Origin of the sequence: Streptomonospora nanhaiensis, from assembly GCF_026642255.1 — a bacterium.
Lineage (GTDB): Bacteria > Actinomycetota > Actinomycetes > Streptosporangiales > Streptosporangiaceae > Nocardiopsis > Nocardiopsis tropica.
The window spans coordinates 1-115343 of sequence record NZ_CP113264.1 but is presented as its reverse complement, the minus strand read 5'-3'; the positions used below and the strand labels follow the sequence as shown (position 1 = coordinate 115343).

The window sequence follows — 115343 nt, the reverse complement described above, 5'->3', positions numbered from 1 at the left end:
GGACGTAGGCGACGCCCGGCAGGGTGGGGTGGATCAGGTGGGCATTGCCGCCCCGGTCCCGCGCCCCCTCTCCGAGGATCATGTCGACCTGGGATGCCTCGTCCAGGCGCAGGGCGACCTTGTCAGGGAAGAGATTGCGCAGGTTCATCACCTCCTTTCGGGGGTCCTGGAGTGCGGCCAGGACGGAGAAGCCGACCGAGCGTCCCTGTGAGGTCAGGGTGGCGATGGCGTTCTCGGCGCGGCGGCGCACGTCCCGGTCGGGGTGGTAGGCGGTCAGGAACGCGACCTCGTCGATCACCACCAGGACGAAGGGGTCCTTCCTGCCGGGCACGTGGGAGCGCTGCTTTCCCGCGTAGCGGCGTGCCCGGTTTTGCATGTCGGCCACGGCCAGTTCGAGGAGCGCCACCGCGGATTCGCCGTCGTCGGCGTAGTGGGCGAACAGGTCCCGCCCGTAGGACAGCTCCATCCGCTTGGGGTCCAGCGCCCACACCTGCACCGTCCGGTCGGCGATCGCGGGGAGCATCGCACGCACGGCCGACCAGATCACTGAGCCCTTTCCAGAGCCGGTGACTCCGGCTGCGAGGACGTGGGTTCCGTGCAGGCGCAGCAGCCAGGGTGAGCCGTCCTCACAGCGGCCGACGGGCAACGCGGTCAGGTCCGCCGTGTCCGGGACGTCCAGGGCGTCGAGGGGTTCGGCCAAGGTGTCGTGTCGGGGGAACTCCAGCGTGATCCGGCGGGGGCCGTCCACCACCACCCGGCAGGAGGGAGCCTGGAACCCGTGCGCGAGTTCGGCCACCCTGGTCTCGAAGTCGGCCGGGGCGGTGCCGGCGACCAGGGTGACGCGGACGTAGTCCGCCCACTCCGAGCAGGTGACGCGGCGAATCCTGGGGAGGTAGCGGCGTTCCTGGTAGGACTCCGCGAGCCCGGAGATGACCAGGACCGGTTGCCAGTGGCGCCGGTAGACGAACACGTGCCGCCACCAGGCCAGCAGACGCAGGGTGACCCAGGTCCGGTAGGTGTCGGGCCAGGCACGCCACCACACCAGAGAGACCACGGCAGCCAGGCCCCACAGGGAGGCGGGTCCGGGCCAGTCGAACCACCACCAGGCCCCCGCAGAGGCGGACAGACAAGCGACCGTGACGGGGAACCGGAACGGCAGCGTCACCAGGAACCGGACCAGCCGCCAGATCCATGAGCCCAGCACCACGATGCCGGGGGTTTCCACGATCGGGGTCGTCCACCGCACCCCGTGGGCGGGAGTGGGCAGGGTCGGAGAGGTCTGAGCGGAGCCCACCTTGGACTGAGGCATCACCGACCACCCCGCTTCTCGTCCTCGAGCCGGGACAGGAGCCGGTCACGGTCGGAACGGGCACGGGCGGCGATCGCCTCGGCGGTCGGGTTCTCGTCCCGGTGGGCGAGGGTCGCGAACACCCGTGCCTTGAAGTCGAAGAACTCCACCCGTTCGGTATCAGTGGTGGGCGGGGGGTTGGTCGCGTCCAGGAGCAGGCGGACCAGTTCCGGGCCGCTCAGGCCGGACAGGTCACGGGGGTAATCGGACATACTGAAGACACCTCTTCACGAAGCTTTCGCAGGGTTCGCGTGGGGGTTTAGGGGCGGCTCGGTGTTGGCGCACCAGGCCGCCCCGCTTTTACGTCTTGTGGCGGGTCAGGCGGCTTCCTTGGCCGGAGCAGCACGGCGACCACCAGCACCGGGAGCTTTCACACCACGGGCGCGCAGGGAGTACGCCACCCGGGGGCGGCGACCGGAGTCGTCCACGTAGGGCATGACCGCCATGGACTCGAACTCGATCGGGCGGAACGGCAGCCCCGGAACCTCGTCCGGCAGAGTCGGGCACACCTCGGCGGCGACCTTGACCTTCACCGACTTGGCCTTACCGCGCGCCTCGGGGTCGGCGTCGATCACGTCCACCGCCCACAGCGGCAACCCCGAGTCCTTGTCCGTCTGCGGACGCTTGGTCTCGAAGTCGGTGATCGCCTCCACCCCCAGAGCGAACGCACCGTGCGGGAACACCGTCCCGAACGCCACCGGCAACGCACCCTGAATAGCCATCTGGTCAGTCCTTTCTCATCGTTCACGCAGGTCATGACCCTTGGTCGGATTCAGATCCGACTCTCCCGACCAGGAATCGATACATGTATAGCATGTATCGAATCTGGCGACCAGAGTTCACCGGACGCCGTGGTCTGCTGTTGTCGTCTCCGCCCCCTGGACGGGTTCTCGGTACGGTCCCACTGTGGCCCGCAGGGCCGGGACGAGATCACTACATGGCTGGACGTGTTCAGGACGTCTCGATAATGTGAGCGCGTCCCCAGACATCCTGCGAACCTGAGGTACATGCCGAACGAGAGGTTGCGAGCCGCGCTGCTCCAGCGGGGGGTCACCCCGGCCCATGTGGCCGACGAGGTCGGCGTGGACGCCAAGAGCGTGGAGCGCTGGATCACGCAGGGGCGCACCCCCTACCGTCGTCACCGCTACGCGGTCGCGGCTTTCCTCGGCGTGGAGGAGACCTACATCTGGCCGGAGGCGCTCAGCCCGGACCAGAGCAAGGCCGCTTCACAGAGCGAGATCGTGGAGATCTACCCGCACCGGTGGAGCGTCCCGCAGGACCTGTGGAAGCGCGTCTTCGAGAGCGCCCAGCAGGAGATCTCGATCCTCGTCTTCAGCGGGTTCTTCCTGGCGGACGACCCCAGCATGATCAAGCTGCTGGCGGACAAGGCCAAGGCCGGCGTACGGGTGCGCTTCCTCTTGGGGGATCCCGAGAGCGAAGCGGTCGCCCAGCGCGGCCGGGACGAGGGCATAGACGAGCTCCTGGCCGCGAAGATCCGGAACGTGATCCTGCTGTACCGGTCGCTGCGCGCCGTCGAGGGCACGGAGTTCCGCCTGCACGGAACCACCCTGTACAACTCGCTCTACCGCGCGGACGACCAGCTGATCGTCAACACGCACGTGTACGGCGCCATGGCCTCCGAGGCCCCCGTCTTTCACCTGCGCAAGATCCCCGGCGGGACCCTGTTCGGCACCTACCTGGAGAGCTACGAGAAGGTATGGGACCAAGCATCCCCTCTTGAGTGACCCAGGAGCCCTGACCATGTTCGAGCGGTTCACCGAACAGGCGAAGGACGTCACCGTCCTGGCGCGCGAAGAGGCCATGGAACTCAGGCGCAACCACATCGGCACCGAGCACCTGTTGCTCGGTCTGCTCCACGAGGACCACGGCGCGGCGCTTCCCGTGTTGCGCGGTCTCGACGTTTCCCCGGAGCTGGTCCGTGAGCAGGTGCACGGAGTATGGGCCCATCTATCGAAGCAGATCCAGGAGCAGGCACATGGGCAAGCGGATTGACTACTACGACGACCCCAAGGCGCCAGCGGCGAACAGCCTCGTCCCGTCCGTGAACGTGTTCGTGGTCAACGAGCGCGACGAGGTACTCATGATCCGCCGCACCGACAACGACAACTGGGCGGTACCCGGAGGCGCGTTGGACCTGGGCGAGTCCGTGCCCGAGGCCGCGGTGAGGGAGACACTGGAGGAGACCGGGATCCACTGCGAGATCACCGGCACCATCGGCATCTACAGCGACCCCAAGCACATCATCTACTACACAAGCGACGGCGAAGCGCGGCAGGAGTTCTCCCTGGTGTTCGCGGCGCGCCCGCTCTCCGGCGAGCCCACACCGAGCGACGAGTCCAAGGAAGTCGTCTGGGTGCCCAAACACGAGCTGACCGGCTACCGGATGGACCGGTCCATGCGGCTGCGCGTGGAGCACTTCCTCGCCGGAGGCCCGACCCACATCGGGTGAACGGTCAGCCGATCTCGGCCAGGCGCCGTTCCACGGACCGCACCGACGTCGTCAGCAGCGGTGAGGAGCGGGTGATGGAGCGGTGGACCAGGTCCTCGGGGGCGTAGCGCTCCAGGATTTCCGCCAGCCGGCGCTCTACAGGCAGGTGTGTGCCGTCCGGGCCGGTGGTCATGTCCGAGTAGGTGAGGGCGTCCAACAGGTCATCCGGTGGAGCGGCGAACTCGTCCTTGAGGAGAGCCAGCAGGCCGCGTTCCTCGGCTTCAACCACGGCGCAGGAGTGATAGGCGACCAGGGAGACCAGGGACTCGTTTGCCGCTTGGACGCGGCGCAGGTACCGGGCGCCGTCGAGGGGATGGAAGCCCGTCGTCGCCAGGTCCGGGGAGTACCCGATGTCGTGCAGCCAGGCGGAGGCTTCGACCAGGTCGGCGTCATCACCGAGCACCGCACGCAGGGAGCGCGCCTGTTCGGCTACCCCCTGGGAATGCGCCCAGCGACGGGGAAGCGGTCCTTCGAGCAGTTCTCGCGCGAGATCCCGCGCCCAGTGAACATGTCCCACATGTACCAGGCTAGCTTGTGGACGTTTCCGACCCCTGGACGAACCGGCCCTTGCCGTGGACGGCGATGACGAGCCCGGTCCCCTCCAACTCGGAGAGGGCTTGACGGGCCGTCCCCCGGGAGACGCCGTACTGGCGAACGAGTGCGGCCTCACTGGGCAGGGCGTCCCCGGGGGCGAGGTCACCGCCAGCGATCCGCTCCCGCAGCTCCGCGGCGATGCGCCGGTACTGGGAGGGAGGCGGCCCGCCACCGGGTGTCCTCTCGCGTTCCTCGGTGGTGCACACGACGCGGCCGGTCCCCGGGACGGCCCTGATCAGCCGCTCCGACTCCAGTTCAGCCAGGGCCCGACGCACCGTCGTGCGAGCAACCCCGAACTCCCTGCCGAGAGCGGCCTCGGAGGGGACCGCGTCGCCCGGGGCCAGCTCCTTGCTGGCGATGCGGGAGCGCAGGGCATCCGCGATCTGGTGGTACGTCCCCCACGGGGTGCGCGGACTCAAGCGGGTGCCTCCAGGGCGGTCACGGGAACCATCGGCGACTTGTAGAAGCTGCTTTCGAAACTAAGTTTCGCAACTCTGTATAGATACCTGGTTTGGCATGAGGACCGTGCAGACGCTCGCCGGTTCAGATGCCTGTGAACGCTTCGGCTGCGCGGCTGAAAGGACGATGGGAGACCAAGGGCCTTCGACCGCGCATGAGCCTGGTTGTCGTTGGGATCAGCTGGCGTTGTTGACGGTGGTCCTGCCGTGGTCGAGCAGGGCGCGGACCTCGTTCTCGCGGTAGCGGTGGTGCCCGCCGGGAGTGACTAACGAGGACAACCTCCCCAATTGGCCCCATTTGCGGACCGTCTTGGGGTCCACCCGGAACATCCGGGCGACTTCTCCTGGAGTAAGCAGCTCTTCGGCCACGGACATCAGCGGCGGTGGTTCGCTCACGTGCTCTCACCATCCTTGGGTAGCTTGGTGTCTTTGGTCTGGGCCGGGCGGGCGCGACGTGTGTCCTGTTCGTTCTGCCAGCTCAGATAGCGGCCTTGCTGCTCCACAGCTGCCTCTTCCTCAGCGGTCAGGGGTGCGTCATCGGAGCTGATCACAACGACCTCCGAGGAGTCGGAACCTCGGGTTGAGCCTTCCCTCGGGTGTGTAGCCGTTCCTCCAGCAGGGCCGGCGTGGGTTCGACTTCAGTGCGCCAAGGAGATGTACGAGAGTGAGCGGTGGCGACCCAGAACGACCCCGTCCACGCGATCTGGTGGGTACGACCCCAGGTCTGGTTCAACCGCTCCAAAGTCAACCCAGGGGGCTCCCAGTACTCGCCCTTGAGGTCCTGGTGGTCACCTTCGTGGCCTCGTTCAAGGACACAGGTGCGGCGGCATCCGGATTCATCCAGGCGGCTCTCTGAGCACAGGGGCGGCATCACCAGGCCACCCCCACGCCACGCAGACCGTCCATGACCGCGCCCAACACACCTTCGGTTGGAACCGACGGGAGTGCTGAGGACGGGTTGCTGTAGGCCCGCACCCTGGAGGCCCGCCGAGGCCGACGGTGGCGCAACGTCTCCGTGGCCAGGAAGCGGACGGCCAGCAGGGTTGAGGGGTTCAGGTAGCTGGCGCTCATGGTGCCGCAGCTTCTGTCACGGGCCGCTTCACGAGCCTGGCGCCCCGATGCCCTGTTAGCCCGCGTGTCCAAGGGTGTGGGATCAGGTTCCGCATGTTCCTCCCCGCTCAGATCGGGTGAGGCTCACGGCAACATCACAGGATGCTCCGGAGCCCTCGTACATGCAGAAACGATGCTCTGAGTGAGCGGACATGTGTACCACGTATCGGACAACTCGAGGGACGTCTAGGGACGTCTTCTGTTATCGTCGGGTTCCCGACCTCGGAGGGCACCGACGTGAACGCTGCACTGCGCAAGGCACTGGCCGCAGCCCAACTCACCGAGACCGACGTGGCCGCACACCTCGGCGTCGACCCCAAGACCGTCCGCCGCTGGCTCTCCGGCCAACGTCCCTATCCCCGCCACCGTTGGGCGTTGGCTGATCTCCTCCAGGCTGGCGCAGATGACCTTTGGCCGCAGGACAGCCAGGCCGCCGAGGCGCAGGTCCCCACATCCGAGCACGTGCAGCGCGTATACGCACACCGCTGGCAGGTCCCACGTGAAGTGTGGTGGGACCTGTTCAGTTCAGCAGAACAGGAAATCGGCATCCTGGTCTACAGCGGGCTATTCATAGCCGATGACCCGAGCATCCTGGAACTCCTGGGAGCGCGAGCCCGAGACGGGGTGAACGTCCGGATCCTCCTCGGCAACCCAAAGTCCCAGCCAGTACAGCAACGCGGACACGACGAGCAGATAGGCGGCACACTGTCCGCCAGGGTGAGCAACGCACTACTGCTGTTCCGAACGCTCCTGGACATCGACGGTATCGAGATCCGAACGCACTCCACCGTCCTGTACAAATCCGTCTACCTGACGGAGAAGAAACTCCTCATCAACCAACACATCTACGGTCTTTCGGCCGCGAAGTCCCCCGTGGTCGAGGTCAACCGCGAGCTGTCCCCGAACATGGCCGAGACCTACGCACGAAGCTTCCACCTGGTCTGGCAAAATTCTAGAAGCATTGATATGTAGATCTAAATTAAAACCAGCCGCCATCCCACAAATCGAATCACAAGGATCATGCAACTTAAAAACAGAAATAGCCAAGTCAATTTTCACCATAAAATACTCAAACAAGGACAAGGCTCACATTTTTCTCCACTCAAGGTGATGCACTGAGCACGCTCCGAATTGCTCTCCCTTTGACCCAGGACACCACATGGCAAGTTCTACGAATTTGTGATATCTAGACTAGCAAAGAGTGCTTCTCCTCCCCAAAGACTAGGCGCGCGCTCTCCTCAGTCGACAGCCACAACTTTCTAGACCCCTAAAGGGAGACTTAATGGAGATTGAGAGAAGAACAAAAAAAGTTGAAACATGGCCTTCATGGAATGGTGAAATGGGGGACATGAAAAAACTTACCGCTCTTGTTTCAGGAGCGTACAAGGAGCAAGACAGCGAGATCAGGAGACGCCAAGAGGAAGCACAGAAAGCAAGAGAAGACTCAGGGATAATAATTGGGAACATCCACTCCAGCACTCTACACTTCTACAGCCACGAAGGCTCTGGAGGCATAGCCCCCTCATATCCTTTTTTAGGAATAGTGCTCACCGACGACGAAATAGTAACCGGAAGTATCGATGATGTATTTCCAGAGATTGACCGCAGAAGCTTCGAAAAGATAGAAATAATAGGCGCGCAATCGCCAAATAACTACGTCTCCATTTCCTTCAATAGGAAGATGGATCCTGCCGTCCGACTAACGGTCGATTCTCACGACACAAGTTGGGCAAGGCAAACTTTTGTGCGCATATCAGACGAAATTTATAAGGGGGTACCACGGTGGGGCTTCATGAGGAACACAACCCCCCTCCCCCTATTGATAAAATCTTTCTTTGGAATCTTGCCAACAATCGGTACGCTACTCGCACTTCCATCAAATATTATTTCCGATGCCTTCTTTCCAACTGCATTTATTGGGCTCATTTTAACAATTTACTTTATTTTTTCAGAAAAACTTACCAACTTCTTCTTTCCATTGATAGAAATAACCGGAGAAGGCTCTCAATCAACTGGAGCCAGGAGAATATCAGTGCTTTTAATAACCCTCTCCTCGATACCAATCGGGGTTATGGTAAACCTGGTCACTTGACCAAACTATGCACTGCCGAGTTTGGCTGTATGGGATCAAGGCGACGGCGCGAGCGCCGTCGCTGCGACCGGTGGTCGCGCTCGGGCTGCGGGCTGACGCCCGGTCCCGAGCGCGACCACCGGTCGTTCTGTTGCGAGCTTGACGTGCTCCCACGACGAACGGTTGCGATTTCCCCGAAAACAATCGACAGCACCATTGACCGCGTTGTATCAGTGCTGCTCAGGGACTGGTGGTACCAAGGGGCTCGCGCCCCCTGGACCCCCCGAACCCACACGGAACCTGGCGCGACACAGGACGTGCAGGAGTGCCGGCCGATCGCGCCAGAACCCGTGCGGGACCATAACCGTGGTGACCCACCCCGGATGGTGCTGTGGTGGTGTCCAGGGTGAGCGCACCGGACACCCGCCCGAGGAGATACTCCGTGCAGCCCGAACACCAGGGAGTGACCGTGCCCGAGAGGTGGGACCATATCGACGAGCTTCTCTTCCACGGACACAGGATCCAGGCGGCGTACGCGATCAGGGAGCAGTTCGGCCCCATGCCCCTACGAGCCACCATCGAGGCTGTGAGCGAGCGCTTCGAGCACCTGCGTGCCACTCGCCCCGAGGACTTCACTGTGAGCCTCGGTGACTACTGGGACGGCTTCTACTCGTAGTCGTTGCCGTGCCACACACGTGCCACACGGGGCGGGCAACACCGGGGTACCACAGGGAATCACGGGGAGACGGGACGCATCCGCGCAGGTAGACAAAGCATCAGCTCAGCCATCAGAAGCGTTCTCGGCTTCCCAAGCTGAGGACGTGCTCAGATCCCAAGGCGGCCCACGTAGAAACGTTCGGGAGACCACGGGCCTCGGCAGCAGATCCACCCCCAGTTCCATCTCAGGTGTCGCCTACCGCATCTACGCTGACGTCATGCCCCTGACGGACATCACCCGGGACGCAGTCCTCCAGGCGATCGCGGAGTACGACGACCGCGGCCAGGACGACTTCCTCACCAGCTACGGCTTCAAGCGTGCGATCTCCTACGACCTCGTCCACAACGGCAGAACGTACGACTCCAAAGCCATCTGCGGCGTCGCCCACAAATACGTCTCCGGACAGGCTCTCCCCGCCTCGGAATTCTCCGGCGGAGCGGCCACCGTGGGCAGGAAGCTCAACGCACTCGGCTTCGAGGTCCGCTCCAACCCCAGCCTCCCCTGGACCTGGGACGAACTGATCCTGGCCTGCGACCTGTTGGCCCGACACGACTGGACGCCGCTGGACACCTCCAGGCCCGAAGTGGTCGACCTGTCCAGGCTCCTGCAGCTTCTCCCCCTGCATCCGCAGGAGAAGCGCCCCGCCAACTTCCGCAGCCCCTCTAGTGTCCGTCTGAAGATGGCCAACATCCGCAACTGGCACAAGGCCAACACGAACAAGAAGACCAACGGAAGCACCCTGGACCGCAGGATCTACCAGGCTTTCGTGGAAGACCCCGAGCGGATGCACGCCGCGGCCAGGAGGATCCGCGAAGGCATCCTCTCCGGGGAGCTTGCCGAGCTTCCCCCCTTCGAGGAGGAAACGGAGGAGGAGATCAGTGCCACCGAGGGCCGTCTTCTCGTCCGCAAGCACTACGCCCGCGAACGCAGCCGCACGCTTCGGACACAGAAGATCAAGCAGACCCGTGCTCAGGGCAGACCCATCGCCTGCGAGGCGTGCAGCTTCGACTTCGCCGAGATCTACGGCGCCCGCGGAGACGGCTACATCGAGGTGCACCACATCGTCCCTCTCCACCACGCAGGAGAGAGCACGACACGCCTTGAGGATCTGGCCCTGCTGTGCGCCAACTGCCACCGCATGATCCATGTCTCCAAGCCCTGGCTGAGCGTCGACCAGCTGAGCACCCTCGTGGCGAAGCAGCGCCCCAAGGAAGACTGACCCAGACCCCGGGCCCCGGCTCCATCGCACATTCATCGCACATGGCTCCGGGAAGGGGCCGGAAGTGCCGGGAAGGCACCGGAACATCAGCGCAGGTCAAAGGGCACTTCGCCGCTTTGTCGACAGGTCGTCAAGGCCCCTCGGCACAACGGGGCTTCATGGGTTCAAATCCCATACCCTCCGCAGAACCCGCAGGTCAGCAGCTTGCGGGAGAGACAGAGAAGGCCGGTGGTTCCGGGCCGGTGCGCACACGGCGCACACGCCCCCGGGGCCACCGGCCTTCCGCGTGTCCGGGTCCGGGTCCGGTCACCGCGGCCGGCGCAGTGCGGAACGGGCCCGCAAGGTCCCCGTCGACGTGTCGACAGGTCGACGGGGCCCGACCTCCGGAGGGGGAGGCCCTCCCTCCGCGCAGGCAACGCCGCAGCCGGACAAATCCGTGGACAGTCAGCGGGGCGGTCGAGCATGCTGCCTCACGGACGGCGCACCCGGCCGACCGCCCCCGACCCACGGAGGACTCATGGCATTGGTACGCAAGGGCTCACGCCGTATCAGCGTGGACGGCACGGACTACCGCTGGCGCGTACGCCGCAGGCCGACCTACGCGCAGGGGGTGGGTGAGAGCCCCATGACCTTCGCGGCGGAGCTCGCGGACTCCCCCGGACGGGTGCTCGTCGTCGCGACGCCGCACCCGCACCCGGGCCACTACCGGGTGGGACCCGGCGCGGCCGTCCCCCTCACCCCGGCCGTGGTCGCGACCGCCATCCGCCGGGCCCGGGACGAGGGGTGGAGCCCTTCCTCACCCGGCTCTCCCCACCACCTGACCCTCTGAGGCCGACCCCGTCGGAGCACCCGAACCGGGGGCGGCGGCGTCACGGGCCCCGGGCCGGTCCTCGGGGGCCGGGGCCGGGGCCCGCCGCCCTACTCGTCCTCGTCGGCGTGCCTGGGGAGGACGACCACGGGGATCCTGGAACGGTGCAGCACGCCCTGGCTGACCGAGCCCAGGAGCAGGCCGCGCACGGTGCCCCGGCCCCGCGAGCCCACCACGACGGCGTCCGCGCCCTCGGCGGCCTCCAGGATCGCGCTCACCGGGCTGTTCTGGGTCCGCACCACGCTGACCTCGACGTCGAGGTCCTCGCGCCTCTCGTCGACGACCTCGGCGAGCAGGCCGGCCACCAGTTCCTCGGACTGCCTCTCGAACAGCTCCTCCTGCGGCTGGTACCCGGCGGCGGTCATCGCGACCGGGTCGTAGGGGTAGGGAACCTCCCAGCTGTGGACCACGACCAGTTCGGCACCGCTCTCGGCCGCCAGGTCGTAGGCGAGGCCGAGGGCGCGGCGCGCGGTCTCGGAGCCGTCGACACCGACCACGATCCGGTCCATCGACGTGGTCGCGGGCTTGCCCTTGCGCGAGGGGACGACCACGACCGGGCACGGCGCGTGGGCGGCCACCCGGACGCTGACCGAGCCCACGAACACCGACTTGAACGTGCCCATCCCCCGGGTGCCGACCACGATCAGGTCGTGGGGGTGGCTCTGCCGGATGACGGCCAGCGGCGCCTCCTCCATCGCGGTCACGGCCTCCGTGACCACGGTCGGCCGGAGCTCGCGGACGTGTGCCTCCGCCTCGCCCAGCACACCGGTGGCCTGGCCGTGGATCTCCGGCGTGGGCTCGAACCGCGCGGCGCCCCCGTGGGCCGACACGATCAGCGGCATCCCCAGGGCGTGCACGATGCGGAGCGGGGCGTCCCGCCGGGCGGCCTCCGCCGCCGCCCACTCCAACGCCGCCCGTGAGCCGTCCGATCCGTCGATCCCCACGACGACCCGGGCCGGGCGCACCTCTTTGCCTGCCATAGTTCCCCCTTAGCACTGCGACAGCACTGCGGACCATCTTCGTCGAGTAGACCAGCGCCCCGCCGGAACGGCGCAGGCCGAAGGTCGCCGTTCCGTCCGACCTACGGCCCCGGCGCGCATGCCCGGGACCGGCCCGGAACGGCGGCCGACGGCCCGGCGCGGCACCGCGGAGCACCTGGTGCCCGGATTCCCTCCCCACCATTGTCCGGAAGCGGGTCCCGTAAACCGGAGAGGCGCCCTCCGCGCGTTGTGTCCCGTCCCGACCGTCCTCACCCGCGCCAGGCGAACGCCTCCCCGACCGACGCCGCCAACTGGAGGTAGGCGTCCCGCGTCGCCGGGGCGAGCTGGTCGAGGTCGACCTCGGCGCCCTCCTCGAGGTGGCCGTCCCAGGGCACCCGGACCACGTCGCGGCACCTGCTCGCGAAATGGCCCTCCAGCCGGTTGAGGTCGACGCTGCTCTTGCTGTTGGACCGCACCATCGACAGCACCACGACGGCGCCGCGCACGAGCGGCCCGTGGCCGTGCGCCTCCAGCCAGTCCAGGGTGGCGCTGGCGCTGCGGGCCCCGTCCACGGAGGCGGAGCTGACCAGGACCACCTGGTCGGCGAGCCCGAGTACCCCGCGCATCGCCGAGTGCAGGAGGCCGGTGCCGCAGTCGGTGATGCAGATGGAGTAGAAGTGCTCGACTATCCGGGCCACCTCGCGGTAGTCGCCGTCGCTGAACGCCTCGGAGACGGCGGGGTCGCGGTCGGAGGCGAGGATCTCCAAGCGGCTGGGCGACTGGGACGTGAACCCCCGGATGTCGGCGTAGCGCGACACGAGGTGGCGCTCGTTGAGCAGGTCGCGGATGGTCGCGGCGGTCTCCAGCCGCACCTTGTCCGACAGCGTGCCGCGGTCGGGGTTGGCGTCCACGGCGAGGACCCGGTCGCCGCGCAGCGAGGCCAGGGTCGCGCCCAGCGCGACCGTGGTGGTGGTCTTGCCCACCCCTCCCTTGAGGCTGAGCACCGCCACCCGGTGGTGCCCGGTCGCGACGGGGGTGCAGGCGCGGGCCACCAGTTCGCGCCGGCGCAGGACCTTGGCGGACTCCCCCGGGTTGACGAGGCCGAGGGTGGCGGAGTGCACGGCACGGCGCCAGCCACCGCTCGGCCCCTGGCGCCGGTTGCGCACCAGCGTGGCCGCGTTGAGGGCGTCGGCGGTCTCCCCCTCCTGGTCGGGGCGCCTCTGGGCCTGCTGCCCGGAGGGGCGCGCGGGCGCGGGCGCGAGTCCGGCCCGCGGGCCGGTGAGGGTGGGCGGGGGTTCGGGGCCGCGGCGCGGCAGCGGCTCGGACCGCACCGGGCCGGGGTCGGAGGACCCCGCCCCCGCGGGACGGAGGGGGTCGGTGCGCTCGTCGTCCGCCCACGGGCCCGCCACCGGCCCGGGTTCGGGGGCCGGCTCCGGGGTCCGCGTCGGCCCCGACCCGGCTCCGAATCCGTCGGCCCCGTGGCCCGGCGCCGGTCGCGCGTCCGGTGCGGAGTCCGGTCCCGGGGTCCCGTCCGCCCCCGGGACCGGGCCCGCACCGGTTTCCGTGCCGTCCGCCCCGGAGGGGTCCTGGCGTTCGGTGTCGAGCGGCGGTAGCTGCTCGGGCTCGGGGACGTCGGAGTCGCCCCGGAGCCTGCGCGGTGCGAGGGGGTCCGGCCCCCCTCCGCCCGGTCGGGCGGGCCTCTGGGGTCGCTGGGGCCGTTGGGGGCGCTGCGTCCGCCGGACCGCGCCCGGCAGGAGCCGGACCGTGGAGCTCCGCGTCTCGTCGTCGGAGTCCGCGGTATCCTCCGGGGCCTCGGGGCGTTCCGGGGCCCCGGGCCCGCCCGGACCGTCGTCCTCGTCCGGCGGCGGCGCCTGGTAGCCGGTCCCCGGCAGCGGGGGAGGCGCGTCCTCGGGCAGCCGGGCGTAGGGGGGCGGGGGCGGGGCCGCCCCCTCGAACCCGCCGAACCACTGCTCCCTCGGCGTGGGCGCGGGCGGCTCCGGAGCGGCTTCGGCGGACGGTTCGCCGGTCCCCTCGGCGCCCCCGTCCGTACCCTCCCAGAGGGACTCGGGCCTCTCCTCGGCCTCCGAACCCGTGCCCGCCTCGGAGCTGCGACCCGTCCCATGCTGTTCCTGGTGTGCCACCGGAGTTCTCCTGCGTGAAGGGGGTGTGCTGTGGAGGAAGGGACACTCCACAAGGGAGAGGCGGGATCCGCTTCCTGGTGTCACTCATACCCGCCCCACCCCAGGGAAGCATCCCCCGGGGGTCGGTGGACAGGGCAATCCGTAGCACCGTCCCTGAACCTCCCCGGGTACTGTCTGGCTCATGCACGCGATCCGTATCACCGCACCGGGAGGACCCGAGGTCCTCGCCTGGTCAGAGGTTCCCGACCCCGTCGCAGGAGAGGGGGAGGTCCTGGTGGACGTGGCCGCCGGCGCGGTCAACCGCGCCGACGTCGCGCAACGGCAGGGCACCTACCCGCCCCCACCCGGCGCCTCCGAGTACCCGGGCCTGGAGTGCTCGGGCACCGTGGCCGCGCTCGGCCCCGGCACCGAGGACTCCGGATGGTCCGTGGGCGACCCCGTGTGCGCCCTCCTGTCCGGGGGCGGCTACGCGGAGAAGGTGGCCGTCCCCGTGGGGCAGCTGCTCCCCGTGCCCGAGGGCGTCGGCCTGGCCGAGGCCGCCGCCCTGCCCGAGGTGGCCGCCACGGTGTGGTCCAACCTCGTGATGGTCGGCGGGCTGCGCGAGGGGGAGACCGTCCTCGTGCACGGCGGGGGCAGCGGCATCGGCACCTTCGCCATCCAGTTCGCCCGGGCCCTGGGCGCCCGCGTGGCGGTCACCGCGGGCAGCGAGGAGAAGCTGGCCCGCTGCCGCGAGCTGGGCGCCGAGATCACCGTCAACTACCGGACCGAGGACTTCGCCGAGCGCATGCGCGAGGAGGGCGGCGCCGACCTCATCCTCGACATCATGGGCGGCTCCTACCTCGACGCGAACCTGCGTTCGCTGGCGACGAACGGCCGCATCACGATGATCGCCCTGATGGGAGGCCGCCGCGCCGAGGCCGATCTGGGGCGTATGCTCGCGAAAAGGCTCTCCGTACACGCGACGACGCTCCGCTCCCGTCCCCTGGACGAGAAGGCGGCCATCGTCGCGGGAGTACTGGAGCAGGTGTGGCCGTTGGTAGAACAAGGAGCCATCCGCCCCGTCGTGGACCGTTCTGTACCGATGCGGAACGCGGCGGAGGCGCATCGCGTCATGGAATCGAGCGCGCACACCGGAAAGATTCTCCTCACCCTCTGACGGCGTGCCGGTACATCCACGTAAGGGAACTGATGAGCAGCGCAGACGACCAGAAGGACGAGCCCCAGGTACTGGTCATGGGGGTCGACCAGCACGACGGGGCCGACGACGACGGCGCGGAGGAGCCCCGCTCCCTCGCCGACATGGTGGAGCAGCCCGCCAAGGTGATGCGGATCGGCAGCATGATCCGCCAGCTCCTGGACGAGGTGAAGGCCGCTCCGCTGGACGAGGCCAGCCGCACCCGCCTCAAGGAGATCCACACCTCCTCGATCAAGGAGCTCGAGGACGGCCTCGCCCCCGAGCTCATCGAGGAGCTGGACCGGCTGACCCTGCCGTTCGCGGACGGGTCGGCGCCCAGCGACGCGGAGCTGCGCATCGCCCAGGCGCAGCTGGTGGGCTGGCTCGAGGGCCTGTTCCACGGCATCCAGACGACCCTGTTCGCCCAGCAGATGGCGGCCAGGGCCCAGCTGGAGAACATGCGCAAGGCGCTGCCGCCCGGCCTCTCCGGCCTCCAGGCCCAGGACGGCCCGTCCGTGGCCGGCGACGAGCCGCACGGATCCGGCCCCTACCTGTAGCCAGGGCCCCGAACGCGAGGAGCCCCCGCCCTTTGTGGGCGGGGGCTCCTCGCGTACACGGGTGCTACTTGGCGTTCACCGGCTCCAGGACGTCGAGGCCCAGGAAGGGGCGCAGCGCCTCGGGGACGACCACGGAGCCGTCCGCGCGCTGGTGGTTCTCCAGGATGGCGACGATCCACCGTGTGGTGGCCAGCGTCCCGTTCAGGGTGGCGGCGAAGCGGGGCTTGCCGTCCTCCCCCCGGAACCGCACGTTGAGGCGCCGGGTCTGGAAGTCGGTGCAGTTCGAGGTGGAGGTCAGCTCGCGGTAGGTCTCCTGGGTGGGGACCCACGCCTCGCAGTCGAACTTGCGGGCGGCGCTGGTGCCCAGGTCGCCCCCGGCGATGTCCACCACGCGGTAGGGCAGCTCCAGCTTGTCGAGCATCTCCCGCTCCCAGGCGAGGAGCCGCTCGTGCTCCTCGTGCGCCCGGTCCGGGTGGGCGTACACGAACATCTCCACCTTGTTGAACTGGTGGACCCGGATGATGCCCCTGGTGTCCTTGCCGTAGGAGCCGGCCTCGCGGCGGAAGCACGTCGACCAGCCCACGTACCGGTTGGGCAGGTCGTCGGCGGCCAGGATCTCCCCGGCGTGGTACCCGGCCAGCGGCACCTCGGAGGTGCCCACGAGGTACAGGTCGTCCGCGGCCAGCCGGTACACCTCGTCGGCGTGCTCGCCGAGGAAGCCGGTGCCCTCCATGGTCTCGGGCTTGACCAGGACCGGCGGAATCATCGCGGTGAAGCCCGCGGCCACGGCCTGGTTCATCGCCATATTGAGCAGTGCCAGCTCCAGCTGGGCGCCCACGCCGGTGAGGAAGTAGAAGCGGGATCCCGAGACCTTGGCGCCGCGCTCCATGTCGATGGCGCCGAGCATCTCGCCCAGCTCCAGGTGGTCGCGCGGGGTGAAGTCGAACTCGCGCGGCGTCCCGACGGTCTCCAGGACCCGGAAGTCGTCCACGCCGCCCTCGGGCGCGTCCGCCTCCACGATGTTGGGGACGCGGGCCAGGACGGCGGCCAGCTCCTCGGCGAGGCGGCCGGCCTCGGCCTCGGCCTCCTTGACCTCGGCCGCGAGCGACTTGGCCTTGGTCAGGAGCTCCTCGCGGTCCTCCGCGGAGGCCTTGGAGACGGACTTGCCCACACTCTTCTGCTCGGCGCGCAGCGTCTCGAACCGGGTCAGCGCGGCGCGGCGGCCGGAGTCGAGTTCGAGCAGCCGGTCCGCGACGGAGGGGTCCTCCCCGCGGGCGCGCTGCGAGGCGCGGAGTCGTTCGGGGTCTTCTCGAAGAGCGCGAAGGTCGATCACGTCTTGCAGGTTACCGCCCGGGCTCGGCGGCGGTCACATCGTTTCCCCGGACCGCGCCGCCGACGCACGGCGGCGGCTTCCCCGCCCGCGTGCGGGGGGACCTCGTTCTTCGGCATCCTGGTGGGGAACATCGCCCGGCCTCCCCGCCCTCGTGCGGGGGGACCTCGTTCTTCGGCATCCTGGTGGGGAACATCGCCCGGCCTCCCCGCCCTCGTGCGGGGGGACCGCTGTGGAGGAGGCCGCCGCGGGGCCGCCGGCCGGGACGGCCGGCGCGGTCGTCAGTCGACGTGTCCGGCACGGATGCGCGCCAGCCACTGCTCCGCCTCCGCGAACTCCGCGTCGGTGGCCGGACGGGGCCGGAGCGGGGGGTCGGTCTCGACGGCCTCGCCGCCCCGCGGGTAGCTGCCGAGGAAGCGCACGTCCCGGCAGACCCTCCGGATGCCCATGAGGGCCTCGCCGACGCGGGCCTCGGCCACGTGGCCCTCCGCGTCGATGCAGAAGCAGTAGCTGCCGAGCTTGTCCCCGGTGGGGCGCGACTCCAGCCGGGTGAGGTTGACCCCGCGGACGGAGAACTGGCTGAGCACCTCGATCAGGGCGCCGGGGTGGTCGTCGGAGATGAAGGCGACCAGCGAGGTCCGGTCGGCCCCGGTGGGCGCGGAGACCGCGCCGGGCCTGGACAGGTAGATGAACCGGGTGGCGGCCCCGCCGCGGTCGCCGATCCCGACGGCGAGCGCGTGCAGCCCGTACCGCTCGCCCGCGATCACCGCGCAGATCGCCGCGTCGTAGGGCGCGCCGGGTTCGGAGACCGTGCGGGCGGCGGCGGCGGTGGAGGAGACCGTGTGCGTTTCCGCGTCGGGCAGCCGTCGGGCGAGCCAGCCTCGGCACTGGGCGAGGGCGTGGGGGTGGGTGGCCACCCGCTTGACGTCCTCCAGGACGGTGCCGGGCCGGGCGAACAGCGCGAACTCGACCGGGATCGCCGTCTCACCGGTGATGAGGAGCGGCTCCCCGTTGACGAGCTCGGCGATGGTGGCGGTGACGCCGCCCTCCACCGAGTTCTCCAGCGGGACGACGCCGCCGTCCACCGTGCCGGTCCGGACGGCGTCGAAGACCGCGGCGACGCCGTCGCACGGGACGCGCGCCCCGTCGGGCGCCTCGGGGCGCAGCGCGCGCAGCGCGGCCTCGGTGAAGGTGCCCTCGGGGCCGAGGTAGGCGTAGCGGTTGGGCATGGTGCCAGGCTATACGGACCGGTGGGCGGCGCGTGGCCCCTGGGGACACGCACGTCGGCCGGGCGGCGGGTCACCCGCGGGCGGAGGTGCTCCCGTCCACCTTCTCCTTCAGGGAGCCCGCGCCCCCGGACGTGCGGCCGGCGCGCGCCGCGGCCTCCGGGACGCCGTCCCCCGCGTCCCCGACCGAGGCGCGGATCCCGGCTCCGTCCTCCTGCCCGGAGCCCTCCCCGTCCCCGGAGCGGTCGTCCGCGTCGCAGCCCTCCGCGTCGTCCATGTGGTCCGTGTCGTCCATGTCCTCCACGGCTGACAGCACCGTGACCAGGGAGTCCGCCGCGGGCTCCGCGCCGCTGCCGTCGGAGCCGGCCACCGCGGCCCCGGCAGCCGCGGTCCCGACCGGGGCCGAGGGCGCGGGCACGAGGGCGCCGACGCCGTTGCCCAGCCGGGCCGACCGGACCACGCGGTCCTCCTCCGGGCTGAGCAGGACGCGGCCCTCGCCGCGCACGACGGCCTTGGCGTAGGTGCGCGACTCGGTGCGGCCGTTGATGGAGGTGAGGACGACCCCGTCGCCCTGGCCGTTGAGCAGTGCGAGGGAGAAGGAGCGGGTGCCCGACATCTCCTCCAGGGCGTCGTAGTGCAGTACGGCCACGTCACGGACGGCGAACGGGTCGACGCCCGAGGCGCCCACCGCGGCCGTGCGGGTGGCCAGGACCTGGGATTCTTCGCCGAGCGCGCGGGCCCTGTTCAGGGCGTATCCGCCGAGGGCGAGTCCGCCCAGGCCGGCGATCAGACCCAGCGAGGCAATGAGCGTAGTGAACACAGCGCGAGCGTATCGCTACGCAACGCACCTATGGTGTCACTCCTGGCTATTTCCCCGATCCCTGTGCCCGAATTTTCGCGACATTTGCCGTCGCGTGAACGTCGTGCGCCCCAGGGCCCTGTCCCATCCGCGCCGGACCGCGGGCCGGAACCCCCTGGCCATCAGGGCCCTCGCCACGTCCGTGAACTGGTGCGCGCGGTGCATCTGCGCCCTGAGGTCGGTGCCGGTGGCCCGGTGCTCCAGCGGCACCTCCACCTCCTCCACGCGAAACCCCGCCCGGAGCACGTCGATGGTGAGGCCGGTCTCGACCCCGAAACCGGGCGCCAGCGGCCTGGCCGCCTCGAAGGCCGCGCGCGTCAGGCAGCGCTGGCCGTTGAGCGGCTGCTCGGGCTCCCAGCCCGTGGCCCGGCTGACCCCGCCCCGGGCGAGGCGCACCACGAAACCGTGGCCGCCCAGGCGCATGCGGGTGGCGGGGAAGAGCGCGATGGTCATGTCGGCCTTCCCCGTGCCGACCGGTTCGATCAGCGGGGCGGCCCCCGAGGCCGTGCCCTCCAGGTCGGCGTCGAGGAACAGCAGGTGCCGGGGCGGGCGGCGCGTACCGGCTTCCGCCTCGTGCTCCTCGATGAGCCGGACGCCCTCGGCGCCCGTCTCCATCGCCGCTCCCTTGCCCCGGTTGCGGCTGTGCCTGAACACGCGCGCGCCGGCCCGGAGCGCGACGTCCGCCGTCGTGTCCGCGGAACCGTCGTCGACCACGACGACCAGGTCGACACCGGGCAGGTCGCGGGCGGCGCGCACGGTGCAGCCGACCCGTTCGGCCTCGTCCTTGGCGGCGATCACCACGGCGACCCCGGTCTCCTCCGGGCCGCCGGCCTCCTCCTCGCGCACCTCGCCCCGTCTACTGGGCCTTGCCGGTCCCCGCGGCCACCGGCAACGCGTCGAGATCGGCGTGGATGACGAACACCTCGACCAGTCCGGTGACCTCCAGGACCTTCATGACGGCCGGTTTGGGCGCCACGAGCTCCAGTTCACCGCCCTTGTCACGGGCGCGCTTCATGGCGGAGAGCAGCACGCTGATGCCCGTCGAGTCGCAGAACTCCGTCCGCGACATGTCGATGACCAGCCGCCGCGCCCCGTCCTCCAGGGCTCCGACGAGCTCGCTGCGCAACTGGGGCGCCGTGTACAGGTCGATCTCACCGCCCACGGTTACCACCGCGACGTCTTCTTGAGATCGGCTTGATATCTTCAACTCCACGGACGTGACTGTAGCGCCCCGTCCACCCCCGGGCCACTTCGGTGACGGTGTGTTGACGGTGTTTCGCTACATCGGTCACGTTCCTCCGGGTGCCGACGCCGGAGTCCCCTCGCGGGGCGCCTCAGAGCAGCGCGCTCCGGGCCCGCTGGTCGTCACGGAGGTGGAGGCGCAGCTCGACGACGTCGGCGGCCCTCCGGTCCACGAGCTGGTCGACGACACCGCAGCCGCGGTCCGTGTCCGTCCCCCGCTCCGCGCGGCCGACGTCGTCCGCGGAGAGCTCCAGGACCGCCCACACCGTGGTGGTCGTCGCGTCCATCTCGGTGCCCCAGCGGCCCGACAGGGTCTGGACGATGCCCAGGCCCCGGCCGCCCAGCCCGGACACGGAGGGCATCGCCACCCGGGGCATCGTGCTGGACCCGCCGTCGCGCACCGAGATCTCCACCCAGCCCCCGGGGCGCGGACCGCGGTCCACCTCGACCCTCCAGGACACGCCGACGGAGTTCTCGGGGTTGCCCGGTGTGGGCAGGGGGCTGGCGTGGCGGAGGGCGTTGCTGACGAGTTCGCTCAGAACGAGGGCGGCGTCGTCGACGCGGTCCTCACCGAGTTCCATCGCGTGCAGGTCCCCGCACAGCCGCTGCCGGGCTCCCGCCACGCTCGCGGGGTCGTAGGGGAGTACGACGCTCCGCTCGACCTGCTGCGGGCGGTCCCCGGAATCACCTGGGGTGCTGTCACCTGACACGTTCTGTCCCTGCGCGTTCGTGCTCTCTCGGGCGGACCGGAACCCGCCCGAAGTGTGGCAGCGAATTCCACCAGGGGTGGAAATGCCCCGATCACCTCGGAAGGAAACCCACGTCGAGATGAATCACGGGGTGGGGCTGGCGCTCCGGCGCACGGATCGCTGTCGTGACAGGGATTCGGGGGTTGAAGAGGTTTTTGTAGTTTTTTGGGACGCAGGTGGCTGGTGGGAGATGTCTGTCACCCGCGCCCCACCAGTGACGCCCGTGCGCACCGCGGCCGCCACAGGGGACTCCTCCGCCCCGGCGTCCTCTCCCTCCTCGGGATCCGGCGCCTCGCCACGGTGCAGCGGCACCGTGAAGCGCATCCTGGTCCCCCGCTCCAACCGCTGGGCGGTCACGTCCCCGCCCTGGTCGCGGGCCAGCTGCCGCACGATGTACAGACCCAGCCCCAGCCCGCCGAAACCGGTCTCCCCGTCCCCGCGCGCCCCCGCCTGCACGAAGCGGTCGAAGATCCGCTCCTCGTCCCCCGGGCGCAGCCCCACGCCCTCGTCGTCCACGGTGACCGCGACGGCCTCCTCCTCCGCCCGGGCGGTCACGTGCACGTGGCCGCCCTCCGGCGAGAACTTGAGGGCGTTGTCCAGCAGCTGGTCCATGATCATGCCCGTGGCCAGGGAGTCCCCCGCCGTCGCGGGGAGCTCGTCGGGCCCGTCCAGGGAGACCTCGTGCCGGTCCGAGAGCGGCCGGAACGCGCTGACCGCCTGCCTCAGCACGTCGAGCAGGTCGAACCTGTCCCGGCTGACCCGGATCTCCCCGCGCGAGACGTCCGATCCCAGCTGGAGCCGGTCCACGAGGGTCACCAGTGCCGAGGACCGGTCCGCGATGGTGCCGACCGCCTCGTACTGGGAGTCCGGGGTGAGCCGCGCCCACTTGCGCATGAGGGTGGTCGCGTAGCCGTGGATCACCGTGATGGGGGTCCGCAGCTCGTGGCCGCTGGTGGCCAGGAAGTCCTCGCGCTCCTCCTCCATGGCCTTCTGCGCGGTGATGTCGCGGAAGTCCACCACCCACTCGTGGGTGCGGGGGATCCTCGCCATGAGGATCTCCAGCCAGCGGCCGTCCTTGAGCTTGTGCTTGACGGGCTGGCCGTGGCACGCGGGCAGGGGGAAGGGCGGGTGCCGGCCCTCGACCGCCTCCAACGGGTAGCCGGTCAGCTCCACCGCCGAGCGGTTCCACTTGCGCACCCGGCCGCCGAAGTCCAGCACGGCGATCCCGTCGGCGCTGGAGTCGGCCACGGCCTGTTCGTGGACGCGCTGGAGGTTGAGCTCCTCGTAGGCCAGGGCGTTGCCGATCGCCACCCCGGCGTGCGCGGCGAGGAGTTCGAGCAGCTCCAGCTCGATGTGCCCCACCTTGCGCTGGCTGTAGAGCGCGTAGAGGGCGCCGTACGGGCGGCCGTGCACGTTGGTCACGCACAGGGCGATGGTGTGGAGGCCGGGGAGGTCGGCCCAGACCAGGTCCTGGAGGCCGCGGGTGTCCTCGTTGGCCAGCAGGACGGACTTGCCGCTGCGCAGCAGCTCCCCGAACAGGCTGTCCTCCAGCGGGGCGGTGAACCCCTGGAGCTCGTCGGACAGGGCCGAGATGCTCACCAGCTCCACGCGGTCCTCGTCGAGGAGGACGAACCCTCCCGCGTCCGCGCCGGTCAGCTCGGTGATGCCCCGGGAGATCCGGTCGAGCACCGACTTGAGGCTGAGGTCCGCGTTGATGTCCACGACCACGTCGGTGAGCCGGCGCACCAGCCTGGCCCGCTCCATGGCCGAGCGCTGCGCCTGCACGTCGTTGTCGGAGGGGTGGATGTTGAGCACCCAGCCGAGGAACCGGCCGTCGGCCCCGGCCACCCGGTTGGCGCCGATCCGGACGTCGAGGACCGTGCCGTCCCTGCGCACCCGGCGCGTGTACACCGCCAGCGGGTTCCCGGCTCGCACCTGTTCGAGCACCGCGCCGTGCTCGCCCTTCAGCTCGGCGGGGACGATCGGCAGCTCGCCGCCGAGCACCTCGTCCGCGCTCCAGCCGAACATGCGCTCGGCGGCCGGATTCCACACGGTGACCCGGAGCTCGCTGTCGAGACCGACCACCGCGTCCGCTGACGAGGCCAGCACGGCTTCGGCGCTGAGGGGCGCGCGCTCGGAACTCACGACGTCATAGTGCCACCCGAAAGCCGCCGAGTGGCAGGGCTTTGCACAATCCGATCAAATTCCGCCCCGAAGGAGACTCACAGGACCCTCGGCTCCTCGCCGGAGCCCGCCTCCATGGCGCGCCCGGCGTGCTCCCAGGCCCGCATCCCGCCGGACACGTTGACCGAGTCCCAGCCGGCCTGGTTCAGCGCCGCGACGGCCTGGGCGGAGCGGCCGCCGACACGGCAGACCACGTAGACCCTCCTGTCCTGCGGGACCTCGGAGGCCCGCTGCCCCAGCTCCCCGAGCGGGATGTGGACGGCCCCGGGCGCGCGGCCCGCGTTCCACTCGTCGTCCTCGCGGACGTCGAGCAGGTAGGCGCCCTCGGGCACCTCGGTGGCGCCGGTCTCCGGAACACCGTTCCCGAACATTGTGACCCCCTGTGTCGTGATGATGTGAAAAATGTGAGGAACCGGGGAACCCGGCACGGGCGCGCCACGTCGAAGCGGTATGTCACTGCACACCCTCGCGACGGCTCTGCCGACCCGCCTCGCCGCTCTCGCAGCCCTCGGCCTGCTTATCACGGCCTGCGGCAACGATCCCGCAGAGGTGAACGCTCCGGCACCCGAGTCCGACCAGACCACCGAACCCTCCTCCCCCGGCGACGGGGAGGAACAGGGAGACGACGGCGCGACCGGCGGCGGCGACGCCGAGGTCGAGCTGACGATCGAGCGCTCCCTGAACGACGAGGAGTCGCTGTCGCCCGAGTCCGGCTACGAGGAGGGGACCTGGACCCTCACCTGTGCGCCGGTCGGCGGCGACCACCCCGACCCCGAGGCGGCGTGCGCCCGGATCGACGAGGTCGGCGCGGAGCCGTTCGTCCTCGACACCAGCGACATGATGTGCACGATGATCATGGGCGGCCCCGAGGTCGTCCGCGTCACCGGGCACGTCGAGGACACCGAGGTCGACACCGAGTTCAACAAGGTCGGCGGCTGCGAGGTCGACCGCTTCGAGTCCGTGGACACGGTCCTCAACCCCTGACCGGGGCGCCGGCGCGCGGGGGCCCGGCCCCGGGGCCCCGGCTCCCGCGCGCCGTCAGGGTGTCCACGGGGTGGCCCAGAAGGCGACCTCGTGGCGCATGCCCTCCAGGAAGAAGCGCTCCGCGCGCTCCGGGTCGGGGCGGGCCTCCTCCAGCATGCGCCCGTACCGCTCCGTCAGCCGCGTGAAGCCGGGATCGGCGTAGGTGTCGACCCACCGCCGGTAGCGCGGCTCCTCCGGGCGGTTCCCGGCGAGCGCCAGCCCCAGCTGGTTGTAGCCCCACATGCAGGGGTAGACGGCGGCGAGGCCGTCCCGGTAGTCGGCGGCGGCGTCGAGGAGCCACGACGTGTACGCGGCGCAGGCCGGGCCCTTGTCCTTCACGGTCAGGTCCGCGCCGAACTCCCCGGAGAGGGAGCGGTGCAGCTCCAGCTCCTCGTTGAGGGTGCTGTGCGCGATGCCGACCAGGTCGGCGAGGTGGCCGTCGGGCGCCTGCCAGGCCAGGCGGGAGAAGGCGCGCGCGTAGTCGAGCAGGTAGAGGTGGTCCTGCTCCAGCCAGTAGCGGAAGGCGCGGTCGTCGAGGTCTCCCCGGGAGATGCCCGCGACGGTCGGGTGCGCCAGCTGCTCGGCGACCAGCGGTCGCCCGATCTCGTGAAGTCGTTCGGTGATTCCCACGCCCGAAGTGTCCCATCCGGGCGTATCCGTGCGTGCGGCGGCCGTCCCCGGCGCCACACCGTCCGATCGGACTCCCGGTGACGATCGGTTCACGATCTCCCCGCCCGGGACCGCCGTCCGGGGCGGAGCCGCGCCGGACCCGGAAGGCCCGCCGACAGCGAAGCGGCCCTGGTCACCAGGTCTACTGGTGGCCAGGGCCGCTTCGGATAAAGTGGGCGAGGAGGGATTTGAACCCTCACATCCTTTCGGACACACGGACCTGAACCGTGCGCGTCTACCGTTCCGCCACCCGCCCGGATGACTCGCATTCAGTTGTGTGGCCAGGTGATCCGGGCTTTTCGTCCGTTTCCCCTGGCGACATGGATAAGGCTAGCACGGTCTGAACGTGGGTCGCACACCGATTTCGGCCCCTCCTCCGGGGCCTTCCCGGACCCCCTCCCGGGGGTGCGCCTGAAACCAGGGACACCCGGGCCCGGTTACGATCGTCTACACATACGAAGTGGAGTACAAAAGGGAGGTACCTCGTGGGAGTGCTCCAACGCTTCGAGCGCAGGCTTGAGGGCATGATCGAAGGCACCTTCGCGATGGCCTTCAAGTCCGAGCTCCAGCCGGTCGAGGTGGCGAGCGCCGTCCAGCGTGAGATGGACGAGCGGGCAGCCATCGTCGCCCAGGGCCGCACCCTGGTCCCGAACGACTTCATCGTCGAGCTCGCGGCCAGCGACAAGGAACGGCTCGAAGTCTACGCCGACAGCCTCGGCCAGGAACTGTCCAAGCTCGCCCGTGACTACGCGACGGAGCAGGGCTACTCCTTCGTCGGTCCGGTCCGGGTCCACTTCAGGTCCGACGAGGGCCTCAAGACCGGCCGCTTCCGCATCCGCTCCGGCGTCGTGCGCGGCACCATGGTCGGTCCGGAGGGAGAGGTCCGACAGCCCGTCGGCGACCCCGGCCAGCCCGCCGGCCAGCAGCAGAGCGGGCGTCCGCGCCTGCTGATCTCCCCGGGCGGCGCCACCGCGGAGGGCAGCATCGCCAGCCACGGCATGCAGCAGTCCTTCGAGCTGACGACCCCGGTGACCCTCCTGGGCCGCGGCACCGACTGCGACCTCCGACTGGTCGACAACGGTGTCTCCCGTCACCACGTCGAGATCCGCCTGGACGGGGACGAGGCCGTCCTCGTGGACAAGGGGTCCACGAACGGGACCTTCGTCAACGGCCAGCAGGTCAGGCAGGCCCGTCTGGTGGACGGCAGCAGGATCAGCCTCGGCCGCACCACCATGACGTTCCGACGCGACTGAGAACCCCGCCACAATCGACCGATCAGGCCCGGCGCGAACCGCAACCAACACCGTTCCGTCGGCGTCTGACAGGTCGTACCCGGGGCGGGTCGAATACGGACCTGCTGTCGGATATCCGGTCGGGAAGGTAGTCTCCGCGAAGACCTGACCGATCGGGCACACGGACCGCGGCCGCAGGCCGCGACCAGCGACCTCGACACTCACCGACCCGAAGGTGGGGAAGACACGGTGGCGGCGCCGATGACCGCTACCCCGGCCGAAGCACGACAGGGGCTGAAGAGCAGTTCGATGTCCAACTTGACCCTCATATTGATCAAGATCGCGTATCTCGCGGTGCTTTGGCTGTTCGTCCTCACGGCGGTCGGCGTCATTCGCACGGACCTCTTCGGCCCGTCCAAGAAGAAACCGCGGAAGAAGCCCCGGCCCGGCCCGCGCCCCGCCCAGCGCAGGGAGGCGCCCGCCCCCTCCCACTCCCAGGCCCGGCCTCAGCGCAAGCGCCGCAACGAGCCGACCGTGCTGGCCGTGACCCAGGGGTCCCTCTCCGGCACCACCGTCGACCTGGGGTCCCAACCCATCACCATCGGACGCGCCCCCGACTCGACGCTCGTCATCACCGACGACTACGCCTCGGGCCGGCACGCGCGCGTCTACTCCGAGAACGGCCGCTGGTTCGTCGAAGACCTCAACTCGACCAACGGCACCTACCTCGGCCAGCAGAAGCTGAACCGCCCCCAGCCCATCACGGTGGGTCAGCCCATCCGTATCGGCAAAACCGTCCTGGAACTGCGCAAATGACAATCGCTCTCCGATACGCGGCGTACTCCGATGTTGGATGCCTCCGCGAAGGCAACGAAGACTCCGGCTACGCCGGCCAGCACCTCCTCGCTGTGGCCGACGGCATGGGCGGTTACGCGGGCGGTGAGGTGGCCAGCTCCATCGCGATCTCCTCGATCCGCCGCCTCGACTCCGAGACCCACACGTCGGACGAGATGCCCGAGGTCCTCCAGCGCGCCGTCGAGCAGGCGAACGCCTCCCTCTCCCGCCGGATCATGGAGGAGCCGCAGCTGGAGAACATGGGCACCACCCTGACGGCCATGCTGTGGTCCGGCGCCCGCGTCGCGCTCATCCACATCGGCGACTCGCGCGCCTACCTGCTGCGCGGCCCCCGCTTCGAGCAGATCACCCACGACCACACCCTGGTGCAGACCCTGGTGGACGAGGGCAAGATCACCGAGGAGGAGGTCGCCACGCACCCGCAGCGGTCCCTCATCCTGCGCGCCCTGGACGGCAAGAGCCCGGTCGACCCCGACATCTCCATCAACGACGCCAAGGTCGGCGACCGCTACATGCTCTGCTCCGACGGGCTCTCCGGGGTGGTCAGCAAGAAGACCATCCACGAGACCCTCGCGACCGAGTCCGACCCGCGCGGGGCGTCCAAGAAGCTCATCGAGCTGGCCATCCGCGGGGGCGGCCCGGACAACATCACCGTGGTCGTCGCCGACGTCATCGAGACCGACACCGACCGCGAGGGCCCCACGCCCGCCGCCCAGGTCGTCGGCGCCGCCGACCAGCAGCCCGACGCCGCGGAGCAGGGCAACGACTCGCCCGCGAGACGGGCGCAGGAACTGCGCGGCACCGGCGGGGACACCGCCGAGATGGACCCCGTGCGGGACGACGCCCCGGGCGAGCCCGCCTTCCAGGAGCAGTACGGCGGCTACGACGGCTACGAGTCGCCGCCGGCCGACCGGCGGGGCCGCTCCGAGCCCGACGCCGAGTACCGCACCAGGCGCTGGTGGCCGATGGTGCTGGTGTTCGTGGTCGTGGTCGCGGTCGTCGCCGGGGCCACCTACTACTTCGGCCGCCAGTACGTGGACAGCCAGTACTACGTCGGCCCGTCCTCCAGCGGCAACGTCGCGATCTACCAGGGCATCAACACCGACATCGCCGGCTTCAGCCTGTCGGACGAGCTTGAGGACACCGAGATCGCCCTCGACTCCCTGGCGGACGCGGACCGCGACGCCGTGGAGAACACGATCCCCGCGGAGAGCCTCGAGGCCGCGCGGGAGAGCGTCGAGAGGCTGAACCAGGGCTCGGGCCCCGCCGGCGGCGACCGGGGGACCGGCTCCGAGGAAGGGACCGGGTGAGTCCGGCTTGAGCAGCACGTCAGCACCGGAGGCGCCGACCGCGCTGCCCCCGGTCAAACGGCGCAACGCCGAACTGGTCCTCACCGTCATCGCGATCCTCATCACGATGGCGGGCATCGCGATCGCCGGACTCAACCTCAACGGCAGGGTCCCCTCCGCGATGTGGACCGTGGGCCTGACCTTCGGCGCCCTCTCCGCCGTCGCCCACGTGGCGATGCGCTTCCTCGCCCCCTACGCGGACCCGCTGATCATGCCGTGCGCCCTGTTCCTGAACGGGATCGGCGTGGCGATGATCTGGCGCCTGAACGCCTCCCACGAGGAGAACATCGAGGGCGCCGGCGTCGGCATGCAGCTTGTCTGGACCGCGGTCGGCCTGATCTGCTGCTTCCTGATCATCGTCTTCCTGAAGGACCCCCGGATCCTTCAGCGCTACACCTACATCAGCGCCCTGGTCGCGATCGTGCTGCTGATGCTCCCGATCATCCCGGGCCTGGGCCACGCCGTCTACGGCGCCCAGCTGTGGATCAAGATCGGTCCGTTCACCATGCAGCCGTCGGAGTTCGCCAAGATCGCCCTGGTGATCTTCCTGGCGTCCTACCTGATGAGCAAGCGCCAGGTGCTGCAGATCGTCGGCAAGCCGATCAAGGTCGGCCGCTTCACCCTCATCGAGCTGCCCCGCGCCCGCGACCTGGCCCCGATCCTGGTCGGCTGGCTGCTGGCGATCGGCATGCTGGTGGTCCTGCGCGACCTGGGCACCTCCCTGCTGCTCTTCGGCACGTTCCTGGCGATGCTGTACGTGGCCACTCAGCGCTCCTCGTGGGTGACCATCGGCCTGGTCATGTTCGCCGGCGGCGCGACGCTCGCCTACTTCCTCTTCTGGCACGTCCGGGCCCGCGTCAACATCTGGATCAACACGTTCGACCAGGAGGTCTACGAGGCGGTCGGCGGCAGCCAGCAGCTCGTGGAGGGCCTGGTCGGGATGGCCTACGGCGGGCTCTTCGGCACGGGCATCGGCGGCGGCCAGGCCCACAACACCTTCGCCGCGGACAGCGACTTCATCCTCGCGTCCATCGGGGAGGAGCTCGGTCTGACCGGTCTGCTGGCCGTGCTCATGGTCCTCGGCCTCCTGGTGGAGCGCGGCATGCGCATCGCGCTCGCGGCGACCGGACCGTTCAACAAGCTTCTGACGAGCGGCATCGCGTTCGTCCTCGCATACCAGGTGTTCATCGTGCTCGGCGGCATCTCCCGCGTCATCCCGCTCACCGGTTCCACCACGCCGTTCATGGCCGCCGGCGGTTCGGCGCTGATGGCGAGCTGGATCATGATGGGCATCCTGCTCCGCATCAGTGACAACGCGCGCCGCCCGGCACCGCAGTCGATCCAGGACGAGGGCGCGACCCAGGTGATCCGACGATGAACACACCCATCCGCAGGCTGAGCGTCTTCGCCCTGATCCTCATCGGGATCCTGATGCTCAACATCACCTGGATCCAGGGCTTCCAGGCGGACTCCATCCGCGCCGACCCGCTCAACCGGCGCACGTACAGCGAGCGCCTCAGCGAGCCGCGCGGCCCCATCCAGGTCGCGGGGGAGAACGTCGCCTTCTCGGAGAACGTCTCCCCGGAGGGCGAGCCCGCCCGCTACCAGCGCGAGTACACCGGCGGCGGCCTGTACACGCCGATCGTCGGCTCCTTCCGCACGTACGGCGCCTCCGGTGTCGAGGACACCGAGAACACCCTGCTCGACGGGTCCGACGACCGCCTGGCCGTGCGCAACTTCCGCGACATCATCACCGGCCGCGAGCCCGAGGGGGCGCAGGTCCAGCTGACCCTCGACCCCGAGGTGCAGGAGGCCGGCTACGAGGCCTTCGCGGGCCTGGGCGGCAAGAACGGCGCGGCCGTCGCGATCGACCCCAGCACCGGGGCGGTCCTGGGCGCGGTGTCCTACCCGTCCTACGACGCCAACGAGGTCGTCAGCATCACCGACCTCGAGGACGCCACCAACAACTACGTGGCGCTGGAGAACGACCCGGCCAAGCCGCTGCTCAACCGGGCCCTCAACGAGCGCTACCCCCCGGGGTCGACGTTCAAGGTGGTGACCGCCGCGGCGGCCATCGAGACCCTCGACGCGAGCCCGGACAGCACCATGGACGCGCCCGACCGGCTGTCGCTGGGGCACGACCTGCCCAACGCCACCCCCGGCGGGACCTGCAACGGCGGCCAGCCCGACACCCTGGCCCACTCCATCCAGATCTCCTGCAACACCTCGATGGCCAACTGGGCGATCGAGATGGGCGGCACCGCCCTCTCGGAGCAGGCCACCAAGTTCGGGTTCAACCCGCCGGAGGGGGAGGAGCTCGAGATCCCCCTCGGCGTGACCCCGAGCTTCGCGCCCCCGGAGGAGGACCGCAACATCCTCGGCCGCGCCGGCATCGGCCAGTCCAACGTCGAGGCGACCCCGCTCCAGATGGCGATGGTGGCCGCGGGTGTGGCCAACGGCGGCGAGGTCATGCGACCCTACGTGGTGGACGCGGTACGCGACTCGGACCTGTCCGTGATCACGCAGACCAGTCCGGAGAGCTACTCCCAGGCCGTCAGCGCCAGTACCGCCCAGGACCTGACCGAGATGATGGTCCTGGTCACGGGCGAGGGCGGTTCGGGTACCAACGCGGCGATCCCCAACGTCCAGGTGGCCGGCAAGACCGGCACCGCCGAGACGGGCACGGAGAGCACACACAACTGGTTCATCGGTTTCGCCCCCGCCGACGACCCGCAGGTCGCCGTCGCGGTCGTCGTCGAGTTCGGCGGCGGCAGCGGAAACGAGCTCGCCGCTCCGATCGCCCGTCAGATGATGGAGGCAGTGGTTCAGTAGTGAGTGCCTACGAGCCGTCTTCCCGGAACGGTCCCGGTGATCTCACCGGGACCGTTCTGAGCGACCGTTACCGCCTGGAGGAACAGGTGGGTTCGGGAGGCATGGGTACGGTCTGGAAGGCCACCGACACCCTGCTCAACCGGCCCGTCGCCGTGAAGCTCCTCCACCCCTCGCAGATGGCCGAGCCCACCGCGCGGGAGCGGTTCCGCACCGAGGGCCGGATCACCGCCGGCCTCTCGCACCCCGGGATCGCGCAGGTCTTCGACTACGGCGAGGAGGACGGCCGCGCCTTCCTGATCATGGAGCTGGTGGTCGGCAACCCCCTCTCCCAGGTCCTGCGCGAACAGGGCCACCTCAGCCCGGACCAGACCCTCGACTTCGTCTGCCAGGCGGCCAAGGCGCTCGCGGCGGCGCACGCACGCGGTGTGGTGCACCGCGACATCAAGCCGGGCAACCTGCTGGTCACCCCGGACGGGCAGCTCAAGCTGACCGACTTCGGCATCGCCCGCGGCGACATGTCGGTGACCCTCACCCAGACCGGCATGGTCATGGGGACCGCCCAGTACATCTCGCCCGAGCAGGCGTCGGGCCGCCCGGCGACCTCCTCGTCGGACCTGTACGCGCTCGGCGTGGTGGCCTACGAGTGCCTGGCCGGGACCCCGCCGTTCACCGGCGACAGCCCGGTCGCGCTGGCGCTCGCCCACACCCGCGACGAACCGCCGGAACTCCCCGACGACATCCCGGCCGACATCGACGACCTGGTGACCTCCCTGCTCCTCAAGGAGCCCGAGGAGCGACCGGCCTCGGCGAGCGAGGTCGCCCACCTGGCCGCGGTCATCCGCTCCAACGCGGGCACCGGGCCACCGACCCCCTCCGCGGGGTTCAACGGCATGGCCCAGACCATGGTGGTGGGCGCGGTCCCCGACCCCGGGACGGGGCCGGTGTCCCGGCGAACCGCCGGTCAGGCGGCTGTGACCCCGGTGGGGGAAGAGGACTCCGCTAGGCTTGCAGGGTCCTCCGAACGCCGGATCAGCGCCTCCGTGGTGCTCGCCGCGGTCGCGGCGACGGTCCTGATCGTCGCCGCGGTGGTGGCCGGCTTCCTCTACGGGGGCAACCGCGAGGTGGACCCCATGCGTGACGCGGTGGAGCCGCCGGCCACGAGTCCTTCGCCGTCCTCCTCACCTTCGGAGGAACTGGAGGAGTCCGCCCCGGTGGACGTCCCCGTGGTGCCGGACAACCAGCCGGACTGGTCGCCGGAGACGGAGTCGTCCCCGACGACGGAGCCATCCCTCCCGGAGGAGGACGAAGAGGAGAGCAGTCCTCCCGAGGGCGGCGAGGACGACGGGTCGGAGGAGGAGACACCGGGCGAGGAGGAACCCCCGCCCCCGGACCCGGGTGGCGAGGACAACGGCGGAGGACCTCCCCCCGACAGCATCTCGATACCGAGGCAATGAGCGAGAGACGCTCAGGGTAGGCGGCGGCCCACGGGCGGCTTCCGGAAGACACAAGGATCAGTGCACGACATGTCCCAGCCCCGGCTCCTTGGCGGACGCTACGAGCTCGACGTCGTCGTCGGGCGCGGTGGCATGGCCGAGGTCTACCGCGCGCGCGACCTGCGGCTCGACCGGCTCGTCGCCATCAAGACCCTCCGACACGACCTGGCACGCGACCACGTGTTCCAGGCGAGGTTCCGGCGTGAGGCCCAGTCGGCCGCCTCGCTGAACCACCCGGCCATCATCGCCGTCTACGACACCGGCGAGGACATGGTCGAGGGGGTGTCCATCCCCTACATCGTCATGGAGTACGTGGACGGGCGCACCCTCAAGGAGCTCCTGGACGACGACCGCAGGCTCCTGCCGGAACGCTCCGCCGAACTGGTCGACGGCATCCTCAAGGCGCTGGAGTACAGCCACGACAACGGGATCGTCCACCGCGACATCAAGCCCGCGAACGTGATGCTGACCCGCAACGCCGAGGTCAAGGTGATGGACTTCGGCATCGCCCGGTCGATGAACGACGACCAGGCGACCATGACCCAGGCCTCGCAGGTCATCGGCACCGCCCAGTACCTGTCGCCCGAGCAGGCGCGCGGTGAGCGGGTGGACCCCCGCAGCGACATCTACTCGACAGGCTGCGTGCTCTACGAGCTCCTCACGAGCCGGCCGCCGTTCACCGGCGACTCCCCCGTGTCGATCGCCTACCAGCACGTGCGCGAGGACCCGGTGCCGCCGACCGAGGTGGACCCGCAGATCCCCGACTGGCTGGAGGACATCACCCTCCGGGCCATGACCAAGGACCGCGAGGAGCGCTACCAGAACGCCGCCGAGATGCGGGCGGACATCCAGCGCGGCCTGGCGGGGATGCCCACGCAGGCGGGCACCATGGCGATGGCCACCGCCGGGGCGACGACGGCGCTCCCCCCCGCGAACGACCGGTACGACGACTACGACGACCGGTACGAGGACGACCGCTACGACGACGATCGGTACGACGACGACCGGAAGAAGGGCGGCGCCGGCAAGGCCGCCCTCTGGGTCCTCCTCGCCGTCGGCGTGATCGCCTCCCTGATCCTGGTGTTCGTCCTGTTCAACCGGGGTCCCGCCGAACCGGAGACGGTGCCGGTGCCGTCGGTCGCCGGATCCACCGAGGAGGAGGCCCGGGCGGCCCTCACCGAGGCGGGCTTCGAGGACGTCACCTCCGAGCCCCGGGCCGACGACGAGGTCGAGGAGGGCACGGTCATCGAGACCGACCCGCCCGCCGAGAGCGAGACCGCGGTGACGGAGGAGATCGTCCTCTTCGTCTCCTCCGGGCCTGGCGACGTGGCGATCCCCTCCGTGGAGGGCCAGAGCGAGGCCGACGCCGTCAGCACCCTGAACGAGGCGGGCTTCGAGAACGTCACCCCGGAGCAGAGGTCGGACGACAGAGTCGCCGAGGGCAGCGCCATCGGCACCGACCCGCCCGCGGGCGACGACGCCTCCCCGGACACGGCGATCACGCTGTACATCTCCTCCGGACCCGAGCAGGTGGCGGTGCCCGACCTCCGCGGCATGACCCGCGGGGGAGCCGAGTCCGCCCTGGGCCAGGTGGGCCTGACCGCCTCCTTCCAGGAGCAGGAGACGGCGGACGAGCCGGAGGGCACGGTCATCTCGCAGTCGCCCGAGGCGGCGCAGATGGTCGCGCCGAACACCACGGTGACCGTCACGATCGCGACGGCCCCGGCGGAGGAGGAGCCGCCGACGGAATCCGAGGAGCCCCCGCCGGGCGAAGGGGGGACCCCGCCGGGCCAGGGGGGGACGCCGCCGGGGCTGGAGGGGCCGGACGGCTTCGTCTTCCGCCCGCAGGACTTCCGTCCGCAGGAGTGGCACCCGGCCTGGCAGTAGGAGCTCCGCAGAGCGGGACGGCGGGCCGCACCCCGAGGGGTGCGGCCCGTCCGCCGTTCCGGCCCCGTGTGGCCTGGGGCGTTCCGGGGCCGGCGGCCGCGCCCCGGATCCCGGGCGTCCCACCGGTGACGGGGGCTCCCCCCTGGGCGTAGACTGTGTTCTCGTTCCGAACCGCCCCACCGTACTGGAGCAGCGACCGTGCCCAAGTCCCGCAACGATCGCAAGAAGAAGGCTGTCTACACTCCGCCTCCTTCCAAAGAGAAGCCGAAGGTCAGTCCGCGTTGGCTCGTGCCGACGATGCTGGGCTTCTTCGCCCTCGGCATTCTCTGGATCGCGGTCTACTACATCGCGGGCGACCACGTCCCGTACATGCAGGACTGGCACAACTGGAACCTGCTGATCGGCTTCAGCGGGATCATCGTGGCCGTCGTCCTCTCCACGCGCTGGCACTGACCCCCGCCGAGCGAACGCCCGACCGACCCGACGCCCCCGGGGCGAGCGGTGTCTCGGACGTGCGCGGAACGCAGCCGTCAACGGTCGTGCGAGCCGCGCCCCTTATAGGGCCTGAACAGCCCATATCCATGTTTTCCACAGGGTTATCCACAGGCTGTGGGTAGCTCTGTTCGCCATGCCCGCACCGGGGTGGACCCACGGAACGACGTCGGCCCCGGAGGAGAACCCCCCGGGGCCGACGAGGCACCGGCCCTCAGCCGAGGACGATCACCGGCGCAGCGGCCACCAGGACCGCGAGCAGGGCGACGAGCGCGGCGACCAGGAGGGCGTGCGTCAGCGTCCGGGACGACGCCTTGGCCTGCCTGCCCGGCAGGTAGGCGAACACGGCGCCGACGGCGAGCCCGGCCACCAGCCCTCCGATGTGCGCGGTCCAGGAGATGTTCGGGACCACGAAGGTCAACACGAGGTTGACCCCCATCAGCACGAGCACCATCCGCAGGTCCAGGCCGAGCCTCTTGCCGATCACGAGCACCGCGCCGAAGAGGGCGAAGATCGCGCCGGAGGCGCCGACGGAAAGCTGCGTGGGCGCCGCCAGGAGGCTCAGCACCGAACCGGAGAGCGCGCCGACCACCCACAGGGCGAGGAACCTCCCGTGGCCCAGCCAGCGTTCCAGCTGCGTCCCGAGGACGTACAGGGCGTACCCGTTGAACAGCAGGTGGAAGATGCTGCCGTGCAGGAACGCCGCGGTGATCAGCCGGTACCACTCGCCCGTCATCACACCGCGGAGCGTCCCGTCCTCCCACCGGCCGAAGCCGAGCATGGCGAACTCCCGGATCAGCCCGGAGTAACCCGCCTGACCGATGGGGTCGGACGTGCCCAGCTGGGCGATGAACCCGGCCGCCATCAGGCCCAGGAGCGTCCAGGTCACGTAGGGCTTGGCGACGGTCCGGCCCCCGAAGGGCGTCCGGGCCCGGCGCACGCCCCGGTTCCCCTCCGCGACGCACCGGGGGCACTGGAAGCCCACCGACGCCTCCACCATGCAGTCCGGGCAGATGGGCCGTTCGCACCTGGTGCAGCTGACCCCGGTCTCCCTGTCGGGGTGCCGGTAACAGGTGCGCGGGGCCGTCGGCCCCGGTTCCGGTGCCGCACCGGACGGAGGCGGGGGCGCGGTCATGGTCTGTCTCTCACTCCTCGGTGTCCTGGCCTGCTCGTCGGTCGGCTAGCGGGTGATCTCGATGCTGTTGATCACCACGTCCTCGCGGGGACGGTCCTGGGAGTCGGTGTCGACCTTGGAGATCGCGGTGACCACGTCGTCCCCCTCGACGACCTCACCGAAGATGGTGTGGCGGCCGTCGAGCCAGTACGGCTTCTCCACGGTGACGAAGAACTGCGAGCCGTTCGTGCCGGGGCCGGCGTTGGCCATGGCCAGCAGGAACGGACGGTCGAAGCGCAGCTTCGGGTGGATCTCGTCCTTGAAGGTGTAGCCGGGGCCGCCGCGGCCGGTGCCGAGCGGGTCCCCGCCCTGGATCATGAAGCCGTCGATGACGCGGTGGAAGATCGTGCCGTTGTACAGGCTGCTGTTGGACGGCTTGCCCGTGGTGGGGTCCATCCACTGCTTGGTGCCCTCAGCCAGGCCGATGAAGTTGGCGACCGTCTCCGGAGCCTCCTCCTCGAACAGCTTGACGACGATGGTTCCCTTGGAGGTGTTCAGCCGCGCAGTGGGCTGACCGTTGGAGTCCGACACCTACGTGCCTTTCGGTCGACTTCGTTTACGTGCTCACGTTACCCGTCCGCTTCCCGGGCTCGTCCGAAACCCGGCGGACCGTCCCGGAGCCGGGCAGTGTGGGGCGGAGCATGCCGGTGTGGTGTGAGGGACGGCGATACGTGGGAAGGAGGGGACGGAGAAGAATCCGTCCGTTGGTGTCGAAACTCCGATCGCCGACGGAGAGGACGTATGTTGAGATAACACCCGGATAACGGGGAAGGACGACGAGGAGCCGCCCATCGTGGCTCGACGCGTCGGCCACGCCGGGTGGGGACCGTAGGAACCGGTGAACGATCGAAGGAGCTGACGACGTGCCTAACACTGCCAAGCGTCGCAAGGAGGCCGAGGCGACCCTCGCCCGTCTGCAGGACCTTGCCAAGGAGCAGGCCGACCGGCTCGGCCCGTATGCCGACCAGGCACGGGACCAGGCTTCCCTGAGGCTCCTCCAGGCGCGTGGCTGGACCGCCCCCCGACTGGAGACCGCCGCGCTGCGCGTGGAGGACACCGTGGCGCCCCGCGTGGCCGGGCTCCTCAGCGCCGCGGCGCAACGCGTCGACCCGAACCCGGGTCGCAGAGGGCTGCGGCTGCTGAGCCGCGGAGGCCGCCGGATCCCCCGCGGGCTCCTGATCGGCGGCGCCGCCGTGGTCGGCGGCGTGGTGGTGTACTCGCTGATCCGCCTGCGGCAGGCGTCGCAGGACGCGGAGTGGCAGGAGCACCTGGACCAGGCCCGCGACCAGGTCCGCGAGACCCGCGAGAACCTGGAGGAGAAGGCCTCCGACGCGGCCGACAAGGCCACGGAGACCGCCAAGGCCGCCAAGGGCAAGGCCAAGGAGACCGTCCGCGCCGCCTCGGGCGACAACCGCGCCAAGGAGAACGGGCGCCCCGGCCGGTAGAGGCCGACCGACGGGTGCCCGGCAGGACGACGACACGACGACAGACGGACCACCGCGTCCGGCGGCGAGGGCGACCGGCCCCCGCCGACGCGGCGGTTTCATCCCTTCCGGCCGGGGCGGGTCCTCCCGCCCCGGCCCCGTCGTGCCGGGACCGGGGACGTGGGCCGGCTCAGTCGTCCTTGAGGAAGCGGTAGGGCGTCGGGTAGCGCCAGTTCCGCCCCGTGAGGCTGGCCACGGACGCGATGACCGGCAGGACGGCCCAGCCCAGGGCGATGGCAACGACCACGACGATCGGCAGGACCAGCCAGGCGAGCAGGAGGCTCGCGATGCCTCCGACGAGGCAGAAGAGCTGGAAGTTGAGGGACTCCATGGCCTGGCGCCGGACGTACGGCGAGATCTTGTCGCTGGCCAGGAACAGCACCAGGGGCGCCACCACGGGGAAGAGGTAGTTGCCGCCGTGCCCGACCGCGGCCACCACGCGTTCGACGGGGGTACTGGGCAGGGGCTCCCTGGGTCCGGGCCTCTGCCCGCCGCCTCCGCCGGGCGAGCCGAACGGGGACGCCCCCGATCCGGCGGTGGAGCCCTGAGGCGCCACTCCGAGGTCCTCGGTCAGAGGGGCCAGGTCGGCGCCGAACTTGGCCTTCATGGCCTTGCCGGTCCGCTCGTCGAGTTCCTCCTCGTCGAGCTGGCCCTGGCTGAAGGCCTCCTGCAACACCTGGATGACGGAGTCGCGTTGCGCGTCGGTGAGGCGAATCTGCGGCTGGGCCTGCGGTTCCCAGGGGCGTCTCGCCGGATACTGAGGGTCCTGCACAGCCACTCCCACTCCCAACGACGACGGGAGCACGGCCCAGTTCAGCCGTACTCCCACCATCATGCGTCACAGGTTCGGCCACCGCCATCGGGGCCGTCCCTGATCCTCCCCTGATCCTGCCCTCCCCCCTGGGGTGGAGGCGGACCACGACTTTCGTCTGCCCGACCGGGTCCGGGGACGCCCCTTCCCCGGAGGCCGGTCCGGCTCAGCCGCCCGCGCCGCGGATCAGGCCCGCACCACGACCGGGACCGGGGCCGCCTCCGCCACGTGGACCGGAACGGCCACGGGGGCGGCATCGGCCTCCGCGGCAGGGGTCTCCGCGGCGGTGCCGACCGGCGCGACGGCCCCCGAGCGGAGGTCGTCCTGCCGGGCCTGCTCCGCCTCGTAGCGGCGTTCGGCACTGGTCAGCAGCTCGTACCAGTTGACCACGTCCTTGCGGCGACGCAGGAGGGCACGGCGCTCGCGTTCGGTCATGCCTCCCCAGACACCGAACTCGATACGGCTGTCCAGCGCCTCCGCCAGGCACTGGGTACGCACCGGGCATCCCCGGCAGATCAGCTTGGCGCGGTTCTGCGCCGCACCCTGCACGAACAGGGCGTCAGGATCGATCTCCCGGCATTTGGCACGGGCTGCCATCTTCTCATTCCACATGTTGCCCCACTCCCAAGATCAGCATGTGTGGTGATCGGAAATCCGCCGACCGGCGCGACCGTCGGCGGTGAGGAGAAGCGGACCGATCCGATGACGGGGCCGGAGCACGTACGGGGGGCCGTACGGGCCGTCTTCGGCGGTCGATCGTTTCGGCGCGGTGTCTTCCTCGTTGTCGCTGGTGTCGAAACTACGGATCGTCCCAGTTCACCAACAGACCCCAAGAGGCCTATTTCTCATATGGCCCAGTAGGACCATTGCACTGAGAGGGAGTGTCATCATACACACACGCAGAGTCACCGCATGTGGTACGGGCGGGTCCACGTAACCGGAATGAAAGGTCATGGGCAGACCATTCACCGACAAGCCCTATGACCTGCGACTTCATGCCATCCCATGAGTGACTGGCCCCACCCGGACGCGCACGGCCGAAGTGGACTCTCCGTCATCCTTCTCACCCGAACGGACTATAGGCACTCCGGGTTCGCACGCGGGCCACCTCCCCAGGGCCCCCCTTTTCACATCACGGACGGCCGAACTTTGCGCTACTCATTGGTAACCGAACACAATTCCTACTTTCGAACCCCAGGTCCCATTGAATACGGGCACATGTCCCCATTCGGGTTTTTCTCCTTATAGCACTCATAGGGCGAACACCGGTCGACGGAACCGGCGGCTGGTCGGCCGGTCCGGCGGGCGCCTTCCCCGCAAGCGCGCCCGCACCGCGCCGTCCGTTCCCGCACCACGAGGTGAGCACCGTGACCAGCCCCGACCCTGACGACGCACCGCTCACCGACCAGGGAGAGGAAGCCGTCGACCACCAGGGCGACCACATGCACCGGCAGGACGGAGAGGGGGAGAACCGGTGACGACCGACCAGATGCCCGATCCCGGCCCCCTGCTCACCCCGGCGGAGGTCGCCCGCCTGTTCCGGGTGGATCCCGAGACGGTCACCAGGTGGGCGCTCGCCGGGCGGATCGGCAGCCTCATGCCCCCGGGCGGTCACCGCCGGTTCCGTGAGTCCGAGGTGCAGGCGCCCTCGCAGGGGCACCGCACGTGACCCCCACGCGGTCGGAAGAGCCCCGGACAACCCGGCAGGCGGGACCGGACGGTCCGCTCCTGCGCCGGACGGGACGCCGGCGTTCGCGTCTACATGAGGCCGGCGCGGCGGGCCAGGATGTGGACGGTGACGACGCCGACGGCGACCAGGGCCAGGACGGCCCAGATCCACCAGGGGGTGCCCTGGGAAAGGGTGCCGATGACGGCGGTGACCAGGGCGAGAGTGAGGGTCGCGTAGGCGATCCGGACGGCGGTCTTCGTGCTCATGGTCTGCCTTCCTGCTCGGGGGGTGGTGTGTGCGATCCTGAGAGGAGGGGCGGACCCGGGGTATCTCTCTTACCCCGGGCCCTCCCGTCAGCGCTTGTTACGGCGCTTGCGGCATGACCGACGCCGTCCGGTCCACAACCGGTCCAGGGACCGGAAACGCGAAACGGGGACCCCCGGTAGGGAGTCCCCGTCACAACGTCTGGTCTGCGCGTTCTCGCTGTGGAGCCAAGGGGAGTCGAACCCCTGACCTCCGGTATGCAAAACCGGCGCTCTGCCAGCTGAGCTATGGCCCCGCGGAACCCGGGCTTCAGGCCCGGGCCGCTATGCAGAGCATACCGTCCTCGGAGGCGTCTGCGATCATGCGGTCGCCGGGGAGGACCCGTGACAGCACAAAGCCGTGGGTCGCGCCACAGGATTGTCGGCCCACCCACGTCTTCGTGTCACTGATGAGCGGGATCCGGGACGGCGCGCGCCGCGCCCACCCCCGGTTCGCCCGATGGCGCCCACCCGGCCGCTCGCGGCTGCCGGGCGGCCCGGTGGTCAGCTCTCGCTGGCCGCCGTGGCCTCGGTCCACAGGTCGAGCTCGGCGCGGTCCGCCTGGATCTTGCGGTAGACGGCGAAAGCCCCGAGGGCCACCAGCGCCAGAACGATGATCTTCTTCACTGTCTGGACCCTTTCGTTGATCCGGTGCGTGCACACGGGCTCCCGTCAGGGGACGGGGGCTCCGTGGAGAACTTTATGAGGTTGTCACCTAGCAGACTAGCAAGCCATCGGGGGCGGTCCCTGCCACGGTGGACCGATTCGCACCAACTTCTGGCGTCGATCCCCCTGCCGGGGCGCCGACGGGGTCAGGTCAGCAGCGCCATCCTCCGCAGGATCCCGATGGTGGCCTGCGGAGACGCCGCTGTGCCGGTGAGTTCGGACCATACCTGTTTGCAGGCGCGGACGGATTCGTCCGACTCCACGATCGACCCTCCCTGGGTCGCGTCGACGTAGGCGAGCGCCGACTCGTCCTCGTCGAACTCCAGGACGGAGAAGGGGCCCGCCACCCCGCGGTGGGGCCCGGCCGAGGTGGGCAGCAGCTGCACCGTCACCCGGTCGGACCCGGTCGCCAGCTCGACGATCCGGGAGGTCTGCGCCCGCAACAGCTCCAGGTCGGAACCGATCCTGTGGAGGGCGTCCTCCTCGAGGACGGCGTGGTAGCGCTCGAGTCCGCCGTGGTCGAGGACCTCCTGGCGCTTGAGGTAGGCCGCGACCATGCGGTCGGCCCCCCGGTCCCCGTGCCCCAGGGCACGGGCCACCGAGGCGGTGTAGTCGGGCACCTGGAGGAGGTCGGGGACGAGGATGCCCGCGTACGTCTGGACGGACACGGCCCCGGCCTCGTTGCCGACGTAGGCGGAGGAGAGGACGTCCTCGTACTCGGTCCACCAGGGTCGGAGCCGGGACTCCCGGACCAGGGTCAGGATGGCCTCGCGCTGACCTCCCGTCACCCCGTACAGGCGGAGGAGGGCCGCGATCTCCATGACGGAGGGCCACTTGCGGATACCCGTCTCGATGTGTCCGAGCTTGGCCGGGGACCACTCCAGCTCCTCTGCGACATCGCTGAGGGTCAGGCCGGCCTGGACTCGGCGGCGGCGGAGTTCGGCGGACAGTCGCCGACGACGAACCGTGGGGCTGGTCATGAGGCTCATCCAATGACGCAGAGCGAAGATGGTAGGACACCAGCGAAACACGGCGCCTAGCATCTAGCAATGCGTTTCTAGAAAAGAGCAGCAGATTCGATGCATTACAGGTTCCCTCCTTCCACCCTCATGGGCGGCAAACCTGCCTTTTGTCACATTAAGTAGCCAGGTTGAGGAACTGGGAGGCGCATGTTCATCATCGAACACTCCAGGTTTTGTCCTTCTCCTCAGTCACAGTGACAACATGGACCACTCAGGGTCGAACAACACGGACCGACGGAGGCAGCCGAGGAGAACACCGGCACGAAGGGACGGGAGACCGCTGGAGGGCGACCCGGGCGGAGACGGGGTTCGGCATCGCCTGTCACCTATGTCTCACCCCGATACCAGCGGGAAGAAACCGCGTACGATGCTTGAGGTGCCTGCTGCGGCAGGCGTACCCGCACACATAGAGGAAACCCATGAGCTACCCCATTGACGACGCCGAGCAGCTGATCGCGAACGCGGAGGCCCAGATGCCGCCGAGTACCCGGTCCCGTCTCATCGCGAAACTCCGCATGGGGAGGCACATCGACGAAGCGGCGACCGAACTGGGCATCACCCCGAAGCAGGTCTTCTCGACCGCGCGGGTCCTCACAGCCTTCGGCGACCAGCTCGACTTCACGCTCACCGAGCAGCGGGACCCCTCCCTGCCGCACGGCACCGTCACCGGGTACAACAAGCGGTGCCGCTGCCCCGAGTGCCGGAGCGCCCTCCAGCAGCGCGTCTGAGACGTGGCGGGGGAGGAACCCGGAAAAGGTCCGCGAGGGGCTCAGCCCCGCTTGTCCACGGTTCCTCCACCTGCGCCAACGCGGTGTTAACCCAGTCTTCTCAAAGCAATTCGGCCACCGCAGGCTTATTGGTCCGCAGGCTGGGAAAACCGCAGAGCATGAACGAGCACGTGGACTGGTCGGCGATGAGCGAAGAAGACTTCGTTGCGCTGCTGCGGCAGCTCATCGACTCCCCCGAAGCCGACGAGGACTGAGAAAAAGCGGCTCCCCAATTCCGGCCGCCTCCCCCGCGCACTTCCGAGCGCCCCACCCAGGCGCTGTCTGTGCGGGACCCCGCCCCCTGGTGCATCCGGTCCCGCTGCGACGGGCGCCTCCTCCCGGTGCCCGCGGCCGGGTCCGGGGATGAGGCGCTTCCTGTGGTGCCCGTGCCGAGATCCCGAGCACGGCAGGCACGGTCACCCCGTGCGGCGCCCCCGCCGGCCGAGGTCGGCCCGGCACCGCTCCGGGACCGCCCGCGGGACGCGGAAGAGGGCCGGTGGCGCGTCCTGCCCCCCGAAGGCTCACGTCCCCCCGACGGGCACGGGCGGGGTCGTCGGGTGTGCGGCCCCGGCGACGCGCACGGAAAGCCCTCACCCGCCTCCTGGAGGCCGTGAGTGCCTGCGGGCCCCGTGTTGTCCACAGGCGGCAGCTCGTCCACAGGCGGCATCCTCCCCTGGCGCGGCACACCCCCACTCCGCTTTCCTGGAAACAGGGGGGCCACCCCACCCCCCACCACCACTCCTGCCCACCACCCGATTCACAAACGCACAAGCATGCGCGCAAAAAAGGAGGGGGCCGCCCACAAGGCAACCCCCTCCCCAACAAAAAACCGTGGCAGCGACCTACTCTCCCACCCCACCACAGGGCAGTACCATCAGCGCAAGGAGACTTAACGACCGGGTTCGGAAAGAGACCGGGTGTGACCCTCCAGCAATAACCACCACGGAAACCAACAACCCACCAGACCCACACCCCACACCACAACCCAGTGCAAGGGGATCACAGCGAGCCGAAACTCCGTGAAAAGTGTGCGCGAACATCCAATTATCTGCAGCGGACAAGCCCTCGGCCTATTAGTACCGGTCAGCTCCACCCCTCACAGGGCTTCCACACCCGGCCTATCAACCCCGTCGTCTACAGGGAGCCTTACCCTCTCAAAGGAGGCAGGAGACCTCATCTCGAAGCAAGCTTCCCGCTTAGATGCTTTCAGCGGTTATCCCTCCCGAACGTAGCCAACCAGCCATGCCCTTGGCAGGACAACTGGCACACCAGAGGTTCGTCCGTCCCGGTCCTCTCGTACTAGGGACAGCCCTTCTCAAGTCTCCAACGCGCACAGCGGATAGGGACCGAACTGTCTCACGACGTTCTAAACCCAGCTCGCGTGCCGCTTTAATGGGCGAACAGCCCAACCCTTGGGACCAACTCCAGCCCCAGGATGCGACGAGCCGACATCGAGGTGCCAAACCATCCCGTCGATATGGACTCTTGGGGAAGATCAGCCTGTTATCCCCGGGGTACCTTTTAGCCGTTGAGCGACACCGCTTCCACACGCCGGTGCCGGATCACTAGTCCCAGCTTTCGCTCCTGCTCGACACGTCCGTCTCACAGTCAAGCTCCCTTGTGCACTTACACTCAACACCTGATTACCAACCAGGCTGAGGGAACCTTTGGGCGCCTCCGTTACTCTTTGGGAGGCAACCGCCCCAGTTAAACTACCCACCAGACACTGTCCCCGAACCGGATCACGGTCCAAGGTTAGATGCCCGAAACAGTCAGAGTGGTATTTCACCAACGCCTCCACCGCCACTAGCGTGACAGCTTCACCGGCTCCCACCTATCCTACACAAACCATCCCAAACACCAATGTCAAGCTATAGTGAAGGTCCCGGGGTCTTTCCGTCCTGCTGCGCGAAACGAGCATCTTTACTCGTAGTGCAATTTCACCGGGCCCATGGTTGAGACAGTGGGGAAGTCGTTACGCCATTCGTGCAGGTCGGAACTTACCCGACAAGGAATTTCGCTACCTTAGGATGGTTATAGTTACCACCGCCGTTTACTGGCGCTTAGATTCCCAGCTTCGCAGGAGCGAACTCCCACTAACCGGTCCTCTTAACGTTCCAGCACCGGGCAGGCGTCAGTCCGTATACAGCGTCTTACGACTTCGCACGGACCTGTGTTTTTAATAAACAGTCGCTTCCCCCCGCTATCTGCGACCCCACCCAGCTCAGACCGCAAAGGCCATCACCAGACAGGGCTCCCCTTCTCCCGAAGTTACGGGGACAATTTGCCGAGTTCCTTAACCATGGTTCACCCGAACGCCTCGGTATTCTCTACCTGACCACCTGCGTCGGTTTAGGGTACTGGCCACACACGAACTCGCTAGAGGCTTTTCTCGACAGCATGGGATCACTCACTTCACCGAAAACGGCTCGGCATCACGTCTCAGCCTCAACAGGGGGCGGATTTGCCAACCCCCCAGCCTACACGCTTACCCCCGGACAACCACCGCCGGGTAGAGCTACCCTCCTGCGTCACCCCATCACTTACCTACTACAAGCTCGGATCCCAGACCAGCCACAAACAGAACCCGAAGGTCCCATAAGGAGCCGGCGTGGTTAGCATCACCTGATTCGATACTGGGCGCTCGTGCACGGGTACGGGAATATCAACCCGTTATCCATCGACTACGCCTGTCGGCCTCGCCTTAGGTCCAGACTCACCCTGGGCGGATTAACCTGCCCCAGGAACCCTTAGTCAATCGGCGGCAACGTTTCTCACGTTGCTTTCGCTACTCATGCCTGCATTCTCACTCGCACACCCTCCACCACACGATCACTCGGCAGCTTCACCGGATGCACGACGCTCCCCTACCACACCAACACAAGGTTGGCATCCACAGCTTCGGCGGTGTGCTTAAGCCCCGCTACATTATCGGCGCAGAACCACTTGACCAGTGAGCTATTACGCACTCTTTAAAGGATGGCTGCTTCTAAGCCAACCTCCTGGTTGTCTCAGCAACTCCACAACCTTTCCCACTTAGCACACGCTTAGGGGCCTTAGCTGATGATCTGGGCTGTTTCCCTCTCGACTACGAAGCTTATCCCCCGCAGTCTCACTGCCGCGCTTCACTTAACCGGCATTCGGAGTTTGTCTGACGTCAGTAACCTTGTAGGGCCCATCAGCCAAACAGTAGCTCTACCTCCAGCAAGAAACACGCGACGCTGCACCTAAATGCATTTCGGGGAGAACCAGCTATCACGGAGTTTGATTGGCCTTTCACCCCTACCCACACCTCATCCCCCAGGTTTTCAACCCTGGTGGGTTCGGGCCTCCACGAGGTCTTACCCCCGCTTCACCCTGGACATGGGTAGATCACTCCGCTTCGGGTCCACAGCATGCGACTCAAACGCCCTATTCAGACTCGGTTTCCCTACGGCTACCCCACCCGGGTTAACCTCGCCACACACCATGACTCGCAGGCTCATTCTTCAAAAGGCACGCCATCACCAAAGACAAGCTTCAGCTCTGACGGCTTGACAGCACACGGTTTCAGGTACTATTTCACGACCCCTCACCGGGGCACTTTTCACCTTTCCCTCACGGTACTAGTGCACTATCGGTCATCAGGACGTATTTTGGCTTAGCAGGTGGTCCTGCCAGATTCACACGGAATTTCTCGGGCTCCGCGCTACTCGGGAGAACACCAACGCCTAGACTCTTCCTTCACCTACGGGACTCTCACCCACTACGGTTCCGCTTCCCAACGGATTCAGCTAAAAGAATCACTCAGCGCTCCACGTCGGCAGACCTGGAAAGGTGCATCCCACAACCCCGCACACGCAACGACTGCCGTCTATCACACGCGCACGGTTTAGCCTCTTCCCCGTTCGCTCACCACTACTAGGGGAATCACTGTTGTTTACTCTTCCTACGGGTACTGAGATGTTTCACTTCCCCGCGTCACCACCAACTACCCTATACATTCAGGTAGCGGCAACCCGACACAACTCGGGCTAGGTTTCCCCATTCGGACACCCACGGATCAAAGCTCGGTTGACAGCTCCCCGTGGCCTATCGCGGCCTCCCGCGTCCTTCATCGGCGCCTGATGCCAAGGCATCCACCGTGTGCCACTATCACTTGGCCACTACAGATAACAAGATGCTCGCGCACACTATTCACAAGTCAAAACACCAACCGCACACCCTCGCACCACATCCCCCACCACCGGCCGGCACACTCACGTGCACCCACCCGCAACGAAGAAGAGTTCCTCGGGGCGGTCCGCGGGAAACAAACCGACCACCCGCCCCCACAAGGAGGGCCAGATGGTCGAGGTTGCTTCCTCAGACACCCAACAGCGCGCCCCCCGACGCTTCTAGTCGCCGGAGGCAAAGCCTGATTCCCTTACAGCCACTCCCGATCAGCAGGCTCACCCCCGAGGGGGCGGCCGGCGCTGCCGGGTCCACTTACGAGTCCGACCAGCCATAGGAAGAGCTGGTCTTCAAAGACTCCTTAGAAAGGAGGTGATCCAGCCGCACCTTCCGGTACGGCTACCTTGTTACGACTTCGTCCCAATCGCCAGCCCCACCTTCACTCATTCCCTCCCCGAAGGGTTAGGCCACAAGTTTCGGGTGTTGCCGACTTTCATGACGTGACGGGCGGTGTGTACAAGGCCCGGGAACGTATTCACCGCGGCGTTGCTGATCCGCGATTACTAGCGACTCCACCTTCATGGGGTCGAGTTGCAGACCCCAATCCGAACTGAGACCGGCTTTTAGGGATTCGCTCCACCTTGCGGTCTCGCACGCCCATTGTACCGGCCATTGTAGCATGTTTGCAGCCCAAGACATAAGGGGCATGATGACTTGACGTCGTCCCCACCTTCCTCCGAGTTGACCCCGGCAGTCTCCTATGAGTCCCCACCATGACGTGCTGGCAACATAGAATAGGGGTTGCGCTCGTTGCGGGACTTAACCCAACATCTCACGACACGAGCTGACGACAGCCATGCACCACCTGTCACCCACCAACTAAATGACCCTGTATCTCTACAGGTCCACGGGCGATGTCAAACCTTGGTAAGGTTCTTCGCGTTGCGTCGAATTAAGCAACATGCTCCGCCGCTTGTGCGGGCCCCCGTCAATTCCTTTGAGTTTTAGCCTTGCGGCCGTACTCCCCAGGCGGGGCGCTTAATGCGTTAGCTGCGGCGCGGAAACCGTGGAAAGTCCCCACACCTAGCGCCCAACGTTTACGGCATGGACTACCAGGGTATCTAATCCTGTTCGCTCCCCATGCTTTCGCTCCTCAGCGTCAGGTAAGGCCCAGAGACCCGCCTTCGCCACCGGTGTTCCTCCTGATATCTGCGCATTTCACCGCTACACCAGGAATTCCAGTCTCCCCTACCTACCTCTAGCATGCCCGTATCCACTGCAGAACCGGAGTTAAGCCCCGGTCTTTCACAGCAGACGTGACACGCCGCCTACGAGCTCTTTACGCCCAATAATTCCGGACAACGCTCGGACCCTACGTATTACCGCGGCTGCTGGCACGTAGTTAGCCGGTCCTTATTCCCCACCTACCGTCAACCCCCAGAGAACTGGGAGCCTGCGTTGGTGGTAAAAGAGGTTTACAACCCGAAGGCCGTCATCCCCCACGCGGCGTCGCTGCGTCAGGCTTTCGCCCATTGCGCAATATTCCCCACTGCTGCCTCCCGCAGGAGTCTGGGCCGTGTCTCAGTCCCAGTGTGGCCGGTCGCCCTCTCAGGCCGGCTACCCGTAATCGCCTTGGTAGGCCGTTACCCCACCAACAAGCTGATAGGCCGCGAGCCCATCCCCGACCGAAAAACTTTCCACACACCGCCATGAGGCGGTGTGTCGTATCCGGTATTAGACGGCGTTTCCACCGCTTATCCCGGAGTCGGGGGCAGGTTGCTCACGTGTTACTCACCCGTTCGCCGCTCGTGTACCCCGAAGGGCCTTACCGCTCGACTTGCATGTGTTAAGCACGCCGCCAGCGTTCGTCCTGAGCCAGGATCAAACTCTCCATAAAGGTCATACCATCCGTCCCGGCGACCGTGAGGTCGGCCTGGGGCGGATAAACCTAGAAGTAATCCTGACCAACCAGGTTGCCCTGGTTAATCAAAGGAACCCTTCACACCGAACCACTGTTCGGGTGACGGGGCCAAAACAAACATGGCTTAAAGAAAATCAAACACGCGCTGTTGAGTTCTCAAGAAACAACCGCTCTTCCCGTACAAGCGCCAGCCGTTCCGGCCGTCTGCTCTTCCGTGGAAGGCGTCTGCGTTTCCGCTTTGTTGTGTCTTTACTTTATCAGGTGTTCCGCGCCCCGCCAAATCGGCGGTTTGTGGTGGTTCTGATCGGGGTAAAGCCCGTTTGCTTCGTCTGCTTTTGTCCGAATGGACTGGGCTTTTGAAGCGACTCCCTGAGTTTACATGGTCCGAACAGTGCTCGAACCGCGTGATCCAGAGAAGAGATTGTGCCGCCGAACCCGGCCCGGTTCCGAGCCGACCCTGAGGCCCGCTCGCCGTCCCGTGGCGACTCGGAGAACACTACCCCCCGCCACGGCACGCGGCAAACCGAACGACCTGTGTCGCCACTCACAGCCCGACCGCGGGATCCGTTGCGCACCCGGGGGCCGGGGCACGCTCTTCTCGCGCGCGCACGCGCGCGAGAGAACGGCGGGGGCCGCCCTCCTCCTCCGTGCCGGCGCCCCCGGTTCCGCCGGACCCCGCGCGTGGTCCGTCCACTCACCCGGCTGACGAACCGCACCCCCGAACGCACTCACCGAAATGACAAGAAACGGACCCAACCGCTTCCGGAAGGCGATTCGCTCCGCAGCGGAACACACGAATTGCCTCCCGCCTCCAACCTCGGCAATTCCCGTGTTGTCCCACGTCACAGCCCTGTCGGGACAAGGCAAGATCATTCCGGGGAATCGTGAGAAACGGCGGATAATTTTCCCCCGGACTCTTGAAATCCCCTCGACACCGATACATGATGTGCAGCGTCAGGGAAACTGGTCCGGAGCCGCCCCGCCCGGGGGCGCACGGCCAGGCCGCGTGCCGGATGTTCGGGGGGACGGCAGGCGCAGCGCGGCCGTTCACCCGGAAGGACACGCATGGACACCGCATCCCCCGACGTGGCCGACGCGTCCGCGAGGACCCCCGAGAGCCACACCAGCTGGAAGCGCTTCGCCCTCTTCTCCGTCCCGGCCGGCGTCGCCGTGGGCGGGATCCTCGTCGCCATGGCCCAGGGCGCGCTCGCGGCCTCGTTCACGGTCTCGGGCCAGGAATTCAAGATCTCGGCCGACGAACTGCGCGGTGAGGGCTTCGTCCAGTACGGCTGGCTGGACCAGACCGTGCGCGAGGAGGCCGTCCCCGTCGCCGTCGCCGGTATCGAGAGCGCCGAGATCGACGGGCTGTGCCAGTCGGTCCTCACCGAGTTCCCCCTCATCGGGACGATCTCCCTCGAACTCACCGCCGGGGACCAGGGCACGCCCGTCCAGGCGGAGAACCTGGTCATCGACATGTCCCAGATGGACGGCAACGCCGAGTTCGAGAACATCGAGATCGGGCGCGACGCGGGCACCCTCGACAAGGGACCGTCCGGTGCACAGGGCTTCAACGACCTGTTCGGCATGCAGTCCGACGTGATCGTCGTGCAGGACCTGGAACAGACGGCGAGGGCCGCCAGCGCCGGGACCTTCCGCCTCTCCGGCCTGAGCCTCGGCCTCAGCCTCGGGGAGAGCGAGTGCTTCTGAGGTCGTTGCGCGGGCTGGGGTCCTCCTGGCGCGGCTGGCGCAAGCGGCGCCCCTTCGCCGGCGGGCTCCTCATGATCCTCTCCGGCGCCGTCATGGCGTCTCTCGTCGCGATGCCGGTGGAGCTGATGATCCAGACCGGTGTCGGCGGGGTCTCCTCGCTGATGTTCGGCGGGATGCTCGCCGTCCTCGGCCTGGTCACATGGTTCACCCCCAACCAGCACGTCGTCACGGGTGCGCTGGCCGGGTTCCTCGGGCTGGGCGCCCTGATCCTGTCCAACCTGGGGGGTCTGGTGGTCGGCACACTGCTCGCGCTGGCCGGCGGCGGTCTGGCGTTCGCCTGGCGGCCCGTGGCGCGGCCTCCCCGCAGGGGGCGCCGCCGCGGGCGGCACTCGCCGACAGCGGCGACCGTTCCGGCAGGGGAGCCTCCCGCCCGGGAACCCGCCCCCGGCGGCGCCCCGGCTCCTCCCCGCCCCGCCCCCGACCAGTGATCCCCGTGGCGGCCTGAACGGTCCCCGTACCCCCGGGGAGCCCGCACGGGCTCCCCGGTCCACCAGGAAAGCCATGTCTACCGAGTCGGCGCGTACCCCCAGTTCCCGCCGGTCGGAGCCCCCGCGCGCCCGCCGGCCGTCACACACGAGGAGTACCCATGTCGGTTCCGCGACCGAGACCCCGTCCCTTCCCCGCCCGCTCCCGCACGGCCGTCGCCGTCGCGGCGGCGGGGGTCCTGGCCCTGTCCTGGAGCGGCGGCGCCCTCGCCGCCCAGCAGGCCTCCACCACCGTCGACCCCGCGGGGGCCGCCTTCGAGGCGGTCCTGGACGGCACCGCGACCTTCACGGCGGGCACCGTCGTGGTGACCTGCCAGGTGTCGTCCACCTCTCCCGGCGGTGGCAACAACCTGGTCCCGGCCGCCCCGGGCAACCACAACCCGAACGGAGCCGTCTCCGGCCCCATCAACTCCCCGGACTTCGGCAGCTGCTCCACCAACGTGCCCCTGGTGAGCGCCACCGTGGCCGTCGCCGATCCCGTCTGGGAGATGACCATGCAGTTCGGGGCCCCCTCGGTCGGCACGATGGTGGTGCCCGCGGGCGGCATCGTCGTGACCACCAGGGGTCTCGCCTCCTGCACCGCCACCGTCAGCCCGGACGCCCCGGTCCCCGTGGGCGGCACGTGGACGAACGGGAACCCGGCGTCGACGCTGGCGTTCGACACGACGGCCCCGGTCGAGGTGGAGGGCGGCTTCGGCTGCCCGACCAGCGCGACGACGTCCGACTTCACCGCCACCTACCTGGTGACGAACGCCGACGACCCCGCCGCGCCGATCACCGTGTCCGGCTGAGCCGGGTGGCCGCCGGGCCGCCCGACCGGGCGCCTGGGCGGTAGGCCGACATGTCGGCCGGGGGCCGTCGCGCCGTGCGCGGCGGCCCCTCCGCCTGCACTCCCTCCCGCGGGCCCGTCCGCGACGCCCGCGTCGCCGGACCAGCGGGAGGGCGGGGCCGCTCCACCGGACGGGCGGCACGATTCGTACCCCGGTGACAAGGAACCGGGAGCGGGGACTCACCCGGGTGCGCAGAAACACGGGGGGTTCGTCGCCTACGGTCGCAGTACTTCCGGGGAGTCACGCGGCGAAGGCTCCCCGGTGAGGCGCGGAACGCTTCGCCCGTCCCCGTCGCCCTCCCGGAGACACCATGGCGCCCAACGCCGTACCGCCCGCCCCTTCACGACTGCGTCGAACCCTCAGGACGGCGCGTGTCCTGGTCCGCGCCGGTGTGCTCAGCGCCGGCCGCCCCGATCGGATCGTCCGCCAGCTCCGGGCCCTGCGCACGTGGGGCGCCACGATCGCCGGCGGGTACGCGGCGGCGAACGAGCGCGCCCCGGGCGCCGTGGCCGTCATCGACGAGCGCGGGCCGACGACCTTCGGTGAGATGGATCTGCGCGCCCGGCAGCTGGCCCGGGAGCTGCACGGGGCGGGTGTGGTCCAGGGGACGCGCGTGGGACTGCTGTGCCGCAACCACAGTGCCTTCGTGCAGACGATGGCGGCCTGCGGCCGTCTCGGCGCGGACACCGTCCTGCTGAACACGGGGCTGTCCGCCGGCCAGCTGTCGGCGGCCGTGGCGGACAACGAGGTCGCGGTGCTCGTGGCGGACACCGAGTTCGAGCCCCTGTACGCCGGGCTCCCTGCCGAGGTGGCACGGGTGACGGCGTGGGGCGAGCCGTCGGGGCCGGGGCCGGTGGTGCCGTGGGAGGCGCGGGAGGGCACAGGCACGGAGCCGGGACCGCCGGAGCGGCCGGGCAGGCTGATCGTACTGACCTCCGGGACGACGGGCGCCCCCAAGGGGGCGCGGCGGCCCACGCCGAAGGGCCCGCAGGACGCGGCGTCGGTGCTGTCCCGCATCCCGCTGCGCTCGTCGGACCGCATCCTGGTCTCGGCGCCGGTCTTCCACACGTGGGGCCTGGCCGGGGTGCAGCTGGGCATGTCGATGCGGGCCACTCTGGTGATGCGGCGGCTGTTCGAGCCCGAGGACGTGCTGCGGACGGTCCAGGAGCAGCGGTGCACGGTGCTGTTCGCGGTACCGGTGATGCTGCGGCGGATCATGGACCTGCCGCGGGAGACGCGTGCCGGGTACGACACCTCCTCGCTGCGGATCGTGGCGTGCAGCGGTTCCGCGATGAGCCCGAAGCTGATCACCGCCTTCATGGACGAGTTCGGGGACGTGCTCTACAACCTGTACGGGTCGACGGAGGTGTCCTGGGCGACGATCGCGACACCGGAGGACATGCGGCTCTCGCCGACGACGGCGGGGCGGCCGCCCCTGGGGACGCGGATCGCGGTCCTGGACGCGCAGGGCTCCGAGGTCCCCGACGGGACGGAGGGGTCGATCCACGTCGGCAACGACATGCTGTTCGACGGGTACACGAACGGGCGGAGCAAGAAGCTCGCGAACGGCCTGATGGAGACCGGCGACCGGGGGCACGTGGACGCGAACGGGCTGCTGCACGTGGCGGGACGGGACGACGACATGATCGTCTCCGGCGGGGAGAACGTGTTCCCGCGGCCGGTGGAGGAGGCGATCGTGACGCTCCCCGGGGTGCGCGAGGTCGTGGTGACGGGTGTGCCGGACGAGGAGTTCGGGCAGAGGTTCGCGGCGTTCGTGGTCCCGTACGAGGGCGTCGAGGTGGACCCGAACAAGGTGCGGATGCATGTGCGGTCCGTGTTGGGCCGGTTCTCGGTCCCCCGTGACGTGGTGGTGCTGGACGAGCTGCCGCGCAACGCCACCGGCAAGGTGGTCAAGCGCAGACTGCCCCACCGGGCGCCGCGCCGGTAGGGGGTCCGGTGTGTGGAAGGGAGGTTCCGTGCCGCGGTCCCGCGTGCCGAGGGGGCCGTGCCCCGGCGGTCCGGGGTGCTCCGTCCCGGGCTTCCTCGCGTGCGAGGCAATCGCGGGCTTTGACATCGGGTAGGAGGTAACTACGATGTTGCCGATGCCTGACCGTTCCCCCGCCCCCGCGGGCGACTTCCCTCTTCCTCCCGTCGACGAGCAGATGTGCTTCGCGCTGTACGCGGCTTCTCGCGCGGTCACCAACCTCTACCGGCCCCTGCTGGAGCCGTTGGGGCTGACCTACCCCCAGTACCTCGTGATGATGCTGCTGTGGGAGCGCGGTGAGTGCTCCGTCAAGGAGATCGGCGCCGTGCTCCAGCTGGACTACGGCACGCTCACCCCGCTGCTCAAGCGGCTGGAGGCCAGGGGGCTGCTCGACCGCGTGCGGGACCCGCGCGACGAGCGCTCGGTCCGCGTCATCCTCACCGGGGAGGGCGCGGAACTGCGGACCGGGGCCGAGGGGATCCCGGAGGCGATCGGCGCCGTCATCGACCTTCCCGAGGAGGAGTTCGAGGCGACGAGGCTCGCGCTGCGGCGGCTGACCTCGAACGTGCTCGCGGGCGAGGCCCGGCTGCCCGCGCGGGACTGAGCGGGCGAAGGACCGGGTTCCGGGGCGATGAGCTCCGGCCACCGCATCCGCCGTCGGGGGACGACAGGCGGCGGCGGTGGCCGGTGAGCACGGGCACCACGGGGGTCGTGCCCGTGCTCCGGGTGTGGGCGGACCGTTCCGCGGTCCGCCCACACCCGTGTCCGGCCCCCTTCCGGAGCACTGTGCCCGTGACCCGCGCGGACGTCCCGCGGACCCGGGGCGGTCCGTCCGCGTGCCGCCCCGCGCGTTGTTTCCGGCCGGGCTCCAGGGACGGGAAGCCCGACGGGAAAGGGGATCCGGGGGCCCTCGCAGGGTTCTGCGGGCTACTGTGGGGGCATGTCGATCTGGGCGTCGGACAACCGCAGCGGGCAGATACGCGAGGCGCTGACCATGCTGCTGTCCCAGGGGGTCATCGACGACTTCCGCATCAGACCGGAGGACGAGTTCCCGTTCCGGGTGACCGTCCCCGCCGGCGTGGTGCCGATGACCGAGCACCAGGCGGCGCACTTCGCCCTGGGCGCGGCGGTGGGGCACTTCGGGCGGCTCGCCCGGGGCGAGGACGCCCGGGGGTAGCGGGCGGTCGGGGTCGGCGCGGGTTTGGCCCCAACACTTGACCTCAACATTAGTTGAGGCATGAGTGTGGGGCGCGGGCAGCCGACCGGCGCCCGACCGCACCGCGCAGGGGGAGACACCATGAACCGACCGATCCTGGTCACCGGGGCCACAGGGGCCACCGGACGCCACGTCGTCGCGGGGCTGATCGCGGAGGGCGTCCCGGTCAGGGCACTGGTGCGCGCCCCCGGGACGGCCCGCCTCCCGGAGGAGGTCGAGGTCGTCCGCGGCGACATCACCGACCCGGAGGCCGTCGCCTCGGCCGCCGAGGGGACGGCCGGCGCCTACCTGCTCTGGCCCGGGTTCGACGGGGACGGTGTGGAGGAGACCGTGGCCGCCCTCGCCCGACACGCACGACGGATCGTCCACCTCTCCGCCTCGCACGTCCGCGACGACCGCCCGGCGGAGGAGAACGGCGTCTGGGGGCGGGTCGAGGCCGCGGTCCGGGCGGCCACCGACGAGTGGACCTTCCTGCGCGTGACCGGCCTCGCCACCAACACCCTGTTGTGGGCCGACCAGGTGTCCGGCGGCGTCGTCCGCGCGCCCTACGGGGACGCCTCCCGCTCCCTCGTCCACGAGAAGGACGTGGCGGCCGCCGCCGTGCGCGCCCTGCTCGACGACGGGCACACGGGCAGGAGCTACGACATCACCGGCCCCGAGACCCTCACCCAGTCCGACCAGGTCAGGATCATCGGCGAGGAGACGGGCGTCCCCGTGCGCTGGGAGGAGCAGCCCCTGGAGGAGGCCCGGGAGGAAGTGGCGCGGGCCATGGACGACCCGGGCTACGCGGACGCGGCCCTCGCCCACTGGGCCGGGCTGGCCGTCGTCCCCGAGCCGGTCGGCGACGGGGTGCGGGAGGCGACCGGCCTCCCTCCGCGGACCTACCGCGAGTGGGTGCGCGACCACCTCGCGGACTTCACCTCCGCCCCCTGACCGGCGGGGCCGGGTCGGGACGGACGGTGCGCGGGACCGGTCAGCAGGAGCCCCGGTCCTCCCAGACCCCCCACTCCTCGCCCATGGTCGGCGGGACCCCCTGGATCCACCAGCGCGCCTCGTACACGCGCCCCCGGTAGTTGACCTGGTCCCCGGTGTCGTAGACGATGTCGCCGTCCCAGGCGGCGACCGCGCAGGAGGCGGCGCCGGAGTTTCCCCAGCCGTCGTCCCCCCGGTCCCCGCCGTCACCGCCGTCCCCCCGGCCGCCGTCCCCCCGGCCGCCTTCACCGCGACCGCCGCCGTCGTCGGAGGGGGAGCCCTCGCCGGGTTCCCCGACCCCGTCCTCCTCGGTCTCCTCGTCCTCGGGCTCCGGCCCGAGGGAGACCGTGAGGGTGACGACGCCCTCCTCGGGGAGGATGGTGCCGGGTTCGGGCGTCTGGCCCGCGACCTCGCCCTCCGGCGCCGTGCCGTGGTGCGCCTCGGCGACCTCGAACACCAGCCCCAGCCCGGTGAGGGCCTCGCCCGCCTCCTCCCGACCCATGCCGAGCAGCGTCGGGACGATGACCCCCTCGCTGACGTGGACGGTCACCGCCTCGGCCCGGTCGCCCTCCTCACCCGTCGCCGGGACCGTCGACAGGACCGTCCCGGGCGCCTCCTCGGCGGAGTGCTCCTGGAACACCTCGATGTGGGTGAACCCGGCCGTGCGCAGGGCGTCGCGCGCCGCGTTCTCGGTACCGCCGACCACGTCGGGGACCTCGGCGAACTGCGGACCCGCGGAGAGCCAGAGCATGACCTCGTCGCCCCGCTCCAGCTCGGCGCCCGCCTCCGGGGTGGTGTCGGCGACGGACCCGACCGCCTCGGTGTCGCTGTAGGTCTCGTCGAACGCGACGACCAGCTCCAGGTCGAGCTCCGCCAACCGCGCCTCGGCCGCCTCCGGGTCGCTGCCCAGGACGTCGGGGAGGGCGGCGCCGCCCGCGGGGACGAGGGCCCACCCGGCCGCGAACAGCGCGAGGACCAGCACCCCCGCGGCGACGAGCACCGGTGGGCGGCGCCACCGCGGAACGGCGCCGCTCCGGCCGTCCCCGGCCGCGCCCGCCGCGCTCTCGACCGGGAGGTCCGCGACGACCGGGATCGGTCGGGTGTCGCCCTCGCGGTCGCGGTCGGTGCGGGGGAGCGACCGCATCACCTGCTCGACCAGGGTCAGGTACTGGCCCGCGTCGCGCGGCCGGTAGCGCGGGTTCGGGTCGGTCGCGTTGGCGACCAGCATGTCCAGGTCGGGCGGGAGGTCGGGGAGCGCGGCCGAGGGCCGGAGGGGCCGTCCCTCGTCCGCGACGGCGGAGTCTCCGGTCATCAGCCTGTGGAGCAGCACACCGACGTCGCGCACGTCGGTGCGGCTGTCGGGCCCGGCGTCCTCGGCGGCGTCGAACAGCAGCGGGAAACCGGTGACCCGCGCCCGTCCGCCGTCGTCCATCACGACCTTGTCGGGGGCGATCTCACCGTGCACGACGCCCAACCGGTGGGCTGTGTCGAGGGCGGCCAGCACGTCGGCGACGATCGACAGGGCCATGTGCGGCGAGTACCGCAGCGTCTCGCCGTCCCCCAGTACCTCGGCGAGGGTCTCCCCCCGCAGGTATTCGGCGACCGCGTACACGTACGCCTCGTCGCGCCCGTGGGCCAGGACCCGCGCCAGACCGGGGTGGGCGACCGCCTCCAGGGTCTGCGCCCGCCCCAGGAAGGCGTGCACCGCCCCGTGGTTCCCCATCAGCCACGGGTGGAGGACGGTGACCGCGACGGCCCGCTCCTCACGGAGGTCCTGCGCTGCGTAGACGGTCCCCGAGGCGCCGCTGCGGACACGGGTGCCCAGGACGTAGCGCCCGTGCAGTGTGCGGCCGGAGAGGGGGTCGGGAGTGGGGGTCTCCATGGGACGGATTCTACGGCTACGCACCATCACGTTTCGTCCCCGTCCGGGCCGGATGCGGACAGTTCCTGTGGATAGGGTCGAGTCGCAGTCCCCGGTACCCAAACGTTGCGAGGCCCCCGTGAACCTGCCCCCTCCCGGAAGCGCGGACGACCGCGCCGCCGGCGTCCTCCTCGGCGCGGCCTGCGGCGACGCCCTGGGGGTGCCCTACGAATTCGGCCCGGCCCTGGCGGCGGACCACGTCCCCCGGATGGTGGGCGGCGGGCTCGGGCCGTACGCGCCGGGGGAGTACTCCGACGACACCCAGATGGCGGTGTGCATCGCCCTCACCCTGCGCGACCACGCGGACCCCCTGTCGGACGAGGCGCTGTGCCGTACCGCGGACGCCTTCCTGGACTGGGCGCGCGACGGCGCCTCCGACATCGGGAACCAGACCAGCGCGGTGATGCGGGGGTCGGGTCACGCCTTCGGGACGCCCCGGGTGGCCGAGGTGATGGCGCGGTTCTCGGCCCAGCGCTTCGAGGAGGGGGTCCGCAGTGCCGGGAACGGGTCCCTGATGCGCACGGGCCCGCTCGCCCTGGCCTACCTGGACGACCCGGACGGTCTGGCGGTCGCCGCCGACAGGTACAGCAGGCTCACCCACGGGGACCCGCTGGCCTCCGAGGCGTGTGTGCTGTGGTGCGAGGGCGTGCGGCACGCGGTCGTCCACGGCGACACGGCCGGGGTCCGCGGCGGCCTGGAGCTGCTGTCGCGGGACCGGCGCGGCCGGTGGTCCGCCTGGCTGGACGAGGCCGAGGAGCACCCGCCGCACTTCTTCGGGAACAACGGTTTCGTGGTGAGCGCGCTCCAGGCGGCCTGGTCGGCGGTGGTGGGCGAGCCCGACGGGTTCGTGCCCGCGGTGCGGGCCGCGGTCCGGGCGGGCAACGACACCGACACCGTGGCGGCGATCGCCGGGGCCCTGCTCGGCGCCCGCTGGGGCGCCTCGGCGATTCCGGCGGAGTACCTGGAGGCGGTCCACGGCTGGCCCGGGTACCGGGCCGAGGGGCTCGCGGAACTGGCGCTGGGCGCCGTCTCCGGGCCGGACGGCTCCCGGGGGCGCCGTCGCGGCGGTCCTCCGGCCTGACCCCTCCCGCCCGCGCCGGTCCGCCGGCCCGGGGGGCCGACGCGCGCCACCAGGGGCGAATCCAGGATCTCGGTCCGGACTGCCGGTCCGGGCGGGGGCCGACGGGCTCGCTAACCTGTCCCTGTCCTCCATCCGACGACCTGAGGTGTGTCATGTCCGCCGAACTGCACTGGGTGCCCGCCGACGAGCGCCCCGACCTGCTGGCCGCTCCCGTCCTCGACGCCGTCCGGGGGGCCGGTGAGGTCCGCGTGGCGGAGATCGACCCGGGTCTCGCCGACACCGCGGAGTTCTGCGAGGCGTACGGGATGCCCCTGGGGACCAGCGCGAACTGCGTGGTCGTCGCCGCCAAGCGCGGTGGCGAGCTGTCCTACGCGGCGTGCATGGTGCCCGCCGACCGGCGCGCCGACGTCAACGGGGTCGTGCGCCGCCACCTGGGCGCCCGCAAGACGTCGTTCGCCCCCATGGACGAGGCGACCGGGCTGACCGGCATGGAGTACGGCGGGATCACCCCGCTCGGCCTGCCCGAGGGGTGGCCGGTCCTGGTGGACGAGGCCGTCGCGGCCGCGGCCGAGGTGGTCGTCGGCAGCGGCCTGCGCCGCTCCAAGCTCCTGGTGCCGGGCAAGGTGCTCGCCGGGCTCCGGGGCGCGGAGGTGCTCGCCCTCACGAGGTGACCGACGACGCCGTAGGTCGACACAGCGACACGGCAACACGGCGATACGGCGGCCTGCCGGCTCGCGGGCGGTGCGGACCGGCCGCGCCCCGGCCGGGCGTTCCGCTCGAAATGTCGACATGGCGACGAGTCGTTTCGGCGTCCGGCGCCCGGGTTCCGTACCGGGCCGCAGCCGGTTCGGGACCGCGCCCCTGCCGGGTTCGGGACCGTCCGGAGCGAGTCGGGACGGTCCCGGAGCGGGGGCGGGGGCCGTGCGCGCGGCCCCGCCCCCGCCGGGGGTCACGGCGTGTCGCCGACCTCCGGGACCCACGCGGACTCCACGAGGACCGTGTAGTTGTTCACCCGGGGCAGCTCCGCGTCCGGCTCGGACGGCGACTCCACGGTGAGGGTCTCGTGGTAGAGCGGCTGCCCCGTCCCCTCGTCGAACATGATCCGACGCTCCAGGAGGGTCCCGCCCCCCTCGCTCTCCTCGACGACGAACAGCAGGCCCTCCCGGCCCTCGCGGTCGCGCGCGGTCCCGGCGAACATCACGTCGTCCTCCTCGGCGAGGACGCGGAGCACCGCGGCCTGCACCCCGGGCTCCACCGGCGCCTCCCCGTACAGCTGCTGGAGGGCGTAGAAGAGCCTCGCCCCGGACCCGGTGTCGGCGAGGTCCGAGCCCGCCCCGTGCAGCTGGTCGGCCAGCACCCCGGGGTCGGTGGAGAGGGAGCCGGGCTCCACGGAGAAGAACATGCCGTTCCCCCCCTCGCCGCCGCCCCACTCCCACTCGGTGGGCCCGTCCTCGAACAGGCGCTGGACCGGGTTCGGATCGCCGCCCAGGTGGTCGGGGACGCTCGGGGTCTCGATCTGCAGGCCGGACTCGTGGGGGGTCCGCCACACCTCGTCCCGCACGGGGAGGACGCCCCACCCCTCCTCGGCCGTGTCCAGGTCCTGCGAGTAGGTGAGGGTCCACTGGGAGGTGCGCACGTAGGCGACGTCCCCGGGCCTGGGAGGAGCGGGCTGCCCCTCGGCGGCCTCGGCCAGGGCGAGCAGCCGTTCGCTCCCGGGCTCCAGGTCGGTCAGGGGGACCTCCAGCGGTGCGGGCGGCGGCCCGGCGTACGCGGGCTGCGCGGAGCCGAACGCGAACGGCACGACCACGGCCACCGCCGCGAGGGCGGCGACGGCGCCCAGGGCGACCCGGAACACGGGACGCCGGGGGACGAGGCGGTACACGCGCCGCTGGCGGTGGACCGAGGCGAACGCCTGGTTCCGGGAGAGTGCGCGGCGCGCGGGGTCGGAGCGGACGGATGCGGCGGGGTCGTGCGCGGCGAGGAGCGCGCGGACGGCTTCGGTGTCGGTGCGGCTCATGATTTCTCCACGGGGACTCTCGGGGCGGTCGGGCTGTGCGCGGGAGCGGGTGGCGGCGGATCGAGGAGCCCCTCGATCCGGCGGCGGGCGCGGAAGAGGCGCACCCGCGCGGTGGCCGTGGTGCAGCCCAGGACCCTGGCGGCCTCCGCCAGCTCCAGGCCCTCCCAGGCGAGGAGCATCACGAGTTCGCGGTCCTTGTCGCTCAGCCGGCCGAGGGCGCGGAGCGCCTCGTCGCGTTCCTCGACCCGGCGGGTGGTGTCCGGTTCCGTCGGCACCAGCGCGGACGCCTCCTCGAAAGGGAGGGACACCTCGGCGCGCCGGCCTCCGATGCGCGACCGGGCACGGACCACGTTGCGCGCCACCCCGTACAGCCAGGGGAGCGGCTGGTCCTTGGGCAGGTGGTCGAACCTGCGCCAGGCGACGCCGAAGGTCTCGGAGGCGACGTCGTCGGCGTGGTCGGGGCCGAGACGTCGGAGGGCGTAGCGGCGGACGTCGTCGTAGTGCCGCTCGAAGAACCGGGTGAACTGCCCTTCGGCGGACTCCCCGTCGTCCCTGTCTCTGGTCATCGGCTTCCTTCCGTGCGGTGTCACCTACTTCTGTCCGGCGGGGGCCGGATGTTACAGGGCGGCTCGGGGCCCTCCCGCACCCCCGTGGGAAATGTCGACAAATCGACGTGTCGTTTCGGCGTGCGGTGTCCGGGTTCGGGCCCCGACCGGAGCTGTTCCGGGCCGGGGACGGTGCGGGGTTCGTGCCGGGCCGCGACCGGGGCGGGTGGGACGCCCGGGGCCGGGGGAGCGGGTGGGCTTCCACTCCGCCCGACGGAGGGGCCCGGCCTGCGGTGGACGTGCGTGAAATCCCTGGTGGAGGACGGACGCCCCCCTCGATTCCTATTTACTGAACGATCGGTCTGTAATACTGTTCCGGAAGACCCGCAGCCCGAGGAGAGGACCGTCACGTGTCCGAAGTACTGGAGAGCTACGCGCAGGGATCGTGGTTCGCCCCCGCGGACGAGGGCGTGCCCCTGGCCGACGCGAACACGGGGGAGACCGTCGCCCGCATCTCGGCCGCCGGCCTCGACGTCGCCGGGATGGTCGACCACGCCCGCCGCGTCGGCGGCCCCGCCCTGCGGCGGCTGACCTTCCACCAGCGCGCGATCATCCTCAAGGAGCTCGCCAAGCACCTCACCGAGCACAAGGACGAGTTCTACGCGCTCTCGTACCGGACCGGCGCCAACAAGCGCGACACCATGGTCGACGTCGACGGCGGGTTCGGCACCCTCTTCAGCTACTCCGGCAAGGGCCGGCGCGAGCTGCCCAACGCGACGGTCATCCTGGACGGTCCCCTGGAACAGCTGGGGCGCCAGGGCACCTTCGTCGGCCAGCACGTGTACACCTCGCGGCCTGGCGTGGCCGTGCAGATCAACGCCTTCAACTTCCCCGTGTGGGGCATGCTGGAGAAGTTCGCCCCCGCGTTCCTCGCGGGCATGCCGAGCATCGTCAAGCCCGCCAGCCAGACCGCCTACCTCACGGCCGCGGTCGTGCGCCGCATGGTCGGGTCCGGGCTCCTCCCCGAGGGCTCGCTCCAGTTCCTCGCGGGCAGCGCGCGCGGCGTGCTGGACCACCTGGGCGCGCAGGACATCGTCGGCTTCACCGGCTCCGCGGCGACCGGCGCGACCCTGCGCAGCCACCCGAACGTCGTCGGCGGCGGCGTGCAGCTCAACGTCGAGGCCGACTCGCTCAACTGCTCGATCCTCGGTCCGGACGTGACGCCGGAGGACCCCGAGTTCGACCTGTACGTCAAGCAGGTCGTCACCGAGATGACCGTCAAGGCCGGCCAGAAGTGCACGGCCATCCGCAGGGTGATCGTGCCCGAGGCGATGGCGGACGCCGTCACCGGGGCCCTGGTCGACCGCCTGTCCAAGGTGGTCGTGGGCGCGGCCGACGACCCCGAGGCCCGGATGGGGCCGCTGGCCTCGCTCGACCAGCGCGAGGAGGTCCGCAAGGCGGTCAAGGCGCTGCGCTCCTCCAGCACGGTCGTCTTCGGCGACCCCGACGGCGTCGAGGTCGCCGGGGCCGACGCCGAAGCGGGGGCGTTCATGTCACCGGTCCTGCTGCGCGCCGAGCCGGGGGCCGCGGAACCGCACGACGTGGAGGCGTTCGGGCCGGTCAGCACCGTGATCACCTACTCCGGCGTGGCCGACGCGGTGGAGCTGGCCGCGCGCGGCCGGGGCAGCCTGGTGGGCTCCCTCGTCACCAACGACCCGGACGTCGCGCGCGAGGTCGTCCTCGGGCTGGCCCCGTGGCACGGCCGGATCCTGGTCCTCAACCGGGACGACGCCAAGGAGTCCACGGGCCACGGCTCGCCGCTGCCCGTCCTGGTGCACGGCGGACCCGGCCGCGCGGGCGGCGGCGAGGAGCTGGGCGGCGTGCGCGGCGTCAAGCACCACATGCAGCGCACCGCGATCCAGGCCCCGCCGGACATGGTCACCGCGATCACCGGCCACTGGACCACCGGGTCCCGGCGGACGGTGGACGACGTGCACCCGTTCCGCAAGGACCTGACCCAGCTGCGGATCGGCGACACGATCGCCTCGGCGGAGCGTACCGTCACCCGCGCCGACATCGACCACTTCGCCGAGTTCACCGGTGACACGTTCTACGCGCACACCGACGAGGAGGCCGCGGCGGCCAACCCGCTGTTCGGCGGGATCGTGGCGCACGGCTACCTGGTGGTCTCGCTCGCGGCGGGCCTGTTCGTCGACCCGGCGCCGGGCCCCGTGCTGGCCAACTTCGGGGTGGACAACCTGCGCTTCCTCACCCCCGTGAAGGAGGACGCCACCATCCGGGTGACGCTGACCGCCAAGCAGATCACCCCGCGCTCGAACGCCGACTACGGCGAGGTGCGCTGGGACGCCGTGGTCACGAACCAGGACGACGAGCCCGTCGCCACGTACGACGTTCTCACCCTGGTCGCCAAGGGCGAGGGGGAGTAGGGCCGGCGCGGGTCGGTCGGTACGTCGCCCGGGAGGGCGGCGTGCCGGTCGGCCGACGGGGCGGGATGTCGACATGTCGGCAGGCGGGCGTCCACGGCGGAGCCGCCGCTGGGGGCGCCGTCTCCTGCGCTGGGCGACGCACAGCCGGGCAACTCCGCGGAACCGGTTCCGTGGGACAGCCGGATCGGTCGGCCCTAGAGTTGGCGCCATGCCTCTCTCGCGCTTCACGGTGCAGAACTACCGGTGCTTCCCCGACGAGCAGGAGGTCGAGCTGGGGAAGATCACCGTCGTCCTGGGACGGAACAACTCGGGGAAGAGCGCTCTGGTCAGGGCACCCCTGGTGATGTCGACGGGTCTCCTCACGGGGGCCCGGCGTTTAGACCACTCGATCCAGCCCCTCAACCTGGAATGGCTGGGGGACGACGCCCCTAGTTTCCAAGACCTGGTACACGGCCAACGGCCGCACCAGCGCGTCACCTTCACGATGGACCTGGTGGACCGTGAGGGTGGGGAGAAACATTTCGAGGTCTCGCTCCAGGACGTGGACGAATGGCACGCGCAGGTCGTGGAGAGGTTCTCCTGGAGCGGGCAGGACGAGAGTGTCGACCTCCGCTGGAGACCGGACGAGTCCTCGCCCTGGGGAGCTCCTCAGCAGTATGAGGTACGACAAGGGGACGAGGTCTCCGTCGAACGACTCAAGTTCCGTGGGATCGCCCCGGGGTCACACTACGTTCCGGATTCATCGAGCCTGTACTCACAGGCGCGGAGATCGCTGATCCAGGGGTTCGACGAGATCCGGTACATCGGCCCCTTCAGGAAACGCCCCGAGAGAGTCCGCCGACTGCCGTCCGGCGCCCCGCGAACCGTGGGAGCGACGGGCGAGGACGCCCTGGACATCCTCGCGAACGACGCCGTGCGCGGCCAGGGGAAGATCCTCCGCGCTCTCAACCGCGTCCTCGCCGAGAACATCCTCGGGTGGGAGGCGGGCATCACCGACCACGGGATCGGGATGTACTCCGTCCACCTCACCTCCGTCCACGACCCCTCTGTACAGGTCAGCCTGGGAGACGCCGGGACCGGCGTCGTCCAGATGCTGCCCCTCCTCGTCCAGCGCGCCCTGGACGAGGTCGGTCCTCGCCCTCTCTTCCACGATGTCCTGGAGATCGTCGAGGAGCCCGAACTCCACCTGCACCCGTCCGCGCACGCCGATGTCGCCGACCTCTTCCTCTCCGCCATCAGCAGGAGAAGGACGCGCTTCCTCATCGAGACGCACAGCGAGACCTTCCTCCTGCGCATCCGCAGGCGTATCGCGGAGGGCAAGGTGGACCCCGACGACATCTCCCTGTACTTCGTGGAGCACGCCAACGGGTCGGCCTCAGCTCGCCGTATCGGCATCGACCGTCTCGGCAACCTGGACTACTGGCCCTCGGGCGTCTTCACCGAGGATTTCGAGGAGACGCGCGCACTGGCCAAGGCGCAGTCCGGGAGATTGGCGTCCGATGATCGTTGAGGTCGACTCCGGCGTCTTCGCGGAGCACGCGAACGCGGCCGACGTGATCAGGCTCTTCGACCTCTTCATCCGGGAGGTTCACGCCTGGGCACCGGACATCTCCCAGATCGAGGACGTGGACTCCTTCTTCGGCACCCATGTGCCGATGATGCGGCAGACCTACCGCAGTCTCGCGGAGAAGACCGTCTCCGCCTCCCCCTGGCAGCCCGTGAACAGCGCGCCGACGGTGCAGATCACCGTGGAGTCGCTCACCGACCACGTCCACGACCTCAGCGTGCCGGCGGTGCTGCTGGTCGAGAACAACGCCTCGGACAGGTCCTTCCTCCGGGCCGTCGCGATGGTCCTCGACGGGGACGACGTCCTCACCGCCATCAGGGAGCGGACGCTGGACATCCGCCACGGAGGGGGCAAGCACGACGCGGGACGGCAGGCGCGCGAGGCCGTGGACGACTTCCGACGCCTCCCGAGGGTCGCGCTCCTCCTCGACAGCGACCGGATGCGCCCGGGGGAGGCGACCAAGTGCCACCAGATCGCCGAGCGCGCACGCGAGCAGGGGGTGGCTGTGCACGTCCTGGAGTTCCGCGAGACGGAGAACTACGTCCCCAACCGTGTGCTGTCGCTGGCCGTACGCAGGGGCGGGCCGACCGATGCCAGCAGGAAGCTCACCGCGCTCAAGGAGCTGTCTCCCGACCAGCGCGCGCACTTCGACATGAAGCACGGGTTCAGAGCACAGCGGGGGGAACCCGTCGTACCGCACCGCGCCCATGGGGACCTCTACGACGGTGTGCCGTCCAGGACCCTGGTTAAGCTCTCCGAGGGTTTCGGTTCGGATCTGACCGAGCGCATGGAGACAGCGGCCGCCCAGGGGCATGTTCGCCGGTCGGACCTGTCGTCCCTGGGAGAGGGCGTGGTGGAGGAACTACGCGGCGTCCTCCACATGCTTCGCACGATCGTCTGAGGGTGGCTGTGGTGAAGGTCAAAAACGTGGTCGGCACGACCGTGGAGGGGCGTTCCCTGGAGGAGGTCCTGGGATGGATCGACAGGGGTGAACTACGGGTCCCCGCGTTCGGACGGGGTTTCGTGTGGGGGACCGAAGAGCGGTTAGCCCTCTTCGAGAGCGTCGAACGCAACCACCCCATCGGGAGCGTCGTCGTCCTGGACGCGGCGGAGGAGATCCCCAGTGTCGCGGAGTTCGCCGGTCGTTCCCTCCCCGACGTTTCCGAGGAGGGGGCCGTCTCGTACCTGTTGGACGGGCACCAGAGGCTGGCCACCCTGTACGGGGGCCTCCAGCCGCAGGCGAGGGTCCGGACCGGGAACGACGAGGATCCGCGGTGGCGCGTCCATCGCAGACTCGGGGACTCCGAGGACGGCGAGAACCCCTACCTGCAATGGGAGGACGGGGACGCCATCCCTCCCCATCTCCTGCCCATGAGGTCGGTGCTCCGGACGATGGACTTCCTGGCCTTCGTCCGCGGGCTCGAAGACCGGGGGGAACTCCCGGTGCCGGAGTTCGTGGCGGAGGCCGAGGAGGTCGCCCGGCGCTTCAAGTCCTACCGGCTTCCCGTCGTGCGCATGCGCGGCGGGGGTGCCGCGCAGGCCAGCCTGGTGTTCCAGAGCATCAACCATGGGGGACGGCACCTGTCCGCCGAGGAGGTCCGGGTGGCGCGGGAGTCGAGGGGGTCGTAGGCGCCCTCTCCGGCGGCGTGCCGACAGGTCGGCATGTCGACACGGCGGCAGGCGCGTGACGGCGTCAGCGCTTGATCTCGTGGAAGCCCGGGACGCCCGCCAGCAGGAGGGCGGCCCGCCACAGCCGGAGGGCGTCGGCCGGCTCCGGGAGCTCGGAGAGGACCGGGCCGAAGAAGGCGGGCAGCTCGCCGCCGGGCACGGTGACGGCGAGGACCGGCGTGCCGATCTCGGCGTCGACGCGGCCGACCCCGTCCTCGTGGGACGCGCGCATCGCGGCGTCGTACCCGTCCTCCCACCCGGCGGAGGCGAGGCCGTCGGGGAGCCCGCAGCGGCGCAGGGCGTCGCCGAGGTCGCCCGGCCACTCCCGCTGTGTGCCGTCGGGGTCGGTCCAGAGGGCGTCGTGGAAGGCGCCGAGCGCGGCGCTCCCGTGCTCCACCCGCACGGCGGTGGCGACGCGCGCGGGGATCCGGAGGTAGCCCTCGTCATCGCCCTCGGGGTCCACCTCGCGGTGCTCGTTGAGCAGGAACAGGCTCATCACGTGCCAGCGGACGTCGAGGGGCACGTCCCCCGCGAGCGAAGTGATCCACCGGGCGGTGGTGCGGGTCAGGGGGCAGGAGGGATCGAGCCAGAAGTCCACGGTCCACCGCTCGTCCGCCACGGCCGCCTCCGTCCCGGGCCGTGCGGTGTGGGCCGCCCCGGTTCCCGTTCGCCGATCGCCTCGCGGCGCTCACGGCCCCGATCGTACAAGGGCCGCCGGGGAGGGTCCCGGGTCTCCCGGGCCGAGGCGGGCGGGCCGCGGACCGGCCGCCGGGAAGGACTCCGGCCCGCCGCCACCCCCTCCCCGTCGAACCCTCCGAACACATTCAGTCACCCTCAGTGGCTACGCTGTTCGACGGCGCCGCGTTCCGCGCCCGGGGCTCCCGGGCCGTCGGCGCCGCGTCCCGCACGGCAGGCGAGCCGGAGGAGCAGGGTGACCAGGACCGCTTCCACCACCCCCCGGGCGCCCGTGCGCCTGCTCCTGGGCGTGCTCGCGTTCGTGGAACGGGTGGGGAACAGGCTTCCCCACCCCTTCTGGCTGTTCACGGTCATGGCCGGGATCGTGGTCCTGTTCAGCGCGCTTCTGAGCGCCCTCGGCGTCTCGGCCGTCTCCCCGGTCGACGGGGAAACCGTCCGGGTCCGCAGCCTGCTCTCCGCCGAGGGCGCCCGGGTGGTGTTCGGGGACGCGGTGGCCAACTTCGCGGCCTTCCCTCCGCTGGCGGTCATCCTCGTCGTCATGCTCGGGGTGTCGGTCGCCGAGGCGGCCGGTCTGCTCGGCGCGCTGCTGCGCGGCAGCGTCACCCGGGTCCCGGCCCGGTGGCTGACCTTCGTCCTCGCCCTGACCGGCGTCACCGGGAGCGTCGCCTCCGACGCCGCCTTCGTGGTGCTCATCCCCCTCGGCGGGCTGGTCTTCGGCGCCGCGGGGCGCAGCCCCGTCCTCGGCATCGTCGTGGCCTACGGCGCCGTCGCCTCCGGGTACAACGCGTCCCTGCTGATCACGCCCACCGACGCGCTGCTGGCCGCCCTGACCACCGAGGCCGCCGGGCTGGTGGACCCCGGTTACGTCGTGACCGCGCTGGACAACTACTACTTCTCCGCGGCCTCGGCGGTGGTGCTGGCGGGCCTGATCACCCTCGTGACCGAGTTCGTCCTGGTCAAGAGCGTCGGAGGGGCCGATGAGGGCTGCCCGGACGCGCGGGAGGAGCTGGGCTCCACGGCCCTCACCGACACGGAGAGGCGCGGCCTGCGCAACACGGGCCTGGCCCTGGTCGCGGCCCTCGCCCTCCTCGCCGCCGCGCTCCTGCCGACGGGTTCACCGTTCCGGGGCCCGAGCGGGGGAGTGCTCGACTCACCGCTCGTCACGGGGGTCGCCTACGTCCTCGGGATCCTCTTCCTGGTCCTGGGCGTGGTCTACGGCCGCACCGTGGGAACCCTGCCCCGCGCCAAGGACGTCCCCGACGCCATGGCGGCCGGTGTGCGCGACATGGCGCCCGTGATCGTCCTGTTCTTCGCGGCCTCGCAGTTCCTCGCCTACTTCGGCTGGACCGGTATCGGGGAGGTCGCCGCCATCCGCGGCGCCGAGGTGCTGGACTCGGCGGGCGTCCACCCGATCCTGCTCTTCCTGGGCATGATCGTGTTCTCCACGGTGCTCAACCTGCTCATCACCAGCGGCTCGGCGCAGTGGACCCTCATCGCCCCGGTGTTCGTCCCCATGTTCATGTTCCTCGACGTGCCGCCGGAGACGACCCAGGCGGTCTACCGGATCTCCGACTCCGCCAGCAACGTCGTCAGCCCCATGAGCCCCTTCTTCGTCATGGTGCTGGGCCTCCTCCAGCGCTACCGGCGGGACGCCGGGATCGGCACGCTGATCTCGCTCACCCTGCCGCTCTGCCTCACGGTCCTGGCCGGGTGGACGCTGCTCTTCCTCGGCTGGTGGGCGCTCGACCTCCCGCTCGGGCCGGGCACCCCGGTCCGCTGACGCCCGGGCCCCGGGGGCGTCGCCGCCCCCGCTCCCCGCCGTCGCCGGACGGCCCGGGCCGACACCGCTCCCACCCCGCGAACGGGCCCGCCGCGCGACCGCCGGAGCGGAGGGCGCGGCGGACCTGTGCGGGCCCCGGCCTAGAGGCGGGCGATGGCCCCGGCCGGGTTCTCCATGGCGTCCGCGACCACGCGCATGAACCCCGCCGCGACACCGCCGTCGCAGACGCGGTGGTCGAAGGCGAACGACAGCTGCGTGACCTTGCGGACGGTCAGCTCCCCGTCCACCACCCACGGCCGGTCGATGATCCGGCCGATGCCGAGGATCGCGACCTGCGGGTGGTTGATGATGGCGGCGCTGCCGTCCACCCGGAGCGAGCCGTAGTTGTTGAGCGTGAAGGTGCCTCCGGTCATCTCGGCGGGGGTCGCCCTCCCCTCGCGGGCGGCGGCGGTCAGGCGGCGGATCTCCCCGTCCAGCTCCAGCGTGGTGAGCCGGTGCGCGCCGAGCACGGCCGGGGCGACCAGGCCCCGGTCGGTCTGCACGGCCAGGCCCAGGTTGACGCCGTCGTACTGGACCAGCTCGCCGCGCTCGGTGTCGACCAGGCCGTTGAGCTCGGGGTGGGCGCGCAGGCCCGCGAGGACGAATCGCGCCACGTAGGACAGCAGTCCCGGCCCCGAGGGGTCGGATTCGCGGAGCCGGACCAGTTCGGTCGCGTCCACGTCCACCCACACCGTGGCCTCGGGGATCTCGCTGCGGCTGCGCGAGAGCGAGGCGGCGACGCTCTTGCGGAAGCCGTTCATGGGCGTGCGCCGGGACTCGGCCAGCCCCGTGCGGGCGTCCACCTCCGCACGCGGGTCTCCCGCGTCGGGAGCGGACGCGGACTCGGTGGCCACGGGACGGCCGGGGTCGATCGGCGTCACCGTGGCGAGGTCCGGGGCACGGGAGGCCTCGATCGCCGCGGCCACGTCGCGCCGGGTGATGAGCCCTCCGGGACCGCTGCCGGCGACCTCGGAGATCCGCAGTCCGGCCTCGCGGGCCATCTGCCGGACCAGCGGCGACGTCACCAGCGGGGGCCGCCCGGTCCCGCCGGTCGCCGGAGCCGGGGGAGCGGCCGGTCCGGCCGGGCGCGCTCGCGGTCGGCGGCGGCGCCCGGCGGTCCTCCCGTCGTCGGGGGTGCCGTAGCCGATGAGGACGTTGCCGGAACCGGCGCGCTCCTCCTCCCGGTACCGCTCGCCCTCCGCCGACACCGGGGCGCCCGCCTCGCGCGCGGCCGGGGCGTCCGCCGCTCCGTCCGCACCGCCCGGAGCGTCGGCGGCGATGCTGATCAGCGGCTTGCCGACCTCCATCACCTCGCCCTCCCCGCCGTGCAGCACGCTGACGGTGCCCGCGAACGGCGTGGGGACCTCCACGATCGACTTGGCGGTCTCCACCTCCGCGATCGGCTGGTCCACGGCCACCGTGTCGCCGACGGCGACGAGCCAGCGCACCACCTCGGCCTCGGTCAGTCCCTCTCCCAGGTCGGGGAGTTCGAAGGTCTGCGTCGTCACTGGTCCTCCCACTGGAGGTCGTCGACCGCGTCGAGGACGCGGTCCACACCGGGCAGCTGGAACCGCTCCAGCTTCGGCGGCGGGAAGGGGATGTCGAAGCCGGTCACCCGGCGGACGGGGGCGGCCAGGGAGTGGAAGCAGCGCTCGGTCACCCTGGCGACGATCTCCGAGGCGACGCTCGCGTACCCGCTGGCCTCGGCGACCACGACGGCGCGGCCCGTGGAGCGGACCGCCTCGCACACCGTCTCGTCGTCGAAGGGGACGAGGGACCGCACGTCCACGACCTGGAGGCTGCGCCCCTCCTGGGCGGCGGCGTCGGCGGCCTCCAACGCGGTGGACACGGCGGGCCCGTAGGCGATGAGGGTGGCGTCGGTCCCGGGACGGCGCACGACCGCCCTGCCGATGCCGGGCGCGGGCGAGGCCGGGTCGACCTCGTCCTTGCCCCAGTAGAGCTTCTTCGGCTCCATGAAGACCACCGGGTCGTCGGAGGCGATCGACTCGCGCAGCAGGTGGTAGGCGTCGTGGGGGGTGGAGGGGGTGACCACGGTCAGGCCGGGTGTGTGCGCGTAGTAGGCCTCGGAGGAGTCGCAGTGGTGCTCGACCCCGCCGATCCCGCCCGCGTAGGGGACCCTGATGACGATGGGCAGGCCGACCCGTCCGCGCGTGCGGTTGCGGGTCTTGGCGACGTGGCTGACGATCTGCTCGAACGCCGGGTAGGCGAAGGCGTCGAACTGCATCTCGACGACGGGCCGCATGCCGTTCATCGCCATCCCCACGGCCATGCCGACGATGCCGGACTCGGCGAGCGGGGTGTCGAAGCAGCGGTTCTCGCCGAACTCGGCGGTGAGGCCGTCGGTGATGCGGAAGACGCCGCCGAGGGGGCCGACGTCCTCGCCGAAGACGTAGACGCTGCCGTCCTCGGCCATGGCGTCCCGCAGCGCCCGGTTGAGGGCCTGCGCCATGGAGAGCTTGGTGGGGTCGGTCGCCATGTCAGCTGCCCTCTCTGCTGAGTTCGTCGGCCAGGAAGGCGGCCTGCTCCCGCAGCTGCGGGGTGGGGGTGGAGAACACGTGGGCGAACAGCTCGGACGGGTCCGGCTCGGCGTCGCGGGAGACGCCCTCGCGCATGGCGGCGGCGACGGCCTCGGCGCGTTCGGCGAACTCCGTCCGGCGGGCCTTGGTGAGCAGGCGCTTGCGCTTCAGGTACGCCTCCATGCGCAGCAGCGGGTCCCTGGCGACCCACGGGCCGACCTCCTCGTCGCTGCGGTACCGGGTGGCGTCGTCGGCGTTGGTGTGCGCCTGCATGCGGTAGGTGTGCGCCTCGACGAGCTGGGGCCCCTCGCCCGCGCGGGCGGCGGCCACGGCGCGGTCCAGGACGGCGAGCACGGCGGGGGTGTCGTTGCCGTCGACGCGCTCGGCGTTCACCCCGTAGCCGACGCCCTTGTGGGCGAGGGAGGGGGCGGCGCTCTGGCGGGCCAGCGGGACGGAGATCGCGTACTCGTTGTTCTGCACGAAGAAGACGACGGGGGCCTTGAAGACTGCGGCGAAGTTGAGCGCCTCGTGGAAGTCGCCCTCGCTGGTGGCGCCGTCGCCGCACATGGCCATGGCGACGGTGTCCTCCCCGCGCAGGCGGGCCGCGTGGGCGAGGCCGACGGCGTGCAGGAGCTGGGTGGCGAGCGGGGTGGCCTGCGGGGCGACGCGGTGCTCGTAGGGGTCGTAGCCCGCGTGCCAGTCGCCCTTGAGGAGGGTGAGCACCTCGACCGGGTCGACGCCGCGCGCGACGACGGCGGCGGTGTCGCGGTAGGTCGGGAAGAGCCAGTCGCCCTCGGCTAGGGCCAGGGCGGCGCCGGTCTGGCAGGCCTCCTGCCCGTGCGAGGAGGGGTAGACGGCCAGGCGTCCCTGGCGGACGAGCGCGCCGGCCTGGTCGTTGACGCGGCGGCCGACCACCAGGGAGGCGTAGGCGGCGAGGAGCCGGTCGGCCGTGGGGAAGGGCAGGGCGGCGCCGGCCACCGGACGCCCGGTCTCGTCGAGCAGCCGTACCGGCTGCTCGGAGGGGAGCAGGTCCTGGGCGTCAGCCATGGCCTCTACCTCCTGTGTCCGAGGGGTGTGTACAGACACATGGTGCAGTTTGTTGCCATCTGTTCGCCACAAAGGGGTGAGAATCAAGAAAACGTCGGTTTCTGACCCCAGATCGGTGACCGTTCGTCCATCTATGTGACCCAGAACACCCCCTCGCGTGGACAGGTGGTCGGAGCGCCGGTCCCGCGAACACTGCACCGTCCCGTCACCGGGCCGACGCGCCGCCCGGTCCGCACGCCGACGGGCCGCCCCCTGCGCCCCACCGGGCCCACCCGGGTGACGGGGACCGGTCCCGGGCCCGGCGGAGGAGCGGCCCGGCCTAGGGGCGGCGCCACGTGCCAGGCCGCCCATGGTGGGAGCATGGGCCGCACACCACCCCACCGCGCAAGGAGGAGGCCCGCCCGTGAGCGACGAGCGCGAGAACCTGACCTATGAGCTGTTCGGCACCGCGATGCGCGACCTGGCCCGCACGATCGCCGACGACGGCTTCGAGCCCGACATGATCCTCTCGATCGCGCGCGGCGGCCTGTTCGTCGCCGGGGGCCTGGGGTACGCGCTCGACGTCAAGAACCTCCATGTGATGAACGTGGAGTTCTACACCGGGGTCGGCACGACCCTCGACATGCCCGTCATGCTGCCGCCGGTCCCGAACCTGGTGGACCTGAGCGACAAGAAGGTCCTCGTCGCCGACGACGTGGCCGACACGGGCAGGACCCTCAAGCTCGTGCACGACTTCTGCGCCGAGCACGTCGCCGAGGTGCGCAGCGCGGTCGTCTACGAGAAGCCGCAGTCCCTGATCAAGTGCGAATACGTGTGGAAGCACACCGACCGGTGGATCAACTTCCCGTGGTCGGTGGAGCCGCCCGTCGTCGTCCGAGCCGACCAGGTCCGGGACTCCTGACGGAAGGCTCCCGGGTGTGGGAAACCCGGTCGCAGACCCCCGGGGCCCCGGCGCGGCGGCGGCCTGGCATGGGAACGCGCGCCCGGGCCCGAAGCAGCCGGGCGCGCGATGGTCTACTTGCCGTCGCCACCCGAGAGGAGCGCACGGACCTCCGCCTCGCGGAACCGGCGGTGCCCGCCCGGGGTGCGCACGCTGCTGAGGCGGCCGGCCGCCGCCCAACGGGTGACCGTCTTGGGGTCCACCCGGAACAGCCTCGCGACCTCGGCAGGGGTGAGGAGTTTTTCCGGAAGGGTCTCGATCATGGTGTCCTGCTTTCTGTGAGGGGTCACCCGCGGGTGTGGGTGAGGGTGTCGCCGCAGTGGCGGCACGTCTGCGTGCGGATGTTCGGCCATCTGGGGTCGGCCGGGTCCGGGATGTAGTCGTGCTGGCCGCTGGTGGTCTTCTCGCACCTGGTCCTGCCGTCCACGCCGTGCTCCTCGGGGGAGGTGTGGAAGGGCGCGCCCCGGCCCCCGCTCAGGGCGCGCCCGGTCTCAGAGGACGGAGACGGCTCGGACGGCCGCCATCCACACGGCGCGCAGGCCCCCGGCCGGGACGCCGGGGTCGCCGGACGGGTCGGGGCCGCCGGATCGTGCTGCGGGAACGCGGACGGCTGCCCCTGCGACCCCCGGCGGCGCGTCGGCGGGGAGGGTCTCCAGTGGCGAGTGCCAGGTCAGCGGGTGCGGGTGGGGGTCCGGACCGGGAACGGTCACCACACGCGTGACCGGCCCCCGGCGGGCCGCGTAGACCGCATGGCCCTGCAGGTCGGGCCCCAGGTAGGTGACGGCCGCCCCGTGGACGGTGGCCCACGCGGTGAGCGCCGCCATGGTCGGAAGCTCGCGGAGATCGCACACGGTGCGGCGAACGGCGCTCATGCTGCCGCCCCCCGCTCCTCGGACTGCCGGGCCAGGGCGATCAGGACGACCAGGCCGCGCCGGGAGGCGTCCCGGCGGGCGCGACGCCGGTAGGGGTCCAGCGGTACGACGGGTGCGAGGCCGCCCACGCGCGGGCGTTCCGGCGGAGGTGTCGGGGAGGAGACGCCGGTCGGGCTGATCGGCCGGACGATCGGAATCGGGCCGGTGACCACGTGCGGCCGGGGAGCCTGGGGCCTTGCCGCGTACCGGCGGACACGGCCGGAACGTCGACGCAGGGCATCGAGCACGTAGGTGCGCGTGCAGGAGAAGGGGGCCGTGTCAGGTCCGTGTGCCGGGAAGACCAGGGTCGGCAGTGGGGCCAGTACGTGCCGGAGTTCCTGCACGTACTGGCGCACTCCGGATGCGGTCTGCAGCCGAGGCCATCCGAGCAGATTACTCAAAATGGCCAGCGCCGACAGGATCACCGAAGTACGGTGACCGAAAGTCAGGATTTGCATGAACTGTGCTCCTCACCGTGAGTTCCTAGGCACAGCTAGAGTTTCATGCAGATCCCACAGAATCAAGGTTTTCTCGTGATCTGCACGAAAACGCGTCGCTAGACTCGCGGCATGGATCGTCGAGCGCACTCTCCTACCGTCCGACTGCGCAGACTCGCGCGGCTCCTGCACCGCGCACGAGTAGATGCCGAGTACGGGGTCACCGAGGCCGCGAAACACCTTGGGTGGTCAGGTACAAAAGTCGGAAGGCTAGAAGCTGCGGAGACACGCCGGATTCAGCCTGCCGACATCGACGCGCTCGCCGACCTGTATCGGGTAGACGCCACCAGTCGCGCGGAGTGGACCGCGCTGGCCGCGCAGGCGAAAGAACGCGGTTGGTGGGCGAAATACCAGAAGTCGGGTGTGTTCACTGACGACCTACCGGGTTTCGAGGCTGAGGCGTCAGTCATCCGCACGTTCGAGCCCCAGGTCATCCCGGGCCTTCTCCAGACTCCCGGGTACGCGGAAATGATCCTCCGCGGCGGACAGGCGCAGGACGACGCAGCCGTTGCCGCCCGCGTGGACGCCCGTATAGAGCGGCAAGGCATCTTGCACCGCCACGACCCGCCGGACTACTGGGCCGTCATCGACGAAGCTGCCGTTCGTCGCGGCGCCGAGGCGGCCCCAGAGATCATGGCCGACCAGATTCGCCACCTGCTCCGGATGGCAACCCGCGCAGGTGTCACCATCCAGGTACTGCCGTTCTCAGCCGGGGCGCACGCGGCAAGTACGGGTGCCATCGTCGTGATGGACTACGCAGAGCCTCTGGACCCCTCGATTGTCTATGTGGAGCACTACGCCGCTAGCCTCATGCTGGAGGAACCCGACGAAATTTCGCTGGTCACGAACGTTTTCGCGCACGTGTCGGCGGCGGCCCTGTCCGGGGCCGACAGCGCCGGATTCCTTCGCACCGTCCTCGCATCCCTGGAGACCGAAACCGATGAGTGAGACCTACAGCCACCCTTACCGCAAGAGCAGCTACAGCGGCACAGGGAACAACTGTGTCGAGGTGGCGGACACGGACCAGGACTCAGCGATGCGGGACACCCAGAACCGCGATGCCGGGGCTCTGTCCTTCCCACGGCCCGAGTGGTCCGCACTGCTTTCCACTGTGCGCCAGAAGTAGGGCCGAGAAACCATACGGCCCCCCGGTCGAATGACCGGGGGGCCGTATGTGCCTAGAAACGGTGCGGTGCACCGCGGCCACTCTACCCCTACGCTCCCGGAATGCACCCTCTTCAGGGGTTTCGGACGAGAATGAGTTAGTGGTGTCGTGAAGTGGTGGGCAACGCGAAGTCCTCCACCTGGGTCGGCACCGCCCCCCGGCACAACCGCCGATCAGCCAGCTCTCACCCCCGGGCGCTGCGCAGGCGCTCCCCCAACCACGGCGGCACCCGCCCCGAGTCCCTGGGGTAGTAGCGGGCGTCCAGGGCGTAGCTGAACGCGGGCGGCGGCACGGAGAAACGGGGCTCCCCGTCCCGGTCGTAGACGATCCGCCACCCCCCGTTCCTCTCCAGGACCAGCTCCGCGCCGAACCAGGCGCCCCTCCCCTCCGAATAAGTGACCGACCGCAGGAGCGCCATCGCGGCGCGCAGGTCCTCGTTCAGTCCCAGTTCCTCTTCCCCAGCCGGCCCGGTGGCCACGAGGGTTCCGCCCGCGTAGCCGACGAGCGCCCGGTACGACAGCCGCAACCGCTCCCAGTCCCGCCGCCCGGCCGCGGCACGCAGCAGAACACCGATCCGGTCGAGCAGGGCGACCCGCCCGGCCGCGTCCGGCCGCGCCGGCGGAACGCTGGGCCGCCCGGGAGGGCCGGGCCAGGGCGGATCGAAGGCGGACGCCTCGTCCAGCAGCGCGGCCCACGCGGGACGCCACGCGGGGGAGCGCGCCGCCATCTCCTCCGCCAGGAACTCCAGGTTCTCGGGGGTGCCGTCGCGCCGCCCGCGCTCCCAGGACGGCCAGTGGTCGTACACGCGCTCCAGGACGACCTCTCCGCCGGAGACGGTGATCCGGGCGAAGAGCCACCGCCCGCGCTCGGGGTGCGCCTCCTGCGAGCGCAACCGCTCCAGCAGTTCGGGCAGGCCCGTCCCGGCGGGGGCAGCCGCCCCGTCGTCCAGGGTGAGGCCCCCGGGGCGGGGCGCGCGGAAGACCAGGACGAGGGCGCCGCCGTCCGCGTTCCGGTCGCGCACGGCCGCCGCCGACGCTGCCACCTCTGCGAGCAGCGCCGCCCCGGGCCCGCCCGCGCCCTCCGGGCCCGGGTCCGCAGCCGCGCCCCCGGCCCCGGGGGGCGGGAGGGCCGTCACCGTCCCGGGGCGGTCGAGCTCCCCGGCCGACCGCATGGCGTCGCCGACCAGCAGCAGCCGTTCGCCCAGCCCGATGAGGGGCCACCCCCCGGACGCGGGCCCGCCCTGCCCGGCCGGGATTTCCCGGGGCTCTTCGTCCCCCGTGAGCCCGAGGCCGCGCGCACACTCCAGCGCTCGCCCGGTACGGGCGTCCCCCGTGTGCTCCTCCAAGTGCCCGAGCACGGTCTCCAGCACACGGGCGTCCACCGTGCGCTCCTCGGCGCGGGCCACCAGGGTCTCCAGCGCGTCCCTCAGCGGACCCCGGCCGAACCCCTCCGTGTCCGGGTCCAGGATCTCCATCCGCCACACCAGCAGGTCGGCGTCGGCCCCCTCGACCGCCGGTCCGAGCCCGTCGTCGTCCCAGTCGTCGGGGTAGTCCGTGCGGGCCCAGACGCCGTCCCACCAGTAGGCGAAGTCCGGGCACGGCCTCCGTTCCAGCCACTCCCACGGCAGCCAGTCGGGAGCGCCCTCGAACGGGTCCACCGGGCGCGACCACCCCCGCTCCGGCGAGTCGAGGCCGTGCTCGCCGACCAGCAGGAAGCGGTCCCCCGCCACGCGGACGAGCTCGAACCCCGCCCCGGCCCCCGCGCCGCCGCGCCGGACGACGGGCCCCTCCGCCACGCAGTCCGTGAGCCCCAGCCCGGCGCACACCGAGGCGTACGCCCCGGCCCTGGCCCACAGGAGATCAGGTTCGGGCAGGTCGAAGGGCAGTCCTGGCCGGTGGAACGCCATCGTCGGGCCTTTCTGGGGATCCGTCCTGGGACCGTCTTCCTACCCCGTGGCGGGGCAGGCGCTCACCGCCCGCCCCCGCCGCCGGGACCGGCTCACGCCCCGGCGGCCCCGCCTCCGGCGCCGCCGGACCCGGCCCGCCCCGCGGTGCGCCCGGCCGCCTCGGCCCGGGCCTCCTGTTCGGCGGCGGGCTCCGCGGCCCGCTCGGCCATCCGCCTGCGCTGGGGCACCACCGTGTACTTCGGGTCGGCGGCGGACTGCTTCCCGGCGTGGAAGACCCCCAAGCGGGTACACGCCGAACCGGCGAGCAGTGCGGCGCCGCTCAGCGCGGACACCGCCCGGCTGCGGCGGCCCAGCACGGCCCCGGCCGCGCCGGCCAGGGTCAGGGCCTTGGCCGCGCGGACGAAGACGCCCGCCGTGCCCAGCCGGTAGGGCTCCCCGGCCAGTCCCATCCGGTGCTCCATGGCGGTGGACACCGCCGTCTCCACGAGCGCACCGCCAACGGCGGCCCGGCGCGCGGGGCCGCTCTGCCCGAGGGGCGAGGCCACCAGCCCCGCCCCTCCCGCCGCCGCCGAGGCCGAGGCCGCGAACAGGAACGGCATGTACCGGTACCCCTCGTGCCAGGACGGCACGGCGGTGTCGCACACCAGGGGGGCCGTGTAGGTGGCGACCAGGGGCCCCACCGCCGCGGCGCCGAGGGTGGCCGCCCGGCCGATCCGCGGGAACCACCCGGTCGCGGCGGTCACCGCGGCGACCCCGGCGAGCGGCCCGTACGCCGTGAGGATCCACGTCCCCACGCTCATCGGCGAGGTCGGCTTGACCACGCGGAGCATGTTCAGGAAGCGCTCGGGCCGCCCCAGGTCGTGGACGAGCGCCACCACGGACCCGGAGATCGCGGCGAGGGCCGTGTACTTGAGCGGGCGCGCCATGGCGTCCCGGCCGGTGAGCTCGGCCCCGGCCGCGAGGACCGACGACGCGCCGGCCAGCCCGCCCAGGAACAGGTACCCGCCGATGTCGGAGGCCTCCCACACCACCTGGTTCAGGACCGGCCGCCCGTAGTAGGAGCGGAACTCGGCGTCCGGCACCCGCGTGGGCCCGCCGCGCCGCCCGCCGTGCCGGCGGCGCTGTCCCTCCCCGACCACCCGTGCGCTCCCGGTGACCGCGTCCCGTCCGGGCCGCTGTCCCCGTACGCCCTCCCTCGTCACGTCCGACGTGCTCACCGTCGCCTCCCCGCGAACGCGGCGGCCGATCCGACCAGCAGCGCGGCGGCCGCCAGGCCCGCGTGCGCCCACATCGACGGCAGGTCCCGGGTGGTGACCACCGGGTCCGGCGGCATCCCGTAGACCTCGGGCTCGTCCAGCAGCAGGAAGAAGGCCGCGTTGCCGCCCACCCCGTCGCCGGGGTCCTCGCCGTACAGCCGGGCCGAGGAGACCCCTGCCCCGTGGAGGTCCTCCAGCCGCCTCGCCGCGCGCTCCCGCAGCTCGTCCAGGTTCCCGAACTGGATGGAGTCGGTGGGGCAGGCCTTGGCGCAGGCCGGCTCCATGCCGTCGCCGATCCGGTCGTAGCACATGGTGCACTTCCAGGCCCGGCCGTCGTCCTCGCGGCGGTCGATGACGCCGTAGGGGCAGGCCGAGACGCAGTACCCGCAGCCGTTGCAGATGTCCTGCTGGACGACCACGGTGCCGAACTCGGTGCGAAAGAGCGAGCCCGTCGGGCACACGTCCAGGCAGGCGGCGCTGGTGCAGTGCTTGCACACGTCCGAGGCCATGAGCCACCGGAACTCCTCGCGCTCCTCCACGCCGGTGTAGGCGCCGGGGAGTTCCGTGGACGGCATGCCGAGGTCGACCGGCGCGGGGCGGCCCACGCCCGCGTCCTGGTGGCCCAGCGGTCGCCGCTGCTCGACGAAGGCCACGTGGCGCCAGGTGTCCGCCCCCAGCCCGACGCTGTTGTCGAACGACATGGCGGTGAAGTCCAGGCCGTCCTCGGGTACGGAGTTCCACTCCTTGCAGGCGACCTCGCAGGCCTTGCAGCCGATGCACACGCTGGTGTCGGTGAAGAACCCGACCCGCTCCCGCTGCTCGTCCCCGTACCCCTGCCCGGTGCCGCTCTCCCCCGGGTCCCCGTGTCCCCGCGCGCTCCGCACGACCACGGTCACACCTCCGTTCCGGTCCGCTCGGTGATCCCGGCGCGCTCGCGGTGGGAGCGCACCAGCTCCTCCCTGTCCGCACCGCGCGGCCGACGCCCAGGGACGATGTCGGCGGTGAGCGCCTTGACCTCCTGGATGTGCGTGTTGGGTTCGAGCGCGATGGACATGAGTTCGTTGGCGGCGTCACCGGTCGTGTAACCGTTGGGGCCCCAGTGGTAGGGGAGGCCGATCGTGTGGACGACCCGCCCCTGGACGCGCAGCGGCGCCATGCGGTCGGTGACCAGCACCCGCGCCTCGATGGCGGCGCGGGCGGTGACGAGGGTGGCCCAGCCCCCGTTCTCCAGGCCCCGCTCGGCGGCCAGCTCGGGGCCGACCTCGCAGAAGAACGCGGGCTGGAGCTCCGCGAGGTAGGGGGTCCACCGGCTCATGCCCCCGGCCGTGAAGTGCTCCGTGAGGCGGTAGGTGGTCACCAGGTAGGGGTAGACCTCCGCTCCCGGGGTCCCCGCCTGCGGGTGGTACCGGTTGTACTCATGCGGGTACAGGAGCCGGGTGGGGTTGCGCTGCCGACCGTAGAGCGGGTTCTCGAAGGGGGTCTCCTGCGGCTCGTAGTGGGTGGGCAGCGGCCCGTCGTGGAGGCCGGTCGGCGCGTACAGCCACGCACGCCCGTCGGCCTGCATGATGAACGCGTCGGTCCCGCTGAGGGCCTCCACGCCCCGGGCCCCCTCCGGCGGCCGGTAGTCCGGCGCCTTGTGCAGCTCGAAGTCGGGGACGTCGTGTCCGGTCCACTCACCGCGCTCCGCGTCCCACCACACCAGCGCCTTGCGCTCGCTCCACGGCCGGCCCTCCGCGTCGGCCGACGCCCGGTTGTACAGCAGCCTCCGGTTGGCCGGCCAGCTCCAGGCCCACTCGGCGGCCACCCAGTCCTGCTCCGACCCGGGCTTGCGTCGCGCCGCCTGGTTGACGCCGTCGGCGTAGACCCCGCAGTAGATCCAGCAGCCGCAGCTCGTGCTGCCGTCCGCCCTCAGCTCGGTGTAGGAGCCGAGCGGGGCGCCGTCCGGGCCGCGGCCGTTGATCTCGGCCAGGACCGCCGCCGCGTCGGGGTCGCCGTGCTCGTCGGTCGGGTAGTCCCAGGTCAGTTCGAGCAGGGGCAGGTCCCGGTCGAGCCCCGAGTCGGCGAGGAGCGCGCGCAGCATCGTGCCGAGCCGGTGGACGAACCACAGGTCGCTGCGCTGGTCGCCCTTGGGGAGCACGGCGCGGTCGCGCCACTGGACCGTGCGGTTGGTGTTGGTGAAGGTGCCCTCCTTCTCCGTGTGGCAGGCCGCCGGGAAGAAGAACACCTCCGTGGCGATGTCCTCCGTGCGGAGCTCGCCGGACTCGATCTCGGGCCCGTCCTTCCACCACGTGGCGCTCTCGATGAGGGAGAAGTCGCGGACCACCAGCCATTCGAGGTTGGCCATGCCCATCCGCTGCGCGCGGCTGTTGGCGGAGCCCACGGCCGGGTTCTCGCCCATGAGGAAGTAGCCCCGGCACTCGCCGCGGATCTGCGCCATGACCGTGTCGTAGGTGCTGTGCGAGCCGGTCAGGTGCGGCAGGTGGCCGAAGCGGTAGCCGTTCTCCTCCGTGGCGTGGTCGCCCCACCAGGCCTTGAGCAGGCTGACGGTGTAGGCCTCCATGTTCGTCCAGAAGCCCTTGTAGGAGGCGCCGTTGGTCCTGATGTACTCCTGCAGGGACCCCTCGTGGGCGGCGTGGGGCATCGGCAGGTATCCGGGCAGCAGGTCGAACAGCGTGGGGATGTCGCTGGACCCCTGGATGCTGGCGTGCCCCCGCAGCGCCATGATGCCGCCGCCGGGACGGCCGATGTTGCCCAGCAGGAGCTGGAGGATGGACGCCGTCCGGATGTACTGGGAGCCGACGGTGTGCTGGGTCCAGCCCACCGCGTAGCAGAACGCCGAGGTGCGGTCCCGGCCGGAGTTGCGGGTCAGGTGGTCGCAGACCCGGGCGAACACCTCCCGGGACACCCCGCACACCTCCTCGACGAGCTCCGGCGTGTAGCGCGAGTAGTGCCGGCGGAGGATCTGGAACACGCAGCGCGGGTCGGTCAGCGTCCGGTCCTCGCGGGGGACGCTGCTCATCACCGCGCCGCCCGACCCCTGCTGCTCGGGCCGGCCCGTGCCCCGCACGCGGTCGAAGTTGGCGCGGTCGCCCGCCGCGGCGGCGACCGACGCCCCGTCGTACATCCAGCTGGAGGTGTCGTAGCACCGGCCCTCGGCGTCGAAACCGGAGAAGAGCCCGTCCAGGTCCTCGGTGTCCCGGAACTCCTCGGAGACGATCGTCGCCGCGTTCGTGAACTCCAGGAGGTAGTCGCGGAAGTACTTCTCCCCGGTGAGGACGTGGTTGACGATCGCCCCGAGGAAGGCGATGTCGGTACCCGCCCGGAGGGGGACGTGCAGGTCGGCCAGCGCGCTGGTGCGGCTGAACCGGGGGTCCACGTGGATGACGACGGCGCCGCGCGCCTTGGCCTCCATCACCCACTGGAAGCCGACCGGGTGCGCCTCCGCGAAGTTGGACCCCTCGATCACGATGCAGTCGGAGTTCTGGAGGTCCTGGAGGAAGGTGGTCGACCCGCCGCGGCCGAAGGAGGTGCCGAGCCCGGCGACCGTGGAGCTGTGGCACACGCGCGCCTGGTTCTCCACCTGGACCACGCCCAGCGCCGTGAACAGCTTCTTGATGAGGTAGTTCTCCTCGTTGTCCAGCGTCGCGCCGCCGAGGCCGGCGATGCCGAGGGTCCGCGCGACACGGCGCCCGTCGACCTCCTCCTCCCACGTCTCGTCCCGGGTGCGCGCCACGCGCTCGGCGACCATGGACATCGCCGTGCCGAGGTCGAGCTCCTCCCAGTCGGCGCCGTACGGGCGCCGGTAGAGGACCTTCTCCTCGCGGGCCGAACCGGTGGTGAGCTGGAGGCTGGCCGAGCCCTTGGGGCACAGGCGCCCCCGGCTGATGGGGGAGTCCGGGTTCCCCTCGATCTGGATGACGCGCTCGTCCTTGACGTACACGTTCTGACCGCATCCGACGGCGCAGTAGGGGCAGACCGACTTGACGACACGGTCGGCGTCGGCGGTGCGGGGCCGCAGCTCCTCCGTGGCCCCGGAGCGGGCGGCGGCGCCCCGGCCGAGGCGGTCCCCGCCGGTGGCCTGCCGGTACACCGGCCACGACTCGATCCACGTGCGTACGCCCATGCTCGCCCCCGAACCGGCCCCGCGGGCCCGTCGACCTCTCCCGCTGACCCGCGGGCACACGGCTCCACCGTCCGCGAGGCGCGGGCGGCGGCGGGGGAGGACACGCCGCCCATGGGACAGTCATGGAACTCGCCTGGGGCTGGGGTTCCACGGGCCCGGACGTCCGGATGTTTCACGTGAAACACGGAGGTCGGCGCGGGCGGGAACCGCGCCTCCCGCCCGCGGCCTCCGGCCGGAGGGACGGTCCCGACACGCCCTCCGCCCGGTAAGAAATGCCTTTGCCCTGCGTTAGCGGGCCCGGAGTCGGGCAGGTGCGAGGCTGTGAGGGACACATCATGACGACAGGCGGGGGACCAGTCACATGACCGACGTATCCAGCCAGGGCTCCTTTCCCGGGGACGACCGCGAGGTGCTCACGAACAGGCAGGGCCACCCTGTCTACGACAACCAGAACCAGCGCACGGTCGGCGAGCGGGGGCCCGCGACCCTGGAGAACTACCAGTTCCTGGAGAAGATCAGCCACTTCGACCGGGAGCGCATCCCGGAGCGGGTGGTGCACGCCCGCGGCGCGACCGCGTTCGGATACTTCGAGTCCTACGGCACGTGGGGCGACGAGCCGATCGACCGCTACACGCGGGCCAGGCTCTTCCAGGGCAAGGGCAAGCGGACCGACGTGGCGCTGCGCTTCTCGACCGTCATCGGCGGCCGGGACTCCTCGGAGTGCGCCCGCGACCCGCGCGGATTCGCCATCAAGTTCTACACCGAGGACGGCAACTGGGACCTGGTGGGCAACAACCTCGCGGTGTTCTTCATCCGCGACGCCATCAAGTTCCCGGACGTGATCCACGCCCTCAAACCGGACCCGGTCACCTTCCGTCAGGAACCCAACCGCATCTTCGACTTCATGTCGCAGACACCCGAGTGCATGCACATGCTGGTCAACCTGTTCAGCCCGCGCGGCATCCCCGCGGACTACCGGCACCAGCAGGGCTTCGGCGTCAACACCTACAAGTGGGTCGACGCCACCGGGAACACGGTCCTGGTCAAGTACACGTGGATGCCCAAGCAGGGCGTGCGGAGCATGACCGAGGCCGACGCCGCCAACATCCAGGCGACCGAGACCGGGCACGCGACCAAGGACCTGCACGAGGCGATCGAGCGCGGCGACCACCCCGAGTGGGAGCTGCTCGTGCAGATGATGAGCGACGACGAGCACCCCGAACTGGACTTCGACCCGCTGGACGACACCAAGACGTGGCCGGAGCAGGACTTCCCGCCCAAGCCGGTGGGGAGGATCGTGCTCGACCGCAACGTCGCGAACAACTTCGCCGAGAACGAGCAGATCTCCTTCGGCACCGGTGTCCTCGTGGACGGCCTGGACTTCTCCGACGACAAGATGCTCGTCGGGCGCACCTTCTCCTACAGCGACACCCAGCGCTACCGTGTGGGGCCCAACTACCTCCAGCTCCCGGTGAACCAGGCCAGGAACGCGAACGTGCGGACCAACCAGCGCGACGGCCAGATGAACTACTACCAGGACCCCGCCGGGGAGAACCCGCACGTCAACTACGAGCCCTCCATCACCGGCGGCCTGCGCGAGGGGCAGTACCCCACGCACGACGACCAGGGCCCGGAGATCCGGGGCAGGCTCACGCGGGCGCGCATCTCCCGCACCAACGACTACAAGCAGGCGGGCCAGCGCTACCTCCTGATGGAGCAGTGGGAGCGGGACGACCTCGTCCACAACTTCACGACGCTGCTCTCCCAGTGCGACCGCCCGATCCAGGAGCGCATGGTCTGGCACTTCCTCCTGGTCGAGGACGACCTGGGACTGCGCGTCGGAGAGGGGCTGGGCATCGGCCCCGAGGACGTGTCCCACCTGAAGCCGCTCCAGAGCCAGGACCTGACCGAGGAGGACCGCGAGCGCCTGGGCCGCCTGGGCCGGAACGGGGCCCGCGACGTGTCGGGGCTGACCATGACCCACTGCGTGCCCAACACCCGGCACGTGGTCGAGCGCTGAGGGCGGCGGCCGTGGACATGGGGAGGGCCCTCGGGAACGCCTCGTCGGCCGTCGGCCGGGGCCTGCTGGCAGGGCTGGTCGGCACCGCCGCCATGACCGTGTCCAGCACGGTCGAGGCACGGGTGCGGGGCCGCGCCGACAGCTCGGCCCCGGCCGACGCCGCCGGGAGGCTGCTCGGCGTCAGGCCGAGGGACGACGCGGGCGGACGCAGGTTCGGCGCCCTCGTCCACTGGGGCTACGGGACCTCCTGGGGAGCGGTCCGCGGGCTGCTCGGCGCCGCCGGCCTGCGCGGCCCCGGAGCGGCGGCCGTCCACCTGGCCGCGGTGTGGGGAGGCGAGCAGGTCGTCCTGCCGGCCACCGGCACGGCGCCTCCCGCCTGGCGGTGGGGGGCCGGGGAGATCGGCCTGGACCTGCTGCACCACGCGGTCTACGCCTGCGCCGCCGGAGCCGCCTACGAGTGGCTCGACCGGAGCTGATCCGCCGGGACCGCGACGGGCCCCGGCCCCTCGTCGGGGGTCGGGGCCCGTCGTATGAGCCCGTTCCGGCTAGCGCCGGGCCCTGCGCGAGGGCGCCAGGAGCAGGCCGAGGGCGATCATGCCCACCCCCAGGCCCAGGTGGAGCCAGTTGTCGGCGTCGTTGAGCGGCACGAAGTTCGCGGCACTGTCGAAGTCGATCACCAGGCCGTAGAGCCACAGCACCAGGTAGATCACGCCACCGCCGACGAGGAAGAGCTTCGCCGAGGCCGCGGTGCGGGCCATCGCCACCCCGGCCACGCCGAAGAGCAGGTGGACCAGGTTGTGCAGGATCGACACCTGGAAGAGGCCGAGCAGGTGCGCCTCGGAGTGGTGGCCGGCGAACTGCAGCTGGTCGGTGTTCGTGGTCAGACCGGGGATGAACCCCATGATCCCCACCAGCAGGAAGACGATGCCGACGATGAGGGCGGCGAGTCGGATCGGCTGCCGGGACAGCCGGGTCACGCCCTGGGTCGGAGTCCGATCGGACATGATTCCTCCACATTGGTCGGATTAGCCCCATCCGCCCCTCCCCTTCCGGCGAGGGGTATCGCCCCCACTACCCGAAGTGATGTGGAAAACACACCCGGGAGACCCCCGCGCGGCATGCCGACACCGGCGAACGGGCAGGTCAACCGCCTGGAGGCCCCGGGGACCGGAGCCGGGCGGGGACACGGCGCGCCCGCCGGGGGACCTCCGCCGCGGCACGCGGCCGGCGGCACCGTCCCGGCGGACACGCCGCGAGCGCCCCGGGGCTCCCTGTCGGTCTGTCGGTCTGTCGGTCTGTCGGTCTGTCGACAAACGGTCCCGCGGGGGCGACGCTACGCGTGCAGGTCCCCGGGGATCTCGGCGGAGAGCGTCAGGTCGCGGAAGACGGCCCGGAACCCCTCCCGCTCGGGCGAACAGCACATGACCCCGACCTGGCAGGACTCCGGCAGCGGCAGGTACCCCAGCCGCAGGAGGCGCCAGCCCGCGTCGCCGTCGAGGTACTGGACGTTGAGCGCGTCGCCGGTGCGGATCACGCGGAGGGTGACCTCGCCGGTGTGCGCGAGCGGCACCACCGACCAGTCGGAGTGGCCGCGGGTGAGGACCGTGCTCAGGGTGAGCGCGCCCTCGGTGAACTCGACGCCCGCCTTGACCCAGTGCTCCTCGTCCGCCCGGACCATGAGGCCGACCTGGTCGTACTGGACCTCGTAGCCTCCGCCGAAGGTGGCCTGGAGGGTGAAGTCCCCGGTCGCGGTCGCGTGCCGGAAGTGCCCGTCGTCGTGGACGAACCCGTAGTGGGTCCGGCGCCAGAAGTCCGTACGGCTTCCGGTCGTGACCGTGAGGACGCCGTCGTCCTCGGTCCAGTGGGGAGGTTCGTTGAGCCAGGTCATCTCGGGGAGCACGGCGCCACCTCTCGGGTCGGGAGACGAGAAGTCTATGGGAGGGCTCCCACGCGGACGGATCGCCATGTCCACAGGTCGACACGGCGACACAGTGACACGGCGACAGGGCGACAGGGCGACAGGGCGACAGGGCGATACGGCGACACAGAGATGAGGCGGCCGGGAGACCGGGCGGGGAAGCGGTTCAGGGGCGGAGGGCCGGCGTACCGGCCCTCCGCCCCTGGCGCCTAGGGGGCGGGGGTGGGCTCGGCGTCGTCCACGTGCAGGTCGACGCCCATGGGCTCCTTCACCATCGAGACGGCGACGAAGGAGACGGCACAGGCCACCACGATGTAGGCGCCGATGGTCCACGAGGCGTCGAAGCTGGTCAGCAGCAGCTCCGCGATCATCGGCGCGAACGCGCCGCCGAGGATGGCGCCGAGCGCGTAGCCGATCGACACGCCCGAGTAGCGGATCTCGGCGGGGAACATCTCCGCGTACAGCGCCGACTGGGGGCCGTAGCTGAGGCCCATGCCGAGGGTGAACACGAAGACCGCGACGAAGTACATCAGGACGTTGCCCGTGTCGATCATGAACCACATCGGCACGGCCCAGGCGGCCAGCATCGCGTAGCCGATCTGGAAGGTGCGCACCCGGCCGATCCGGTCGCAGAGCCATCCGCCGTACAGGGTGGAGATCAGCCAGCCGAACGAGGCGAGCGTGGTCGCCAGCAGTACCGGTCCGCGCTCCATGCCCAGGCCGAACTCCTCCACCGGGCGGGACGCGTACGTCGCGAGGAACGCGATCACGAGGTACCCGGCCGCGTTGTTGGCGAGGAAGATCAGCGCGGAGAGGACGACCTCCCTGGCGTTGCCGCGGAACAGCTGGCGCAGCGGCGCGGAGGCCTTGGCCCGGCGCTCCTGCATCAGCTTGAAGACCGGGGACTCCTCCACGGACTTGCGGATGAGGTGGCCGACGATGATCAGCAGGAAGGACATCAGGAACGGGATGCGCCAGCCCCAGGCCAGGAACGCCTCCTGGCCGATGACCACGGTGATCGCCCAGACGACGAAGGTCGCGAGGATCATGCCGCAGGGGACGCCGATCTGCGGGTAGGCGCCGAAGTAGCCGCGCTTCCCGGTCGGCGCGTGCTCCACCGACATCAGCGCGGCCCCGCCCCACTCGCCGCCCGCGGAGAAGCCCTGGAGGATGCGCAGGAGGATCAGGAGGACGGGCGCCGCCACGCCGATCTGGGCGTAGGTGGGCAGGGCGCCGATGAGGAAGGTGGCCAGGCCCATCATGACGAGGGTGGCGACGAGCACCTGCTTGCGGCCGAACTTGTCGCCGAGGGCGCCGGCGACGATCGCGCCCAGCGGCCGGAAGAGGAACGAGATGCCGATGGTGGCGAACGAGAGCACCTGGGCCACCGCGGGGCTGGTCTCGGACAGCGGTGCGAGGAACAGCGGTGCGAGCACCAGGCCGGCGGCCTGCGCGTAGATGAAGAAGTCGTACCACTCGATGGTCGTGCCGACCATGGTGCCCGCCAGGACGCGGCGGCGCTCCCTTGTCTCGACGGCGTCGGCCGGCACGGGGGCCGCGGGGTCGGAAGGTGCCATTGCTGCTCCGTAGGTTCTCTGCCGACCGGGGGTCGGGTTCTGCTGAGGGGCTCGGCCCTCGGTGGCCGGGAGGACGGTCACCGGTCCGGGACGCGGTCGCGCGCGCCGGACACGTCGTCCGCGTCCTTCGCGGGGACGTGACGGGGCACACAGACCATACGGACACCATGCCATGTGACTCAAGGCACTTTTGACAAGGGGGTCCCTTTATCGCAGATGAGAGGCCCTAACCTGACCGAACGGTCGGTGAGGATTCGGGCACGGAGCGGACAACCAGCCCCGGCCGGAGGGCGCCCGCGGCCCTCCCGGGACGGCGGCCCGGAGCCCGTCGGCGCGGCACCGCCGGGAAGGGGGCGCGGCGGCCCCACACGGCGGAGGGGCCCACCGGTTCCTCCGGTGGGCCCCTCCGCCGCCGACGGTGCGCGGCTCCCGCGTTCCGGCGGCGTCCGGGTCACACCCGGGGCAGGCCGAACTCGTCGTCCAGGGCCGCCAGCTCCTCCTCGAACCGGGTGCGCAGGGCGGCCTTGCGGTCCGCGGGGAGCCAGCACGCCTCCACCCCGGCCAGGGCCATGGCGCGGAGCCGGTCCGCGGTCGCCCCGATGTCCTCGGACATGATCCGGTACTCGGCGGCCAGGCTCGTCGGGAACATCCCCGGGTCGTCGGAGCAGGGGACGACGTTCAGCCCCGCGTCGAGCATGGCGCGGATCGAGGCGCGGCGCCACGGACGCCACGAGCGGCGCGAGGTGGTGGAGGCGACGGTGAACGCGACCCCCTGCTCGCGGAGCCGCTCCACGACGGCGTCGTCCTCCAGGACGTAGTAGCCGTGGTCGATGCGGTCGCAGCCGAGCAGGTCGAGGCAGGTGACGGTGTTGACCGCGGTGGGGACGTGCTCGGAGGAGTGGGCGGTGCGCCCCAGCCCCGCCCGGCCCGCGAGGGCGTACGCCTCGGCGAAGCGCTCGGGCGGTCCGGCGGTCTCCAGGTTGTCGAGCCCGATCCCGGCGACGTACTCGTGCGGGTGGTCGACCACCTGCCGCACCAGGGCGAGGGCGTCCTCGCCGCTCCGGCTGCGGTCGATGCCCTGGATCAGGAAGCCGCTCATGCCGAAGTCGCGCTCGGCCATGCGGATGCCCTCGGCGTAGGCCTCGACGCAGCCCGAGTAGCCGAGCCCGGCCAGGTGCGCGGGCGGCGCGTCGAAGAAGAGCTCCAGGTGGCGGGTGGAGCTGGTCCGGTGCGCGTCCTCGAAGGCCTCGTAGACGATGCGGGTCAGGTCGTCGGCGTCGCGCAGCACCTCCGTGACCCAGCGCGAGACCTGGAAGAGCGAGTAGGACACCTCCGGCTCGTCGGGGGACCTGTCCTGGGGGACGGGGATGCGCGTGTTCCGGTACAGGTCGGGGTCGGGCGGCAGCGAGTTGATGTCGGCGTACACGCGCTCGGGCTCCGCCGGCAGGTCGAGACCCTCCCTCCTGGCCAGCTCGGCGAAGGTCGACGCGCGCACGGTCCCGATGAGGTGGCAGTGCAGCTCCGCCTTGGGCATCCTGGCGACGTAGTCGGCGGGAAGGCTGTGCGGGGTGTTCATGGGCTCCCGGTCTGGTTGGAAACGGGTGGTACGGGTCGGGCCCCGCTGCGCGGATCGCGCCGCGGGGCCCGTGGGCGGCGCTCTCAGCCCGCGGTGACCTCGCGGGCGAAGCGCTCGACCCACTCGCCGCGCGTGGGGACGAGCTCGGCGGGGTCGAGGGTCCCGTAGCCCGCGGCGATCGGGTCGTCGGCGACGTCGCCGACCACGTCGGTGATCGTGGCGGGCACGGTGGCGTCGGGGTGCACCGGCATGTCCCCGACCAGTTCGGCCGAGGCGGTCTGGGCCTCGGGCGACAGCAGGTAGTCGACGAAGGCGTGCGCGTCCTCCGCGTGCGCGGCGCCGACGGGGATCATCGCCCGGTTGGTGGCCATGTAGGACCCGCTGGCGGGCGGGGTCCAGGCGACCGGCTCTCCCGCGGCGACCATCTCCGTCGCGAAGCCGCTCAGCGCGTCGGCGGCCACGATCTCGCCCTGGGCGAGGAGGTTGGTGACCTCCGTCGTCGACGTGTAGAACTGGAGCACGCCGGGGGCCCAGCCGCCCAGGGTGTCGAGGGCGGTGTCGATGTCGTAGGGGCCCTCGCCGTAGGTCTCGGCCACACCGGAGACCATCAGCTGGCCCGCGGTGACCGAGATGTCGGGCAGGGCCAGCCGCCCGGCGTGGGCCTCGGAGCCGTAGAGCCCCCAGTCGGCGGCCTCCTCGGCCCCCAGCTCGTCCGTGTTGTAGAGCGTGCCGTTGAGCTGGTAGCTGTACGCCGGACCGGAGTAGCCCTCCTCGACGGCGAAGTCGGCGATCTCCGCGAGGTGGGGGACCTGCTCGGCGTCCACCTCCTGGAAGAGCCCGCCCTCCTGGCCGAGGGCGGCGTAGTAGTCGGAGATGAGGACGACGTCGGACCCGCCCCCGCCCTCCAGGTCCAGCTTGGAGAGGCGGTCGGAGTTGGAGCCGGTGTCGAGGACGACCTCGATCCCGGTCGCCTCCGTGAAGGGGTCGACGACGGCCTCCTGGAACTCCTCCACCCCGAACGGGAAGGTGCTCACGACGAGGGCGTCCGCGCTCTCGTCGTCCGAGGAGGAGCAGCCGGTGAGGACGACCGCGGCCGCGACGCCCGCGGTCAGGATCGGGCCGGGGCGGCGGATGGCGTGGGACATGGCGTGCGGTTTCCTCTCGCCGGACGCCCGGCGGATCCGGGCGGTTCGGAGCGGGCCGGGGTTCCGGTCCGCGGGGGACGGGGTCAGTCGGGCAGGCGCACCAGGGCGCCCTCCCGGGCGTCGACGGTCACCTCGCCCCCGGGCGAGAGGCCCTCGGCCGCACCGCCGCGCACGTCGCAGAGCAGGCGCACGGCCGCGCCGGTGTCGTCGGTCGCGTCCACGGTGACCAGGAGGTCGGCCCCGCGGTAGGCGATGTGGGCCACCGTGCCCCGCAGGAGCAGCCCGCCGGGGCCGGCCGGGGCGTCGGCGTCCGCGGCCCCCGCGGCGACGCGGAGGTTCTCGGGCCGGACCGTGAGGGTCCGGCCCTCGGCGTCGGCGAGGAAGTTCTCGTAGCCCAGGAACTCGGCGACGAAGCGGTTGGCCGGAGCGGGGAAGACCTCGCGCGGCGGTCCCTGCTGCATCACCCGCCCCGCCCGCATGAGCACCATGTCGTCGGACATCTCCAGTGCCTCGTCCTGGTCGTGCGTGACCAGGACGACGGTCAGGCCCGTCTCCGCCTGGATGCGGCGGATCTCGGCCCGCATCTGCACGCGCAGGCGCGCGTCCAGGTTGGAGAGGGGCTCGTCGAGCAGCAGGAGCTTGGGGCGGATCGCGATGGCGCGGGCGAGGGCCACGCGCTGCTGCTGGCCGCCGGAGAGCTTCTTCGGCCTGTTCCCGGCGAGGTGGGCCAGGCCCACCAGCTCCAGGGTCTCCATGACCCGGCGCCGCCGCTCCTCCTTCGCGACCCGGCGGAGCTTGAGGCCGTAGCCGACGTTGTCCGCGACGGTCATGTGCGGGAAGAGCGCGTAGGACTGGAAGACCATGCCCAGGTCGCGCCGTTCCGGCGGAACGCGCGTGCAGTCCCGTCCCGCGATCCGGATGGTCCCCGCGGTGGGCCTGGAGTACCCGGCCAGCATGCGCAGGCTCGTGGTCTTGCCGCAGCCGCTGGGTCCGAGGAGCGTCGTGAGCCGCCCCTCGGCGATGGTCAGGCTGAGGTCGTCGACCGCGGTGAAGTCACCGAACTTCTGGCTGACGCCGACGAACTCGGCAGCGCTGGTCATCGGTTGATACCTCCGAAGATCTTGGCGAAGCCGACGGTGCGTTCGGCGAGGACGGCGAGGACGACGGTGCCCGCGAGGATGAGCGTGGCCATCGCCGCGACCATGGGGTCGTAGCTCTGCTGGACGTAGTCGAGCATCGTGACGGGCAGGGTGCGGAACTCCCGGGTCTGGAGCAGCAGGGAGAGCGGCACGTTGTTGAAGGAGGTGACGAAGCTCAGGAGCGCGGCCGAGAAGATCCCCGGGCGCAGCAGCGGCAGGGTCACCGTCGCGAAGGTCCTCAGGGGCGAGGCCCCGAGGCCCCGGGCGGCCTCCTCGACGTGCGGGTCGGCCAGCGCCAGGGACGCCCCCGTGACGCGCACCGCGTAGGGGATCATGAGCGCGGTGTGCCCGAGCGTCAGCGCGGTGAGGCTGTCGAGCCCGAACCCGATCATGAGCTGCTGGTAGAGGGCGAGCCCCACCACCAGTTCCGGGACGATGAGCGGCGACAGGAACAGACCCTCGACCAGGCCCTTGCCGGGGATCCGGCCCCGGTGGATCGCGACGGCCACGGGCACGCCGATCAGCAGCGCGAGCGCGGTGGCCAGCGCCGCCAGCTGGAGGCTCGACACGAGCGCGGTGAGGAAGGGCTCGTAGCCCAGCGCCTCCTCGAACCACCGGGTGGAGAGCCCCTCCGGCGGGAAGCGGAGCGTGCTGCCCGCGGTGAACGCGGTGACGACCACGAACAGGATCGGCACGAGCATGACGACGTATCCGGCGACCGCGAGCGCGGCGGCGACGGGGCGGCGGGTGTTCACGCTGTGGCCCCCTTGCGGCCGAAGGCGGAGGACAGGCCGGAGACGAGGAAGACGAGCACCGTCATGACGAGCGCGGTGGCCGAGGCCGAGGCCCAGTCCACCGTGACGCTGGAGTAGGCGTAGAGCTGGGTGGCGAGCATGCGCTGGCCCGAGCCGCCCAGGAGGTAGGGAGTGGTGTAGGCGGTGACGGCGCCGGCGAAGACCAGGGTGGCCGCCACGACGATGCCCGGCGACGAGAGCGGCACCACGACGCTCCAGAAGGTGCGGACCCGGCCCGCGCCCAGCCCCCGGGCGGCCTCGTCGAGGCCGGGGTCGACCTGGGCGACCGCCGAGTAGCAGGAGATGACCGCGAGCGGCAGGAACAGCTGGGTGAGGCCGAGGACGATGGCGAGCTCGGTGTAGAGCAGCTGCGGCGCCCTGTCCACGAGTCCCGTCGCGACGAGGGCCTGGCCGACGGCGCCGTTCGCGCCCAGGATGACCAGCCACCCGAAGGTGCGCACGACGTTGCTGAGGAGCAGCGGGAAGATCGCGAGCGCGAGCAGGACACCCGCCCAGCGCGAGGTGGAGCGGGCCAGCAGGTAGGCGATCGGGAACCCGAGCCCGACGCAGAGCGCCGTCACGATCAGCCCCAGGCGGACCGTGCGCCAGATGATGCGCAGGTCGTAGGGGTCCGTGAGCATCCGGCCGAGCCGGGCGAAGACCTCCGCGGCTCCCGTGCCCGGCGGGGAGAAGAGCATCAGCAGCGTCGGGACGAGGAACCCCACGAGCAGGAAGGCCAACCCGGGCACGAGCAAGAGGGCCGACTTGCGTGAGTGCACGGCCTTCCTCCTTCGGGCGTGATGAAACCGGTTGCACAACCGGTTTCACACACCCTAGGGTGCGAAGACGCGTCCACGCAGCATCATCCGTGTAAACACCGTGTAACAACCTGCGAGACCCGGTGGCCGGGCCCCTGCCCCGCGACCGGGCTAGGGTTGACCGACGAGACCTGGAGGCGAATCCGTGCCCACTCTGGCCGACGTGGCCGCGCTCGCCGCGGTGTCGAAGGCGACCGCGTCCCGCGCGCTGAGCCGTGAGGAGCTGGTGGCCCCCGAGACCGCCGCCCGGGTCAGGGCCGCGGCGAAGCAGCTGGGGTTCGTCCCCAACCGCGCCGCACGCCAGCTCGCGCGGGGGCGCACCGGCATCGTCGCCCTGGTGGTGCCCACCCTCGACAACAGCTTCTTCACGCCCATCATCGGCGGCGCCCAGGCACGGGCGGGGGAGGCCGACCTCCAGCTCACCGTGGCGGTGCACCCCCTGGACTCCCCGGACGCGCCGGGGGCCTTCACCCGCCTGGCCAGCCAGGTCGACGGCTTCGTCGTCGTGGCCCCGCGCGGACCGGACGACGTGGTCCGCGCCGCGGGGGAGCTCAAGCCCACCGTGCTGGTCGACCGCGAGATCGAGGGGATGACCTCGGCCGTGGCCGACACCGCGACCGCGTTCGGCTTCCTGGTGTCGCGCCTGGTGGACGACGGCCACGAACGGATCGTCTACGTCGGCGGACCGGCGGGCTCCTGGCAGGACCGCCAGCGGACGGCCGCCGTCACCTCCGCCGCCTCCGGCCGCGCCGAACTGACCGTCCTGGGACCCCACCCCTCCACCTTCGCCGCGGGGGTGGCGGTCGCGCCCTCCGTGCGGGACTCCGGCGCGACCGCGGTGGTGCCCTACGCGACCGCCATCGGGCTGGGCCTGATGTTCGCGCTGGCCGCCGAGCCCGCCGGACGCCCCGTCACGGTCAGCTCGGAGCGCATGGTCGTGGAGTCCCTGGCGATGCGCGGCGTACCGGCCATCGACGTCGACGGCGCCGAACTCGGCCGTGAGGCCGCGGACCTGCTGCTCGCCCGGATCGCCGCCGACCCCCGGCACCCCCTCCCGGCCGAGCGCCGGCGCCTGCCCGTGCCGGTGCGCTGGCCCGACACCGCGGAGCCCGTGGACGCGTGACCCGGGACGGCTTCCCCGTCCCGGCCGCGGAGCGCCGCAGGGTCCGCCACCGCGGCGGCGGTGGCGGACCCTGCGGCGCCCGGACGGAGGACGGCCCCGCCCCGGGCGCCCCGTCCCCGGTCAGACGTCCGGGTGGACGCCGCGCGGGGTGAACACCACCTCGCGCGCCCGGCTCGGGGTGACCGCGCCGCGCAGGGCGGGGTCGGTGAGCAGGACGACCGGCGCGACGCGGTTCGGCGAGACCGGGTACCACTCGGCCAGCGCCTCCTCGATGACGGCCCAGGCCTCGTCGCCGGCACCCCGCGCCACCAGGGCGCGGGCCCGGTCCAGGGCGCGCTCGAAGGCGGGCGGCTCCGGGGCCCGGCGGGAGGCGAGCAGGGCGTCCCGCTCCTCGTCGGTCGACGGCAGCTCGAATCCCGTCGCCCCGCCGCCCAGCGCGCGGACCGCGAAGGCCGTGCTCCCGTGGGCGTCCAGTCCGGCGCTGTACAGGTAGAGCGGAAGGGCCTCGGACTCGATCTGCCCGACACCGACCTCGGCCACCACGTGGGGCCGGTGCAGGAGTCCGCGCAGCTCGTGGTGGATCCCGTTGACGTCGAGGAAGGCCGAGAGCACCGCCCTGAGGTAGGCGGCGGCGCCCGACCCCTTCTCCTCGGCCTTGCGGAAGGTCTCCATCGCGTCGGTCACCCGGCCGCGCAGCGCCGCCGCGCGCCCCCGGGCCAGGAGGTCCTCGGCGCCCTCCGGGCGCACCGGCCGGCCCTCCGACCCGCTCAGCTCCTCGAACGAGGCGCGCTCGGCGACGACCAGGTCCGCGAAGGAGCGGTGGCGCTCGCCCAGCCCGGGGTACCAGCTCGCCCACACGTAGGCGGCCCACTCTCCGTCGGGGGAGACGTCCCCCGCGTCGAGCAGCCAGGTCTGCGCGTCGCTGGCGCCGGAGACCACGAGGAACGGGCCGACCAGTCCGTCCTCCCTCAGCTCCTCCTCGTCGAGCATCGCCTCGTCGTGGAAGTCGTCCGCCCAGCCGGCCTCGTCGGCGGAGAGGAGGGCGTACATGAACATGCCCATCCTGGTCCAGCCGTCGGAGGCCCCGAGGAACGACCTGTAACTGGGCGGCAGCGGGGTCCCGAGCCTTTCCTCCAGGGCCGCGATCCGCTCCTCGGAGGCGCCCTCGTAGCCCAGCCAGGACGCGGCGCGCTGTTCGCCGGTCGTCTCCACGAGCTCGCCCGGCTCCAGGACCCGCAGCATGTCGGCGCTGTACTCGGCGAGGAAGGACCGCCAGCTCCCGACGGTGTTCGGGGCGCCCTCCACGAGCTCGGCGGCGATGCCCGCGTACGGCGCCGGCGCCTCCCCGGCCGCGTAGCGGTGGCCGGTGAACGCCTCGTACGAGCGCCTGCCGGAGAAGAACCGGACCCGGCACAGCTGGGTCTCGCCCCCGCCGGAGTTGCGGGTGATCTCCAGCCTCAGGAACCGGTAGGACTCCTCGGAGGCCTCGCCGGTCACGTGGAAGTCGCGGGCGTGGTGCCGCTGCGGGAAGGTCTCGTCGGCGCGCGCGTCGAGGTCCACCCACGTCCGGCCGTCCTGTGAGCCCTGGAGCACCCAGTCCCGGGGGTCGCGGTCGGCGAAGTCGTTGGCCGACTCCAGCGCGTAGTGCCGGACCCGGACGGGCTCCTCCATGGTGAACTCCAGGAAGTCGGCGTCCCGCCAGGAGAGCCACTTGGCGGCCGTCGCGTCGAGCACGTTGAGGGCGACCTCGCCCGCCCTCGCGTGCTCGTTCCCCGCCCGCACCTCGCGCACCCGGTCGGTGATCTCGACCATCGAGGCGGACTCGTCCAGGTCCACGGAGCGCAGGAGGACCGAGCCGCCGCCGCCCTCGCGGTCGGCCCAGCCGAACCGCGAGACCGGCGCCCCGCCGTCCTCGACGAGCAGGCGCAGCTCCTCGTCCGCCCGGCCGCCCGCGACCAGGAAGCGGTGGGGGCCGGCCGAGGTCCGCTGCACCAGACGGCCCCGCCACTCGTAGGAGGTGCCGTCCGCGGCGACCCGCAGGCCGACGAAGGCGGTCATCCCGGGGTCGAACCCGATCACCGCCTCGGCGCCGTCGACGTCCCGCCAGTCGAGTCGGGCGAGCGGCACGGCCGGACCGGCCTCGAACCCGACGACCAGTCCGTGGTCGGAGGTCCACCGCCCCGTCCCGCTCCTCTGCCGTTCGGTGAGGAAGACGAGGGCGGGCATGTGCTCCGGCATGAGGGCTCCAAGTGAGGGGAGGAGGGGAGGGGTGCTGTCCGGCTGCGCGGACGACCGCGCCCCGGGGACGGGGGAAGGCTACGCGCGCGGGCCGACAGTCGGAGCCGCGCGGAACACACGGCGGCTCCGGGGTTCCCGGCCGCTCCGGCGGGCGCCGCGACGGCGGGGCGGCTGGGCAGCTGGGCAGCTGGGCAGCTGGGCTTGACCATGCCGTAGGGGCATGGTTTCCCATGGGTACCGTCGGCGCGTCCGCGCCGGGGGGCGCGAACTTCGAGGAGGGACGGGCATGGCCTGGAGCACCCGGCAATTGGCGGAGCTCGCCGGCACGAGCGTGCGGGCGGTGCGGCACTACCACGAGGTGGGCCTGCTGGAGGAGCCGGAGCGGCGCTCCAACGGCTACAAGAGCTACGGGGTGGCGCACCTGATCCGGGTCCTGAGGATCAAGCGCCTGTCGGAGCTGGGGTTCTCCCTGGCCCAGATCGCCGACATGGGCGAGGCCGAGTCCTACCCCGACGAGGCGCTGCGGAGCCTGGACGCCGAGCTGGAGGCCACGATCGAGCGGCTCCAGCGGGTGCGCCTGGAGCTGGCCCTGGTCCTGCGCAAGTCGGCGCCCACCGAACTCCCGCCCGAGATGGCGCTCGCCACCGCCGACGTGGACATGAGCGAGGCCGACCGCTCGTTCGTCGTCGTCATGACGCGGTTGATGGACCCCGCCGCGATGAGCTCCTACAGCGAGGCGCTCAAGGACCGCCGGGTCGTCGAGGAGGAGTCCGATTTCGACGCCCTGCCCGAGGACGCCGACGAGGAGACGCGCCGCGAGCTGGCGGAGCGGCTCGCCGGCCCCGTCCGCGGCCTCCTCGCCGACCACCCCGTGCTGGGGGACCTGAACAGGATCGCGCCGAAGCGCCCCCGGTACGCCGCGGAGACGAGCGTGACCGCGCTCAAGGACCTCTACAACCCCGCCCAGGTCGACGTCATGATGCGCCTGGGGAAGATCCTGCGGGACGACCCGCCCGCGTCCTCGCGGGACGAGGGGGCCTGACGGCGCCCGCGCCCGGCGCGGCGCGGCACGGGAGGCGTGCCCGCCGCCGGGGAGGGTCGACAAGTGGACGGATCGACGTGTCGGCCCGGCGCCTTGCCGGCTCGGGGACTTGTCGGCGCAGGTGAACGGAGGCCGTGCCGTCCGGGGGCCGCCCCTGTCCCCCGTGCGAGCGACAAGCAGGTGTCCACCGTGTGGTGACGACGCCGACCCGCCGCGTCCGTAGCGTTCTCCCCAGTCGCCGCGTTCCGTCGGGCCGCGCGGTCCGTGCCGCGGTGAACGGCGCCGACGCCCCTGGCGACGTCCGCCCCCTCAACCCGTTCCTCTGGAGGACCCCATGCCCCGCACCGTCCGGGCGACCGCCCTGACCGCACTGTGCTGCACCGTCGCCGTCACGGCGCTCACCGGATGCGGGCCGCTCTCCGACGTGCGGTCCGGCCTGGACGAGGTCCGGACCGACCTGGAGACCGCCGCCGAGGACGTGATGACCGACGGAGAGCTGTTCACGGGAACCAAGACGCTCGAGGTCGGGGGCGGCTCCGTGAACGTGTCCTGTTCCGGCCTCCCGGCGGACGACCGGCCGGTCGTCGTCCTGATGGCCGGGATGGGCGACGGGCTGGACACCATGGCCGACCTCCAGGAGACCCTGAGCGACGGGGACCGGGTCTGCTCCTACGACCGGTTCGGCGAGGGCGCGAGCGACCAGCCGGAGGGCCCCCAGAGCATCGCCGACGTCGGCGAGACCCTGACCGCCGTCCTCGACGACATCGCCGGCGACGGCCCGGTCGTCCTGGTCGGCCACTCGCTGGGCGGGCTGATCGCCGCCCGCTACGCCCCCGACCACCAGGACAGGGTCGCGGGACTGGTCCTGCTGGACGCCACGTCCCCGACGATGCTCGACGACATCACCGGCGTGATCCCCGAGACGGCCACCGGACCGGGCGCCGAGGTGCGCGCCCAGAACCTCGCCGTGTTCGAGGGTGAGAACCCGGAGCAGATCGTCATCGAGAGCAACCCGGAGGTGCGCTCCGCCGGGGACATCCCGACGGAGATCATCCAGCACGGGGTGCAGTACCTCGGGGAGATCCCCGAGTACGGCGCCGACCTGGAGCGCGTGTGGGCCGAGGGCCAGGAGAAGTGGAGCGGGGTCTCCGGCCTCAGCGAGCTCAGCACCGCCGAGGAGAGCGGTCACTACATCCACGTCGACCAGCCCGGGATCGCCGTCGAGGCCGTCCGGCGCGTCACGGACCAGGCCGCCGCCTGACGCCGGGCGTCCGCCCGGCCGCGCCGCGGCCGGGCGGGCGGGCCGGAACGTCCCCGCCGGAACCGCGCCGCGTGTGCGGCGCGCGCCCGCCGGGGACGCCGGCGCGTCCGCACCCGCCGAACGCGCCGCCCTCCGCACCCGGGTCGGCGTGTCGATCAGGGCACCTGTCGACACGGCCGCTTGTCGACACGGCGACATGACGACCCGTCGATGCGGACCCCCCGCCACAGCCGGATCAGGCCGACCGCGGACCCGCACACCGACGTTCACGACGACAGCACGGTGGAAGCGCTCGAGCGGCTCGGAGGAAGCATCGGCGGAGGATGGGACCGGCCCGGATAAAGGCTCTACGAGCAGCTGATGCCGTACTTTCCAGCAGTACGCAAAAGGCCCCCCGGGTGACCGGGGGGCCTTTTCGTGGGTGGGCGTACCAGGACTTGAACCTGGGGCCTCATCCTTATCAGGGATGCGCTCTAACCGACTGAGCTATACGCCCTCGTTCCGAGGAAACTCTACCGCACCCACCGCACCCGGGCGAACCGGATACCTGACACGGAAGCGAAGGGAGACGCGGCCTCCGCGCCCCTCTTCACTTCCCATTTTACCCCTGGCCGGGAGTGCTCCGTACGCGCTTCGGCCCGGCCCTCCGGGGGAGGGCCGGGCCGGCGCCAAGGGCCTACTCGGCCTCGGACAGCGTCACGTCCACGCCGCCGACCAGGTCGGCGACCAGGTTGTAGACCATCGCGCCCACGGTGGACAGCGCCGTGATCAGCACGATGTTCAGCGCGCCGACCACACCGGTGTAGCCGAGCACGCGTCCCGGCGAGAACCACGCGGCCGGGTTCAGACCGAGCTCGCCATCACCGCCGTCGCCCTCCAGGAGGGCGTCGATCATGCTGGTCAGCTCCTCGAAGACGCCCAGCATCGACAGCGTCGCGTAGATGACGGCGATCGCCACGAACAGGACGATGAAGCAGACCAGGGAGACGACGAAGCTGAACTTCATCACCGACCAGGGCTCCACACGGGAGACCGTCAGGTGCGCCTTCCTGCTGGACAAGGTGGCCTTCACGGCGTTCGGGCCCTCGGGCACCGAGGCCTTCGTTTCGGTCACTGGCGTTCCCCCCGCCTCAGCGCGGTCCTCCGTCACGGGCTCCTCCTCCGCCGGCTCGGCCGGCGCGGACACGGGGGCGACGGGCTCCTCGACCGCAGCCGGGGCCTTCCCGGACTCCGGCTCCGCCTCGGGCTCGGCGGGGGCCTTCGCGTCGTCTCCGGACTCCTCGACGCCCTCGCTCGCGGGCGTCCCGGCGGTCCCGGTGACCTCCGCCCCGACAGTGTCCCTCTCGGCCGTCTCCATGTCCTCGACCCCGGCGGTTCCTGCCGTGTCCGAGTCGGATTCGTTCGTGGTGGTGTTCCGCTGGTTGTCAGACATAGAAACGTTACCGCTGGACTTTCGTTGAGAACGGGTGTTTGAGGCGCTCGGACCCCGTGGGGTTCGCGAAGCGAACCCCACGGTCCTTATCGGGCTTAACGCGCAGTCTAGGCCTCAGGGTTGCGATCCCCGTCGACCGCGTTTCCGTCCGTGTCGGCGGTGGCCTCGGCGGCCTCCGCCACCTCGGCGGCGACGGCGTCGGCCTCGGCCTCTTCCGCGGCCTCGGCGTTGCGCGCCACCGCCACGATCTTGTTGCCCTTGTCGAGGTTCATCAGACGGACGCCCATGGTGGTGCGGCCCGACTGCTTGACCTCGGCGGCCCCGGTGCGGATGACGCCGCCCCCGGACGTGATCGCGAAGATCTCGTCCACCTCGGGGTCGACCATCATGGCGCCGACCAGCTTGCCCCGTGCCTCGACGACCTTGGCCGTCAGGACGCCCTTGCCGCCCCGGTTCTGCACCGGGTACTGCTCGGAGGGGGTGCGCTTGGCGTAGCCGTTCTCGGTGGCGACCAGGACGTCGGTGGAACCGTCGTCCGGGCGGATGACGTCCATGCTGAGCAGGTAGTCGCCCTCCAGGAACCGCATGCCGATCACACCGCTGGTGGCCCGGCCCATCGGCCGCAGCGACTCGTCGGAGGCCGGGAAGCGGATCGCCTGGGCGTCGCTGGAGATGAGCAGCAGGTCGTCGTCGGGGAAGACCAGGCGGGCGGCGATCAGCTCGTCCTCGTCGCGGAGGTTGATCGCGATGATGCCCGCCGCGCGCGCCGAGTCGAAGTCCTCCAGGCGGGACTTCTTGACCAGGCCCTCACGGGTGGCGAGCACCAGGTAGGGCGCGGCCTCGTAGTCGCGCAGCGCCATGATCTGCGCGATCTCCTCGCCCGGCTGGAACGGCAGCAGGTTCGCCACGTGCTGGCCGCGCGCGTCGCGCGCCGCCTCCGGCAGCTCGTACGCCTTCGTCCGGTACACCCGGCCCTGGTTCGTGAAGCACAGGATCCAGTGGTGGGTGGTGGTGACGAAGAAGTGCTGGACGATGTCGTCCTGCTTGAGCTGGGCGCCGCGCACGCCCTTGCCCCCGCGCTTCTGCGCCCGGTAGTTGTCGATGCGGGTGCGCTTGGCGTATCCACCGCGGGAGATCGTGACGACCACGTCCTCCTCCGCGATGAAGTCCTCCATGCGCATGTCGCCCTCGAACGGGATGATGTGCGTGCGCCGCTCGTCGCCGTACTTCTCGACGATCTCCCTGAGCTCCTCGCGGATGATGCTCCGCTGGCGGACGTCCGAGGCGAGGATGTCGTTGTAGTCGGCGATCTGGGACATCAGCTCGTCGTACTCGGCGGTCAGGGCGTTGCGCTCCAGCGCGGCGAGCTTGCGCAGCTGCATGTCGAGGATCGCGCGGGCCTGGATGTCGTCGATCTCCAGGAGGCTCATCAGGCCGGTGCGCGCCTCGTCGGCGGAGGCGCTGGCCCGGATGAGGTTGATGACCTCGTCGATGCGGTCCATGGCGCGCAGCAGCGCGCGCAGGATGTGGGCCCGCTCCTCGGCCTTGCGCAGCAGGTACTTGGTGCGCCGGACGATGACCTCGACCTGGTGCTTGACCCAGTGGCGGATCATCTGGTCCAGGCGCAGGGTCCGCGGCACGCCGTCGACCAGCGCGAGCATGTTCGCGCCGAAGGTCTCCTGGAGCTGCGTGTGCTTGTAGAGGTTGTTGAGGACCACCTTGGCGACGGCGTCGCGCTTGAGCACGATGACCAGCCGCTGGCCGGTCCGGCCGCTGCTCTCGTCCCGGACGTCGGCGATGCCGGTGATCTTGCCGTCCTTGACGAGGTCGGCGATCTTCAGGGCGAGGTTGTCCGGGTTGACCTGGTAGGGCAGCTCGGTGATGACCAGGGTCTGGCGTCCCCGGCGGTCCTCCTCGACCTCGACCACGGCCCGCATGGTGATGGAGCCGCGACCGGTGCGGTACGCCTCCTCGATGCCGCGCTTGCCGACGATGAGGCCGCGGGTCGGGAAGTCGGGGCCCTTGACGCGCTGGATCAGCGCGTCGAGCAGCTCCTCGTCCCCGCTCTCCGGGTTGTCGAGGTACCAGTTGACCCCGTCGGCGATCTCGCGCAGGTTGTGCGGCGGGATGTTGGTGGCCATACCGACCGCGATACCCGAGGAGCCGTTGACCAGCAGGTTCGGGAACCGGGCCGGGAGGACGACGGGCTCGGAGGAGCGGCCGTCGTAGTTGGGCCGGAAGTCGACGGTCTCCTTGTCGATGTCCCGGAGCATCTCCATGGCCAGCGGGGCGAGCTTGCACTCGGTGTACCGCATGGCGGCGGCCGGGTCGTTGCCCGGGGAGCCGAAGTTGCCGTTGGGGTCGACCAGCGGCATCCGCATGGACCACCACTGGGCGAGGCGCACAAGGGTGTCGTAGATGGCGCTGTCGCCGTGCGGGTGGTAGTTGCCCATCACGTCGCCGACGACGCGGGCGCACTTGAAGTAGCCGCGGTCGGGGCGGTAGCCGCCGTCGTACATCGCGTAGAGCACGCGCTGGTGGACGGGCTTGAGGCCGTCGCGGACGTCGGGGAGGGCACGGCCGACGATGACCGACATCGCGTAGTCGAGGTAGCTGCGCTGCATCTCGACCTGGATGTCGACGGGCTCGATCCGGTCCGTCGTGCGCGGGAGCGCCTCCACCGTGGAGTCCGCTCCCTCAGGGGCGTCCGGGTTGTTCGCATCCGTCACGGATGTCGATCCCTTCTACGAAGCTTGTGTTGAGCGTGGTTCACTGCCCGGGACCTCGCCCCGGGCCCGGTCCCTCTAGATGTCCAGGAAGCGGACGTCCTTGGCGTTGCGCTGGATGAAGGCGCGCCGGGACTCGACGTCCTCGCCCATGAGCACGCTGAACATCTCGTCGGCCTGGGCCGCGTCCTCCAGGCTGACCTGGAGCAGCACCCGGCGGTCGGGGTCCATCGTGGTGTCCCACAGCTCGTTGGCGTTCATCTCGCCCAGGCCCTTGAACCGCTGCACCATGTCGCGCGGGCGCGGGTCGCGCTTCCCCTCGGCGATCCCGGCCTCGATGACCCGGTCCCGCTCGGCGTCGGAGAAGGCGTAGCTCGCGTCGCTGCCCTTCTGGTCCCACTTGATCTTGTACAGGGGCGGCGCGGCCAGGTAGACGTTGCCGGCCTCGACCAGGGGCTTCATGAAGCGGAACAGCAGGGTCAGCAGCAGTGTGCGGATGTGCTGTCCGTCGACGTCGGCGTCGGCCATCAGGATGACCTTGTGGTACCGCAGCTTCTCGGCGTCGAACTCCTCGTGGATGCCGGTGCCCAGGGCGGTGATGATCGCCTGGACCTCGTTGTTCTTGAGGATGCGGTCGATCCGCGACTTCTCGACGTTCAGGATCTTGCCGCGGATGGGCAGGATGGCCTGGTTGTGCGGGTTGCGCCCGCCCTTGGCGGAGCCGCCGGCCGAGTCGCCCTCGACGATGTAGACCTCGCACTCCTCCGGGTTGGTGGACTGGCAGTCCGACAGCTTTCCGGGGAGGGAGGTGGTCTCCAGCAGGGTCTTGCGACGGGTGAGGTCGCGCGCCTGCCGGGCGGCGACACGGGCCCGGGCGGCCTGGCTGGCCTTGGACACGACGTCCTTGGCCTCGCCGGGGTTGCGCTCGAACCAGTCGCGCAGGTGCTCGTTGGTGACCTTCTGGACGAAGGACTTGGCCTCGGTGTTGCCGAGCTTGGTCTTGGTCTGGCCCTCGAACTGCGGGTCGGCGAGCTTGACCGAGATGATCGCGGTCAGACCCTCGCGGATGTCGTCGCCGGTGAGGTTGTCGTCCTTCTCCCGCAGCAGCTTCTGGTCGCGGGCGTACCGGTTGACCAGTGTGGTGAGCGCGGAGCGGAAGCCCTCCTCGTGGGTGCCGCCCTCGGCCGTGTTGATCGTGTTGGCGAAGGTGTGCACCGACGAGGTGTACGACTGGTTCCACTGCATGGCGACCTCGACCGCGATGCCGTCGCCCTCTTCCTCGAAGGAGATGATCGACGCGTGCGCCGGCTCCTTCTTGGCGTTGATGTGGCGGACGTAGTCCGAGAGGCCGTCCTCGTAGTGGAAGGTGTTGACGGTCGGGCCGCCGTCGGTGTGCTCGGGCCGCTCGTCGCGGATGGTGATGGACAGCCCCTTGTTGAGGAAGGCCATCTCCTGCATCCGGCGGGCGAGGGTCTCGAACGTGAACGTCGTCGTCTCGAAGATGGAGCCGTCCGGCCAGAACGTGATCTGGGTGCCGGTCTCGTCGGTCGTCTCGCCCTTGACGAGCTCGCCCGTGGGCGCGGTCATCTCGTAGTGCTGGCGCCACACGTGGCCGTGCACGCGGATCTCCACGTCCAGTGCCGTGGACAGCGCGTTGACGACGGAGACGCCGACGCCGTGCAGACCGCCGGAGACGGCGTAGGACTTGCCGTCGAACTTGCCGCCCGCGTGGAGCGTGGTCAGCACGACCTCGACCGCGGGGCGCTTCTCCACGGGGTGGAGGCCGACCGGGATGCCGCGCCCGTTGTCGGCCACCCGCACCCCGCCGTCGGCCAACAGGGTGACCTCGATGGCGTCGGCGTGCCCGGCCAGCGCCTCGTCGACCGAGTTGTCGACCACCTCGTAGACAAGGTGGTGCAGGCCCCGCTCTCCGGTGGAACCGATGTACATTCCGGGGCGCTTGCGAACTGCCTCAAGCCCCTCGAGAACCGTGATTGAACCTGCGTCGTAGGCCAAGTGGGAACACCCTCCTGCTGGGGACGCCTGCCGGCCGTGGCCGGGCGGACGACGGTTGGCCCTCGGCACGGTGATCGAAGGGCCGAGATGCCGCGACACCTGGGGGATCACCGTTCGCCGCACGGGCCGTCCGCCCACCCTCTCCTGGGGGCGTGGTACCGGCTACAGGCGTCTGAAGAACCGTCTCCATGATACCCCGCGCGGTACGACAAAGTGGCATTGGCGGCCCTGTGCCGCATCACAACGAACGTTCAGGGAGGGAGCCGACTCCCTACACGCGGGAGGGGTCTCCCGCAAGTCCCGGCGCGCTTCAGTGGCGTTGGGCCGGACGTCGGGGACGTGCCGCCCGCCCCGGATCGCGCACCCCGCACCACGTACCCCCGGTAGCACACCACCCCCGGGAGGACCGCGTTCACCTGCGGCTATCCACAGCCTGTGGACGGTCCGGGCCTCCCCCTCCGCGGAGCGGGAGGCCCGGAAGGCCGTTCAGCGGCGCCGGAAACCGGGGCCCCGGACCTTGATCGCGACGACCGTCCCGTCGCCCAGCTCCTCGTTGAGGCGGCGCATCAGATCGCGCACCATCGCTCGTGCGTGGGCTGCCATCGTCGGCGAATCGGCCACCACGACCAGTTCGCCCTCCGAATAACTTTCGGGGCGCAGATGCTCGGCATTGAATTCGCCCACGATGTCCGACCAGCGGCCGAAGACGCCCCCGATCGCCACCTGTTCCTGCCACCCGTGCTCGATGAGCCAGGTCCGCACGGCCTCGCCGAACAGCTGCGGCTCGTTGCGTGACCGCATCCGGCCACGCCTCCGCGAGCGCTGGGATCCGCGGGGGACGGCGCCGCGGTCGCGCGCCTCGGCCCTGGCCCTCGCGAGAGCCTGGCGCGCGAGGTCGGCCCCGGACGCCACGGGCTCGGCGGGCGCCGCGGGGACGGGCGGGGAGGACGGTGCGGACGGAGCCGGGTCGGGGGGCCGGAGTGCTCCGTCCACAGCCTGTGGACGGAGCGCGCCCCCGCCGAGGACCGATGCCCCCGCCCCCGGGCCGGGGCCCGGGGATCCGCCCGGCGTGTCCACAGGCTGTGGACGGTGGTCACTCACCCTCGACGGCCCCCTCGCGCACTCCGAACCGCGCCCCGTCCAGCTCCTCGGGGATGTCCTCGGCGACGGCGGCGGTCACCAGGACCTGCTCGGCGTCGCGCACGCGCTCGGCCAGCCTGCGGCGCCGCTCGCTGTCGAGCTCCGCGAACACGTCGTCCAGGATCAGCACCGGGTCGTCCCCGTCCGCTCTCAGCAGCTCGAACGCGGCGAGCTTGAGGGAGAGGGCGTACGACCAGGACTCGCCCTGGCTCGCGTACCCCTTGGCCGGCATGTCGCCGAGCTGGAGGTGGAGGTCGTCGCGGTGCGGCCCCACCAGGCTGATCCCGCGCTGGAGCTCCTTGTCGCGCGCCTCCGCCATGGCCGCGCGAAGGGCGTCCGCGAGCCGGGGGCGGTCCTCGGGAAGCCCGGCGCCCTCCGGCGCCGCGGAGCTCCGGTAATGGGGGACCGCCGGCCCGCCCGAGTCGGTCAGCCCGGCGTAGGCCGCACCGATCCTCGGTCTCAGCTCCTCCACCAGTGCCAGCCGCGCCGCCAGCAGCTCCGCCCCCGCCTCGGCCAGGTGGTCGTCCCAGACCTCCAGCGTGCTCAGGTCGGGCGCCGCGCGCTGCTTGAACATGCGGCTGGAGGCCGACTTGAGCAGCGCGTTGCGCTGCTTGAGCACCCGGTCGTAGTCGGAGCGCACCCCCGCCATGCGGGGCGTGCGGGCCACCAGGAGGTCGTCCAGGAAACGGCGCCGCTCACCGGGGTCGCCCTTGACCAGGGCCAGGTCCTCCGGCGCGAACAGCACCGTGCGCAGGATCCCCAGGACGTCGCGCGGCCGGCCGGCCGCGGCCTGGTTGATCCGGGCGCGGTTGGCGCGGCCGGGGTTGAGCTCCAGGTCCACCACCATGGACCGGTCGTCACGGACGACCTTGGCCCGGACGATGGCGCGGGGCGCGCCCATGCGGACCAGCGGGGTGTCGGAGGAGACACGGTGGCTCCCCAGGGTGGCCACGTAGCCGATCGCCTCGACGAGGTTGGTCTTGCCCTGGCCGTTGGACCCGACGAACACGCTCACGCCCGGAGCCAGCTCCAGCAGCGCGGACTCGTAGGAGCGGAAGTCGGCCAGTTGCAGGTGGGATACGTACATCCGGCCTTCCTCCTGGGGCTGGAGCGCGGACTTCGGGCGGAGAAGGGTGCGGTGGTCCCGGGGACGGGCACGAAGGCGCGTCCCCGGGGAGGAGCGGTGCGGGAGCCCCGCGCCCGGGCGGGCGGCGTACGGCACGGACCGTGCCGGGGCGCGGGCGCCTCGGGCCCGGGGGAGAGGGGCGACGCCCTAGGGCTCGTCGTGGTCGTCGGCGGCGCCGGCCTTGGTGACGGCGTGGCCGCCGAACTGGTTGCGCAGCGCGGCGACGACCTTCATCGCGGGGCTGTCGTCCTGGCGGGAGGCGAACCGGGCGAAGAGCGCCGCGGTGATCGCCGGGGCCGGGACGGCGAGGTCCACGGCGGCCTGGACCGTCCAGCGGCCCTCGCCGGAGTCCTGGGCGTAGCCGCGCAGCTCCGCCAGGTCCGGGTCCTGCTCCAGGGCCCGGGAGAGCAGGTCGAGCAGCCACGAGCGCACGACCGTGCCCTCGCGCCAGCTCTCGAACGTGCCGGGCACGTCGTCCACGACGTCGGAGGCGGCCATGAGCTCGTAGCCCTCGGCGAAGGCCTGCATCATGCCGTACTCGATGCCGTTGTGGACCATCTTCACGAAGTGGCCGGCGCCGACGCCGCCGGCGTGCACGAAGCCGCCGCCCTCGTCGGGGGTGAGGGAGTCGAAGACCGGGCGCGCCCGCTCGATGTCGGACGCCGCGCCGCCGACCATGATGCCGTAGCCGTTCTGACGGCCCCAGACCCCTCCGCTGACACCGGCGTCGACGTAGCCGACGCCCCTGGCCGACAGGGCCTCGGCGCGGGTGCGGTCGTCGACGTAGTGGGTGTTGCCGCCCTCGATGACGAGGTCGCCCGCCTCCAGGAGGTCGCCGAGTTCGGCGACGGTGGCGGAGGTGGGCTCCCCCGCGGGGACCATCACCCAGACGGTCCGCGGAGCGGCCAGTCGGCCGACCAGCTCGGCCAGGGTGTCGACGTCGCGCTCCTGCGAGGCGACGTCGTAGCCGATGACCTCGTGGCCCTTCTCCCGGAGCCTGGCGGCCATGTTGCCGCCCATCTTGCCGAGACCGATCATGCCGATCTGCATCGTTGTACTCCCCTTCGCCACCTGCGGATGGAAGCCGACCGGCCCGGGGCGGAAGCCGCGGGCCGGGTCCGGCGGACGCCAGTCAATCGAACCTGTCCGGATCAGCCGGGCTGGCGCACCGGCATGATCAGGTAGCGGTACTCGGGGGCCGAGCCCTCCTCCGCCGGCTTCCCGGTGAGGATCGACGGCTTGGTCGAGGTGGTGAAGTTCATGCGGGCGACGTCGGTGCCGATGGCGCCGAGCCCGTCCAGCAGGAACCCGGAGTTGAAGGCGATCTGGATGTCGTCGCCGTCCAGATCGGCCTCCAGGACCTCGACCGCCTGGGCCTCCTCGCCGGTACCGGCCTCCAGGACCAGCTGGCCCTGGGTGAAGGAGAGTCGCAGCGGGGTGTTGCGCTCGGCGACGAGCGAGACGCGCTTGACCGCCTCGACGAACTCGGCGCGCCCCACCTCGGCGACCGAGTTGAACGTGTCCGGCAGGAGTGCCCGGTACTTGGGGAACTCGCCGTCGAGCAGGCGCGTGGTGGTGCGGCGGCCGCCGCCCTCGAAGCCGATCATGCCCTCGCCGGAGTCGCTGCTGGCGAGCGCGATGGAGATCTCGGCGCCGGAGGTCAGCGACTTGGCGGTGTCGTGGAGCGTCTTGGCGGGGACCAGCGCGACCGCGGAGAGGTCGGGGTTCTCGGGCTTCCAGGTCAGCTCGCGCACGGCCAGGCGGTAGCGGTCGGTGGAGGCGAGCGTGATCGTCTCGCCCTCGATCTCGACGCGGACGCCGGTGAGCATCGGCAGGGTGTCGTCGCGCCCGGCGGCCACGGCCACCTGGCTGACGGCGGCGGCGAAGGCGTCGCTGCCGATGGTCCCGCTCACACCGGGCATCTCCGGGAGCGTGGGGTAGTCCTCGACCGGCATGGTGTTCAGCGTGAACTTCGCGCTGCCGCCGGTGACAACGACCTTGGAGCCGTCGGTGGCGACCTGCACAGCCTGGGGAGGGAGGTTGCGGGTGATCTCGGCGAGGAGCTTGCCGGTGACCAGGACCTGGCCGGGCTCCTCGACCTCGACGTCGACCGCCGCCTGGGTGGACACCTCGTAGTCGAAGCCGGACAGGCGCAGCTGCTGCCGGCCCTCGAACTCGCCGGCCTCCAGCAGGATGCCGACCAGGACCGGCACCGAGGGGCGCGTCGGCAGTGTGCGCGCGGTCCAGGCGACTGCCTCGGCCAGGACGTCGCGTTCGACCCGGAACTTCACTTTCCGACTCACTTTCCGCACGACCGGCAGTACCGGTCGAAGCCTCAACGTTGCAGCTCGTGGGGTGTCTGTGGGTCTGCCGGAGTACTCCGTCGACAGGGCTGTGGACAGCGCCTGGGAGCCGGCTCGGATCCCGTAGGGGCCACCGCTCGGATGTGGGCGGCGGAGGACAGGGGCGAGACCACACGTTACCCGGATTCCTCCCCTGCCGCTGACAGCTCGGCACCGGTCTGTCGTCGCTGTCGTCTCGGGGCTTTGTCCACAGATTTTCCGCGAAGCTGTTGTGAAGCCACTCTTGGGTTAATGAAGGTGCGCCGTAGTAGTAGGGCCTGTGGATAGTGTGGATAACCATCATTGTCGCAGGTCAGACTGCGAATTTTTGTCCACAGGTCCTGTGTGTAACCCTGTGCGTAAGTCGGGCCCCTTGTGGACAACCGAGGGGCCCCTCAGGTTGTCCACACCGCGTCCACAGGTTCGTCCACAGGTTTTCCCCAGCTTGTCCACAGTGGGGCGGGGTGTGGACGGGAAGGGGTCGGCTTCGGCGTCCACAGAGAAGGGGTGGGTTACCCACAGCTTCGACGCGGTTGTCCACAGCTTGTCCACAGGGTTGTCCACAGATTTCGACCCTCTCCTGTGGATAACTTCCGCGAGAATCCGCCAAAGTTTTTTTCCGACACCCTCCACAGACCACCCGAACGCGGACAAAGAGTCTGTGCACAGGTTTTTCCACAGGGCCTGCCTCCGCCATGTGGCGTGAACAGGGGCGGAGCGCCGCCAGACGTCCGCGGACGCCGGTGTGGGGAGGGCAACAGCGGGGGCGCCGACCCCGGAACCAGGCGAAACGAAGAGTGTCGCGGACGGACCGCGGCGGCCCCGCGCAGGGGCCGTGAACCCCGACAAGGCGGGGCGTTCGTCCCCACAGGCCTGTGGATAACTCCGGGGGAGGCGGCGGGCGGGGCGTCCGCGGACGACAAGTCGCCATGTCGCCCCGTCGACGGGACGACATGTCCGCAGGAGCCGGGGCGCGGTCCCGCCCGGTCCGTGCGGGAGCGTGAGGGGGAGCCGTCCGCCCCCCGGGCGCCCGCCGGGGCCGCACGGGAGCGGGACGGGGGCGGCCCCGTACGGACAGGGGCGGGAACCGTGGAGGGGCCCGCCGGTCGGCGGGCCCCTCCACGGTCGGGAGCGGGATCAGGGCAGCGAGGGCTGGTCCTTGATGCGGCTGGTGAGCTCGTGCACCTGGTTGTAGATCGACCTGCGCTCGGCCATCAGCGCGCGGACCTTGCGGTCGGCGTGCATGACCGTGGTGTGGTCGCGCCCGAACTGCTGACCGATCTTGGGCAGCGACAGATCGGTCAGCTCCCGGCACAGGTACATGGCGATCTGCCTGGCGGTCACCAGGACCCGGGAACGCGACGTCCCGCACAGGTCCTCGACCGTCAGGCCGAAGTACGCGGCCGTCTGGGACATGATCGCCCCGGCCGTGACCTCCGGGACCTCCGTGCTGGGGACCAGGTCGCGCAGCACCTGGCTGGTGAGGTCGAGGTCGACCGACTGCCGGTTGAGGCTCGCGAAGGCGGTCACGCGGATCAGCGCGCCCTCCAGTTCGCGGATGTTGGTGGAGATCTTGCTGGCGATGAACTCCAGGACCTCCGGCGGGGCCGCCAGCCCCTCCTGCGCGGCCTTCTTGCGCAGGATCGCGATCCTCGTCTCCAGCTCGGGCGGCTGGACGTCGGTGAGCAGGCCCCACTCGAACCGGCTGCGCATGCGGTCCTCCAGCGTGGTCAGCTGCTTGGGCGGCCGGTCGCTGGAGATGACGATCTGCTTGTCGGAGTTGTGCAGCGTGTTGAAGGTGTGGAAGAACTCCTCCTGCGTCTGCTCCTTGTTCTCCAGGAACTGGATGTCGTCCACCAGGAGGACGTCGATGTCCCGGTAGCGACGGCGGAACCCGTCCGCCTTGCCGTCCCGGATCGAGTTGATGAACTCGTTGGTGAACTCCTCGGAGCTGACGTAGCGCACACGCGAACCCTCGTAGAGGCGGTGCGTGTAGTGCCCGATGGCGTGCAGCAGGTGCGTCTTGCCCAGGCCGGAGCCGCCGTGGATGAACAGCGGGTTGTACGCCTTGGCGGGCGCCTCGGCCGCCGCGACCGACGCCGCGTGCGCGAAGCGGTTGCTGGAGCCTATGACGAAGGTGTCGAACGTGTACTTGGGGTTCAGTCGCGCGTGCTCGCCGGGGGGTACCTCCGGCGAGCGCCCCGGCGGCGGGGCGGGGGAGGGCGCGGAGGGCCTCGGCGACGCCCGGACGGGCTCGGGCGGGGGCTCGGGGGCCGGGTCCTGGTCCCGGGAGGCCTCGTCCGGCTCCTCCTCGGGCCGCCGGTCCCCGGCCGCGAACTGCTCGGAGCCGGCGGCCGGGCCCCGCGGGGTCTCCCAGCGGTTGGGCTGGTCCCAGCCGGGCCCGCTCCAGCTCTGCTGCTGCCACGACTCCGGTTCCCGTCGGCCCTCCCGGGCGGAGGGCTGCTCCCACAGGGGGGAGGTCGGGGTCTCCTGCGGTGTGGCGAACGTCTGCTGGACCCAGGGCGCCGGGACGTCGCGGGCCGCGTACGCCGACGGGTCCTGGCCGTCCTGGCCGGGGCCCGCGTGCGGGTCCGCCTGGCCGGTCACGCGGCCGGCCGGGGGGACGGGACCGCCGTCCGCGGCGTAGGCGTCCGGGGAAGGGGTGGGACCGAGCAGGTCGGCGTGTCCGGCCTCCCCCGACGGTCCGGAGGGCCACTGCCGTCGGGCCGTCGGCGGCGCGTGGTGGGCGCCCGCTCCCGCGGCGGCGTCCTCCCTGGTGTGTCCGGACGGGGCGCCCCCGCTTCCCGGGAGCCTGTCCTCCTGCGACGGGGCCGGGCGCGCGTGCTGGCCCCGGGCGCCGGCCCGCGACTGCGGGGTCGGGCCGTGGGGGGTGGCGGGGGCCGTCGGCGAGGACGGCCCGGCCGAGGCGACGCCGGGCGTGCCGGGGGAGAAGGTGTGCCCGCGGTCGGCCTCCGCGCCCCGCGTGGCCGAGGGGCCGTAGGAGGCCGACGGCGCGGGGGTGGGGGGCGGGGTCGGCACGGCGGTCGGGTCGACCGTCACCGCGACCCGGATCTCCCGTCCCAGGTGGGCGGAGAGCGCCTTGCTGATGGCGGGGTAGAGGCGCGTCTCCAGCACCTTCTTGGTGAACTCGTTGGGCGCCGCGATCAGCGCGGTGTCCTCGATCAGGCCCAGTGGCCGGGTCTGCGGCAGCCATGCCCTCTGGTGCGCTGGCAGGGAGTCGTTGTCGATCCCGTCCAACACGCTGGACCAGACCATTGCGAGGTTGACCTGTGCGTCAGCCAAGGTGACCTGCCATGGGTGCTGTCCCTTCGGTGCGGATCAGTGCGTTGCGGGTGGAGCAGGAGGGGACGGGGGA

General features: G+C 70.8%; 101 protein-coding genes, 3 tRNA genes, 3 rRNA genes and 1 pseudogene (1 of these 108 running past the window's edge). 45 read left to right on the top strand and 63 right to left on the bottom strand.

Annotated features, from left to right (window positions below; all coding sequences use genetic code 11):
* From OUQ99_RS00540 to OUQ99_RS00530, 3 genes are all read right to left on the bottom strand, one after another.
* A protein-coding gene (locus OUQ99_RS00540; protein WP_267947442.1) for an FtsK/SpoIIIE domain-containing protein crosses the window boundary here: on the bottom strand, window positions 1–1309 show its 5' portion. It extends 119 nt beyond the left edge of the window; only the first 1309 of its 1428 coding nucleotides appear in the window; it begins with the start codon at window positions 1307–1309; its stop codon lies off the left edge, out of view.
* Window positions 1309–1560: a hypothetical protein gene (locus OUQ99_RS00535; RefSeq protein ID WP_267947441.1), complete on the bottom strand. Its 252-nt coding sequence runs from the start codon at window positions 1558–1560 to the stop codon at window positions 1309–1311. The genes OUQ99_RS00540 and OUQ99_RS00535 overlap by 1 nt, the downstream gene beginning before the upstream one ends.
* Window positions 1561–1665: 105 nt before the next feature.
* A complete protein-coding gene (locus OUQ99_RS00530; protein ID WP_267947440.1) occupies window positions 1666–2070 on the bottom strand; it encodes a plasmid replication, integration and excision activator in 405 nt (134 codons plus the stop codon).
* A 285-nt stretch (window positions 2071–2355) separates the two neighbouring features.
* Between OUQ99_RS00530 and OUQ99_RS00525 the strand changes: the two genes are divergently transcribed.
* From OUQ99_RS00525 to OUQ99_RS00515, 3 genes are read left to right on the top strand one after another with little or no spacing between them, the layout of a single operon-like run.
* Window positions 2356–3093, top strand: coding sequence for a DUF5919 domain-containing protein (locus OUQ99_RS00525; protein WP_267947439.1), 738 nt, complete (start codon window positions 2356–2358; stop codon window positions 3091–3093).
* Window positions 3086–3361, top strand: coding sequence for a Clp protease N-terminal domain-containing protein (locus tag OUQ99_RS00520; RefSeq protein WP_267947438.1), 276 nt, complete (start codon window positions 3086–3088; stop codon window positions 3359–3361). The genes OUQ99_RS00525 and OUQ99_RS00520 overlap by 8 nt, the downstream gene beginning before the upstream one ends.
* Window positions 3345–3818 (top strand): NUDIX hydrolase, encoded by a 474-nt coding sequence (locus tag OUQ99_RS00515; protein ID WP_267947437.1) that lies wholly within the window; start codon window positions 3345–3347, stop codon window positions 3816–3818. Before OUQ99_RS00520 ends, OUQ99_RS00515 begins: the two co-directional genes overlap by 17 nt.
* A gap of 4 nt (window positions 3819–3822) precedes the next feature.
* On the opposite strand, the gene OUQ99_RS00510 is transcribed toward OUQ99_RS00515, so the two are convergent.
* The 4 genes from OUQ99_RS00510 to OUQ99_RS00495 form a co-directional block, all read right to left on the bottom strand.
* On the bottom strand, window positions 3823–4335 hold the full coding sequence (locus tag OUQ99_RS00510) for an HD domain-containing protein (RefSeq protein WP_267950200.1): 513 nt from the start codon (window positions 4333–4335) through the stop codon (window positions 3823–3825).
* Between the two features lie 49 nt (window positions 4336–4384).
* Window positions 4385–4870, bottom strand: a complete 486-nt coding sequence (locus OUQ99_RS00505; protein ID WP_267947436.1) for a GntR family transcriptional regulator — start codon at window positions 4868–4870, stop codon at window positions 4385–4387.
* 216 nt (window positions 4871–5086) lie between these two features.
* A complete protein-coding gene (locus OUQ99_RS00500; RefSeq protein WP_267950199.1) occupies window positions 5087–5284 on the bottom strand; it encodes a BldC family transcriptional regulator in 198 nt (65 codons plus the stop codon).
* A gap of 17 nt (window positions 5285–5301) precedes the next feature.
* On the bottom strand, window positions 5302–5460 hold the full coding sequence (locus tag OUQ99_RS00495; protein WP_267947435.1) for a hypothetical protein: 159 nt from the start codon (window positions 5458–5460) through the stop codon (window positions 5302–5304).
* Between the two features lie 796 nt (window positions 5461–6256).
* On the opposite strand from OUQ99_RS00495, the gene OUQ99_RS00490 reads away from it, so the two are divergent.
* The 5 genes from OUQ99_RS00490 to OUQ99_RS00470 all read left to right on the top strand — a co-directional run bounded on the left by OUQ99_RS00490 (window position 6257) and on the right by OUQ99_RS00470 (window position 10856).
* On the top strand, window positions 6257–6991 hold the full coding sequence (locus OUQ99_RS00490; protein ID WP_267947434.1) for an XRE family transcriptional regulator: 735 nt from the start codon (window positions 6257–6259) through the stop codon (window positions 6989–6991).
* Window positions 6992–7301: 310 nt separating this feature from the next.
* Window positions 7302–8111 carry a hypothetical protein gene (locus tag OUQ99_RS00485; protein ID WP_267947433.1) on the top strand — a complete coding sequence of 270 codons (810 nt, stop codon included), beginning with the start codon at window positions 7302–7304 and terminating at the stop codon, window positions 8109–8111.
* 421 nt (window positions 8112–8532) lie between these two features.
* Window positions 8533–8766: a hypothetical protein gene (locus OUQ99_RS00480; protein WP_267947432.1), complete on the top strand. Its 234-nt coding sequence runs from the start codon at window positions 8533–8535 to the stop codon at window positions 8764–8766.
* Window positions 8767–9025: 259 nt separating this feature from the next.
* Window positions 9026–10027: an HNH endonuclease gene (locus OUQ99_RS00475; protein WP_267947431.1), complete on the top strand. Its 1002-nt coding sequence runs from the start codon at window positions 9026–9028 to the stop codon at window positions 10025–10027.
* Window positions 10028–10544: 517 nt separating this feature from the next.
* Window positions 10545–10856 (top strand): hypothetical protein, encoded by a 312-nt coding sequence (locus tag OUQ99_RS00470; RefSeq protein WP_267947430.1) that lies wholly within the window; start codon window positions 10545–10547, stop codon window positions 10854–10856.
* Window positions 10857–10945: 89 nt separating this feature from the next.
* Here the strand turns inward: OUQ99_RS00470 and OUQ99_RS00465 are convergent, their stop codons facing one another.
* Window positions 10946–11875 carry a universal stress protein gene (locus OUQ99_RS00465; RefSeq protein WP_267947429.1) on the bottom strand — a complete coding sequence of 310 codons (930 nt, stop codon included), beginning with the start codon at window positions 11873–11875 and terminating at the stop codon, window positions 10946–10948.
* 269 nt (window positions 11876–12144) lie between these two features.
* Entirely contained in the window at window positions 12145–14016 is a 1872-nt protein-coding gene (locus OUQ99_RS00460; RefSeq protein WP_267947428.1) for a MinD/ParA family ATP-binding protein, read from the bottom strand.
* Between the two features lie 181 nt (window positions 14017–14197).
* On the opposite strand from OUQ99_RS00460, the gene OUQ99_RS00455 reads away from it, so the two are divergent.
* Both OUQ99_RS00455 and OUQ99_RS00450 read left to right on the top strand, forming a co-directional pair.
* Window positions 14198–15172, top strand: coding sequence for an NAD(P)H-quinone oxidoreductase (locus OUQ99_RS00455; protein WP_267947427.1), 975 nt, complete (start codon window positions 14198–14200; stop codon window positions 15170–15172).
* Between the two features lie 32 nt (window positions 15173–15204).
* Window positions 15205–15747 carry a bacterial proteasome activator family protein gene (locus tag OUQ99_RS00450; RefSeq protein WP_276567181.1) on the top strand — a complete coding sequence of 181 codons (543 nt, stop codon included), beginning with the start codon at window positions 15205–15207 and terminating at the stop codon, window positions 15745–15747.
* Between the two features lie 64 nt (window positions 15748–15811).
* On the opposite strand, the gene serS is transcribed toward OUQ99_RS00450, so the two are convergent.
* The 8 genes from serS to OUQ99_RS00410 all read right to left on the bottom strand — a co-directional run bounded on the left by serS (window position 15812) and on the right by OUQ99_RS00410 (window position 23708).
* Window positions 15812–17080 (bottom strand): serine--tRNA ligase, encoded by a 1269-nt coding sequence (gene serS / locus OUQ99_RS00445; RefSeq protein WP_267947426.1) that lies wholly within the window; start codon window positions 17078–17080, stop codon window positions 15812–15814.
* Between the two features lie 278 nt (window positions 17081–17358).
* Window positions 17359–18306, bottom strand: coding sequence for a prephenate dehydratase (gene pheA, locus OUQ99_RS00440; protein ID WP_267947425.1), 948 nt, complete (start codon window positions 18304–18306; stop codon window positions 17359–17361).
* Between the two features lie 70 nt (window positions 18307–18376).
* Complete coding sequence (locus tag OUQ99_RS31550) at window positions 18377–19123, bottom strand: DUF4446 family protein (RefSeq protein WP_346660228.1); 747 nt, start codon at window positions 19121–19123, stop codon at window positions 18377–18379.
* Window positions 19124–19159: 36 nt separating this feature from the next.
* A complete protein-coding gene (locus tag OUQ99_RS00430) occupies window positions 19160–20008 on the bottom strand; it encodes a glycosyltransferase family 2 protein (RefSeq protein ID WP_267947424.1) in 849 nt (282 codons plus the stop codon).
* A gap of 10 nt (window positions 20009–20018) precedes the next feature.
* Window positions 20019–20375 (bottom strand): STAS domain-containing protein, encoded by a 357-nt coding sequence (locus OUQ99_RS00425; RefSeq protein ID WP_267947423.1) that lies wholly within the window; start codon window positions 20373–20375, stop codon window positions 20019–20021.
* 121 nt (window positions 20376–20496) lie between these two features.
* A complete protein-coding gene (locus tag OUQ99_RS00420) occupies window positions 20497–21114 on the bottom strand; it encodes an ATP-binding protein (RefSeq protein WP_267947422.1) in 618 nt (205 codons plus the stop codon).
* 123 nt (window positions 21115–21237) lie between these two features.
* Entirely contained in the window at window positions 21238–23298 is a 2061-nt protein-coding gene (locus OUQ99_RS00415) for a PAS domain S-box protein (protein WP_267947421.1), read from the bottom strand.
* A gap of 77 nt (window positions 23299–23375) precedes the next feature.
* Entirely contained in the window at window positions 23376–23708 is a 333-nt protein-coding gene (locus tag OUQ99_RS00410; RefSeq protein ID WP_267947420.1) for a rhodanese-like domain-containing protein, read from the bottom strand.
* Window positions 23709–23787: 79 nt separating this feature from the next.
* Here OUQ99_RS00410 and OUQ99_RS00405 point away from each other — a divergent pair, with 79 nt between their 5' ends.
* Complete coding sequence (locus OUQ99_RS00405) at window positions 23788–24321, top strand: SSI family serine proteinase inhibitor (protein WP_267947419.1); 534 nt, start codon at window positions 23788–23790, stop codon at window positions 24319–24321.
* A gap of 54 nt (window positions 24322–24375) precedes the next feature.
* Here the strand turns inward: OUQ99_RS00405 and OUQ99_RS00400 are convergent, their stop codons facing one another.
* Both OUQ99_RS00400 and OUQ99_RS00395 read right to left on the bottom strand, forming a co-directional pair.
* Window positions 24376–24990 carry a TenA family protein gene (locus tag OUQ99_RS00400; RefSeq protein ID WP_267947418.1) on the bottom strand — a complete coding sequence of 205 codons (615 nt, stop codon included), beginning with the start codon at window positions 24988–24990 and terminating at the stop codon, window positions 24376–24378.
* A gap of 212 nt (window positions 24991–25202) precedes the next feature.
* Window positions 25203–25285: transfer RNA gene (locus OUQ99_RS00395), tRNA-Leu, on the bottom strand.
* A 229-nt stretch (window positions 25286–25514) separates the two neighbouring features.
* Between OUQ99_RS00395 and OUQ99_RS00390 the strand changes: the two genes are divergently transcribed.
* The 8 genes from OUQ99_RS00390 (at window position 25515) to OUQ99_RS00355 (ending at window position 35130) form a co-directional block, all read left to right on the top strand.
* Window positions 25515–26282: an FhaA domain-containing protein gene (locus OUQ99_RS00390; RefSeq protein ID WP_431061473.1), complete on the top strand. Its 768-nt coding sequence runs from the start codon at window positions 25515–25517 to the stop codon at window positions 26280–26282.
* Between the two features lie 288 nt (window positions 26283–26570).
* A complete protein-coding gene (locus tag OUQ99_RS00385) occupies window positions 26571–27077 on the top strand; it encodes an FHA domain-containing protein FhaB/FipA (protein WP_267947417.1) in 507 nt (168 codons plus the stop codon).
* A complete protein-coding gene (locus OUQ99_RS00380; protein ID WP_267947416.1) occupies window positions 27074–28426 on the top strand; it encodes a Stp1/IreP family PP2C-type Ser/Thr phosphatase in 1353 nt (450 codons plus the stop codon). Before OUQ99_RS00385 ends, OUQ99_RS00380 begins: the two co-directional genes overlap by 4 nt.
* Before the next feature lie 7 nt (window positions 28427–28433).
* Window positions 28434–29843, top strand: a complete 1410-nt coding sequence (locus OUQ99_RS00375) for an FtsW/RodA/SpoVE family cell cycle protein (RefSeq protein ID WP_267947415.1) — start codon at window positions 28434–28436, stop codon at window positions 29841–29843.
* A complete protein-coding gene (locus OUQ99_RS00370) occupies window positions 29840–31297 on the top strand; it encodes a peptidoglycan D,D-transpeptidase FtsI family protein (RefSeq protein WP_267947414.1) in 1458 nt (485 codons plus the stop codon). The genes OUQ99_RS00375 and OUQ99_RS00370 overlap by 4 nt, the downstream gene beginning before the upstream one ends.
* Window positions 31297–32751 carry a serine/threonine-protein kinase gene (locus OUQ99_RS00365; RefSeq protein WP_267947413.1) on the top strand — a complete coding sequence of 485 codons (1455 nt, stop codon included), beginning with the start codon at window positions 31297–31299 and terminating at the stop codon, window positions 32749–32751. Before OUQ99_RS00370 ends, OUQ99_RS00365 begins: the two co-directional genes overlap by 1 nt.
* Before the next feature lie 69 nt (window positions 32752–32820).
* Entirely contained in the window at window positions 32821–34677 is a 1857-nt protein-coding gene (pknB, locus tag OUQ99_RS00360) for a Stk1 family PASTA domain-containing Ser/Thr kinase (protein ID WP_267947412.1), read from the top strand.
* 198 nt (window positions 34678–34875) lie between these two features.
* Window positions 34876–35130 (top strand): cell division protein CrgA, encoded by a 255-nt coding sequence (locus OUQ99_RS00355; RefSeq protein WP_267947411.1) that lies wholly within the window; start codon window positions 34876–34878, stop codon window positions 35128–35130.
* Between the two features lie 253 nt (window positions 35131–35383).
* On the opposite strand, the gene OUQ99_RS00350 is transcribed toward OUQ99_RS00355, so the two are convergent.
* On the bottom strand, window positions 35384–36304 hold the full coding sequence (locus tag OUQ99_RS00350) for a rhomboid family intramembrane serine protease (protein WP_267947410.1): 921 nt from the start codon (window positions 36302–36304) through the stop codon (window positions 35384–35386).
* A 45-nt stretch (window positions 36305–36349) separates the two neighbouring features.
* Window positions 36350–36874 (bottom strand): peptidylprolyl isomerase, encoded by a 525-nt coding sequence (locus OUQ99_RS00345; RefSeq protein ID WP_267947409.1) that lies wholly within the window; start codon window positions 36872–36874, stop codon window positions 36350–36352.
* Between the two features lie 332 nt (window positions 36875–37206).
* Here OUQ99_RS00345 and OUQ99_RS00340 point away from each other — a divergent pair, with 332 nt between their 5' ends.
* Window positions 37207–37788 carry a hypothetical protein gene (locus OUQ99_RS00340; protein WP_267947408.1) on the top strand — a complete coding sequence of 194 codons (582 nt, stop codon included), beginning with the start codon at window positions 37207–37209 and terminating at the stop codon, window positions 37786–37788.
* Window positions 37789–37957: 169 nt separating this feature from the next.
* On the opposite strand, the gene OUQ99_RS00335 is transcribed toward OUQ99_RS00340, so the two are convergent.
* Window positions 37958–38599 (bottom strand): DUF1707 and DUF4870 domain-containing protein, encoded by a 642-nt coding sequence (locus tag OUQ99_RS00335; protein ID WP_267947407.1) that lies wholly within the window; start codon window positions 38597–38599, stop codon window positions 37958–37960.
* A gap of 342 nt (window positions 38600–38941) precedes the next feature.
* Window positions 38942–39250 (bottom strand): annotated as a pseudogene (locus OUQ99_RS31530) (WhiB family transcriptional regulator); the annotation flags it as partial.
* An 877-nt stretch (window positions 39251–40127) separates the two neighbouring features.
* On the opposite strand from OUQ99_RS31530, the gene OUQ99_RS00325 reads away from it, so the two are divergent.
* A complete protein-coding gene (locus tag OUQ99_RS00325) occupies window positions 40128–40307 on the top strand; it encodes a BldC family transcriptional regulator (protein ID WP_267950196.1) in 180 nt (59 codons plus the stop codon).
* An 89-nt stretch (window positions 40308–40396) separates the two neighbouring features.
* Here OUQ99_RS00325 and OUQ99_RS00320 read toward each other — a convergent pair whose 3' ends face one another.
* The 4 genes from OUQ99_RS00320 to OUQ99_RS00305 form a co-directional block, all read right to left on the bottom strand.
* On the bottom strand, window positions 40397–40573 hold the full coding sequence (locus tag OUQ99_RS00320) for a hypothetical protein (protein WP_267947406.1): 177 nt from the start codon (window positions 40571–40573) through the stop codon (window positions 40397–40399).
* A 220-nt stretch (window positions 40574–40793) separates the two neighbouring features.
* Window positions 40794–40866, bottom strand: a tRNA-Ala gene (locus OUQ99_RS00315).
* Between the two features lie 247 nt (window positions 40867–41113).
* Window positions 41114–41236, bottom strand: a complete 123-nt coding sequence (locus tag OUQ99_RS00310) for a DLW-39 family protein (protein WP_014912962.1) — start codon at window positions 41234–41236, stop codon at window positions 41114–41116.
* Between the two features lie 185 nt (window positions 41237–41421).
* The gene (locus OUQ99_RS00305; RefSeq protein ID WP_267947405.1) at window positions 41422–42255 is read right to left on the bottom strand and encodes a helix-turn-helix domain-containing protein; all 834 of its coding nucleotides are present in this window, start codon (window positions 42253–42255) and stop codon (window positions 41422–41424) included.
* Between the two features lie 461 nt (window positions 42256–42716).
* On the opposite strand from OUQ99_RS00305, the gene OUQ99_RS00300 reads away from it, so the two are divergent.
* Both OUQ99_RS00300 and OUQ99_RS00295 read left to right on the top strand, forming a co-directional pair.
* Window positions 42717–43025, top strand: a complete 309-nt coding sequence (locus tag OUQ99_RS00300; RefSeq protein WP_267947404.1) for a hypothetical protein — start codon at window positions 42717–42719, stop codon at window positions 43023–43025.
* 128 nt (window positions 43026–43153) lie between these two features.
* Window positions 43154–43279, top strand: a complete 126-nt coding sequence (locus OUQ99_RS00295; protein WP_267950589.1) for a hypothetical protein — start codon at window positions 43154–43156, stop codon at window positions 43277–43279.
* 614 nt (window positions 43280–43893) lie between these two features.
* Here the strand turns inward: OUQ99_RS00295 and rrf are convergent.
* From rrf to OUQ99_RS00280, 3 genes are all read right to left on the bottom strand, one after another.
* A 5S ribosomal RNA gene (gene rrf / locus OUQ99_RS00290) occupies window positions 43894–44009 on the bottom strand.
* Window positions 44010–44116: 107 nt separating this feature from the next.
* Window positions 44117–47209: ribosomal RNA gene (locus OUQ99_RS00285) — 23S ribosomal RNA — on the bottom strand.
* A gap of 372 nt (window positions 47210–47581) precedes the next feature.
* Window positions 47582–49113 (bottom strand): 16S ribosomal RNA (locus OUQ99_RS00280).
* The 16S, 23S and 5S rRNA genes sit together here, the layout of an rRNA operon.
* Before the next feature lie 1089 nt (window positions 49114–50202).
* On the opposite strand from OUQ99_RS00280, the gene OUQ99_RS00275 reads away from it, so the two are divergent.
* From OUQ99_RS00275 to OUQ99_RS00245, 7 genes are all read left to right on the top strand, one after another.
* Window positions 50203–50844, top strand: a complete 642-nt coding sequence (locus tag OUQ99_RS00275; protein WP_267947403.1) for a DUF6230 family protein — start codon at window positions 50203–50205, stop codon at window positions 50842–50844.
* Window positions 50845–50915: 71 nt separating this feature from the next.
* The gene (locus OUQ99_RS00270) at window positions 50916–51332 is read left to right on the top strand and encodes a DUF6114 domain-containing protein (RefSeq protein ID WP_431061537.1); all 417 of its coding nucleotides are present in this window, start codon (window positions 50916–50918) and stop codon (window positions 51330–51332) included.
* 158 nt (window positions 51333–51490) lie between these two features.
* A complete protein-coding gene (locus tag OUQ99_RS00265; RefSeq protein ID WP_267947402.1) occupies window positions 51491–52180 on the top strand; it encodes a hypothetical protein in 690 nt (229 codons plus the stop codon).
* Window positions 52181–52529: 349 nt separating this feature from the next.
* A complete protein-coding gene (locus tag OUQ99_RS00260) occupies window positions 52530–54167 on the top strand; it encodes an AMP-binding protein (RefSeq protein ID WP_267947401.1) in 1638 nt (545 codons plus the stop codon).
* 154 nt (window positions 54168–54321) lie between these two features.
* The gene (locus tag OUQ99_RS00255) at window positions 54322–54807 is read left to right on the top strand and encodes a MarR family winged helix-turn-helix transcriptional regulator (protein WP_267947400.1); all 486 of its coding nucleotides are present in this window, start codon (window positions 54322–54324) and stop codon (window positions 54805–54807) included.
* Window positions 54808–55143: 336 nt separating this feature from the next.
* On the top strand, window positions 55144–55380 hold the full coding sequence (locus OUQ99_RS00250; protein WP_267947399.1) for a hypothetical protein: 237 nt from the start codon (window positions 55144–55146) through the stop codon (window positions 55378–55380).
* Between the two features lie 120 nt (window positions 55381–55500).
* A complete protein-coding gene (locus tag OUQ99_RS00245; RefSeq protein ID WP_267947398.1) occupies window positions 55501–56352 on the top strand; it encodes an SDR family oxidoreductase in 852 nt (283 codons plus the stop codon).
* A gap of 40 nt (window positions 56353–56392) precedes the next feature.
* Here OUQ99_RS00245 and OUQ99_RS00240 read toward each other — a convergent pair whose 3' ends face one another.
* On the bottom strand, window positions 56393–58273 hold the full coding sequence (locus OUQ99_RS00240) for a PASTA domain-containing protein (RefSeq protein ID WP_267947397.1): 1881 nt from the start codon (window positions 58271–58273) through the stop codon (window positions 56393–56395).
* Window positions 58274–58391: 118 nt separating this feature from the next.
* Here OUQ99_RS00240 and OUQ99_RS00235 point away from each other — a divergent pair, with 118 nt between their 5' ends.
* Entirely contained in the window at window positions 58392–59393 is a 1002-nt protein-coding gene (locus OUQ99_RS00235; RefSeq protein WP_267947396.1) for an ADP-ribosylglycohydrolase family protein, read from the top strand.
* 152 nt (window positions 59394–59545) lie between these two features.
* A complete protein-coding gene (locus OUQ99_RS00230; RefSeq protein WP_267947395.1) occupies window positions 59546–60064 on the top strand; it encodes a YbaK/EbsC family protein in 519 nt (172 codons plus the stop codon).
* A 278-nt stretch (window positions 60065–60342) separates the two neighbouring features.
* Here OUQ99_RS00230 and OUQ99_RS00225 read toward each other — a convergent pair whose 3' ends face one another.
* On the bottom strand, window positions 60343–61410 hold the full coding sequence (locus tag OUQ99_RS00225) for a CU044_5270 family protein (protein ID WP_267947394.1): 1068 nt from the start codon (window positions 61408–61410) through the stop codon (window positions 60343–60345).
* Window positions 61407–61976 (bottom strand): RNA polymerase sigma factor, encoded by a 570-nt coding sequence (locus OUQ99_RS00220; RefSeq protein ID WP_267947393.1) that lies wholly within the window; start codon window positions 61974–61976, stop codon window positions 61407–61409. The genes OUQ99_RS00225 and OUQ99_RS00220 overlap by 4 nt, the downstream gene beginning before the upstream one ends.
* Window positions 61977–62365: 389 nt before the next feature.
* On the opposite strand from OUQ99_RS00220, the gene paaZ reads away from it, so the two are divergent.
* From paaZ to OUQ99_RS00200, 4 genes are all read left to right on the top strand, one after another.
* Entirely contained in the window at window positions 62366–64402 is a 2037-nt protein-coding gene (paaZ, locus tag OUQ99_RS00215) for a phenylacetic acid degradation bifunctional protein PaaZ (RefSeq protein WP_267947392.1), read from the top strand.
* A 208-nt stretch (window positions 64403–64610) separates the two neighbouring features.
* Entirely contained in the window at window positions 64611–65912 is a 1302-nt protein-coding gene (locus OUQ99_RS00210) for an AAA family ATPase (RefSeq protein WP_267947391.1), read from the top strand.
* The gene (locus OUQ99_RS00205; RefSeq protein WP_267947390.1) at window positions 65902–66870 is read left to right on the top strand and encodes a hypothetical protein; all 969 of its coding nucleotides are present in this window, start codon (window positions 65902–65904) and stop codon (window positions 66868–66870) included. Before OUQ99_RS00210 ends, OUQ99_RS00205 begins: the two co-directional genes overlap by 11 nt.
* A gap of 8 nt (window positions 66871–66878) precedes the next feature.
* Window positions 66879–67598 carry a DUF262 domain-containing protein gene (locus OUQ99_RS00200; protein WP_267947389.1) on the top strand — a complete coding sequence of 240 codons (720 nt, stop codon included), beginning with the start codon at window positions 66879–66881 and terminating at the stop codon, window positions 67596–67598.
* Between the two features lie 64 nt (window positions 67599–67662).
* On the opposite strand, the gene OUQ99_RS00195 is transcribed toward OUQ99_RS00200, so the two are convergent.
* Window positions 67663–68256, bottom strand: a complete 594-nt coding sequence (locus tag OUQ99_RS00195) for a disulfide bond formation protein DsbA (protein ID WP_267947388.1) — start codon at window positions 68254–68256, stop codon at window positions 67663–67665.
* Window positions 68257–68604: 348 nt separating this feature from the next.
* Between OUQ99_RS00195 and OUQ99_RS00190 the strand changes: the two genes are divergently transcribed.
* Window positions 68605–70113: an AbgT family transporter gene (locus OUQ99_RS00190; protein ID WP_267950585.1), complete on the top strand. Its 1509-nt coding sequence runs from the start codon at window positions 68605–68607 to the stop codon at window positions 70111–70113.
* 140 nt (window positions 70114–70253) lie between these two features.
* On the opposite strand, the gene OUQ99_RS00185 is transcribed toward OUQ99_RS00190, so the two are convergent.
* Genes OUQ99_RS00185 through pdhA form a run of 3 tightly spaced genes read right to left on the bottom strand, consistent with a single transcriptional unit; the run spans window position 70254 to window position 73736 of the window.
* A complete protein-coding gene (locus tag OUQ99_RS00185) occupies window positions 70254–71660 on the bottom strand; it encodes a dihydrolipoamide acetyltransferase family protein (RefSeq protein ID WP_267947387.1) in 1407 nt (468 codons plus the stop codon).
* Window positions 71657–72649: an alpha-ketoacid dehydrogenase subunit beta gene (locus OUQ99_RS00180; RefSeq protein WP_267947386.1), complete on the bottom strand. Its 993-nt coding sequence runs from the start codon at window positions 72647–72649 to the stop codon at window positions 71657–71659. Before OUQ99_RS00180 ends, OUQ99_RS00185 begins: the two co-directional genes overlap by 4 nt.
* A 1-nt stretch (window position 72650) precedes the next feature.
* Window positions 72651–73736: a pyruvate dehydrogenase (acetyl-transferring) E1 component subunit alpha gene (gene pdhA / locus OUQ99_RS00175; protein ID WP_267947385.1), complete on the bottom strand. Its 1086-nt coding sequence runs from the start codon at window positions 73734–73736 to the stop codon at window positions 72651–72653.
* 403 nt (window positions 73737–74139) lie between these two features.
* On the opposite strand from pdhA, the gene OUQ99_RS00170 reads away from it, so the two are divergent.
* Window positions 74140–74637 carry a phosphoribosyltransferase gene (locus OUQ99_RS00170; RefSeq protein WP_267947384.1) on the top strand — a complete coding sequence of 166 codons (498 nt, stop codon included), beginning with the start codon at window positions 74140–74142 and terminating at the stop codon, window positions 74635–74637.
* 113 nt (window positions 74638–74750) lie between these two features.
* Here the strand turns inward: OUQ99_RS00170 and OUQ99_RS00165 are convergent, their stop codons facing one another.
* From OUQ99_RS00165 to OUQ99_RS00150, 4 genes are all read right to left on the bottom strand, one after another.
* The gene (locus OUQ99_RS00165; protein ID WP_267947383.1) at window positions 74751–74939 is read right to left on the bottom strand and encodes a BldC family transcriptional regulator; all 189 of its coding nucleotides are present in this window, start codon (window positions 74937–74939) and stop codon (window positions 74751–74753) included.
* A gap of 23 nt (window positions 74940–74962) precedes the next feature.
* Entirely contained in the window at window positions 74963–75103 is a 141-nt protein-coding gene (locus OUQ99_RS00160) for a hypothetical protein (RefSeq protein ID WP_267947382.1), read from the bottom strand.
* A 64-nt stretch (window positions 75104–75167) separates the two neighbouring features.
* The gene (locus OUQ99_RS00155; RefSeq protein ID WP_267947381.1) at window positions 75168–75548 is read right to left on the bottom strand and encodes a hypothetical protein; all 381 of its coding nucleotides are present in this window, start codon (window positions 75546–75548) and stop codon (window positions 75168–75170) included.
* On the bottom strand, window positions 75545–75943 hold the full coding sequence (locus OUQ99_RS00150) for a hypothetical protein (protein ID WP_267947380.1): 399 nt from the start codon (window positions 75941–75943) through the stop codon (window positions 75545–75547). The genes OUQ99_RS00155 and OUQ99_RS00150 overlap by 4 nt, the downstream gene beginning before the upstream one ends.
* Before the next feature lie 213 nt (window positions 75944–76156).
* Here OUQ99_RS00150 and OUQ99_RS00145 point away from each other — a divergent pair, with 213 nt between their 5' ends.
* Both OUQ99_RS00145 and OUQ99_RS00140 read left to right on the top strand, forming a co-directional pair.
* Window positions 76157–77032 carry a helix-turn-helix domain-containing protein gene (locus OUQ99_RS00145; RefSeq protein WP_267947379.1) on the top strand — a complete coding sequence of 292 codons (876 nt, stop codon included), beginning with the start codon at window positions 76157–76159 and terminating at the stop codon, window positions 77030–77032.
* Window positions 77025–77210, top strand: a complete 186-nt coding sequence (locus OUQ99_RS00140; protein ID WP_267947378.1) for a DUF397 domain-containing protein — start codon at window positions 77025–77027, stop codon at window positions 77208–77210. Before OUQ99_RS00145 ends, OUQ99_RS00140 begins: the two co-directional genes overlap by 8 nt.
* A 223-nt stretch (window positions 77211–77433) precedes the next feature.
* Here OUQ99_RS00140 and OUQ99_RS00135 read toward each other — a convergent pair whose 3' ends face one another.
* The 4 genes from OUQ99_RS00135 to fdh all read right to left on the bottom strand — a co-directional run bounded on the left by OUQ99_RS00135 (window position 77434) and on the right by fdh (window position 84534).
* A complete protein-coding gene (locus tag OUQ99_RS00135; protein WP_267947377.1) occupies window positions 77434–79155 on the bottom strand; it encodes a hypothetical protein in 1722 nt (573 codons plus the stop codon).
* 92 nt (window positions 79156–79247) lie between these two features.
* Window positions 79248–80372 carry an NrfD/PsrC family molybdoenzyme membrane anchor subunit gene (gene nrfD, locus OUQ99_RS00130; RefSeq protein ID WP_267947376.1) on the bottom strand — a complete coding sequence of 375 codons (1125 nt, stop codon included), beginning with the start codon at window positions 80370–80372 and terminating at the stop codon, window positions 79248–79250.
* Window positions 80369–81295 carry a 4Fe-4S dicluster domain-containing protein gene (locus tag OUQ99_RS00125; RefSeq protein WP_346660258.1) on the bottom strand — a complete coding sequence of 309 codons (927 nt, stop codon included), beginning with the start codon at window positions 81293–81295 and terminating at the stop codon, window positions 80369–80371. The genes nrfD and OUQ99_RS00125 overlap by 4 nt, the downstream gene beginning before the upstream one ends.
* 8 nt (window positions 81296–81303) lie before the next feature.
* Entirely contained in the window at window positions 81304–84534 is a 3231-nt protein-coding gene (gene fdh / locus OUQ99_RS00120) for a formate dehydrogenase (protein ID WP_267947375.1), read from the bottom strand.
* Between the two features lie 361 nt (window positions 84535–84895).
* Between fdh and OUQ99_RS00115 the strand changes: the two genes are divergently transcribed.
* Complete coding sequence (locus OUQ99_RS00115) at window positions 84896–86554, top strand: catalase (RefSeq protein WP_267947374.1); 1659 nt, start codon at window positions 84896–84898, stop codon at window positions 86552–86554.
* 17 nt (window positions 86555–86571) lie between these two features.
* Entirely contained in the window at window positions 86572–87030 is a 459-nt protein-coding gene (locus OUQ99_RS00110; protein WP_267950583.1) for a hypothetical protein, read from the top strand.
* Window positions 87031–87099: 69 nt separating this feature from the next.
* Here OUQ99_RS00110 and OUQ99_RS00105 read toward each other — a convergent pair whose 3' ends face one another.
* The 8 genes from OUQ99_RS00105 to OUQ99_RS00070 all read right to left on the bottom strand — a co-directional run bounded on the left by OUQ99_RS00105 (window position 87100) and on the right by OUQ99_RS00070 (window position 95482).
* Window positions 87100–87558: a DUF4383 domain-containing protein gene (locus OUQ99_RS00105; RefSeq protein ID WP_267947373.1), complete on the bottom strand. Its 459-nt coding sequence runs from the start codon at window positions 87556–87558 to the stop codon at window positions 87100–87102.
* Window positions 87559–87887: 329 nt separating this feature from the next.
* Window positions 87888–88454 carry a DUF1349 domain-containing protein gene (locus tag OUQ99_RS00100; protein WP_267947372.1) on the bottom strand — a complete coding sequence of 189 codons (567 nt, stop codon included), beginning with the start codon at window positions 88452–88454 and terminating at the stop codon, window positions 87888–87890.
* Window positions 88455–88681: 227 nt separating this feature from the next.
* Entirely contained in the window at window positions 88682–90049 is a 1368-nt protein-coding gene (locus OUQ99_RS00095) for an MFS transporter (RefSeq protein WP_267947371.1), read from the bottom strand.
* A gap of 451 nt (window positions 90050–90500) precedes the next feature.
* The gene (locus tag OUQ99_RS00090) at window positions 90501–91625 is read right to left on the bottom strand and encodes an adenosine deaminase family protein (protein ID WP_267947370.1); all 1125 of its coding nucleotides are present in this window, start codon (window positions 91623–91625) and stop codon (window positions 90501–90503) included.
* 83 nt (window positions 91626–91708) lie between these two features.
* Window positions 91709–92770 (bottom strand): ABC transporter substrate-binding protein, encoded by a 1062-nt coding sequence (locus tag OUQ99_RS00085; protein ID WP_267947369.1) that lies wholly within the window; start codon window positions 92768–92770, stop codon window positions 91709–91711.
* Between the two features lie 83 nt (window positions 92771–92853).
* Complete coding sequence (locus OUQ99_RS00080; protein ID WP_267947368.1) at window positions 92854–93870, bottom strand: ABC transporter ATP-binding protein; 1017 nt, start codon at window positions 93868–93870, stop codon at window positions 92854–92856.
* The gene (locus tag OUQ99_RS00075) at window positions 93867–94664 is read right to left on the bottom strand and encodes an ABC transporter permease (RefSeq protein WP_267947367.1); all 798 of its coding nucleotides are present in this window, start codon (window positions 94662–94664) and stop codon (window positions 93867–93869) included. Before OUQ99_RS00075 ends, OUQ99_RS00080 begins: the two co-directional genes overlap by 4 nt.
* Window positions 94661–95482, bottom strand: a complete 822-nt coding sequence (locus OUQ99_RS00070; protein ID WP_267947366.1) for an ABC transporter permease — start codon at window positions 95480–95482, stop codon at window positions 94661–94663. The genes OUQ99_RS00075 and OUQ99_RS00070 overlap by 4 nt, the downstream gene beginning before the upstream one ends.
* Before the next feature lie 184 nt (window positions 95483–95666).
* Between OUQ99_RS00070 and OUQ99_RS00065 the strand changes: the two genes are divergently transcribed.
* Window positions 95667–96644 (top strand): LacI family DNA-binding transcriptional regulator, encoded by a 978-nt coding sequence (locus tag OUQ99_RS00065; protein ID WP_267947365.1) that lies wholly within the window; start codon window positions 95667–95669, stop codon window positions 96642–96644.
* Between the two features lie 120 nt (window positions 96645–96764).
* On the opposite strand, the gene OUQ99_RS00060 is transcribed toward OUQ99_RS00065, so the two are convergent.
* Complete coding sequence (locus OUQ99_RS00060) at window positions 96765–98882, bottom strand: SMI1/KNR4 family protein (RefSeq protein WP_267947364.1); 2118 nt, start codon at window positions 98880–98882, stop codon at window positions 96765–96767.
* A gap of 286 nt (window positions 98883–99168) precedes the next feature.
* Between OUQ99_RS00060 and OUQ99_RS00055 the strand changes: the two genes are divergently transcribed.
* Window positions 99169–99924 (top strand): MerR family transcriptional regulator, encoded by a 756-nt coding sequence (locus tag OUQ99_RS00055; RefSeq protein WP_267947363.1) that lies wholly within the window; start codon window positions 99169–99171, stop codon window positions 99922–99924.
* Window positions 99925–100258: 334 nt separating this feature from the next.
* Window positions 100259–101185: an alpha/beta fold hydrolase gene (locus OUQ99_RS00050; protein WP_267947362.1), complete on the top strand. Its 927-nt coding sequence runs from the start codon at window positions 100259–100261 to the stop codon at window positions 101183–101185.
* 422 nt (window positions 101186–101607) lie between these two features.
* On the opposite strand, the gene OUQ99_RS00045 is transcribed toward OUQ99_RS00050, so the two are convergent.
* The 9 genes from OUQ99_RS00045 to dnaA all read right to left on the bottom strand — a co-directional run bounded on the left by OUQ99_RS00045 (window position 101608) and on the right by dnaA (window position 115243).
* A tRNA-Ile gene (locus tag OUQ99_RS00045) sits at window positions 101608–101681 on the bottom strand.
* 180 nt (window positions 101682–101861) lie between these two features.
* Window positions 101862–102617 (bottom strand): DUF3566 domain-containing protein, encoded by a 756-nt coding sequence (locus OUQ99_RS00040; RefSeq protein WP_267947361.1) that lies wholly within the window; start codon window positions 102615–102617, stop codon window positions 101862–101864.
* Window positions 102618–102724: 107 nt separating this feature from the next.
* Window positions 102725–105346 (bottom strand): DNA gyrase subunit A, encoded by a 2622-nt coding sequence (gyrA, locus tag OUQ99_RS00035; RefSeq protein ID WP_267947360.1) that lies wholly within the window; start codon window positions 105344–105346, stop codon window positions 102725–102727.
* A 75-nt stretch (window positions 105347–105421) separates the two neighbouring features.
* On the bottom strand, window positions 105422–107359 hold the full coding sequence (gene gyrB / locus OUQ99_RS00030; protein ID WP_267947359.1) for a DNA topoisomerase (ATP-hydrolyzing) subunit B: 1938 nt from the start codon (window positions 107357–107359) through the stop codon (window positions 105422–105424).
* Window positions 107360–107845: 486 nt separating this feature from the next.
* Window positions 107846–108352 carry a DUF721 domain-containing protein gene (locus tag OUQ99_RS00025; RefSeq protein WP_378554266.1) on the bottom strand — a complete coding sequence of 169 codons (507 nt, stop codon included), beginning with the start codon at window positions 108350–108352 and terminating at the stop codon, window positions 107846–107848.
* 100 nt (window positions 108353–108452) lie between these two features.
* Window positions 108453–109586 carry a DNA replication/repair protein RecF gene (gene recF, locus OUQ99_RS00020; RefSeq protein ID WP_267947358.1) on the bottom strand — a complete coding sequence of 378 codons (1134 nt, stop codon included), beginning with the start codon at window positions 109584–109586 and terminating at the stop codon, window positions 108453–108455.
* A 186-nt stretch (window positions 109587–109772) separates the two neighbouring features.
* Window positions 109773–110675, bottom strand: a complete 903-nt coding sequence (gene gnd / locus OUQ99_RS00015; protein ID WP_267947357.1) for a phosphogluconate dehydrogenase (NAD(+)-dependent, decarboxylating) — start codon at window positions 110673–110675, stop codon at window positions 109773–109775.
* A gap of 101 nt (window positions 110676–110776) precedes the next feature.
* Window positions 110777–111916 (bottom strand): DNA polymerase III subunit beta, encoded by a 1140-nt coding sequence (gene dnaN, locus OUQ99_RS00010; protein WP_267947356.1) that lies wholly within the window; start codon window positions 111914–111916, stop codon window positions 110777–110779.
* 1188 nt (window positions 111917–113104) lie between these two features.
* Entirely contained in the window at window positions 113105–115243 is a 2139-nt protein-coding gene (gene dnaA, locus OUQ99_RS00005) for a chromosomal replication initiator protein DnaA (RefSeq protein ID WP_267950581.1), read from the bottom strand.
* Between the last annotated feature and the right edge of the window lie 100 nt (window positions 115244–115343).

Coding starts and splice junctions, on each gene's coding strand:
- OUQ99_RS00180 (WP_267947386.1), bottom strand. CDS start 72,649: ATGGCGACCGACCCCACCAAGCTCTCCATGGCGCAGGCCCTCAACCGG.
- OUQ99_RS00380 (WP_267947416.1), top strand. CDS start 27,074: ATGACAATCGCTCTCCGATACGCGGCGTACTCCGATGTTGGATGCCTC.
- OUQ99_RS00210 (WP_267947391.1), top strand. CDS start 64,611: ATGCCTCTCTCGCGCTTCACGGTGCAGAACTACCGGTGCTTCCCCGAC.
- OUQ99_RS00300 (WP_267947404.1), top strand. CDS start 42,717: ATGAGCTACCCCATTGACGACGCCGAGCAGCTGATCGCGAACGCGGAG.
- OUQ99_RS00090 (WP_267947370.1), bottom strand. CDS start 91,625: ATGAACACCCCGCACAGCCTTCCCGCCGACTACGTCGCCAGGATGCCC.
- OUQ99_RS00225 (WP_267947394.1), bottom strand. CDS start 61,410: ATGAGCCGCACCGACACCGAAGCCGTCCGCGCGCTCCTCGCCGCGCAC.
- OUQ99_RS00535 (WP_267947441.1), bottom strand. CDS start 1,560: ATGTCCGATTACCCCCGTGACCTGTCCGGCCTGAGCGGCCCGGAACTG.
- OUQ99_RS00095 (WP_267947371.1), bottom strand. CDS start 90,049: ATGGCACCTTCCGACCCCGCGGCCCCCGTGCCGGCCGACGCCGTCGAG.
- OUQ99_RS00470 (WP_267947430.1), top strand. CDS start 10,545: ATGGCATTGGTACGCAAGGGCTCACGCCGTATCAGCGTGGACGGCACG.
- OUQ99_RS00140 (WP_267947378.1), top strand. CDS start 77,025: ATGAGTGAGACCTACAGCCACCCTTACCGCAAGAGCAGCTACAGCGGC.
- OUQ99_RS00265 (WP_267947402.1), top strand. CDS start 51,491: ATGTCGGTTCCGCGACCGAGACCCCGTCCCTTCCCCGCCCGCTCCCGC.
- OUQ99_RS00405 (WP_267947419.1), top strand. CDS start 23,788: ATGTCACTGCACACCCTCGCGACGGCTCTGCCGACCCGCCTCGCCGCT.
- OUQ99_RS00320 (WP_267947406.1), bottom strand. CDS start 40,573: ATGAGCACGAAGACCGCCGTCCGGATCGCCTACGCGACCCTCACTCTC.
- fdh (WP_267947375.1), bottom strand. CDS start 84,534: ATGGGCGTACGCACGTGGATCGAGTCGTGGCCGGTGTACCGGCAGGCC.
- OUQ99_RS00055 (WP_267947363.1), top strand. CDS start 99,169: ATGGCCTGGAGCACCCGGCAATTGGCGGAGCTCGCCGGCACGAGCGTG.
- OUQ99_RS00270 (WP_431061537.1), top strand. CDS start 50,916: ATGATCCTCTCCGGCGCCGTCATGGCGTCTCTCGTCGCGATGCCGGTG.
- OUQ99_RS00465 (WP_267947429.1), bottom strand. CDS start 11,875: ATGGCAGGCAAAGAGGTGCGCCCGGCCCGGGTCGTCGTGGGGATCGAC.
- OUQ99_RS00255 (WP_267947400.1), top strand. CDS start 54,322: ATGCCTGACCGTTCCCCCGCCCCCGCGGGCGACTTCCCTCTTCCTCCC.
- OUQ99_RS00500 (WP_267950199.1), bottom strand. CDS start 5,284: ATGTCCGTGGCCGAAGAGCTGCTTACTCCAGGAGAAGTCGCCCGGATG.
- OUQ99_RS00515 (WP_267947437.1), top strand. CDS start 3,345: ATGGGCAAGCGGATTGACTACTACGACGACCCCAAGGCGCCAGCGGCG.
- OUQ99_RS00455 (WP_267947427.1), top strand. CDS start 14,198: ATGCACGCGATCCGTATCACCGCACCGGGAGGACCCGAGGTCCTCGCC.
- OUQ99_RS00110 (WP_267950583.1), top strand. CDS start 86,572: ATGGGGAGGGCCCTCGGGAACGCCTCGTCGGCCGTCGGCCGGGGCCTG.
- OUQ99_RS00370 (WP_267947414.1), top strand. CDS start 29,840: ATGAACACACCCATCCGCAGGCTGAGCGTCTTCGCCCTGATCCTCATC.
- dnaA (WP_267950581.1), bottom strand. CDS start 115,243: ATGGTCTGGTCCAGCGTGTTGGACGGGATCGACAACGACTCCCTGCCA.
- OUQ99_RS00250 (WP_267947399.1), top strand. CDS start 55,144: ATGTCGATCTGGGCGTCGGACAACCGCAGCGGGCAGATACGCGAGGCG.
- OUQ99_RS00040 (WP_267947361.1), bottom strand. CDS start 102,617: ATGTCTGACAACCAGCGGAACACCACCACGAACGAATCCGACTCGGAC.
- OUQ99_RS00205 (WP_267947390.1), top strand. CDS start 65,902: ATGATCGTTGAGGTCGACTCCGGCGTCTTCGCGGAGCACGCGAACGCG.
- OUQ99_RS00105 (WP_267947373.1), bottom strand. CDS start 87,558: ATGTCCGATCGGACTCCGACCCAGGGCGTGACCCGGCTGTCCCGGCAG.
- OUQ99_RS00325 (WP_267950196.1), top strand. CDS start 40,128: ATGCCCGATCCCGGCCCCCTGCTCACCCCGGCGGAGGTCGCCCGCCTG.
- OUQ99_RS00145 (WP_267947379.1), top strand. CDS start 76,157: ATGGATCGTCGAGCGCACTCTCCTACCGTCCGACTGCGCAGACTCGCG.
- OUQ99_RS00385 (WP_267947417.1), top strand. CDS start 26,571: ATGTCCAACTTGACCCTCATATTGATCAAGATCGCGTATCTCGCGGTG.
- OUQ99_RS00230 (WP_267947395.1), top strand. CDS start 59,546: ATGTCCGCCGAACTGCACTGGGTGCCCGCCGACGAGCGCCCCGACCTG.
- OUQ99_RS00060 (WP_267947364.1), bottom strand. CDS start 98,882: ATGCCGGAGCACATGCCCGCCCTCGTCTTCCTCACCGAACGGCAGAGG.
- OUQ99_RS00450 (WP_276567181.1), top strand. CDS start 15,205: ATGAGCAGCGCAGACGACCAGAAGGACGAGCCCCAGGTACTGGTCATG.
- OUQ99_RS00080 (WP_267947368.1), bottom strand. CDS start 93,870: ATGACCAGCGCTGCCGAGTTCGTCGGCGTCAGCCAGAAGTTCGGTGAC.
- OUQ99_RS00530 (WP_267947440.1), bottom strand. CDS start 2,070: ATGGCTATTCAGGGTGCGTTGCCGGTGGCGTTCGGGACGGTGTTCCCG.
- OUQ99_RS00525 (WP_267947439.1), top strand. CDS start 2,356: ATGCCGAACGAGAGGTTGCGAGCCGCGCTGCTCCAGCGGGGGGTCACC.
- OUQ99_RS00135 (WP_267947377.1), bottom strand. CDS start 79,155: ATGGCGTTCCACCGGCCAGGACTGCCCTTCGACCTGCCCGAACCTGAT.
- OUQ99_RS00220 (WP_267947393.1), bottom strand. CDS start 61,976: ATGACCAGAGACAGGGACGACGGGGAGTCCGCCGAAGGGCAGTTCACC.
- OUQ99_RS00050 (WP_267947362.1), top strand. CDS start 100,259: ATGCCCCGCACCGTCCGGGCGACCGCCCTGACCGCACTGTGCTGCACC.
- OUQ99_RS00305 (WP_267947405.1), bottom strand. CDS start 42,255: ATGACCAGCCCCACGGTTCGTCGTCGGCGACTGTCCGCCGAACTCCGC.
- recF (WP_267947358.1), bottom strand. CDS start 109,586: ATGTACGTATCCCACCTGCAACTGGCCGACTTCCGCTCCTACGAGTCC.
- pdhA (WP_267947385.1), bottom strand. CDS start 73,736: ATGGCTGACGCCCAGGACCTGCTCCCCTCCGAGCAGCCGGTACGGCTG.
- pknB (WP_267947412.1), top strand. CDS start 32,821: ATGTCCCAGCCCCGGCTCCTTGGCGGACGCTACGAGCTCGACGTCGTC.
- pheA (WP_267947425.1), bottom strand. CDS start 18,306: ATGCCCAACCGCTACGCCTACCTCGGCCCCGAGGGCACCTTCACCGAG.
- OUQ99_RS00245 (WP_267947398.1), top strand. CDS start 55,501: ATGAACCGACCGATCCTGGTCACCGGGGCCACAGGGGCCACCGGACGC.
- OUQ99_RS00410 (WP_267947420.1), bottom strand. CDS start 23,708: ATGTTCGGGAACGGTGTTCCGGAGACCGGCGCCACCGAGGTGCCCGAG.
- OUQ99_RS00240 (WP_267947397.1), bottom strand. CDS start 58,273: ATGGAGACCCCCACTCCCGACCCCCTCTCCGGCCGCACACTGCACGGG.
- OUQ99_RS00350 (WP_267947410.1), bottom strand. CDS start 36,304: ATGACCGCGCCCCCGCCTCCGTCCGGTGCGGCACCGGAACCGGGGCCG.
- OUQ99_RS00115 (WP_267947374.1), top strand. CDS start 84,896: ATGACCGACGTATCCAGCCAGGGCTCCTTTCCCGGGGACGACCGCGAG.
- OUQ99_RS00155 (WP_267947381.1), bottom strand. CDS start 75,548: ATGAGCGCCGTTCGCCGCACCGTGTGCGATCTCCGCGAGCTTCCGACC.
- OUQ99_RS00085 (WP_267947369.1), bottom strand. CDS start 92,770: ATGTCCCACGCCATCCGCCGCCCCGGCCCGATCCTGACCGCGGGCGTC.
- OUQ99_RS00165 (WP_267947383.1), bottom strand. CDS start 74,939: ATGATCGAGACCCTTCCGGAAAAACTCCTCACCCCTGCCGAGGTCGCG.
- OUQ99_RS00260 (WP_267947401.1), top strand. CDS start 52,530: ATGGCGCCCAACGCCGTACCGCCCGCCCCTTCACGACTGCGTCGAACC.
- OUQ99_RS00485 (WP_267947433.1), top strand. CDS start 7,302: ATGGAGATTGAGAGAAGAACAAAAAAAGTTGAAACATGGCCTTCATGG.
- OUQ99_RS00275 (WP_267947403.1), top strand. CDS start 50,203: ATGGACACCGCATCCCCCGACGTGGCCGACGCGTCCGCGAGGACCCCC.
- OUQ99_RS00475 (WP_267947431.1), top strand. CDS start 9,026: ATGCCCCTGACGGACATCACCCGGGACGCAGTCCTCCAGGCGATCGCG.
- gnd (WP_267947357.1), bottom strand. CDS start 110,675: ATGCAGATCGGCATGATCGGTCTCGGCAAGATGGGCGGCAACATGGCC.